The 115,343-nt window shown below is 70.3% G+C and carries 100 protein-coding genes and 1 pseudogene (1 of these 101 running past the window's edge); 63 read left to right on the forward strand and 38 right to left on the reverse strand.

Going from position 1 to position 115,343, the window contains the following annotated elements:
* The first annotated feature begins 606 nt into the window (after positions 1–606).
* Entirely contained in the window at positions 607–1,407 is an 801-nt protein-coding gene (locus AB0D12_RS29980) for a hypothetical protein (protein WP_362689799.1), read from the forward strand.
* An 86-nt stretch (positions 1,408–1,493) separates the two neighbouring features.
* Here the strand turns inward: AB0D12_RS29980 and AB0D12_RS29985 are convergent, their stop codons facing one another.
* Positions 1,494–2,774, reverse strand: a complete 1,281-nt coding sequence (locus AB0D12_RS29985; protein WP_362689489.1) for a DUF1015 domain-containing protein — start codon at positions 2,772–2,774, stop codon at positions 1,494–1,496.
* Between the two features lie 72 nt (positions 2,775–2,846).
* Between AB0D12_RS29985 and AB0D12_RS29990 the strand changes: the two genes are divergently transcribed.
* The 4 genes from AB0D12_RS29990 (at position 2,847) to AB0D12_RS30005 (ending at position 7,101) form a co-directional block, all read left to right on the forward strand.
* Complete coding sequence (locus tag AB0D12_RS29990) at positions 2,847–3,875, forward strand: HAD hydrolase-like protein (protein ID WP_362689492.1); 1,029 nt, start codon at positions 2,847–2,849, stop codon at positions 3,873–3,875.
* 282 nt (positions 3,876–4,157) lie between these two features.
* Positions 4,158–5,117 carry an iron chelate uptake ABC transporter family permease subunit gene (locus tag AB0D12_RS29995; RefSeq protein ID WP_362689495.1) on the forward strand — a complete coding sequence of 320 codons (960 nt, stop codon included), beginning with the start codon at positions 4,158–4,160 and terminating at the stop codon, positions 5,115–5,117.
* A 92-nt stretch (positions 5,118–5,209) separates the two neighbouring features.
* The gene (locus tag AB0D12_RS30000; protein WP_362689802.1) at positions 5,210–6,244 is read left to right on the forward strand and encodes an iron chelate uptake ABC transporter family permease subunit; all 1,035 of its coding nucleotides are present in this window, start codon (positions 5,210–5,212) and stop codon (positions 6,242–6,244) included.
* A 53-nt stretch (positions 6,245–6,297) separates the two neighbouring features.
* Positions 6,298–7,101: an ABC transporter ATP-binding protein gene (locus tag AB0D12_RS30005; RefSeq protein ID WP_362689498.1), complete on the forward strand. Its 804-nt coding sequence runs from the start codon at positions 6,298–6,300 to the stop codon at positions 7,099–7,101.
* A gap of 103 nt (positions 7,102–7,204) precedes the next feature.
* On the opposite strand, the gene AB0D12_RS30010 is transcribed toward AB0D12_RS30005, so the two are convergent.
* Entirely contained in the window at positions 7,205–7,552 is a 348-nt protein-coding gene (locus AB0D12_RS30010) for an SCP2 sterol-binding domain-containing protein (protein ID WP_362689501.1), read from the reverse strand.
* 42 nt (positions 7,553–7,594) lie between these two features.
* Between AB0D12_RS30010 and AB0D12_RS30015 the strand changes: the two genes are divergently transcribed.
* The 5 genes from AB0D12_RS30015 (at position 7,595) to AB0D12_RS30035 (ending at position 13,641) form a co-directional block, all read left to right on the forward strand.
* Entirely contained in the window at positions 7,595–8,008 is a 414-nt protein-coding gene (locus AB0D12_RS30015; RefSeq protein WP_362689504.1) for a hypothetical protein, read from the forward strand.
* 7 nt (positions 8,009–8,015) lie between these two features.
* Positions 8,016–8,831: a TlyA family RNA methyltransferase gene (locus AB0D12_RS30020; RefSeq protein ID WP_362689507.1), complete on the forward strand. Its 816-nt coding sequence runs from the start codon at positions 8,016–8,018 to the stop codon at positions 8,829–8,831.
* Positions 8,828–9,745, forward strand: coding sequence for an NAD kinase (locus tag AB0D12_RS30025; RefSeq protein ID WP_362689510.1), 918 nt, complete (start codon positions 8,828–8,830; stop codon positions 9,743–9,745). Before AB0D12_RS30020 ends, AB0D12_RS30025 begins: the two co-directional genes overlap by 4 nt.
* Before the next feature lie 542 nt (positions 9,746–10,287).
* Positions 10,288–12,024: a DNA repair protein RecN gene (gene recN, locus AB0D12_RS30030; protein WP_362689805.1), complete on the forward strand. Its 1,737-nt coding sequence runs from the start codon at positions 10,288–10,290 to the stop codon at positions 12,022–12,024.
* Positions 12,025–12,558: 534 nt separating this feature from the next.
* The gene (locus tag AB0D12_RS30035; RefSeq protein ID WP_362689513.1) at positions 12,559–13,641 is read left to right on the forward strand and encodes a glycosyltransferase family 4 protein; all 1,083 of its coding nucleotides are present in this window, start codon (positions 12,559–12,561) and stop codon (positions 13,639–13,641) included.
* Positions 13,642–14,084: 443 nt separating this feature from the next.
* Here AB0D12_RS30035 and AB0D12_RS30040 read toward each other — a convergent pair whose 3' ends face one another.
* The 3 genes from AB0D12_RS30040 to AB0D12_RS30050 all read right to left on the reverse strand — a co-directional run bounded on the left by AB0D12_RS30040 (position 14,085) and on the right by AB0D12_RS30050 (position 19,169).
* Positions 14,085–15,713: a PucR family transcriptional regulator gene (locus tag AB0D12_RS30040; RefSeq protein ID WP_362689516.1), complete on the reverse strand. Its 1,629-nt coding sequence runs from the start codon at positions 15,711–15,713 to the stop codon at positions 14,085–14,087.
* A 171-nt stretch (positions 15,714–15,884) separates the two neighbouring features.
* On the reverse strand, positions 15,885–17,270 hold the full coding sequence (locus tag AB0D12_RS30045; protein ID WP_362689519.1) for an FAD-binding oxidoreductase: 1,386 nt from the start codon (positions 17,268–17,270) through the stop codon (positions 15,885–15,887).
* A gap of 96 nt (positions 17,271–17,366) precedes the next feature.
* The gene (locus AB0D12_RS30050) at positions 17,367–19,169 is read right to left on the reverse strand and encodes a glycoside hydrolase family 15 protein (RefSeq protein WP_362689808.1); all 1,803 of its coding nucleotides are present in this window, start codon (positions 19,167–19,169) and stop codon (positions 17,367–17,369) included.
* Positions 19,170–19,585: 416 nt separating this feature from the next.
* On the opposite strand from AB0D12_RS30050, the gene AB0D12_RS30055 reads away from it, so the two are divergent.
* The 14 genes from AB0D12_RS30055 (at position 19,586) to AB0D12_RS30120 (ending at position 35,223) form a co-directional block, all read left to right on the forward strand.
* Entirely contained in the window at positions 19,586–21,235 is a 1,650-nt protein-coding gene (locus AB0D12_RS30055) for a CTP synthase (RefSeq protein WP_362689522.1), read from the forward strand.
* A gap of 79 nt (positions 21,236–21,314) precedes the next feature.
* Positions 21,315–21,941 carry an NUDIX hydrolase gene (locus tag AB0D12_RS30060; protein ID WP_362689525.1) on the forward strand — a complete coding sequence of 209 codons (627 nt, stop codon included), beginning with the start codon at positions 21,315–21,317 and terminating at the stop codon, positions 21,939–21,941.
* Positions 21,942–22,114: 173 nt separating this feature from the next.
* Complete coding sequence (locus tag AB0D12_RS30065; protein WP_362689528.1) at positions 22,115–24,145, forward strand: tetratricopeptide repeat protein; 2,031 nt, start codon at positions 22,115–22,117, stop codon at positions 24,143–24,145.
* A 143-nt stretch (positions 24,146–24,288) separates the two neighbouring features.
* Positions 24,289–25,404, forward strand: a complete 1,116-nt coding sequence (gene ald, locus AB0D12_RS30070) for an alanine dehydrogenase (RefSeq protein WP_362689811.1) — start codon at positions 24,289–24,291, stop codon at positions 25,402–25,404.
* Positions 25,405–25,785: 381 nt separating this feature from the next.
* Positions 25,786–26,940 (forward strand): ParA family protein, encoded by a 1,155-nt coding sequence (locus tag AB0D12_RS30075; RefSeq protein ID WP_362689531.1) that lies wholly within the window; start codon positions 25,786–25,788, stop codon positions 26,938–26,940.
* A 41-nt stretch (positions 26,941–26,981) separates the two neighbouring features.
* Positions 26,982–27,527 carry a hypothetical protein gene (locus AB0D12_RS30080; RefSeq protein WP_362689534.1) on the forward strand — a complete coding sequence of 182 codons (546 nt, stop codon included), beginning with the start codon at positions 26,982–26,984 and terminating at the stop codon, positions 27,525–27,527.
* A 579-nt stretch (positions 27,528–28,106) separates the two neighbouring features.
* Positions 28,107–29,102 (forward strand): segregation/condensation protein A, encoded by a 996-nt coding sequence (locus tag AB0D12_RS30085; protein WP_362689814.1) that lies wholly within the window; start codon positions 28,107–28,109, stop codon positions 29,100–29,102.
* Positions 29,103–29,134: 32 nt separating this feature from the next.
* Positions 29,135–29,701, forward strand: coding sequence for an SMC-Scp complex subunit ScpB (gene scpB, locus AB0D12_RS30090; RefSeq protein WP_362689817.1), 567 nt, complete (start codon positions 29,135–29,137; stop codon positions 29,699–29,701).
* Positions 29,701–30,864: a pseudouridine synthase gene (locus AB0D12_RS30095; RefSeq protein WP_362689537.1), complete on the forward strand. Its 1,164-nt coding sequence runs from the start codon at positions 29,701–29,703 to the stop codon at positions 30,862–30,864. The genes scpB and AB0D12_RS30095 overlap by 1 nt, the downstream gene beginning before the upstream one ends.
* 126 nt (positions 30,865–30,990) lie before the next feature.
* A complete protein-coding gene (pnuC, locus tag AB0D12_RS30100) occupies positions 30,991–31,644 on the forward strand; it encodes a nicotinamide riboside transporter PnuC (protein ID WP_362689540.1) in 654 nt (217 codons plus the stop codon).
* Positions 31,641–32,720: an AAA family ATPase gene (locus tag AB0D12_RS30105; protein WP_362689543.1), complete on the forward strand. Its 1,080-nt coding sequence runs from the start codon at positions 31,641–31,643 to the stop codon at positions 32,718–32,720. The genes pnuC and AB0D12_RS30105 overlap by 4 nt, the downstream gene beginning before the upstream one ends.
* Positions 32,717–33,439: an NUDIX domain-containing protein gene (locus AB0D12_RS30110; protein ID WP_362689546.1), complete on the forward strand. Its 723-nt coding sequence runs from the start codon at positions 32,717–32,719 to the stop codon at positions 33,437–33,439. Before AB0D12_RS30105 ends, AB0D12_RS30110 begins: the two co-directional genes overlap by 4 nt.
* Positions 33,436–34,467 (forward strand): ADP-ribosylglycohydrolase family protein, encoded by a 1,032-nt coding sequence (locus tag AB0D12_RS30115; protein ID WP_362689549.1) that lies wholly within the window; start codon positions 33,436–33,438, stop codon positions 34,465–34,467. The genes AB0D12_RS30110 and AB0D12_RS30115 overlap by 4 nt, the downstream gene beginning before the upstream one ends.
* Before the next feature lie 3 nt (positions 34,468–34,470).
* A complete protein-coding gene (locus AB0D12_RS30120) occupies positions 34,471–35,223 on the forward strand; it encodes a nucleotidyltransferase domain-containing protein (RefSeq protein ID WP_362689552.1) in 753 nt (250 codons plus the stop codon).
* On the opposite strand, the gene AB0D12_RS30125 is transcribed toward AB0D12_RS30120, so the two are convergent.
* From AB0D12_RS30125 to AB0D12_RS30145, 5 genes are all read right to left on the reverse strand, one after another.
* Complete coding sequence (locus AB0D12_RS30125; protein WP_362689555.1) at positions 35,155–35,904, reverse strand: nucleotidyltransferase domain-containing protein; 750 nt, start codon at positions 35,902–35,904, stop codon at positions 35,155–35,157. The two genes, AB0D12_RS30120 and AB0D12_RS30125, sit on opposite strands and share 69 nt — an antisense overlap.
* Positions 35,905–35,977: 73 nt before the next feature.
* Positions 35,978–36,433 (reverse strand): Rieske (2Fe-2S) protein, encoded by a 456-nt coding sequence (locus AB0D12_RS30130; RefSeq protein ID WP_362689558.1) that lies wholly within the window; start codon positions 36,431–36,433, stop codon positions 35,978–35,980.
* Between the two features lie 14 nt (positions 36,434–36,447).
* Positions 36,448–37,053, reverse strand: coding sequence for a DUF6529 family protein (locus AB0D12_RS30135; RefSeq protein WP_362689561.1), 606 nt, complete (start codon positions 37,051–37,053; stop codon positions 36,448–36,450).
* An 8-nt stretch (positions 37,054–37,061) separates the two neighbouring features.
* Positions 37,062–37,727, reverse strand: a complete 666-nt coding sequence (locus AB0D12_RS30140; protein WP_362689564.1) for a hypothetical protein — start codon at positions 37,725–37,727, stop codon at positions 37,062–37,064.
* Positions 37,728–37,809: 82 nt separating this feature from the next.
* Positions 37,810–38,142, reverse strand: coding sequence for a DUF952 domain-containing protein (locus AB0D12_RS30145; protein WP_362689567.1), 333 nt, complete (start codon positions 38,140–38,142; stop codon positions 37,810–37,812).
* Positions 38,143–38,364: 222 nt separating this feature from the next.
* Here AB0D12_RS30145 and aroH point away from each other — a divergent pair, with 222 nt between their 5' ends.
* The 5 genes from aroH (at position 38,365) to der (ending at position 42,802) form a co-directional block, all read left to right on the forward strand.
* On the forward strand, positions 38,365–38,727 hold the full coding sequence (gene aroH, locus AB0D12_RS30150) for a chorismate mutase (RefSeq protein WP_326648975.1): 363 nt from the start codon (positions 38,365–38,367) through the stop codon (positions 38,725–38,727).
* Positions 38,724–39,809: a prephenate dehydrogenase gene (locus AB0D12_RS30155; RefSeq protein ID WP_362689570.1), complete on the forward strand. Its 1,086-nt coding sequence runs from the start codon at positions 38,724–38,726 to the stop codon at positions 39,807–39,809. Before aroH ends, AB0D12_RS30155 begins: the two co-directional genes overlap by 4 nt.
* A gap of 137 nt (positions 39,810–39,946) precedes the next feature.
* Positions 39,947–40,630 carry a (d)CMP kinase gene (gene cmk / locus AB0D12_RS30160; RefSeq protein WP_362689573.1) on the forward strand — a complete coding sequence of 228 codons (684 nt, stop codon included), beginning with the start codon at positions 39,947–39,949 and terminating at the stop codon, positions 40,628–40,630.
* A 53-nt stretch (positions 40,631–40,683) separates the two neighbouring features.
* Positions 40,684–41,271: a lysophospholipid acyltransferase family protein gene (locus AB0D12_RS30165; protein ID WP_362689820.1), complete on the forward strand. Its 588-nt coding sequence runs from the start codon at positions 40,684–40,686 to the stop codon at positions 41,269–41,271.
* Between the two features lie 70 nt (positions 41,272–41,341).
* The gene (der, locus tag AB0D12_RS30170; RefSeq protein ID WP_362689576.1) at positions 41,342–42,802 is read left to right on the forward strand and encodes a ribosome biogenesis GTPase Der; all 1,461 of its coding nucleotides are present in this window, start codon (positions 41,342–41,344) and stop codon (positions 42,800–42,802) included.
* Positions 42,803–42,881: 79 nt separating this feature from the next.
* On the opposite strand, the gene AB0D12_RS30175 is transcribed toward der, so the two are convergent.
* Positions 42,882–43,223 carry a hypothetical protein gene (locus AB0D12_RS30175; RefSeq protein WP_362689579.1) on the reverse strand — a complete coding sequence of 114 codons (342 nt, stop codon included), beginning with the start codon at positions 43,221–43,223 and terminating at the stop codon, positions 42,882–42,884.
* A 160-nt stretch (positions 43,224–43,383) separates the two neighbouring features.
* Complete coding sequence (locus tag AB0D12_RS30180; RefSeq protein WP_327322685.1) at positions 43,384–44,163, reverse strand: hypothetical protein; 780 nt, start codon at positions 44,161–44,163, stop codon at positions 43,384–43,386.
* A 531-nt stretch (positions 44,164–44,694) separates the two neighbouring features.
* Between AB0D12_RS30180 and AB0D12_RS30185 the strand changes: the two genes are divergently transcribed.
* The 5 genes from AB0D12_RS30185 (at position 44,695) to AB0D12_RS30205 (ending at position 49,480) form a co-directional block, all read left to right on the forward strand.
* A complete protein-coding gene (locus AB0D12_RS30185; protein ID WP_362689583.1) occupies positions 44,695–45,357 on the forward strand; it encodes a transglycosylase family protein in 663 nt (220 codons plus the stop codon).
* A 100-nt stretch (positions 45,358–45,457) separates the two neighbouring features.
* Positions 45,458–46,102, forward strand: coding sequence for a transglycosylase family protein (locus tag AB0D12_RS30190; protein WP_362689586.1), 645 nt, complete (start codon positions 45,458–45,460; stop codon positions 46,100–46,102).
* Between the two features lie 274 nt (positions 46,103–46,376).
* A complete protein-coding gene (locus AB0D12_RS30195; RefSeq protein WP_362689589.1) occupies positions 46,377–47,663 on the forward strand; it encodes a glycosyltransferase family 4 protein in 1,287 nt (428 codons plus the stop codon).
* A complete protein-coding gene (locus tag AB0D12_RS30200) occupies positions 47,660–48,460 on the forward strand; it encodes a hypothetical protein (protein WP_362689592.1) in 801 nt (266 codons plus the stop codon). The genes AB0D12_RS30195 and AB0D12_RS30200 overlap by 4 nt, the downstream gene beginning before the upstream one ends.
* A 60-nt stretch (positions 48,461–48,520) precedes the next feature.
* Positions 48,521–49,480: a YafY family protein gene (locus tag AB0D12_RS30205; protein ID WP_362689595.1), complete on the forward strand. Its 960-nt coding sequence runs from the start codon at positions 48,521–48,523 to the stop codon at positions 49,478–49,480.
* Here the strand turns inward: AB0D12_RS30205 and ctaD are convergent.
* Positions 49,440–51,149, reverse strand: coding sequence for a cytochrome c oxidase subunit I (gene ctaD, locus AB0D12_RS30210; RefSeq protein ID WP_362689823.1), 1,710 nt, complete (start codon positions 51,147–51,149; stop codon positions 49,440–49,442). The two genes, AB0D12_RS30205 and ctaD, sit on opposite strands and share 41 nt — an antisense overlap.
* Positions 51,150–51,566: 417 nt before the next feature.
* On the opposite strand from ctaD, the gene AB0D12_RS30215 reads away from it, so the two are divergent.
* Positions 51,567–51,782: an I78 family peptidase inhibitor gene (locus AB0D12_RS30215; protein ID WP_327322679.1), complete on the forward strand. Its 216-nt coding sequence runs from the start codon at positions 51,567–51,569 to the stop codon at positions 51,780–51,782.
* An 88-nt stretch (positions 51,783–51,870) separates the two neighbouring features.
* On the opposite strand, the gene AB0D12_RS30220 is transcribed toward AB0D12_RS30215, so the two are convergent.
* On the reverse strand, positions 51,871–52,857 hold the full coding sequence (locus AB0D12_RS30220; protein WP_362689599.1) for a phosphatase PAP2 family protein: 987 nt from the start codon (positions 52,855–52,857) through the stop codon (positions 51,871–51,873).
* Positions 52,858–53,328: 471 nt separating this feature from the next.
* On the opposite strand from AB0D12_RS30220, the gene AB0D12_RS30225 reads away from it, so the two are divergent.
* The gene (locus AB0D12_RS30225) at positions 53,329–54,963 is read left to right on the forward strand and encodes an MFS transporter (protein ID WP_362689602.1); all 1,635 of its coding nucleotides are present in this window, start codon (positions 53,329–53,331) and stop codon (positions 54,961–54,963) included.
* A gap of 132 nt (positions 54,964–55,095) precedes the next feature.
* Complete coding sequence (locus AB0D12_RS30230) at positions 55,096–56,286, forward strand: acyl-CoA dehydrogenase family protein (RefSeq protein ID WP_362689605.1); 1,191 nt, start codon at positions 55,096–55,098, stop codon at positions 56,284–56,286.
* A gap of 58 nt (positions 56,287–56,344) precedes the next feature.
* Here AB0D12_RS30230 and sepF read toward each other — a convergent pair whose 3' ends face one another.
* Positions 56,345–56,782: a cell division protein SepF gene (sepF, locus tag AB0D12_RS30235; RefSeq protein ID WP_362689608.1), complete on the reverse strand. Its 438-nt coding sequence runs from the start codon at positions 56,780–56,782 to the stop codon at positions 56,345–56,347.
* A gap of 287 nt (positions 56,783–57,069) precedes the next feature.
* On the opposite strand from sepF, the gene AB0D12_RS30240 reads away from it, so the two are divergent.
* On the forward strand, positions 57,070–58,293 hold the full coding sequence (locus AB0D12_RS30240) for a DUF5685 family protein (RefSeq protein ID WP_362689610.1): 1,224 nt from the start codon (positions 57,070–57,072) through the stop codon (positions 58,291–58,293).
* Between the two features lie 34 nt (positions 58,294–58,327).
* On the opposite strand, the gene AB0D12_RS30245 is transcribed toward AB0D12_RS30240, so the two are convergent.
* Positions 58,328–59,269 carry an ABC transporter substrate-binding protein gene (locus AB0D12_RS30245; protein ID WP_362689612.1) on the reverse strand — a complete coding sequence of 314 codons (942 nt, stop codon included), beginning with the start codon at positions 59,267–59,269 and terminating at the stop codon, positions 58,328–58,330.
* Positions 59,266–59,763, reverse strand: a complete 498-nt coding sequence (locus tag AB0D12_RS30250) for a GNAT family N-acetyltransferase (protein WP_362689614.1) — start codon at positions 59,761–59,763, stop codon at positions 59,266–59,268. Before AB0D12_RS30250 ends, AB0D12_RS30245 begins: the two co-directional genes overlap by 4 nt.
* A gap of 416 nt (positions 59,764–60,179) precedes the next feature.
* Here AB0D12_RS30250 and AB0D12_RS30255 point away from each other — a divergent pair, with 416 nt between their 5' ends.
* From AB0D12_RS30255 to AB0D12_RS30300, 10 genes are all read left to right on the forward strand, one after another.
* Entirely contained in the window at positions 60,180–61,043 is an 864-nt protein-coding gene (locus AB0D12_RS30255; protein WP_362689616.1) for an amino acid ABC transporter permease, read from the forward strand.
* Positions 61,040–62,809: an FAD/NAD(P)-binding protein gene (locus tag AB0D12_RS30260; RefSeq protein ID WP_362689619.1), complete on the forward strand. Its 1,770-nt coding sequence runs from the start codon at positions 61,040–61,042 to the stop codon at positions 62,807–62,809. Before AB0D12_RS30255 ends, AB0D12_RS30260 begins: the two co-directional genes overlap by 4 nt.
* Positions 62,810–62,868: 59 nt before the next feature.
* The gene (locus AB0D12_RS30265) at positions 62,869–63,762 is read left to right on the forward strand and encodes an amino acid ABC transporter permease (protein WP_362689622.1); all 894 of its coding nucleotides are present in this window, start codon (positions 62,869–62,871) and stop codon (positions 63,760–63,762) included.
* Positions 63,759–64,520 (forward strand): amino acid ABC transporter ATP-binding protein, encoded by a 762-nt coding sequence (locus AB0D12_RS30270; RefSeq protein ID WP_362689625.1) that lies wholly within the window; start codon positions 63,759–63,761, stop codon positions 64,518–64,520. The genes AB0D12_RS30265 and AB0D12_RS30270 overlap by 4 nt, the downstream gene beginning before the upstream one ends.
* Before the next feature lie 28 nt (positions 64,521–64,548).
* Complete coding sequence (locus tag AB0D12_RS30275; RefSeq protein WP_362689628.1) at positions 64,549–65,526, forward strand: ABC transporter substrate-binding protein; 978 nt, start codon at positions 64,549–64,551, stop codon at positions 65,524–65,526.
* Positions 65,527–65,558: 32 nt separating this feature from the next.
* Positions 65,559–66,611 carry an LLM class flavin-dependent oxidoreductase gene (locus AB0D12_RS30280; protein WP_362689631.1) on the forward strand — a complete coding sequence of 351 codons (1,053 nt, stop codon included), beginning with the start codon at positions 65,559–65,561 and terminating at the stop codon, positions 66,609–66,611.
* 17 nt (positions 66,612–66,628) lie between these two features.
* Positions 66,629–67,909 carry an NtaA/DmoA family FMN-dependent monooxygenase gene (locus AB0D12_RS30285; protein WP_362689826.1) on the forward strand — a complete coding sequence of 427 codons (1,281 nt, stop codon included), beginning with the start codon at positions 66,629–66,631 and terminating at the stop codon, positions 67,907–67,909.
* 4 nt (positions 67,910–67,913) lie between these two features.
* Positions 67,914–68,717 carry a DUF1684 domain-containing protein gene (locus tag AB0D12_RS30290; protein WP_362689634.1) on the forward strand — a complete coding sequence of 268 codons (804 nt, stop codon included), beginning with the start codon at positions 67,914–67,916 and terminating at the stop codon, positions 68,715–68,717.
* A 244-nt stretch (positions 68,718–68,961) separates the two neighbouring features.
* On the forward strand, positions 68,962–69,861 hold the full coding sequence (locus AB0D12_RS30295; RefSeq protein WP_362689637.1) for a S1 family peptidase: 900 nt from the start codon (positions 68,962–68,964) through the stop codon (positions 69,859–69,861).
* A 129-nt stretch (positions 69,862–69,990) separates the two neighbouring features.
* Complete coding sequence (locus tag AB0D12_RS30300) at positions 69,991–70,470, forward strand: hypothetical protein (RefSeq protein ID WP_362689640.1); 480 nt, start codon at positions 69,991–69,993, stop codon at positions 70,468–70,470.
* A gap of 7 nt (positions 70,471–70,477) precedes the next feature.
* Here AB0D12_RS30300 and AB0D12_RS30305 read toward each other — a convergent pair whose 3' ends face one another.
* A complete protein-coding gene (locus AB0D12_RS30305; protein WP_362689829.1) occupies positions 70,478–71,380 on the reverse strand; it encodes a DUF4231 domain-containing protein in 903 nt (300 codons plus the stop codon).
* 244 nt (positions 71,381–71,624) lie between these two features.
* Between AB0D12_RS30305 and fxsA the strand changes: the two genes are divergently transcribed.
* The 4 genes from fxsA to fxsT all read left to right on the forward strand — a co-directional run bounded on the left by fxsA (position 71,625) and on the right by fxsT (position 79,777).
* Positions 71,625–71,789 (forward strand): FxSxx-COOH cyclophane-containing RiPP peptide, encoded by a 165-nt coding sequence (gene fxsA / locus AB0D12_RS30310; RefSeq protein ID WP_327322663.1) that lies wholly within the window; start codon positions 71,625–71,627, stop codon positions 71,787–71,789.
* Between the two features lie 9 nt (positions 71,790–71,798).
* The gene (fxsB, locus tag AB0D12_RS30315; protein ID WP_362689644.1) at positions 71,799–74,006 is read left to right on the forward strand and encodes a radical SAM/SPASM protein FxsB, inactivated metallohydrolase extension form; all 2,208 of its coding nucleotides are present in this window, start codon (positions 71,799–71,801) and stop codon (positions 74,004–74,006) included.
* A 511-nt stretch (positions 74,007–74,517) separates the two neighbouring features.
* The gene (locus tag AB0D12_RS30320; protein ID WP_362689647.1) at positions 74,518–75,852 is read left to right on the forward strand and encodes a TIR-like protein FxsC; all 1,335 of its coding nucleotides are present in this window, start codon (positions 74,518–74,520) and stop codon (positions 75,850–75,852) included.
* Complete coding sequence (fxsT, locus tag AB0D12_RS30325; protein WP_362689650.1) at positions 75,836–79,777, forward strand: FxSxx-COOH system tetratricopeptide repeat protein; 3,942 nt, start codon at positions 75,836–75,838, stop codon at positions 79,775–79,777. Before AB0D12_RS30320 ends, fxsT begins: the two co-directional genes overlap by 17 nt.
* A 78-nt stretch (positions 79,778–79,855) precedes the next feature.
* Here fxsT and AB0D12_RS30330 read toward each other — a convergent pair whose 3' ends face one another.
* Positions 79,856–80,710 carry an alpha/beta fold hydrolase gene (locus tag AB0D12_RS30330; protein WP_362689653.1) on the reverse strand — a complete coding sequence of 285 codons (855 nt, stop codon included), beginning with the start codon at positions 80,708–80,710 and terminating at the stop codon, positions 79,856–79,858.
* Between the two features lie 187 nt (positions 80,711–80,897).
* On the opposite strand from AB0D12_RS30330, the gene AB0D12_RS30335 reads away from it, so the two are divergent.
* Together AB0D12_RS30335 and AB0D12_RS30340 are read left to right on the forward strand one after the other, a co-directional pair.
* A complete protein-coding gene (locus AB0D12_RS30335) occupies positions 80,898–81,737 on the forward strand; it encodes a slipin family protein (RefSeq protein ID WP_362689656.1) in 840 nt (279 codons plus the stop codon).
* Positions 81,738–81,959: 222 nt separating this feature from the next.
* On the forward strand, positions 81,960–83,045 hold the full coding sequence (locus tag AB0D12_RS30340) for a S1 family peptidase (RefSeq protein ID WP_362689832.1): 1,086 nt from the start codon (positions 81,960–81,962) through the stop codon (positions 83,043–83,045).
* 131 nt (positions 83,046–83,176) lie between these two features.
* On the opposite strand, the gene AB0D12_RS30345 is transcribed toward AB0D12_RS30340, so the two are convergent.
* A complete protein-coding gene (locus AB0D12_RS30345) occupies positions 83,177–84,265 on the reverse strand; it encodes a DUF3533 domain-containing protein (RefSeq protein WP_362689659.1) in 1,089 nt (362 codons plus the stop codon).
* A 140-nt stretch (positions 84,266–84,405) separates the two neighbouring features.
* On the opposite strand from AB0D12_RS30345, the gene AB0D12_RS30350 reads away from it, so the two are divergent.
* From AB0D12_RS30350 to AB0D12_RS30360, 3 genes are all read left to right on the forward strand, one after another.
* Entirely contained in the window at positions 84,406–87,888 is a 3,483-nt protein-coding gene (locus AB0D12_RS30350; RefSeq protein ID WP_362689662.1) for a DNA polymerase III subunit alpha, read from the forward strand.
* On the forward strand, positions 87,885–88,892 hold the full coding sequence (locus AB0D12_RS30355; RefSeq protein ID WP_362689665.1) for a hypothetical protein: 1,008 nt from the start codon (positions 87,885–87,887) through the stop codon (positions 88,890–88,892). Before AB0D12_RS30350 ends, AB0D12_RS30355 begins: the two co-directional genes overlap by 4 nt.
* A 131-nt stretch (positions 88,893–89,023) precedes the next feature.
* On the forward strand, positions 89,024–89,914 hold the full coding sequence (locus tag AB0D12_RS30360; protein ID WP_362689668.1) for an alpha/beta fold hydrolase: 891 nt from the start codon (positions 89,024–89,026) through the stop codon (positions 89,912–89,914).
* Between the two features lie 89 nt (positions 89,915–90,003).
* Here AB0D12_RS30360 and AB0D12_RS30365 read toward each other — a convergent pair whose 3' ends face one another.
* Complete coding sequence (locus AB0D12_RS30365) at positions 90,004–91,017, reverse strand: lytic polysaccharide monooxygenase (RefSeq protein WP_362689671.1); 1,014 nt, start codon at positions 91,015–91,017, stop codon at positions 90,004–90,006.
* Between the two features lie 675 nt (positions 91,018–91,692).
* Here AB0D12_RS30365 and AB0D12_RS30370 point away from each other — a divergent pair.
* A pseudogene (locus AB0D12_RS30370) lies at positions 91,693–91,992 on the forward strand (transposase); the annotation flags it as partial.
* Between the two features lie 106 nt (positions 91,993–92,098).
* Here the strand turns inward: AB0D12_RS30370 and AB0D12_RS30375 are convergent.
* Together AB0D12_RS30375 and AB0D12_RS30380 are read right to left on the reverse strand one after the other, a co-directional pair.
* A complete protein-coding gene (locus tag AB0D12_RS30375) occupies positions 92,099–92,767 on the reverse strand; it encodes a histone-like nucleoid-structuring protein Lsr2 (protein WP_362689673.1) in 669 nt (222 codons plus the stop codon).
* Between the two features lie 236 nt (positions 92,768–93,003).
* Positions 93,004–94,275, reverse strand: coding sequence for a hypothetical protein (locus tag AB0D12_RS30380; protein ID WP_362689676.1), 1,272 nt, complete (start codon positions 94,273–94,275; stop codon positions 93,004–93,006).
* Between the two features lie 244 nt (positions 94,276–94,519).
* Here AB0D12_RS30380 and AB0D12_RS30385 point away from each other — a divergent pair, with 244 nt between their 5' ends.
* Positions 94,520–95,401 carry an aminoglycoside phosphotransferase family protein gene (locus AB0D12_RS30385; protein ID WP_362689679.1) on the forward strand — a complete coding sequence of 294 codons (882 nt, stop codon included), beginning with the start codon at positions 94,520–94,522 and terminating at the stop codon, positions 95,399–95,401.
* A gap of 200 nt (positions 95,402–95,601) precedes the next feature.
* On the opposite strand, the gene AB0D12_RS30390 is transcribed toward AB0D12_RS30385, so the two are convergent.
* Entirely contained in the window at positions 95,602–96,102 is a 501-nt protein-coding gene (locus AB0D12_RS30390) for a DUF402 domain-containing protein (protein WP_362689682.1), read from the reverse strand.
* Entirely contained in the window at positions 96,083–97,003 is a 921-nt protein-coding gene (locus AB0D12_RS30395; protein ID WP_362689684.1) for a GNAT family N-acetyltransferase, read from the reverse strand. Before AB0D12_RS30395 ends, AB0D12_RS30390 begins: the two co-directional genes overlap by 20 nt.
* 70 nt (positions 97,004–97,073) lie before the next feature.
* On the opposite strand from AB0D12_RS30395, the gene AB0D12_RS30400 reads away from it, so the two are divergent.
* Complete coding sequence (locus AB0D12_RS30400; protein WP_362689687.1) at positions 97,074–97,448, forward strand: GntR family transcriptional regulator; 375 nt, start codon at positions 97,074–97,076, stop codon at positions 97,446–97,448.
* Between the two features lie 497 nt (positions 97,449–97,945).
* On the opposite strand, the gene AB0D12_RS30405 is transcribed toward AB0D12_RS30400, so the two are convergent.
* The 5 genes from AB0D12_RS30405 to AB0D12_RS30425 all read right to left on the reverse strand — a co-directional run bounded on the left by AB0D12_RS30405 (position 97,946) and on the right by AB0D12_RS30425 (position 102,662).
* Positions 97,946–99,040: a DUF5925 domain-containing protein gene (locus AB0D12_RS30405; protein WP_362689689.1), complete on the reverse strand. Its 1,095-nt coding sequence runs from the start codon at positions 99,038–99,040 to the stop codon at positions 97,946–97,948.
* 86 nt (positions 99,041–99,126) lie between these two features.
* Positions 99,127–99,924, reverse strand: a complete 798-nt coding sequence (locus tag AB0D12_RS30410) for a polysaccharide deacetylase family protein (RefSeq protein ID WP_362689835.1) — start codon at positions 99,922–99,924, stop codon at positions 99,127–99,129.
* Positions 99,925–99,944: 20 nt separating this feature from the next.
* Entirely contained in the window at positions 99,945–100,952 is a 1,008-nt protein-coding gene (locus AB0D12_RS30415) for a glycosyltransferase family 2 protein (protein ID WP_362689692.1), read from the reverse strand.
* Positions 100,949–101,860 (reverse strand): glycosyltransferase family 2 protein, encoded by a 912-nt coding sequence (locus AB0D12_RS30420; RefSeq protein WP_362689695.1) that lies wholly within the window; start codon positions 101,858–101,860, stop codon positions 100,949–100,951. Before AB0D12_RS30420 ends, AB0D12_RS30415 begins: the two co-directional genes overlap by 4 nt.
* Positions 101,861–102,218: 358 nt before the next feature.
* Entirely contained in the window at positions 102,219–102,662 is a 444-nt protein-coding gene (locus AB0D12_RS30425) for a hypothetical protein (RefSeq protein WP_362689698.1), read from the reverse strand.
* A gap of 164 nt (positions 102,663–102,826) precedes the next feature.
* Between AB0D12_RS30425 and AB0D12_RS30430 the strand changes: the two genes are divergently transcribed.
* Entirely contained in the window at positions 102,827–103,636 is an 810-nt protein-coding gene (locus AB0D12_RS30430) for an SGNH/GDSL hydrolase family protein (protein WP_362689701.1), read from the forward strand.
* Positions 103,637–103,645: 9 nt separating this feature from the next.
* Here the strand turns inward: AB0D12_RS30430 and AB0D12_RS30435 are convergent, their stop codons facing one another.
* From AB0D12_RS30435 to AB0D12_RS30450, 4 genes are read right to left on the reverse strand one after another with little or no spacing between them, the layout of a single operon-like run.
* The gene (locus AB0D12_RS30435; RefSeq protein WP_362689704.1) at positions 103,646–105,325 is read right to left on the reverse strand and encodes a serine/threonine-protein kinase; all 1,680 of its coding nucleotides are present in this window, start codon (positions 105,323–105,325) and stop codon (positions 103,646–103,648) included.
* Positions 105,326–105,367: 42 nt separating this feature from the next.
* Complete coding sequence (locus AB0D12_RS30440) at positions 105,368–106,915, reverse strand: nickel transporter (RefSeq protein WP_362689707.1); 1,548 nt, start codon at positions 106,913–106,915, stop codon at positions 105,368–105,370.
* On the reverse strand, positions 106,912–108,666 hold the full coding sequence (locus AB0D12_RS30445; protein WP_362689710.1) for a tetratricopeptide repeat protein: 1,755 nt from the start codon (positions 108,664–108,666) through the stop codon (positions 106,912–106,914). The genes AB0D12_RS30440 and AB0D12_RS30445 overlap by 4 nt, the downstream gene beginning before the upstream one ends.
* A gap of 57 nt (positions 108,667–108,723) precedes the next feature.
* Entirely contained in the window at positions 108,724–110,253 is a 1,530-nt protein-coding gene (locus AB0D12_RS30450; RefSeq protein WP_362689713.1) for a DUF4331 domain-containing protein, read from the reverse strand.
* Positions 110,254–110,511: 258 nt separating this feature from the next.
* Here AB0D12_RS30450 and AB0D12_RS30455 point away from each other — a divergent pair, with 258 nt between their 5' ends.
* Positions 110,512–110,775, forward strand: coding sequence for a hypothetical protein (locus AB0D12_RS30455; RefSeq protein ID WP_327322529.1), 264 nt, complete (start codon positions 110,512–110,514; stop codon positions 110,773–110,775).
* A 37-nt stretch (positions 110,776–110,812) separates the two neighbouring features.
* Here the strand turns inward: AB0D12_RS30455 and AB0D12_RS30460 are convergent, their stop codons facing one another.
* Genes AB0D12_RS30460 through AB0D12_RS30470 form a run of 3 tightly spaced genes read right to left on the reverse strand, consistent with a single transcriptional unit; the run spans position 110,813 to position 113,776 of the window.
* Positions 110,813–112,009 (reverse strand): CaiB/BaiF CoA-transferase family protein, encoded by a 1,197-nt coding sequence (locus AB0D12_RS30460; protein ID WP_362689716.1) that lies wholly within the window; start codon positions 112,007–112,009, stop codon positions 110,813–110,815.
* 49 nt (positions 112,010–112,058) lie between these two features.
* The gene (locus AB0D12_RS30465) at positions 112,059–112,841 is read right to left on the reverse strand and encodes an ABC transporter permease (protein WP_362689719.1); all 783 of its coding nucleotides are present in this window, start codon (positions 112,839–112,841) and stop codon (positions 112,059–112,061) included.
* Entirely contained in the window at positions 112,838–113,776 is a 939-nt protein-coding gene (locus AB0D12_RS30470; protein WP_362689722.1) for an ATP-binding cassette domain-containing protein, read from the reverse strand. Before AB0D12_RS30470 ends, AB0D12_RS30465 begins: the two co-directional genes overlap by 4 nt.
* A 63-nt stretch (positions 113,777–113,839) precedes the next feature.
* Here AB0D12_RS30470 and AB0D12_RS30475 point away from each other — a divergent pair, with 63 nt between their 5' ends.
* On the forward strand, positions 113,840–114,565 hold the full coding sequence (locus AB0D12_RS30475; protein ID WP_362689725.1) for a TetR/AcrR family transcriptional regulator: 726 nt from the start codon (positions 113,840–113,842) through the stop codon (positions 114,563–114,565).
* On the opposite strand, the gene AB0D12_RS30480 is transcribed toward AB0D12_RS30475, so the two are convergent.
* On the reverse strand, positions 114,547–115,343 hold the 3' portion of the coding sequence (locus AB0D12_RS30480) for a type ISP restriction/modification enzyme (RefSeq protein WP_362689728.1). The gene runs 373 nt beyond the window's last position; 797 of the gene's 1,170 nt are visible here — the last part of the coding sequence; the start codon falls outside the window, past its right edge; the stop codon is at positions 114,547–114,549. The two genes, AB0D12_RS30475 and AB0D12_RS30480, sit on opposite strands and share 19 nt — an antisense overlap.

Raw genomic sequence — 115,343 nt, forward strand, 5'->3', positions numbered from 1 at the left:
GGTGGCGGGTACGGCGCACGCCGTGACGACGACCGTGGCGGTCGCCCCAGCGGCGGCGGTGGCGGTGGCTACGGCCGTCGTGATGACCGGCCGAGCGGCCCCCGTCGTGACGACGACCGTGGTGGACGCCCCAGCAGTGGTGGCGGGTACGGCGCACGCCGTGACGACGACCGTGGCGGTCGCCCCAGCGGCGGTGGCGGCTACGGGCGCCGCGACGACCGGCCGAGCGGCCCCCGTCGCGACGATGACCGTGGTGGTGGCTTCCGGCGTGATGACCGCGACCGGGATCGTGGGCCGCGTCGTGACGACGACCGTGGTGGACGCCCCAGCAGTGGTGGCGGCTACGGGTCGCGTCCCAGTGGTGGTGGCGGTGGTTACGGCCGTCGTGATGACCGGCCGAGTGGCCCGCGTCGCGACGACGACCGTGGCGGTCGCCCCAGCGGCGGTGGCGGCTACGGGCGCCGCGACGACCGGCCGAGTGGCCCCGGCCGTGACGACCGCGACCGCGGTGGGTACCGCGGGCAGCGCGACGACCGGCGTGACGACCGTGGTGGCTACGGGCGGCGCGACGACCGCGACCGCGGTGACCGGGAGCCGATCAAGCGGCTGCCGATTCCCGAGGACGTCACGGGCGACGAGATCGACAAGGACGTACGGCAGGAGCTTCAGAGCCTGCCGAAGGGCCTCGCCGAGGACGTGGCCAAGAACCTCGTCATGGTCGCCAATCTGATCGACGAGGACCCCGAGCAGGCGTACGCCTACTCCAAGGTGGCGCTGCGGCTCGCTTCTCGTGTGGCCGCGGTGCGCGAGGCCGCGGGTTTCGCCGCGTACGCGACGCAGAAGTACTCGGAGGCGCTTGCCGAGTTCCGGGCGGCCAAGCGGATGACCGGGAGCGTGGAGCTGTGGCCCGTCATGGCGGACTGCGAGCGGGGGCTCGGGCGGCCCGAGCGGGCGATGGCGATGGCCGGTGAGCCCGAGGTGCAGAAGCTCGACAAGGCCGGCCAGGTCGAAATGCGGCTGGTCGCGGCCGGAGCGCGCAGGGACATGGGGCAGATCGACGCCGCCATCGTGACCCTGCAGAGCCCCGAGCTGGCGTCCAACTCCGTACAGCCCTGGACTGCGCGGCTGCGTTACGCGTACGCCGACGCGCTGCTGGCCGCCGGGCGCGACGGCGAGGCGCGTGAGTGGTTCGCCAAGGCGCTCGAGGCCGACAAGGACGGGGCGACCGACGCCTCGGACCGGCTCGCCGCGATAGACGGTGTGGAGTTCGTCGACGCCATGGATGAGGACGAGGCACCCGACGCGTCCACGGAGCCGACCGCCGCCACCGGCGAGGCCGAAAGTGACGTCGACGGCGAGGCCGACAGCGACGCCGACGGCGATGTCGAGGGTGACAAGGCCGAGTAGGTAAGTACACGCATACGAAAGGGCGGCACCCGGCATGGGTGCCGCCCTTTCGTATGTCCGTATCTCGTCGTCAGTTCGTCGGTTCGTCAGTCCAGCGCGAGGCTTCTGAGGACCAGGCCCGTCGCCGGCTTCGGGCCGAACGACGTGGACTTGCGGGGCATCGTGACCCCCTCGCGAGCGAGGTTCCGCACGACCTCTTCCCGCACCGGATGCATCACCACCGCGGTGCCGCCCTTGCGTTCCGCCTGCTCGACGGCCGCCTCCGTGTCATGGATGTAGGCGATGTGCTCCGGGGTGTCCGGGATCCGCCAGATGTGGTCCAGGAGCGTGGAGTGGAGGACCGTGGCGTCGAGTGTGCGCCAGGCCTCGGGGCGGTCGCGGCGGACCGTACGGGACAGCAGCTCGGCGTCCGGGCGGTCGACGAGGTGGAATCCGCCGTCGCCCGCGAGGAGGAAGGCGTTGCCGTCGGCGGCCGCGTTCGCGAGAGTCTCGAGCGCCTGCGGAAGCGGGCCGTCGAGTTGCTGGGTGCGGAAGGAGCCGGTCAGAGCGGCCAGCGCCTCGGAGACAGGGAGGCGGTGCAACAGGCGGTGGATGGCGCGCACCCTGAGGGGATAGCGGGCCGTGTCGATCAGCAGGACCAGGCCGTAGTTCCACGGGCTCGGGGAAGGGTGTTCGGCGCGCAGCCGCAGATAGGTCGCCCAGCGGTGGTGTCCGTCGGCGATCAGCGCCTGGTGGTCGGAGAGATCGGCGCGGACCTCGGACAGGTCGTCGGGGTCCGTCACGGACCACAGCCGGTGCTTGAAGCCGTCCTCCGTGGTGGTGGCCAGCAGCGGGGTACGCAGGATGGTGCGGTCGATGACGGCGGTCGCGCCGGTCGCACCGCCCATGCTGCGGTAGGTGAAGAGCAGCGGTTCCAGATTGGCGGCGGTCGTACGCATCAGAGCCGCGCGATCCGCGACGACGTCCGGCATCACGTCCTCGTGCGGGAGGACGACGCCTTCGGACGGTTCGGACAGTGCGAGCGCCCCGATGATGCCGCGCTGGAGGATGTCGTCCTTGCGCTGCTCGTACACGTAGAACGCGGGCTCGGGGTCCGGGGCCAGGATGCCCTCGGAGAGCCAGCGGTCGAGGGTGTCGGCGGCCTGCTGGTTGCGGGCGCCGGCGGTGTTCGCCTGAGGGAGGATCAGCCGGACGATGTTGTGCGGATCCGCCGACTCCAGATGGAGCAGGCCGTCGGGCCTGACGACGACGTCGTACGGCGGTGAGGTCACGGCGGCGAGGCTGCCGACCCGCTCAGGGACATAGCGCAGTCCACGGAACGGGATCAGGTGCAGACCGTCATTGGCCGCGGGACCTTCGGTGTTCATTTGTGCATCGTATGTGGGTTGCGCGGATGAGCGATGATCGGGGGAGCGACACTGAGCGAGGAGCGGAAACGAATGAGCCAGCAGAGCAGGAACCGGCCGAGCGGCAGTGCGACGGCGCTGAGCGAGGCGTACGACACGGCGCTGCTCGACCTCGACGGAGTGGTGTACGCGGGTGGTGAGGCGATTGCGCACGCCGTGGATTCGCTGCTGACGGCGCGGGACGGTGGGATGCATCTCGCGTATGTGACCAACAATGCGCTGCGGCCGCCCGAGGCCGTGGCCGCGCACATCACCGAGCTGGGCGTGCCCACCGACGCGGCGGATGTCATCAACTCCGCACAGGCCGTGGCCCGGTTGATCTCCGAACAGGTGCCGGCCGGTTCCCGGGTGCTGGTGGTCGGCGGGGAGGGTCTGCGGGTCGCGCTGCGCGAGCGCGGGCTCGAGCCGGTGGAGTCCGCCGACAACGATCCGGCGGCGGTGGTGCAGGGGTACGGCGGCCCGGACCTGGCCTGGGGGCGGTTCGCCGAGGCCTGTTACGCGATCGCGCGGGGCGTGCCGTGGTTCGCTTCCAACACGGATCTGACGATTCCGAGTGCGCGCGGGATCGCGCCGGGCAATGGTGCGGCCGTGGAGGTCGTACGGATCGCGACGGGTGCGGAGCCGCAGGTGGCTGGCAAGCCGCTGCCGCCGATGCACAAGGAGACGATCCTGCGGACGGGTGCGCGCAAGCCGCTGGTGGTCGGGGACCGGCTGGACACGGACATCGAGGGTGCGTTCAACGGCGGCGTGGACTCGCTGCTCGTACTGACCGGGGTGACGGACGGCGCGCAGCTGCTGGCCGCGCGGCCCGAGCACCGGCCGACCTACGTGGACGCCGATCTGCGCGGGATGCTGACCGGGCAGCCCGAAGTCGCCGAGGCGGAGGGCGGGTTCACATGCGGCGGGTGGACCGCGTCCGTACGGGAGGACGAGCTGGCGCTCGACGGGGACGGCGAGCCGTTGGACGGGCTGCGGGCGCTGTGTGCTGCGGCCTGGACCGACGCCGGGGACGGCGTGTGCGAGCTGGACGCGGGCAAGATGCTGTCCCGGCTGGGCCTGTAGGGCCGTGTCCCGCGCGCGGGGCGGAGGGACTTCGGTCCATACGATGCGTCTCTTCCTTCCGCGGTCGTCCTTGAATCGCCGACTCCCTTTCTTCGCGCCGGAGTCGGCGGCCGGTGAGGCTGGTCCGGCCGACGCCAATCACGGAAGGGGAGCCCCATCACCATAGCGAGGGTAGGCTAACCTAACCTCGCGTTGGTCGACAGTCCCCCCAAACAGAGCGCGGAGCCGCAATCCGCACGCGCACCCCGGAGGCGCCACGCGCCGCGCGCCACCGGGTTGCTCGTGTCCGTCGGCATCCTGCTGCTGGTCTGCCTCGCGAGCATCGCGACAGGTGCCAGGTCGATGCCGCTGTCCGATGTGTGGCACGGCCTGTTCCACAACTCGGGCGCCGGCAACGACGTGATCGTCCACGATGTTCGTGTACCGCGGACCCTGCTCGGCCTGATCGTCGGCGCGGCTCTCGGACTCGCCGGCGCCGTGATGCAGGCGCTGACCCGCAACCCGCTCGCGGAACCTGGTCTGTTGGGCGTGAACGCCGGCGCATCGGCCGCCGTCGTCTCCGCCATCAGCTTCTTCGGCGTCACCTCGCTCACCGGCTATGTGTGGTTCGCGTTCCTGGGCGCGGGCGTCGTCTCCGCGCTCGTGTACATCCTCGGCGGCAGCCGGGGCGCGACACCGGTACGCCTCGCGCTCGCCGGAACCGCCGTCAGCGCCGCGCTCGTCGGCTATATCCACGCCGTACAGCTGCTGGACGCGGCCGCGCTCGACCGGCTCCGGTTCTGGACGGTCGGCTCGCTGGCCTCGGCCGATATGGAGACCATCGGCAAGGTGGCGCCTTTCATCGGCATCGGCGTGGTGCTCGCGCTGCTGCTCGCACGGCCGCTGAACGCGATGGAGATGGGTGACGACACCGCCCGCGCGCTGGGCGCGCATCTGAACCGCACCCGCATCCTCACGATGCTCGCCGTCACTCTGCTGTGCGGGTCGGCGACCGCCGCCTGCGGGCCGATCGTCTTCATCGGGCTGATGATCCCGCATCTCGTTCGCGCCATCACAGGTCCGGACATGCGGTGGATCCTGCCGTACGCGACGGTCCTCTCGCCCGTCCTGCTGCTGGGCGCCGATGTCGTCGGCCGGGTCATCACCCGCCCCGCCGAGCTGCAGGTCGGCATCGTCACCGCGCTGATCGGCGGGCCCGTCTTCATCCATCTCGTACGCCGCAAGAGGATGGCCCAGCTGTGAAAGCCGTGCTCTGTCTTCCCGGGGGGCAACCTCCGGACCCCCGGCAGGACAAGACAGCTCCGACGACCTGCCCGGAACGTCATGCGAGGGAAATCCCGGTGAAAGCCATACGCACCCCCGGCGGGCTCTCCTTCCGGGTCGATCCCCGCGCGGCCGTCGTCGTGCTGCTGCTCGCCGCGGCCACCGCGGCCACCGGAGTCGTACTCATCGGCAGCGGCGACTTCCCGATCTCACCCGGCGAGGTGATCGCCACCCTGCTCGGGAACGGCACGCCGGCGCAGGAGTTCATCGTTCAGGATCTGCGGCTGCCGCGAGTGCTGGTCGGAGTGCTCGTCGGCGCCTCGCTCGCCCTCAGCGGCGCGATCTTCCAGTCCATCACCCGTAATCCGCTGGGCAGTCCGGACGTCATCGGCTTCGGGCAGGGCGCGACCGTCGGCGCGCTCAGCGTCATCGTGCTCTTCCACGGCGGGGCCGTCGCGGTGGCGGGCGGCGCGCTTGTCGGCGGAGTGGCGACCGGCGTCGGCGTCTATGTACTGGCCTGGAAGCGCGGGGTGCACGGCTACCGGCTGGTCCTCGTCGGTATCGGCATCGCCGCCATGCTCACCGCCGCCAACCACTATCTGCTCACCAAGGCCAGCCTGGTCGACGCCATCCAGGCCACGCTCTGGATGACCGGCTCGCTCGACGGCCGCGACTGGGCGCAGGTCTGGCCACTGCTGGGCGTGTGCGCCGTTCTCGTGCCGCTGGTGTCCGGGTACGGGCGGCCGCTGCGGATGCTGGAGATGGGCGACGACGCGGCATACGCGCTGGGCGCGCCGGTCGAACGCACCCGTGTGGTGCTGATGAGCGCCGGCGTCCTGCTGGTCTCGGTCGCGACCGCGGCGGCGGGGCCGATCACCTTCGTCGCGTTGAGCGCACCGCAGCTCGCCCGTCGGCTGACCCGCTCGCCCGGCCCGAACCTGGCTGCCGCCGCGGTGATGGGCGCCGCGCTGCTGCTGGTCGCCGACTGGATCGCCACCAACGCCTTCGGTGAGCGGCAGTTGCCGGTCGGTGTGGTGACCGGAGTGCTCGGCGGCTGCTATCTGCTCTGGCTGCTGGTCACCGAACGCAAGGCAGGACGCATATGAGCACGGTGAAGCCCGTGGCAGACGAACCATCGGAATCCAGGAGTAGGACGACAATGCAGCGCCTCACCGCGGAATCGGTCACCCTCGGCTACGACCAGCGGGTCATCGCCGAGAACCTCTCGGTGGAGATCCCCGACAACTCCTTCACGGTGATCGTCGGCCCCAATGCCTGCGGAAAGTCGACACTGCTGCGTGCCCTGTCCCGGATGCTGAAGCCGTCCGAGGGACGGGTCCTGCTGGACGGACAGACCATCCACTCGCTGCCGGCCAAGAAGGTCGCCAGGACGCTGGGCCTGCTGCCGCAGTCGTCGATCGCACCGGACGCGATCACGGTCGCCGACCTCGTCGCGCGCGGCCGCTATCCGCACCAGGGGCTGCTGCGTCAGTGGTCGCCGGAGGACGAGCGGATTGTCGAGGAATCGATGGCGGCGACCGGAGTCGGCGAACTGGCGGAGCGCTATGTCGATGAATTGTCCGGTGGGCAGCGGCAGCGCGTATGGATCGCGATGGCACTGGCCCAGCAGACCCCACTGCTGCTGCTCGACGAGCCCACGACATTCCTCGACATCCAGCACCAGCTCGAGGTGCTCGACCTGTGCGCGGAGCTGCACGAGACGCAGGGGCGGACGCTTGTCGCCGTACTGCACGACCTCAATCAGGCCGCCCGTTACGCCACACACCTCATCGCGCTGCGCGAAGGGAAGATCGTCGCCGAGGGCGCGCCCGCGGACGTGGTCACCGCCGAGCTGGTGGAGCAGGTCTTCGGGGTGAAGAGCCAGGTCATCGACGACCCGGAGTCCGGGACGCCGCTGGTGGTGCCGGCATCCCGGAGGCGTAGCGCCACGGTGGTGTCCTGACTGCTGAAGCAGTGCCCCGGCCGCCACGGCAGTGCCCCGGCCGCCACGGCAGTGCCCCGGCCGCCACGGCAGCGTCCTGGCTACCACGGCGGCGCACTGACCGCTACAGCAGCGTCCTCAGGCGCAGCAGATCGCGGAAGCCGGCCTCGAGCCTGACCCGGCCGGAGGCCCAGGCCTTCGCGAAGTTCAGCTCACCGTTCACCATGGCCACCAGATCGTCGCCGCTCATCGCGAGACGGATCTGAGCCCTGTCGGGCGGCGGTCCCTGGAGCGTGTCGACCACATCGATCCGGCCGTCCACGAGGCGGCCGGTGAAGGTGATGTCCAGATCCTTGATGTGGCAGCTGAGGGAACGGTCGAGCGCGGCAGCGCTGCGTACATCACCGTCCGCCTGTGCCAGGTTGTCCGAGAGTTTGTCGAGTGCGCTGCGGCACTCTTCCGTCGTCGCCATCGTGATCGACGGTACCTCAGCGCTTCGCGGTAGCGTCTGGGCATGAGCGACTCGATGCCGGGCCCGGAGATCCAGGAGCAGGGGTTTCAGGAGGGACCAGTGAGCCCGGAGCCGGAGAACCAAGCGTCCGAGAACCCAGCGTCCGAGAACGCGGCGCCCGAGATCACGGACCGGGAGAGCCGGGAGCCGGCGGGGCCCGGGGCGGCTGCCCGTCAGGCGTACGACCCTGCCGCGCCCGCGCCCGTCGGCGTGCAGCGCGTGCCGACCGGCAACGCCGACGTCGACGCCCGGCTGGAGCGGCTGGCCGACGCAGACCACCTCCCGGCGGACGGACACCTCGAGGTGTACGAGGATGTACACCGGGGGCTGCGCGACGCGCTGACCGCGCTCGACGCACGCCCGGCACCTGCGCCTCAGGGGCCCTCGCCATCACCGTCGTACGACAACAGGAGCTGAACCGAACGTGGCAGGAGTGGCCCGCCGCCGTCTCGACGCCGAGCTGGTACGCCGCAACCTCGCACGCTCGCGCGAGCACGCGAGCCAGCTGATCGCCGCGGGACGGGTGACGGTCGGCGGCAACACCGCGACCAAACCCGCGACCCAGGTCGAGACCAGCGCCGCCGTCGTCGTCACCGCAGACGACAGCGACCCCGACTACGTCTCGCGCGGCGGACACAAGCTCGCCGGCGCGCTGGCTGCCTTCGTGCCGCTCGGGCTGAAGGTCGAGGGCAGGCGGGCACTGGACGCGGGCGCGTCCACCGGCGGCTTCACGGATGTACTGCTGCGGGCGGGCGCCGCCCATGTCGTCGCCGTCGACGTCGGATACGGACAACTCGCCTGGTCTCTTCAGAGTGATGAACGCGTGACGGTCAAGGACCGTACGAATGTGCGCGAGCTGACGCTGGAGACGATCGACGGTGAGGCGGTGGACCTGGTGGTGGGGGACCTTTCCTTCATTCCGCTCGGCCTCGTCCTGCCCGCGCTCGTCCGGTGTACGGCGCCCGGCGCGGATCTGGTGCTGATGGTCAAGCCGCAGTTCGAGGTGGGCAAGGAACGTCTCGGCAGCGGCGGGGTCGTCCGTGACCCGGAACTGCGCGCGGACGCGGTACGGAATGTGGCGCGCAAGGCGGGGGAGCTCGGTCTCGGCGTGCTGGGCATCACGGCCAGCCCGCTGCCGGGACCCTCTGGAAACGTCGAGTATTTTCTGTGGCTCCGGGCCGGAGCGCCCGAGCTCGACCCGGCGGACGTCGACCGTGCAGTGGCGGAGGGACCTCGTTGACAACGACACCGGCAGCGACACCAGCACGTACCGTTTTCCTGCTCGCACACACCGGCAGACCTGCGGCGATCCGCAGTGCCGAACTCGTCGTACAGGGGCTGCTGCGCTGCGGTCTCGGCGTACGCGTCCTGGAGGCGGAAGCGGCCGACCTGCCGCTGCCGCCGTCCGTCGAGACGGTCCGCGAGGCGACTCCCGACGTACTCGACGGCTGCGAACTGCTGATCGTGCTCGGCGGGGACGGGACCCTGCTGCGCGGCGCCGAATTCGCCCGCGCCTCCGGGGTGCCGATGCTCGGCGTCAACCTGGGGCGGGTCGGCTTCCTGGCGGAGGCCGAGCGCGACGACCTCGACAAGGTCGTCGACCGCGTCGTCACCCGCGAGTACGAGGTCGAGGAGCGCATGACCATTGATGTCGTCGTGCACAGCAACGGCGATGTCGTGCACCGGGACTGGGCGCTGAACGAGGCGGCGGTGCAGAAGGTCTCGCCCGAGCGGATGCTCGAGGTCATCCTCGAGATCGACGGGCGGCCGGTGACCGGCTTCGGCTGCGACGGCATCGTCTGCGCGACGCCGACCGGCTCGACCGCGTATGCGTTCTCCGCCGGCGGCCCGGTGGTCTGGCCCGAGGTGGAGGCGCTGCTGATGGTGCCGATCGGCGCGCATGCCCTGTTTGCCAAGCCGCTGGTGACCTCGCCGACATCGGTACTCGCGGTGGAGGTGCAGCCGCACACACCGCAGGGGGTGCTGTGGTGCGACGGACGCAGGACGGTCGAACTGCCGCCGGGCGCACGGGTCGAGGTACGGCGCGGTGCCGTTCCCGTACGGCTGGCGCGGCTGCACCACGCGTCCTTCACGGACCGTCTGGTGGCCAAGTTCGCGCTGCCGGTCTCCGGTTGGCGCGGCGCGCCGCACTAGGGCTGCCGGGCTGTCCTGACCCATCCGAGGGAGAGGCAGGCGCGCTGCCGGACTCGCTCTCCGCGCCGGACGACGGGCTCCGGCCGTACGAGCCGTGGCTGCGGATGAGGCTCGACCGGCCGCTCGGGTTGGGCGGGAAGGGCGGGCACGGTCCGGTGCGCTGCACGGTCGTCGAGTACGCGCCCGGCCGGGGGTCCGCTTCCGCTTCACCGGGCCGCGCGGCTTCCACGGCTTCCACGAGTACGTCGTGGAGGAGGCGGCCGGCGGTGTCGTGCTGAACCATCTGCTCGCGATGCGCGTACGCGGCCCCGCCCGGCCGACCGTGGCCGCTCTTCCGGCGTCGGCAGCACGACGCCGTGATCGAGGACGGCCCGGACCGGGCGGAGGGCGTACGCAGGTCGCGGTGGGGCCCTTATGTCCGACTGCTGCGGCGGACAAAGGGGCTGCGGTGACTCTCCGCTGCCCGGGAGAGTGAATCGGAGGCCGGGGTCCGTCGCACAGCGGGCCCCGGACCTCGTAAGGTCGTGTCCGTGTTGGAGGAGATGCGGATACGGTCGCTCGGTGTCATCGACGACGCGGTCGTCGAGCTGTCACCCGGTTTCACTGCGGTGACCGGCGAGACGGGCGCGGGCAAGACCATGGTCGTCACCAGCCTGGGGCTGCTGCTCGGCGGGCGCGCCGACCCCGCCCTGGTGCGGATCGGCGCCAAGGCGGCGGTGGTGGAGGGGCGGATCAGTGTGTCCGCCGACGGCCCCGCCGCGGTACGGGCCGAGGAGGCCGGGGCCGAGCTCGAGGACGGCATGCTGCTGATCAGCCGGACCGTTTCCGCGGAGGGGCGCTCGCGCGCCCACGTCGGCGGGCGGTCCGTGCCGGTGGGCGTGCTGGGCGAGCTGGCCGACGAACTCGTCGCCGTGCACGGCCAGACCGACCAGCAGGGGCTGCTGCGGCCCGCGCGGCAGCGGGAGGCGCTCGACCGGTACGCGGGCGGTGCGGTCACCGGGCCGCACGCCAAGTACGCGGCCGCCTACCGGCGGCTGCGGGCCGTCTCCGTCGAACTGGACGAGCTGACCACGCGCGCCCGTGAGCGCGCGCAGGAAGCCGATCTGCTGCGCTTCGGGCTGAACGAGATCGCGGGCGCCGAGCCGCGGGCCGGCGAGGACGTCGAACTCGCCGCGGAGGCGGAGCGGCTGGGCCACGCCGAGGCGCTGGCGTCCGCCGCGTCGCTCGCGCACGGCGCGCTGGCGGGCAATCCCGAGGACCCGGAGGGCGTCGACGCGACGACGCTGGTCGCGGGCGCGGGACGGGCCCTGGACGCCGTACGCTCGCACGACCCCGCGCTGGCCGGGCTCGCCGACCGGATGGGCGAGATCTCCATCCTGCTCGGTGACGTGGCGGGAGAGCTGGCCGGGTACGCGGACAATCTGGACGCCGATCCACTGCGGCTGGCCGCGGTGGAGGAACGGCGGGCGGCGCTGACCGGGCTGACGCGCAAGTACGGCGGGACCGGTGAAGGCATTGCCGCCGTGCTGGCGTGGGCGGAGGAGGGCGCGGGTCGGCTCACCGAGCTGGACGGCGACGACGACCGGATCGGCGAGCTGGCGGCGGAGCGGGACGCGCTGCGGAGCGAACTGTCCGGTCTGGCACAGGCGTTGACCGACGCGCGTACGGAGGCGGCGGCGCGGTTCGCCGAGGCGGTCACCGCGGAGCTGGCCTCACTCGCGATGCCGCACGCGCGGGTGTCCTTCGACATCAGGCAGACCGAGTCCGTCGACGAGGCCTCCGGCGTCGAGGTCGGCGGCCGCGCGGTGGTGTACGGGCCGTCCGGCGTCGACGAGGTCGAACTGCTGCTGGCCCCGCACCCGGGCGCGCCGCCGCGGCCGATCGCCAAGGGGGCGTCGGGCGGTGAGCTGTCGCGGGTGATGCTGGCGGTCGAGGTCGTCTTCGCGGGGACCGATCCGGTGCCGACATATCTCTTCGACGAGGTCGACGCGGGCGTGGGCGGCAAGGCGGCGGTCGAGGTCGGCCGACGGCTGGCGAAGCTCGCCAAGTCGGCGCAGGTGGTGGTCGTGACGCATCTGCCGCAGGTGGCGGCGTTCGCCGACCGGCAGCTGCTCGTCGAGAAGACGAACGACGGCACGGTGACGCGAAGCGGTGTGACGGTCCTGGAGGGCGAGGACAGGGTGCGCGAACTGTCGCGGATGCTGGCGGGCCAGGAGGACTCGGAGACGGCCCGTGCGCACGCGGAGGAGCTCCTGGCGACGGCCCGGGCGGACGGGTAGCCCGCGGCGGTGGAGTTCCTGGCGAGGGGCCGGGCGGACGGGTAGCCCGCGGCGGTGGAGTTCCTGGCGAGGGGCCGGGCGGACGGGTAGCCCGCGGCGGTGGAGTTCCTGGCGATGGGCCGGGCGGACGGGTAGCCCGCGGCGGTGGAGTTCCTGGCGATGGGCCGGGTGGACGGGTAGCCCGCGGCGGTGGAGTTCCTGGCGATGGGCCGGGCGGACGGGTAGCCCGCGGCGGTGGAGTTCCTGGCGACGGCCCGGGCGGACGGGTAGCCCGCGGCGGTGGAGTTCCTGGCGATGGGCCGGGCGGACGGGTAGCCCGCGGGGCGGGCAGAACCCCGTGCCCCGCGGCCGTGTCGCCGCGCCGGGCTTGCCGTTCAGCCCGCCGGCCTCGCCGCGGCCGCGCAACGGAGACACCGTCAGCCGGCCCGCCGGATCACCCGTGTGGGTGATCCGGCGTACGGAGTCCGGTTCCGGACACGGGCACGACGCCTCGACGGTGCCGGAACGTGCGTACGGGCTGGCATCCTTGGCCGAGTGACACAGCTGCGTACGGTCCAAGTGCTGGGCGGCGGCAGCGCGGGCAGCAGCGCGCACGTCAGGTCGCTGGCCGCGGGGCTGGTGGCGCGGGGCGTGCGGGTGACGGTGTGCGCTCCCGCTGAACTGGAGCACGTCTACGACTTCCCCGGTGCCGGGGCCCACTTCGCGGCCGTACCGCGGCGCGGTGACCCGGCGGCGGTCGGCGCGCTGCGCGCGGCGTGCGCGGGAGCGGACGTCGTGCACGCGCACGGACTGCACGCCGCCGTACGCGCCACGCTGGCGCTGAGCGGGCAGCGCGTGCCTCTGGTCGTCACCTGGCACACGCGGGCGCACGACGACGGCGCGCGTGGCCAGGTGCTGCGCTTGCTGGAGCGAAGGGCCGTGCGGGCGGCGGCGGTTGTGCTCGGTACGTGCTCCGAGCTGGTCGACCGGGCCCGCAAGCGGGGCGCACGTGACGCCCGCCTCGCGCCGGTCGCCGTGCCCGCGCCGCGCGGCCGGCCGGGCGGCGCGGAGAGCAAGGCACGCGCCGAACTGGGCGCTGTCGAACGCCCCTTGGTGATGGCCGTCGGGAGCCTGGTGCCGCACCGGGGGTACGGAACGCTGCTGGACGCGGCCCGGCTGTGGCGCGGCCTGGACCCTGTGCCGCTGGTCGTGATCGCGGGGGAGGGGCGGCAGCGGGGTGCGCTCCAGCGCCGTATCGAGGCGGAAGGGCTGCCGGTGAGGCTGATGGGGCGCCGGGACGACATCGGTGAGCTGCTCGCGGCGGCGGATGTGGCGGTGCTGCCGAGCCGCTGGGAGGCCCGCTCGCTGCTCGCGCAGGAGGCGCTGCGGCTGGGCGTCCCGCTGGTCGCGACGGCGGTGGGCGGCATCCCGGAACTGGTGGGCGAGGCGGCGGAACTCGTTCCGTACGGCGACGCGGCGGCGCTGGGCGGGGCGGTGGCGCGGCTGCTGGGTGACCCGGGGCTTCGGGAGGAGCTGGCGGCGGCGGGGCGGGCGCAGGCGGCGACCTGGCCGACGGAGGACGAGACGATTGCGCTGGTGTTGAGCGTGTACGACGAGGTCGCGGCGGGGTGGAGCTGAGGCTCGGGCTGGGGTTTCCTGCTGCCCGCCGCTTCCCGCTGTATCCGATGTGCGCCTCCGCCGGGTGAGGGGGCAGGCCCCCCGGGGGCCGCGGGGGATGAGGGTACGCGGGGCTGACGCCCCGTACCCCGAAGCGCCGGCTTCGCGGCGCAGGCTGCGGGTTCTGTGGAGTGCCGGGTTACACGGCGCGCGGCCTCGTGCTTTCCGAGCGCGCCTCCGCCGGGTGAGGGGGCAGGCCCCCCGGGGCCGCGGGGGATGGGTCTGACGCCCCGTACCCCGAGACGCCGGCTTCGCGGCGCAGCCCGCGGGCCCTGTGGCGTGCCGCGTACACGGCGCGCGGCCCCGCTCCTCCCGAGCGTGTCGGCTTCGCGGCGCAGCACCCCGAGTCCTCAGGAATGCCGGGTATGCGCCGCACGGCCCTCAAACCCTCCGCGGCGCCCACCTCACCCCGCGTGCCGTCGCGCCCTCAGTGCCAGGCTCAATGCCAGCACCGTTTGGGGGTCGTCCAAGTCCGTGCCCAGGAGTTCCGAGATACGGGCCAGGCGGTTGTACAGCGTCTGGCGGTTCAGGTGGAGTTCGCGGGCCGTCTCCGCCTTGCGGCCCGCGTGGGCCAGGTATGTCTCCAGCGTCGGGAGCAGCGGCGGGCGGGACGCCCGGTCGTGGGCGCGCAGGGGGCCGATCGCACGGTCCACGAACGCCGCCAGGTCCGGGTGGTCCCGGAGGCGCCACAGCAGCAGGTCGATGTCCAGGCGGCGCGCGTCGTACCACGGGCGGTCCGAGAGGCCCTGCGCCGCCGTCGCCGTCTCCGCCGCGTGGCGCAGGCCCGCCGAAACCGCCGCCCAGCCGCCCGCCATGCCCACCACCACGACCGGCGGATGCGCGCCCGCCCGCTCCAGGCCCGCCCGTTCCACACCGGCCCGCAGCGCTGCGGCGACCCGGTCCGCGACCGCCGTGCGTTCCGACTCGGAGCGCAGGCCGAGCAGCAGCGGTACGCGGCCCTCCACCGGGCGTACGCCCAGCAGCACCGGCACCCCTACCGACGCCAGCTCCTCCAGCACCGCGCGTGCCAGCAGCGCCCAGTTCCCCGAGGGGAAGAGCTCCGCGGCGAGGCGCATCACGACCGGCAGCAGCGGGCCCTCGCCCGGTCTGAAGCCCAGCACCTTCGCCTGCGCCGGCGCGTCCTCCGCCGTGATGCGGCCCTCCGCCAGGTCCGTCAGGAAGTCGCCGCGGCCGCGCGCCGCCAGCTCCTCCTCCTGGCGTGCCTGCATGAGTACGACCGCCAGCAGACCGGCCGCCCGCTCCGCCGCCATCCGGTGCACCGGAAGCATCGGGGAGCCGACGGCCAGCAGCACCAGCCGGGCGCGTACCGAAGCCGCCCCGTGCCCACCGCCCGGTACGTCCACGAGGACCGCGCCGGCGGGAGGGGACTCCCGCGCCGCCCGCTGGCCGCGCAGCCCGTCCCACACCTGCAGCGGATCGGCTCCGGCCTGCCCCGACTCGGACTCGGTCGCGTACAGCAGCTGCCCGTCCGCCGTCTCCAGGAAGACCGGGTTCGCGGTGAAGTCCGCGAGGATACGCAGCACTTGGGGCACTCCGCCGCCGTCGAGGAGCACCTCCGTACACCGCCGGTGCACTTCCTCGGCCTGCCGCAGCAGGGCGTAGTGCCCGTTCACAATCTCGGTGTGGATCTCCTCCGTCACCGAGACGAAGGGGACTTCGCGGTGCAGCTGCACCAGCGGAAGACCGGCCGCCCGGGCCGTCTCCACGATCGTCGCCGGCAGCCTGCTGAAACGCGGCCCCAGCTCCACCACCAGCGCGGCGATCCCTCGGTCCGCCAGCTGCCTTACGAAGGCGCGCTGCTCGGCCGGCCGGGTGCCGAGGCCCAGGCCCGTGGTGAGCAGCAGCTCACCGCCCTTGAGGAGCGAGGCGATGTTGGGCACCTCACCCGCGTGCACCCAGCGCACCGTGCGGTTCAGCCGCTCCGCGCCTGCGACGACCTCCGGAAGCCCGGCGCGCAACCCGGGCAGTTCGAGCGCCCGCTGCACCGTGATTCCACCTTGGGTCGTCTCCACTGACTCTCGCCTCGCGATTCCGATCCGTCCGACGGGCGCCGGCCGCCCCGGTTCCGGACGCTACCGGGCCCGTACATGCGTGCGCATCACCCGGTGCGTCCCGACCGGCATCGCCCGCGCGGCAACCCGACAACATGTCGGCCCGCGCGGGCATTTGCCGGGCGCCTCGTCTCAGAACGCCGGTTTGATGTTGTGGTTCAGCCGGAACACGTTGTTGGGGTCGTACTTCGCCTTGACCGCGGCGAGGCGAAGGTAGTTCCCCTCGCCGAAGCCCTCGAGGACCCGCCCCCGCCCCTCGTTCCCGATGAAGTTCAGATAGACCGAGCCCTGGGACCAGGGCCGTACCGCGGCGCGTACGTCGCGGACCCAGTGAATGGCGTGCTCGTCGTCGGCCGGGTCTTCCCAGATCCCGAAGGGGTGGACGGTCCACGGCGCGGTGCGCCAGGGCAGCGGATAGTCGGCCGGGTTCCTCGCCACCGCGCCGCCCACCGGGAACAGGACGTGCTGTGTGGCCGTGGGCACGGGCATGGTGTCGGCACGCGAGCAGTAGGCGTCCACGGCCTCGTCCGGGAAGCCGCTGAGGTACTCGGCCGACCAGTAGTTGCGCATCCCGGGCGGGTCGTCGAGCATGCACTGCAGCTCCGCGTACGGCAGCTCCGTGATCACTTCCGCCGCGTGTCCGAGCCCCATCAGCGGCGCGGTCACCTGCCGGGCCTCCGCTTCCGTGCCCGTGTAGGTGACCAGGACCGTGCATACGAGCTTGCCGACCAGTTGCTCGGGGACGAACGGCTCGGGCGGCGCGGTGAGGTAGATGCAGCCACCGCCGACCTCGTCCGGCGCGGACTCCATGAAGTCACGGTAGGCACGCACGACTTCGGGTCCCGCCTCCGGCCGGAACAGCAGCATGACCATCGACATCGCGGGAAGCGCATGCAGTTGCAGGGTGATCGCGGTCGCCACCCCGAAGTTGCCGCCGCCGCCGTGCAGCGCCCAGAACAGCTCCGAGTTCTCGTCCGCACTGGCGTGGACGGTCTCGCCGTCGGCAGTCACCAGCTCGACGGCGATCAGATTGTCGCAGGCCAAGCCGTGCTTTCGCTCAAGCCAGCCGGATCCGCCGCCGAGCGTGAAGCCACCCACGCCGGTGGTGGACGCACGGCCGCCGGTGGTCGCCAGAGCGTGGGGCTGCGTGGCCCGGTCGAGATGGCTCATGGTGGCGCCGCCGCCGACGCGTGCCGCCCGGGACAGGGGGTCGACGATCACGATGTGCATACGGCGCAGGTCGACCACGATTCCGCCGTCGGTCAGCGACGTGCCCGCGACGCTGTGGCCGCCGCCGCGGACGGCGATCTCCAGCTCGTTGTCCCGGCCGAAGCGGATCGCCCTGGCCACATCCGCTTCCGTCTCGCACTGCGCGACGACGGCGGGTCGCCGGTCGATCATGCTGTTGAAGATGGCGCGAGCCTCGTCGTACCCCGGATCGCCGAGGGCGACTGCTGTGCCGGTCAGTTCTTGACGGAGACCGGCCAGCGCCGCCTCCGCAATGCCTTGGGGCGCCATAGTGGCCCCCTTCCGAGGGCGCGACAGGACCTTCTCATCGTAGTCCCGATGAGGGAGAGATGATCAGTCGAGCGGTCCTGCCGCGAAGCCCCGCCGCTACCCTCCGTAGGCGCCGGAAGCTGTCAGCCGCAGCGCCGTGTCGATCAGCGGCACATGGCTGAACGCCTGCGGGAAGTTACCCACCTGGCGCTGCAGCGTCGCATCCCATTCCTCGGCCAGCAGCCCAAGATCGTTGCGCAGCGAGAGCAGCTTCTCGAACAGCCGCCGTGCCTCGTCCACCCGACCGATCATCGCCAGATCGTCCGCGAGCCAGAACGAGCACGCCAGGAACGCGCCCTCGTCGCCCTTGAGGCCGTCGACGCCGGCATTCTCGCCCGCGGTCGGATAGCGCAGTACGAAACCGTCCTCCGTGGCCAGCTCCCGCTGGATTGCCTCGATCGTGCCGATGACGCGCTTGTCGTCGGGCGGCAGAAAGCCCATCTGCGGAATCAGCAGCAGCGAGGCGTCCAGTTCCTTCGAGCCGTACGACTGCGTGAAGGTGTTGCGCTCCTTGTCGTAACCCTTCTCGCAGACATCGCGGTGGATGTCGTCGCGCAGCTCACGCCACCGCTCGATCGGGCCGTCCGCGTCGCCGGACTCGATCAGCTTGATGGTGCGGTCGACCGCCACCCAGGCCATCACCTTCGAGTGCACGAAGTGCCGGCGCGGCCCCCGCACCTCCCAGATGCCCTCGTCCGGCTGGTCCCAGTGCTTCTCCAGGTAGCGGATCAGCTTGAGCTGCAGCAGTGAGGCGTAGTCATTGCGCGCGAGACCCGTCATATGGGCCAGATGCAGCGCCTCGGTGACCTCGCCGTACACATCCAGCTGCAGCTGGTGCGCGGCGCCGTTCCCGACCCGTACCGGAGTCGAGTTCTCGTAGCCCGGCAGCCAGTCCAACTCGGCCTCGCCCAGCTCCCGTTCGCCCGCGATCCCGTACATGATCTGCAGGTTCTCCGGGTCACCGGCGACCGCGCGCAGCAGCCACTCGCGCCAGGCGCGGGCCTCCTCGCGGTAGCCGGTGCGCAGCAGCGACGACAGGGTGATCGCGGCGTCGCGCAGCCAGGTGTAGCGGTAGTCCCAGTTCCGTTCGCCGCCGATCTCCTCCGGCAGCGAGGTCGTCGGCGCCGCGACGATCCCGCCCGTCGGCGCGTACGTCAGCGCCTTCAGCGTGATCAGCGAGCGGACCACGGCCTCGCGGTAGGGCCCGTTGTACGTGCAGTGCTCGACCCACTCCCGCCAGAAGTCCGAGGTCGCCTCCAGCGAGTTCTCAGGGTCGGGCAGCGAGGGCGGATGGTGGTGCGAGGGCTGCCAGCTGATGGTGAAGGCGATCCGCTCACCGGGACCGACGGTGAAATCGGAGTACGTGGTCAGGTCCTTGCCGTACGTCTCCGCGGAGGTGTCCAGCCAGACCGAGTCGGGCCCGGCGACGGCGACCGTGCGCCCGTCGACCTTGTGGACCCACGGCACCACACGCCCGTAGCTGAAACGCATTCGCAGCGCCGAGCGCATCCGCACCCGCCCGCTCACGCCCTCCACGATCCGGATCAGCTGGGGCGCGCCGTCACGAGGCGGCATGAAGTCCGTCACACGGACCGTGCCGCGTGGCGTGTCCCACTCCGATTCGAGGATCAGCGAGTCCCCGCGGTAGCGGCGGCGGGCGGCCGACGGAGGCTGGGCATCCGCGGCATGCGCCGGGCCGAGCCGCCAGAAACCGTGGTCTTCGGTGCCGAGCAGCCCGGCGAAGATGGCATGCGAGTCGAAGCGGGGTAGGCACAGCCAGTCCACTGTGCCGTCCCGGCAGACCAACGCAGCGGTCTGCATGTCTCCGATGAGTGCGTAATCCTCGATGCGCCCGGCCACGTGCATCTCCAGTCGAACGGCCACGTCCGCCCCTCGGGGCGCTTACTGCGGTCAAGGGTCGTTGACGAGCGCGATGTTCCGGGTGACGGACGGGGATGGTGCCGTTTGCCGGCCTGGCTCGGCAGCGAGTGTCCGAGCAGGATACGTCGCACCTTAGGGATCTGCGTACCGCTCCCGGCAACCCGAGTCCGCCGAACGGGTGAGCCAAGGGTGATCCCCGGATGAACGGGTGCGCATGGGGGAGGGCGCGGCCGGAAGCGGTCACCCGCTGTCGCTGATACCCTGGTACCCCGTGGACCGGTGGCCGCCCTGTGCAAAACGGGGGCCCCGAAACCGCAGCGACGGCACCCCCCGAACCCCTCGAAGGGTCGCCGGTACGCACCTCACCTCGCGACCACGGGAGCCCCCTCTTGGCGATGCCGCCCAAATCCATGACGACCAAGCACATCTTCGTCACCGGGGGTGTCGCCTCCTCCCTCGGCAAGGGCCTCACGGCCTCCAGCCTGGGCGCGCTGCTCAAGGCACGGGGCCTGCGGGTCACCATGCAGAAGCTCGACCCGTACCTGAACGTCGACCCCGGCACGATGAACCCGTTCCAGCACGGTGAGGTGTTCGTCACCAACGACGGCGCCGAGACCGACCTGGACATCGGCCACTACGAGCGCTTCCTCGACGTGGACCTCGACGGCTCGGCCAACGTCACCACCGGCCAGGTCTACTCCACGGTCATCGCCAAGGAGCGCCGCGGCGAGTACCTGGGCGACACCGTGCAGGTCATCCCGCACATCACCAACGAGATCAAGCACCGCATCCGCCGCATGGCCACCGATGACGTCGATGTCGTCATCACCGAGGTCGGCGGCACGGTCGGTGACATCGAGTCGCTGCCGTTCCTGGAGACCGTCCGCCAGGTCCGCCACGAGGTCGGCCGCGACAACGTCTTCGTCGTGCACATCTCCCTGCTGCCGTACATCGGCCCGTCCGGCGAGCTGAAGACCAAGCCGACCCAGCACTCGGTCGCAGCCCTGCGCAACATCGGTATCCAGCCGGACGCGATCGTGCTCCGCGCGGACCGTGAGGTACCGACCGCGATCAAGCGCAAGATCTCGCTGATGTGCGACGTCGACGAGGCCGCCGTCGTGGCCGCGATCGATGCCAAGTCGATCTACGACATCCCGAAGGTGCTGCACACCGAGGGTCTGGACGCGTATGTCGTGCGCAAGCTGGATCTGCCGTTCCGCGATGTCGACTGGACCACGTGGGACGACCTGCTGGACCGGGTCCACAACCCCGACCACGAGGTCACCGTCGCGCTCGTCGGCAAGTACATCGACCTGCCGGACGCGTACCTCTCGGTGACCGAGGCGCTACGCGCCGGCGGCTTCGCCAACAAGGCCCGCGTCAAGGTCAAGTGGGTCGCCTCCGACAACTGCAAGACCCAGGCCGGCGCCACGAAGGAGCTCGGCGACGTCGACGGGATCCTCATCCCCGGCGGCTTCGGCGACCGAGGTGTCAGCGGCAAGGTCGGCGCGATCCAGTTCGCCCGTGAGAACAAGATCCCGCTGCTCGGTCTCTGCCTCGGCCTGCAGTGCATCGTGATCGAGGCCGCGCGGAACCTCGCTGAGATCCCCGACGCCAACTCCACCGAGTTCGACGCCGCCACCGCCCATCCCGTCATCTCGACGATGGAGGAGCAGCTGGCGTACGTCGAGGGCGCGGGCGACCTCGGCGGCACCATGCGGCTCGGCCTCTACCCGGCGAAGCTCGCCGAGGGCTCGATCGTGCGCGAGGTCTATGACAACCAGCCGTACATCGAGGAGCGCCACCGCCACCGCTACGAGGTGAACAACGCCTACCGCGCGGAGCTGGAGAAGAAGGCGGGCATCCTCTTCTCGGGCACGTCTCCCGACAACAAGCTGGTCGAGTACGTCGAGTACCCGCGCGAGACGCACCCCTACCTGGTCGCCACCCAGGCGCACCCGGAACTGCGTTCCCGCCCGACTCGTCCGCACCCGCTCTTCGCCGGTCTGGTGAAGGCCGCTGTGGAGCGCAAGACGGGCAAGTAGTTCCAAGCGATACGGTTGCCGGGGTACGTGTCCTTTGGGACTCGTACCCCGGTTTCTGCTTGTGGTGTGGAGGACGTACATGGAGCTCAAGGACACCCCCGAGGAATGGCCGGTCACCGCGACCACGACGCCGTTCAGGGGCAACAAGACCAGTGTCCGTACCGACGACGTGGTCATGCCGGACGGCACCGTCGCGCGCCGTGACTACCAGGTGCACCCCGGTTCCGTTGCGGTCCTCGCGCTCGACGACTCCGGCCGCGTCCTCGTACTGCGCCAGTACCGGCACCCCGTGCGCCACAAGCTCTGGGAGATCCCGGCCGGTCTGCTCGATGTGCCGGGCGAGAACCCGCTGCACGCCGCACAGCGCGAGCTGTACGAGGAGGCGCATGTCAAGGCCGAGGACTGGCGGGTGCTGGCCGACGTCTACACCACGCCGGGCGGCTGCGACGAGGCCGTTCGGATTTTCCTCGCCCGCGATCTGTCGGAGGCCGAGGGCGAGCGCTTCGAGGTCTCCGAGGAGGAGGCCGACATGGAGCTGGCCCGGGTTCCGCTCGAGGATCTCGTACGCGGTGTGCTCGCCGGAGACCTGCACAACAACTGCCTGGTGGTGGGTGTGCTGTCGCTGACCGCCGTGCTGAACGGCGACGGTGTCGACACGCTGCGGCCGGCCGAGGCGCCGTGGCCGGCGCGCCCGTTCGAGGCCTGAGCGACGCCTGGGGCGTGCGGGAGAAGTCCCGGTCGGACAATCCGCTGATCCGAACGGGCGATGCCCCCGCCGCGCTCTGCCGCGCTCGTTGCAGAGCGTGAACTACGCTCGGATCGCCCGTGCGGAGTCCCTTGCGGGCTTGGCTCGTGCGCGGACTGACGGGAGCGTGGCCCGTGACGGAGCAGGCGGTGGACGTGGGCGGCCGGGCCGAGGCGTACCGAAGCCAATTCTTCGGGCGCCAGCGGGAGCTGAAGTCCCTTCGGGCCGATATCGAGCGAGCCGGTCTGGACACCATCTCCGGACGCAAGGCCCCGCGTGCCCGGGTGCTGCTGATCGCCGGGCGCCCCGGCTCCGGGCGCACCGCGCTCGCCGAGGAACTCGCCCGCAGGGTCGCCGCCGACTACCCCGACGGGGTACTGCGGGCCCGGCTGACCGAGCCCGGCGGGCGGCGGGTCCCGATGGAGCGGGCGGCCCGCGGACTGCTCGACTCCCTCGGTATCGCATCGCCGCCCGGCGCCGGCGAGGACGAGCTGACCGGGATGGTGCGCGAGGCGCTCACCGAACGCCGGATGCTGTTGCTCCTCGACGACGCAGGGGACGCCGAGCAGGTCGACCCGCTGCTGCCCGACAACCCCGACTGTCTGGCCGTGGCCGTGGCCGAGGGCCCGCTCACCGGTATTCCGGATGTACGGCCGTGCACGCTCGGCGGCATGGACGCCAAGTCCGCGATCGAGCTGCTCGGCACCTTCACCGGATCGGTGCGGATCACCGTGGATCCGCAGGCCGCCGAGTCCATCGCGGAGGAGTGCGGCGGGCTGCCCACCGCGCTGGTCCTGGTCGGCGGTTGGCTCGCTGCCCGGCCGAGGGCGTCGGTCGCCGATGTGGCCAAGCGGCTGCGCGCTCTGCCGGACGACAGCGAGCAGCCCAAGGTCGGCCGGCCGCTGGCCCGTGCCTTCCGGTTGGTGTACGAGTCCCTGTCGCCGTCGGCCGCCGGGATGCTGCGACTGCTGTCCCTCGCGCCCGGCGGGATCGCCGACGCGCACACCGCCTCCGCGCTGGCCGGCTGTTCGTTGCAGACCGCCGAAGCGACCCTCTGCGAGCTTGCCGACCTGGGATTTGTGCGCTCGGCCGGCGACCACCACGAAGTGCCGGGCGCTCTCCTGCCGCTGCTGCGCACCCTGCTGCAGGCGCACGACCGGCCGGCCGAGGTACAGCTGGCCCGGGCGCGGATGCTGGAGCGGACCGTACGGCAGCTGCACTCCTGCAGGGCGATCACCGAGCCCGACGGCTCCCCGGCCCGCATGAAGCTGGCCGGTCTGCCGCGCGCGCTGCGGTTCTCCACCGCGTCGGCCGCCGCCGAGTGGCTGCGGATCCGGCTGCCCGCGCTGCTGGCCTCGGCACGGCTCGCGGTCGAGGACGGCGAGCTGGACACCCTGGCGCGGCGGCTGGTCGCAGCCCTGGTCCGGGCGCTGGCCGCGCACCGCGGCACCGAGGACGCGGCTGCCGAGCTCTACGGACTGCACCAGCTGGTGCTCGGCGTGGCCGAGCGTCGCGGGCTGCACCGTGAAAGGGCCGCCGCCCTGCTGAATCTTGCCGATCTGGATGCTCAGACCGGTCGTACCGAGGAGGCGCTGGCCCGCTACCGCGCGGCTCTGGACGCCGGACGGGCCGCGAACGATCCGTACGCGACGGGCCGCGCGATGGAATCCGTAGGTGGTGCCTACCAGGAGCTGGGGGACTGGCAGCGGGCCGCGGACTGGTACGGGCGGGCGCTTGCCCAGCGGCAGGCGCGCGGCGAGGGGGCCGACGAGGCCCGGCTGTACGGCCGGCTGGGTGCCGTGCACACCTATGCGGGGCGGTACGGCGAGGCGCTGCGCAACTGGCGCGCGGCGGTGGCCGGCTATCGCAGGATCGGCGATCTCCCGTCCCGGGCGCGAGCGTTGAGCGAGGTGGCGCGCGTACAGGAGTACGCGGGCCGGCCGGAGGAGTGCTTGCGCACCTGCCAGGAGGCGGTGGAGTGGGCGCGGCAGACCGGGGACGCACGGCTGCAGGCAGCTCTGCAGCTCAGGCTGGCCGACACCCTCGACCGGCTCGGCGACCCGACAGCCGCGAGGCTGCACCGCGCCATGGCGGAGAAGCTGCTAGGAACAGGGGGTACCGACGTTTCTGCCTACGAAATCCGTAGCACTCCGGCCAAAGATTAATGCTTTGTAAGGCTAGACAGCGCGAAGTCCTTCATTAGACTGGCTCTGCCACATGTTCTCGTGGTGTCTTCCGGTGCGCCACGCGTATCCGGGTATGTATGGCATTGCACCCTTATACCCCTGAGCCAAGGACCGTGATCGACGTGAAGGTCGGCATCCCCCGCGAGGTCAAGAACAACGAGTTCCGGGTGGCGATCACCCCTGCCGGTGTGCACGAGCTCGTGCGCAACGGCCACCAGGTCTTCATCGAGCAGAACGCCGGTCTCGGCTCCTCGATCACGGATGACGAGTTCGTCGCCGCCGGCGGTCAGATCCTGCCCACCGCCGACGAGGTCTGGTCCACCGCCGACCTGCTGTTGAAGGTCAAGGAGCCCATCGCCGAGGAGTACCACCGCCTCCGCAAGGACCAGACCCTCTTCACCTACCTGCACCTCGCCGCATCCCGCGAGTGCACGGATGCGCTGCTCGAGTCCGGCACCACCGCCATCGCGTACGAGACCGTGGAGACCGCCACCCGCGCGCTGCCGCTGCTCGCTCCGATGTCCGAGGTCGCGGGCCGGCTGGCCCCGCAGGTCGGCGCGTACCACCTGATGCGCTCGGTCGGCGGCCGCGGTGTGCTGCCGGGCGGCGTCCCGGGCACGGCGGCCGGCGAGGCTGTCGTCGTCGGCGGTGGCGTCTCCGGCTGGAACGCCACGCAGATCGCCGTCGGTATGGGCTTCCATGTCACCCTGCTCGACCGTGACATCAACAAGCTGCGCGAGGCCGACAAGGTCTTCGGCACCAAGGTGAAGACGATCGTCTCCAACGCCTTCGAGCTGGAGAAGGCCGTCGTCGAGGCGGACCTCGTCATCGGCGCCGTCCTCATCCCGGGCGCCAAGGCCCCGAAGCTGGTCACCAACGAGCTCGTCGCCAAGATGAAGCCCGGAAGTGTACTTGTCGACATTGCAATCGACCAGGGCGGCTGCTTCGAGGACTCGCGTCCGACCACTCACGCCGAGCCGACCTTCATGGTCCACAACTCGGTCTTCTACTGCGTCGCCAACATGCCCGGCGCGGTGCCCAACACCTCCACCTACGCGCTCACCAACGCGACGCTGCCGTACATCGTTGAGCTCGCGAACCGCGGCTGGGTCGAGGCGCTGCGCCGCGACCCGGCGCTCGCCAAGGGTCTCAACACCCATGACGGCCAGGTCGTTTACGGCCCGGTCGCCGAGGCTCACGGCCTGGAGAGCACCGAACTGAGCACGTTGCTCGGCTGACGCGTCAACGCGACTCGTCAATATCGCGCCCGCGGCCGGACCTTGCCGAGCAAGGTCCGGCCGGATGCGTATCCGCCCGCTTTGTGAGGCTCGCTCAACTCGCGTCGAACGTAACCCTTTAACCGTTTCGCACACCCTCGAAACGTCCGGGCCAGGTCACGTCAAGAGTCCTGAGCACCCTTGACAGAAGGGTGTTCGGTTGCCGACACATCGAGCCGGGTCCGGCGGATTGTGTTGCTGCGGACCGGTGACACGCCATAGAGTCGCCAACCGTCGGCATGGTGCCACGCTGACCTATCGATAAGTTTCCTGGTCACGTCCAAGGAGGTAAGACGACTTGTGAATGAGTCGACATTTACTCCCGGGGGTGGTCAACCGGGAATGCCTGCGCGGGGCCAGGTCCCGTCAAGGGAACAGCCCGGGCTCGAGGCTGTCGGCTCCGTCGCTGTCCGAACCTTCGCGACACAACAGCACACGACGCACACGACGCACACGACGACAGCCCACACGATGAAGATGATGGACGGCCAACACGTGAACGCCATGGCCGGCAACGAGAGTGGCCGAGAGTCCACCCACTTCGCCGCCTACGAGGAAGTCCCCGAAGGGCACTTCTACGACCCCGATGCCGAGTACGAGCCCGACCCCGAGTATGCGGCCACCCTCGCCCCTGACGCCGCGCGTCAGCGCCGCGAGCGGATCGGCCCCACCGGGCGGCCCCTGCCGTACTTCCCGATCCCGGGCCCGCTGACCGATCACGGTCCCGCGACGATCATCGCGATGTGCAACCAGAAGGGCGGCGTCGGCAAGACGACGTCGACCATCAACCTGGGCGCCGCGCTCGCGGAGTACGGACGGCGTGTGCTGCTCGTCGACTTCGACCCGCAGGGAGCTCTGTCGGTCGGTCTCGGCGTCAACCCGATGGAGCTCGACCTCACCGTCTACAACCTGCTCATGGAGCGGGGCATGTCGGCGGACGAGGTACTGCTCAAGACCGCCGTGCCCAACATGGATCTGCTGCCGAGCAATATCGATCTCTCGGCCGCGGAAGTGCAGTTGGTGAGCGAGGTCGCGCGCGAGTCCACGCTGCAGCGTGCGCTGAAGCCGCTGCTGTCCGACTACGACTACGTCGTGATCGACTGTCAGCCCTCGCTGGGCCTGCTCACGGTGAACGCGCTGACCGCCGCGCACAAGGTGATCGTGCCGCTCGAGTGCGAGTTCTTCGCGCTGCGCGGTGTGGCGCTGCTGACCGAGACGATCGAGAAGGTCCAGGAGCGGCTCAACCCGGACCTGGAGCTCGACGGAATCCTCGCCACGATGTACGACTCCCGTACGGTGCACAGCCGTGAGGTGCTGGCGCGGGTGGTCGAGGCCTTCGACGATCACGTCTACCACACGGTGATCGGCCGGACCGTGCGCTTCCCGGAGACCACGGTCGCCGGTGAGCCCATCACCACGTACGCATCGAACTCCGTCGGCGCCGCCGCGTACCGTCAGCTCGCCAGGGAGGTGCTCGCCCGGTGTCACGCCGAGTGAGTCTGCCCGGGGCCGACGAACTGTTCCGTACGACCGGGGGCATGGGGCTTCAGTCGTCGTCCCCGCGGCGGCAGGCGAACGGCGAGGCGAGGGTGCCGGCGCCGGCGGGTGAGAGCGATCCGGTCGGGGAGGGGGCGGCTGAGGCGTCGTCCTCTGCGTCCTCGTCCTCCGCGGCTGCCTCTTCCTCGGAGGAGCACACCGCGGCAGACGCGGACGGCCACGCGGAAGGACGCAGCCGGGGCGCGGAGGCCGACCGGGCCGCGTCGGCCGGCGGTGCCAAGGGGCGCCTCCCGCAGGACGCTGCCGCGTCCGGAGCCGCCGCCGTGTCGCCGACCGGACAGACGCGCCGCCGGCAGCGCGCGAACCGTCGGCCCAGTGGCCGTGAACGGCACGACGAGAAGATCACGGTCTACGTCTCGGCCGAGGAACTGATGGACCTCGAGCACGCGCGGCTGGTGCTGCGCGGTGAGCACGGGCTGGCCGTCGACCGTGGACGGATCGTCCGCGAAGCGGTGGCGGTGGTGCTGGCGGATCTCGAGCAGCGCGGCGACGCGAGCATTCTCGTGCGACGTCTGCGCGGCCGCTGACGGTAGCCTGCGCGCTGCCCTGCCTGCTCCTTTTGCCCCTGGACCGCGATGCCGCCGACCGACGACTCCACCCGCCCGCCCCGCCGCTCGCTGGGCCGCGGCCCTGGCACGGACCGCGGCGGGTCGCCTCCGCCTGCCGTACCGGCCCCCGAGCCGGGGGACGAGCGGCTGGAGCGGAGCGGTGCGGACGGGGAGCCCGCAGTGGTGGCGCCGGGGGAGGTTTCCGCCACCCCGCCCCTTCCCGATGCCTCGACAGGCGGCTACGCCGCGGGTGCGGACGAGGCCCCGGGACCGGGTCGCCCGCTGCGCGGTGACAATGGCGCGCCGGAGGGCCCTGCGGGCCCGCCCGTGGAGGCGGAGCCGGAGCTGCCCGCTCGGGCGGAGGCCACCGCGGTGGTGAGCGGGCCAGAGCTTGCCCCGCCGGAGGCCGGGGTGGCTGCTGCCGCGGGAGGGGGCGAGGCCCCGGGCCCTGGTCGCCTGTTTCACGGCGACGACGGTCGTTTCGGCGGGCCGGAGGCGGTGTTCGTGCCCGGGACGGTTTCGGAGCCGGGAGAGGGCGAGGCCCCGGGTCCTGATCGCCTGTTTCACGGCGACGACGATGGTCCCGGCGGGACCGCGGTGGCGGAGCCGCCCGGTTCCTCCGTGGCGGCCGAGGCCGAGCCCGCCGCGCCGGAGGCCCCCGCGCCCGCGGTTCCGGCGACCCCGCCCGCGGTTCCGGCGACCCCGCCCGCGGAGCCCGCGGCCGCGCTTCAGACCCCCGACGACGGGCGGTTCAAAGTACGGCTCGCCAACTTCGAAGGGCCCTTCGACCTTCTCCTGCAGCTCATTTCCAAGCACAAGCTCGATGTGACCGAGGTCGCCCTCTCCAAGGTCACCGATGAGTTCATGGTGCATATCCGGGCCATGGGTCCCGACTGGGATCTCGACCAGACCACCGAGTTCCTCGTCGTCGCCTCCACGCTGCTCGATCTCAAGGCCGCGCGGCTGCTGCCCGCCGCCGAGGTGGAGGACGAGGCCGACCTCGCGCTGCTCGAGGCGCGCGATCTGCTCTTCGCGAGGCTGCTGCAGTACCGCGCGTACAAGCAGATCGCCGAGATCTTCAGCGCGCGGCTGGATGCGGAAGGCAAGCGGTACCCAAGGACCGTCGGGCTCGAGGACCACCACGCCGAGCTGCTGCCCGAGGTCGTCATCAGCATCGGCGCCGAAGGCTTCGCCAGGCTCGCGGTGAAGGCGATGCAGCCCCGGCCCAAGCCGCAGGTGTACATCGACCACATCCACGCGCCCCTCGTGTCCGTGCGCGAACAGGCCGAGGTGGTCGTCGCGCGGCTGCGGGAGGCCGGGGAGGTCAGCTTCAGGGAGCTCGCCGCCGACGCACCCGACACCCTCACCGTCGTCGCCCGCTTCCTCGCGCTGCTGGAGCTCTATCGCGAGAAGGCCGTCATCCTGGACCAGGAAGACGCCCTCGGCGAGCTGTTGGTGCGCTGGACCGGCGGCGAGGGCGTGGAGCAGCCCCTGGTCACCGATGAATTCGATCAAGAGGTTCGCGAGAACCAGGAGCAGGAGGGGAACGCGTGAGTGATCTCAAGCCCGCGCTCGAAGCCGTTCTCATGGTCGTCGACGAGCCGGCCACCGAGGAGCACCTCGCCAAGGTGCTGGAGCAGCCGCGCAGGGCGGTCGCCGATGCGCTGCGGGAGCTCGCGGACGAGTACACCGTCCAGGGCCGCGGCTTCGAACTGCGGCTCGTCGCGGGCGGCTGGCGGTTCTATACGCGGGCGGAGTACGCCGACGCCGTCGAGCGCTTCGTTCTCGACGGGCAGCAGGCGCGGCTCACCCAGGCCGCCCTGGAGACCCTCGCAGTCGTCGCGTACCGGCAGCCGGTCAGCCGGTCACGCGTCTCCGCCGTACGCGGAGTGAACTGCGACGGCGTCATGCGCACCCTCCTCCAGCGCGGTCTGGTCCAGGAGGCGGGCGCGGAACCTGAAACAGGTGCGATCCTGTACAGGACGACGAACTACTTTCTGGAGCGGATGGGCCTGCGAGGCCTGGACGAGCTCCCGGAGCTCGCGCCCTTCCTCCCCGAGGCGGAAGCGATCGAGGCCGAGACGCAAGAGGGTGTGCCGTCGTTCGATCCGGACGCACCGGACACCGACGCAGACGACAAGACGGAATTTTGATGCGAAGCAGCGGCAGGAACAGCGGAAGCGGCAACCGGGACTCCCGGGGCGCCGGCGGGAACCGGGACTCCCGGGGCGCCGGCGGGAACCGGGACTCCCGGGGCGCCGGCGGCAGGGGGCGCGACGACAAGGGGCGCGACGACAAGCAGGAGCAGCGCCCCCGCCGCCCCCGGCCCGAGGAGCGCCGCTACGACGTCGGCGGCAGCCAGGGTTCCGAGGGCGGCAAGTCGGGCGGCCGCGGCGCGTCCGCCCGCGGCGGCGCCAAGGGCGGCCCGAAGACCCCGCAGGGCGGCGGCAGGGCCGGCGCCCCGCGTCGCGGCCCGCACGGCCAGCGCGAATCCCGTCCCCGTGAGCTCGACGCCAAGATCGAGCAGCGGAACCGCGACCGGTACGCCGACAAGCCGCAGGTCAAGACGCCCAAGACGTTCCCGGGGGCCGAGCAGGAGGGCGAGCGCCTGCAGAAGATCCTCGCCCGGGCCGGTATGGGTTCCCGCCGCGCGTGCGAGGAACTGATCGAGCAGGCCCGTGTCGAGGTCAACGGCGAGATCGTCCTTGAGCAGGGCAGGCGCGTCGACCCGCAGAATGACGAGATCAAGGTGGACGGCCTGACGGTCGCCACGCAGTCGTACCTCTTCTTCGCGCTCAACAAGCCCGCCGGTGTCGTCTCCTCCATGGAGGACCCGGACGGTCGGCAGTGCCTGGGCGACTACGTCACCAACCGCGAGACCCGGCTCTTCCATGTCGGACGTCTCGACACGGAGACGGAAGGCATCATCCTGCTCACCAACCACGGTGAGCTCGCGCACCGCCTGACCCACCCCAAGTACGGCGTGAAGAAGACCTACCTCGCCGCGATCCAGGGACCGCTCCCGCGTGACCTGGGCAAGCGGCTCAAGGACGGCATCCAGCTGGAGGACGGCTACGCCCGCGCCGACCACTTCCGCGTCGTCGAGAACACCGGCAAGAACTACCTGGTGGAGGTCACCCTCCACGAGGGCCGGAAGCACATCGTCCGTCGCATGCTCGCCGAGGCCGGCTTCCCGGTCGACAAGCTCGTGCGGGTCAGCTTCGGCCCGATCGCCCTCGGCGACCAGAAGTCCGGCTGGTTGCGCCGGATGACCAACACCGAGGTCGGCATGCTGATGAAGGAAGTCGGCCTGTAGAGACCCCCGTTCACTGGGCGAAGCCCGCGGTCACCTCTGACCGCGGGCTTCTCGCATCTTGTGTGAACGGTCTTGTGGGACGGCTGGTTCACCTTTATAGTCAACATGACTATTAAGGAGGCGGGCGTGAGTCTCGCGGACATCCTCGACCCCCTGCAGCAGCCGCTGTTCACCGTTCTCGACACCCCGGTGAGCTGGACCGAGGTCCTCGGCTTCGGCAGTGGTGCGCTCTGCGTCTGGCTCGTCGCCCGCCAGCACATCGCCAACTGGCCGATCGGCATTGCCAACAACCTCTTCTTCATCGTTCTCTTCACCCAGGCCCGCCTGTACGCCGACGCAGGCCTGCAAGTCGTCTTCATCACCCTCGCCGTGTACGGCTGGTGGACCTGGACCCACGGGGGTGGACCAGGTCCCGACGGGCTACCGGTGCGGCGCACCACGCGCACCGAGTGGACCTGGCTGCTCGCGGCGGGGGTGGTGGGGACTTTCGGGCTCACGCTCCTCCTCGACCGCGCCACCGACTCGAACGTCCCGTTCTGGGACGCGCTCACCACCGCCCTGTCGCTGATGGCGACGTACGGGCAGTGCCGAAAGCGCCTCGAGTCCTGGTGGCTGTGGATCGCGGCCGACGTGGTCTACGTCCCGCTCTACGCGTACAAGGAGCTCTACCTCACCGCCCTGCTGTATGTCGGATTCATGACGCTGTGCGTCATCGGACTGCGCAGCTGGTCGCGCGATCTGGCCGCGGAGCAACAGGAGTTGGCGGAGGCGACCGCATGAAGACCTACCGGCACGGCCTGGTGCTCGGGAAGTTCTATCCGCCGCACGCCGGACACCACCATCTCGTACGGACCGCGGCCGACCGCTGCGAGCGGCTGACCGTCCTGGTCTGCGCCGCCTCGGTGGAGTCGATTCCGCTCGCCGACCGGGTGCGCTGGATGCGCGAGGTGCACCCGGACGTACGGGTCGTGGGCGCCGTCGACGACATCCACGTCGACCTGAACGACACCGGCATCTGGGAGGCGCACATGGCCGTCTTCCGCGCCGCCGTCCCCGAGCCGGTCGACGCCGTCTTCACCTCGGAGCCGTACGGCCAGGAGCTCGGGCGGCGCTTCGGCGCCGAGTCCGTGTGCGTCGACCCCGACCGCACCGTCTTCCCGGTCTCCGGCACGGCCGTCCGCAAGGACCCCGTCGGCTGCTGGGACTTCCTGGAACCGCCCGTGCGCGCGGCGCTCGCCCGGCGAGTGGTCGTGCTCGGCGCCGAGTCCACGGGCACCACGACGATGGCGTGGGCGCTCGCCGAGCACTACCGACACCGCGGCGGCGTCTGGACGCAGACCCGCTATGTGCCGGAGTACGGACGGGAGTTCAGCGAGCACAAGCTCGCCGAGCTGCGCACCGGGCGGCCGGCTGCGGGCTGGGAGGAGGTCGAGTTCACCTCGGAGGAGTTCCCGCTGATCGCCCGGCGGCAGACGGAACTGGAGGACGAGGCCGCCCGAGCGGGATCGCCGGTGCTGTTCTGCGACACCGACGCCTTCGCCACCACGATCTGGCACGAGCGCTATATGGGCGGCCCGAACGAGGAGGTGGCGCGGATCGCCGCGCGCGGACAGCAGCATCTGTGGCTGCTCACCGACCACCGCGGCGTCGGCTTCGAGGACGACGGCCTGCGCGACGGAGAGCATCTGCGGCCCTGGATGACCGCCCGCTTCGCCGCACAACTGGCCCGCACCGGACGCCGGACCGTCGCGCTGACCGGCCCGCACGAGCAGCGGCTCGCCACCGCCGTCACCGCTGTGGACGCGCTCCTCGACGAGGGCTGGGACCTCGCCGGCCCCCTCCCGGAGAAACGATGATGAAGGGCTACGACGCGGGCGCCTTCCCGCCCTTCGCGGTCACCGTCGACCTCGCCGTTTTCACCGTCCGCGACGGCCGGCTGCATGTCCTGCTCGTCGAGCGCGGCGAGGACCCGTACAAGGGCGCCTGGGCGCTGCCCGGCGGCTTCGTACGGCCCAAGGAGTCCGCCGGTCTCGCCGCGCGCCGTGAACTCGCCGAGGAGACCAGCCTGTCCCGGGACACCGTCGCCGGCCTCCACCTGGAGCAGCTGCGGACCTACAGCGATCCTGACCGCGATCCCCGGATGCGCGTCGTCTCCGTCGCGTACACCGCGCTCGTACCGGATCTGCCGGAGCCACGCGGCGGCGGCGACGCGGCTCGCGCTCAGTGGACGCCCCTCGACTCCGTCGGCCGGCTCGCCTTCGACCACGACCTGATCCTCGCCGACGCGCACCACCGGATCGGCGCCAAGCTCGAGTACACCTGCCTCGCCACCACCTTCTGCCCGGCCGAGTTCACTCTCGGGGAGCTCCAGCAGGTCTACGAGACCGTCTGGGGCGTCGAACTCGACCGGCCCAACTTCCGGCGCAAGGTCCTCACCACGCCCGGCTTCGTCGAGGCAGTCGAGGGTCCGCCACGCCGTACCGGCGGCCGCGGGAAACCGGCCGCGCTGTACCGGGCGGGTGCCGCCTCCGCCCTGCATCCTCCACTCCTGCGACCGGAAGGACGGCACGCATGACCACCATGAAGACCACGAGGACCATCACCAAACAGGCGGCCACCGGCTCGTTGATCGGGCTCGCGCTCGGGGACGCTCTCGGCTTCCCGACCGAGTTCAACGATGTGCCGCAGATCCTCACGAAATTCGGGCCGTGGCGCGGGATGAACCTCCCCAAGCCCGCGATCGTCACGGACGACACCCAGATGACGCTCGCCCTGGCGCGCGGCATACGCACCGCGATGGACAGCGGACTGCTCATCGCCTCCCGGCTGACCCGGCCGGTGCGCGAGGAGTTCGTCGACTGGTACCACTCCCCGGAGAACAACCGCGCCCCCGGTCGCACCTGCCTGGTCGCCTGCCAGAAGCTCGACAGCGACCTGCCCTGGCAGGAGGCCAGCCAGATCGGCTCCAAGGGCTGCGGCGCCAATATGCGGGTCGCGCCGGTCGGACTCGTACCGGGGCTGAGCGAGGAACAGCGGGCGGGCGCCGCGCAGTTGCAGGCAGCGCTCACCCACGGCCACCCCACCGCGCTGGCGGCGAGCGACCTCACGGCCCGCGCCGTGTTCCTGCTGGCGCAGGGCGCGGAGCCGATGGGGCTGGTCGGGCAGCTGCGCTCGTACGCGTACGAGAACCGCAGCCGCTACTACCACCACTGGCTGGGCAATCTGTGGACCTACTCGCACGACCCGACGCCCGAGGCGTTCATCGCACGCGGCTGGGACGAGTGCCTGCAGGTCCTGGAACGGCTCGCCACCGCGCTGCGCGACCCGCAGCCGGAGGTCGACCCCTGCCTGGCGACGGGCGACGGCTGGATCGCCGAGGAGGCGCTCGCCACCGCCCTGCTCTGCTTCCTGATGTTCCCCGAGGAGCCGGTGACGGTTCTGCGCAGGGCCGCCTGCACCCGAGGCGACTCGGACTCGATCGCCTGCCTCGCCGGCGCGTTCGCCGGGGCGCACCTGGGAGCCGGCGCCTGGCCCAAGGAGTGGTCCGAGCGGATCGAGTACCGCAGCGATCTGATGTCGCTGGCAGCCCTCTGGGACGCTTGATCCATGACTGATCCGCTGGACATGGAACTCGGCCCCGCCGTCGCCGAACAGCCCGACCCGCTCCTGTTCGCCACCGTCTCCGGGGCGCATCTGTACGGATTCCCGTCCCGGGATTCGGACGTGGACCTGCGCGGGATCCATCTGCTGCCCGTGGCGGAGCTGCTGGGGCTGAAGGAGCCGGAGGAGACCCGGTCCCGGATGTGGGACCGGGACGGTGTCGAGATGGATCTGGTCACGCACGACGTACGGAAGTTCGTACGGCTGATGCTGCGGCGCAACGGATACGTACTGGAACAGCTGCTGTCGCCGCTGGTGGTGCACACATCGGACGCCCATACGGAGCTGGCGGAGCTCGCCCCGGGCGTGCTCACCAGCCACCACGCCCACCACTACCGGGGGTTCGCGAACACCCAGTGGCGGCTCTTCGAGAAGACCGGCGAGCTCAAACCGCTGCTCTACACCTTCCGAGCGCTGCTCACCGGTATTCATCTGATGCGCAGCGGCGAGGTGCAGGCGCATCTGCCCACGCTGCTCGGGGAGGTCGACGCCCCGGGCTATCTGCCCGGCCTGATCGCGGCCAAGGCGGACGCCGAACACGGTCCGGCGTCGGGAGCCGGCCTGGCAGACGCGCGAGCCGATGTGGACGCGCTGCACGCCGTACTCGACGAGGCGCGGCTGGCCTCGCGGCTACCCGACGAGCCCACCGCCTACGAAGCCCTGCGCGACTTCGTCGTCCGCGTACGCCTGGAGAGCTGAGGTCCTGCGCGTACGGAACAGGAAGTCCTCGACCCGGGCCCGGTCCGGCTCGGGCGGCAGCGGGGAGCCCGGCGCCGCGGCGTCGGCCTCATCGGCGAGGCGTGTCATCCACGCCTCGACCCGCGGCCACGGCACCTCGCCCCGCTTGACCTCGAGCAGCCGCTCCCGGTCGGCGCCGACGTCGATCACCAGCTCGCCCGTACGCAGCAGATCACGGCAGCTGCCAAGAAGACGCAGCAGATGCATGGCGTGCTTCCAGCGCGGGGCGCCGTGCCGGCGGACGTCCGCCGCCAGCTTCTTGCGCTGGCCGTCCGCGTAGCGCACGAAGGTCTGGTGGGCGGCGCGGGAGAGGAAAGCCCCGCGCAGGGCGAGCAATTCACGGCCGGTGTCGTCGATGTGCTCGACGAGCGGGGAGTGCAGGCACTCGAGGACGTTCGGGTTGGCGCGCAGTGCGAGCTCCAGGAAGCGTTCCAGCTCCCAGGAGAACTGCTCGTCGGCCGGTCCCTCGATGTGGGTCGGGGGCTTGTCGAAGCGCCAGTAGAGCGGGGCCGGGGCGAGGAAGATCCCGCGGCGGTCGGTGTCGCTGCCGTCCGTGGCCAGCCCGAAGGCACGCGACCCCATCACGCAGGAGTAGATCGTGCGGTCGCGTACGAGTGCTGCGGGGGCCGGTTCGGGAGGCATGCGCGAGAGGGTACGTGAGCGGGCTGGGTGTACCACCGATCACCAGGTTGACCAACGTCCCCGGGCAGTACAGCTAGGTCAGCATGATGGTGTCCCCGGAAACGGTGATCTGCTTCGGCGGCAGCGGCCTGGGCGCGGGGCCGTCGACGACGGAGGCGTTCTCGATGCTGAACTTGCTGCCGTGGCAGGGGCAGTCGATGGTGCCGTCCGCGACCTTGTTGACCGTGCAGCCCTGATGGGTGCAGATGGCCGAGAAGGCCTTGAAATCGCCCGACGTCGGCTGCGTCACGACGACCTTCCGGTCGCCGAAGATCTTTCCGCCGCCGACCGGGATGACGGAGGTCTTGGCGAGCTCCTCGCCGGCCGCAGGTGCCGGGCTGTTCGACGGCTCGCCGGTCTTCGGCGCTGCGGGCGTCGGCTGCTCGGAGGTGGAACCGCCGCCCTCGTCGCCGTATTTGCTGCAGCCGGTCACCAGCGCGGCGGCGCCCGCCGCGCCCACCGCCAGCACCGTACGTCGCGGAGTCTCCATGGCCGTCTGTCTCCCTATGTCGTGACCCCGATCGTGCGGAAGAACCACAGCGCCGAGGTCAGCCAGATCACCGTGAGCGCCGTGAAGGCGGCTCCGCCGACGACCGGCAGCAGCCAGCCAGGCAGCCGTTCCGCTCGCAGCAGGAGCATCTTGGCGCTGAAAACGCCGAAGAAGAAGCAACCCAGCAGCGAGTGCCACATAACGCGCGCGCTGTACGTCTGATAGCCCAGTCCGTACAGGCAGTGGACGGCAACGGGCACGGCGAGCAGAAAGGCGATCCGGCCCGACCAGCGGTGCAGTGTGGGGGTCCAGGAGGCGGCGCGTACACCCGGCAGCCTGCCGTACATCGCGAACGCCGAGCCGACCTGGACGACGGCGAAGGCGAGGGCCGCCGTGCCCAGCCAGGACTTCACCGCCGCGGTGCTGCTGAAGCCGGCGAGGTTGAAGGCCGTGCCCGCCGGATCGTGCACCTTTCCGTACGCCCCGAGGCCGACCGCGACCGCGGCGGCGACGAGAGCGGGGACGAGGAAGCGTGCGGCCCCCGGGCCCGCGTGGTTGTTCGGGCTGGCGGGGAACGAGGCGGTGCGGGCGTTGGGGTCGACGGGGGGACCGAAACTCATGACGCACCTCAGGGGACGACGGGGCGGGCGGTGAGCCGGGTGCCGTCCACCACGACGGCGCCGGATGCGGGGTCGATCCGGGGCGCGGCGGCGGGCTTGCCTTCGCGGTTGAGGATGCCGACCTGGCGGCCGTCCGGCAGGACGATCCAGCCGCCGTCGATCTTCGCGCCGCGCACCTCGGCGGTGGCGCGGTACAGGCCGGACGGCCTGACCGCCTTGGCGGCGGAGAACTGCCAGGTCCGGTCCCGGATTTCGACCGTACCGTCGATCTTCCCGGCGCGCAGAACGCCGTCGAGGCGGGCGCCGTTCCCGCCGGTCAGCCGCATGCTGCCATCGTCCTCGACATCGCCCTTCAGCCAGGACTCCTGGCTCCTGCCGTCACAGAAGTACGCGATCGCTTTTCCGCCGCGTACGGATACGGAGACGGCGGCGGTGTCGTCGGCCGTACGGCCCGCGTAGGCGGAGTCGGGCGCCGGGGTCGGCGTGGGGGAGGGGGCCGCGGGCGGCGTCGTGCTCGTGGCGGGTGTGGATGCGGGTACGGTCGGCGTCGGTGTCGCTGTGACCCCGTCGTACGAGGACTTGGCCTTCGTCCCCGTCGTGGCGTTGAGCGAGAGCATGAAAATGCCCAGCAACAGCCCGGCCAGCAGTGTGAACAGAGGTCCTGAGGGCTTCATGGGCGGCCTTCCCCGGTGGGCAGGGCATGCGCAGACCACCATGCAACTGCACCCGCAGCGCCGCGTCCAGTCGTACGCCGCTTCACGCCCAGGGCGTGAGCTCCCGCGCGTGGCCGTCCGTGTCCCGGCGCACCGCGAGCACTCCGGTGACGGCCGCCCGCTCGATCGGCCCGTACACATGCGGGAAGAGCATGTCCTCGGAACCCTCCCAGCGGACCTCGGCACCGAGCGCGGTCTCGTCGATGAGAAGCACCAGCAGGTCAGGAAGGTCGCGGAACGGGCCGTTGGCGATGGCGAGTGCGGCCGGCCCGTCGGGCGAGCAGTGCACAAAGCCGTCGGTGGTCAGCGAGGCCGGGGCGTACGGACGGTCCACGTCCGCCGTCCACTCGTCCACGGGTACGACATGAAAGAGCATGCCGTCAGTTGTAGCGCAGGGCCGTCGAGCGCCGGTTCGCCCAAGTGGCGGTGTGGTCCGTTTTTCATCAGGCAACAGCGGGTCCGACGTACGGACCTGCGGAGGTACGCGCCTGCCCGCGGCCGCCGCCCTCTCCGGACGTCTCGGAGGGCGGTCGCCGCGGCCGTGTGTCCCGGCACCTGACTACGCTGAATGGAGCACTCGCACATTAAGGAGCACAACGTGGCGGTACGAGCGGTCCGTGGAGCCGTCCAGCTGGAACGGGACGAGGCCGGACACATGGACGAGCAGGTCAGCGAGCTGCTCACCGCCATCCTGGAGCGGAACGGACTCGGCGCGGACGATCTCATCAGCGTCTGGTTCACGGCCACACCCGATTTGCACAGCGACTTCCCGGCAGCCGCCGCGCGCAAGCTCGGCATCGTCGACGTACCGCTGATCTGCGCGCAGGAGCTGGACATCGTCGGAGCCATGCCGCGCGTCGTACGGATACTCGCGCACGTGGAGTCCGAGCTGCCCAAGTCAGAGATCGCGCATGTGTACCTCGGTGCCGCGGCCGCCCTCCGCAAGGACATCGCCCAGTGAGAACCGCCGTCGTCATCGGAACCGGCCTGATCGGCACGTCCGCGGCCCTCGCTCTGGCGGGCCGCGGAGTCGCCGTCCACCTCGCCGACCACGACCCGGAGCGGGCCCGCACCGCTGCCGCACTCGGCGCCGGGACGGACCAGCCACCGGAGGGACGGGTCGACCTGGCGATCGTCGCCGTACCGCCGGCACATGTCGCCACCGCGCTCGCCGAAGCGATGCGCAACGGGATCGCCCGCGGCTACCTCGACGTGGCGAGTGTGAAGGGCGGGCCGCGCCGCGAGCTGGAGGCGCTCGGCCTCGACCTGAGCGGCTACATCGGTACGCATCCCATGGCGGGCAAGGAGCGCTCGGGTCCGCTCGCGGGCACGGCGGACCTGTTCGAGGGCCGCCCATGGGTGCTCACGCCCACGCGCGACACGGACACCGAGGTCCTCAACCTCGCCCTCGAGCTGGTGGCGCTCTGCCGTGCCGTCCCGGTGGTCATGGACGCCGACGCGCACGACCGGGCGGTCGCCCTGGTCTCCCACACCCCCCAGCTGATCTCCTCGATGGTCGCGGCGCGTCTTGAGGAGGCGGACGACACGGCAGTACGGCTCTGTGGCCAGGGCATCCGCGACGTCACACGGATCGCGGCCTCCGACCCCCGGATGTGGGTCGAGATCCTCTCGGCGAACCCGGGCCCGGTGGCCGATGTACTGGCCGGGGTCGCGGCGGACCTGGACGAGACGGTCCAGGCGCTGCGGGCCCTGCAGTCCTCGGACCAGTCCAAGCGCCAGGGCGGCGCGGAGGGCATCGAGGACGTCCTGCGCCGCGGCAACGCGGGCCGGGTCCGGGTCCCCGGCAAGCACGGCCAGGCCCCGACGTCGTACGAGATCGTGGCGGTCCTGATCAGCGACCAGCCGGGGGAGCTGGCCCGTATCTTCGCGGACGCCGGCCGCGCGGGCGTGAACATCGAGGACGTCCGTATCGAGCATGCGACGGGCCAGCAGGCGGGCCTGGTGCAATTGATGGTGGAGCCGACAGCGGCGACGGTCCTCACGGCATCCCTGCGGGAGAGGGGCTGGTCGATCCGGCAGTAGTGGTCGACCTGGCACCGGCCGGCGCACGGGTGCTGCCTACGGCTCCGCCATCCGTGTGTCAGGACGGTGCTGAGTACTCGGTAACCTTGTGCAGGGTCCCTTGGCATTTCCGCCGGCCCACCCCGCGTACCAGGAAGGTGTCCGACACCGTGGAATCCGTGATCGTCGCCATCGATGGCCCCTCCGGCACGGGCAAGTCGAGCACCTCCAAGGCCGTCGCCGCCGCTCTGGGGCTGAGCTACCTGGACACCGGTGCGCAGTACCGGGCGATCACCTGGTGGATGATCAGCAACGGCGTCGATGTGCAGGACGCCGCCGCGGTCGCCACCGCCGCCGCCAAGCCCGCCATCGTCTCCGGCACCGACCCCGCCGCCCCGGGCATCACCGTCGACGGCGTGGACGCCGCCGGGCCGATCCGCACCCAGGACGTCACCTCCAAGGTGAGCGCCGTCAGCGCCGTCCCCGAGGTGCGGGCCCGGATCACCGAGCTGCAGCGTTCCATCGCCGCGGCCGCCGAGAAGGGCATCGTCGTCGAGGGACGCGACATCGGCACCACGGTCCTGCCCGACGCGCAACTGAAGATCTTCCTGACCGCTTCGCCGGAGGCCCGCGCCGCCCGCCGGTCCGGCGAGCTGAAGGGCTCCGATGTCGCGGCCACCAGGGAAGCCCTGATCAAGCGGGACGCGGCCGACTCCAGCCGTAAGACCTCGCCGCTCGCCAAGGCGGACGACGCGGTCGAGGTGGACACCACCGACCTGACCCTGCAGCAGGTCGTCGAGTGCGTCGTCACCCTCGTCGAGGAGAAGCGGGCCGCCCGGTGACCGCACCGTCCGAGAGGGGCGCGGCGGTCGGCCGGGGTATCGGCATCGGGCTGATGTACGGGCTGTGGAAGCCGCGGGTGCTGGGCGCCTGGCGGGTTCCGGCGGCCGGACCGGTGATCCTCGCGGTGAACCACTCGCACAACATCGACGGGCCGATGCTGATGGGCACCGCCCCCCGTCCCGTGCACTTCCTGATCAAGAAGGAGGCGTTCGTCGGTCCCCTCGACCCCTTCCTGCTCGGAATCGGTCAGCTCAAAGTGGACCGTACGACCGCCGACCGCACCGCCATCACCAACGCGCTGAGCGTGCTGGAGAACGGCGGAGTCCTCGGTATCTTCCCCGAGGGCACCAGGGGCGAAGGCGACTTCGCCTCGCTCCGCGCCGGGCTCGCCTACTTCGCCCTGCGCAGCGGGGCGCCGATCGTCCCGGTGGCGGTGCTGGGAAGCACCGAGCGCCGCGGACGGTTGATAAAGGCGCTGCCCGCGCTGCGCAGCAAGGTCGACGTCGTCTTCGGCGAGGCCTTCGAAGCGGGCGACGGCAGCGGTCGGCGCACCCGCAAGGCGCTGGACGACGCCACCGTACGGATCCAGGAGCGGCTGACCGCCCACCTGGAAAACGCCAAGCGTCTCACCGGGCGCTAGGTAAGACTTGAGTAGTGGACCGCGCGATCGCGGGGCCATCGATGATGCAACGTAACGAGGTACGGACTTCATGAACGACCAGATCCACTCCGGCGACGAGCACGGGGAGCTTGGCGACGCCGAGTACGCGGAGTTCATGGAGCTCGCCGCGGAAGAGGGCTTCGACGTCGACGACGTCGAGAACGCGATCGGCGAGGCCGGTCACGGCCCGCTGCCCGTCCTCGCCGTCGTCGGCCGCCCCAATGTCGGCAAGTCGACCTTGGTGAACCGCATCATCGGCCGTCGCGAGGCCGTCGTCGAGGACAAGCCCGGCGTCACCCGCGACCGCGTCACCTACGAGGCCGAGTGGGCGGGCCGCCGCTTCAAGGTCGTCGACACCGGGGGCTGGGAGCAGGACGTCCTCGGCATCGACGCCTCCGTAGCCGCCCAGGCCGAGTACGCGATCGAGGCCGCCGACGCGGTCGTCTTCGTCGTGGACTCCACGGTCGGCGCCACCGACACCGACGAGGCCGTCGTCAAGCTGCTGCGCCGGGCCGGCAAGCCCGTCGTGCTCTGCGCCAACAAGGTCGACGGGCCGAGCGGCGAGGCGGACGCGACCGCCCTGTGGTCGCTCGGTCTCGGCCAGCCGCACCCCGTCTCCTCGCTGCACGGCCGTGGCACGGGCGACATGCTCGACGCCGTCCTGGAGGCGCTGCCCGAGGCCCCGGCCCAGACCTTCGGCAACGCCGTCGGCGGCCCGCGCCGTATCGCCCTGATCGGCCGCCCGAACGTCGGCAAGTCCTCGCTGCTGAACAAGGTGGCCAACGAGGACCGGGTCGTCGTCAACGAGATCGCCGGCACCACCCGTGACCCGGTCGACGAGCTGATCGAACTCGGCGGTATCACCTGGAAGTTCGTCGACACGGCGGGCATCCGCCGCCGCGTCCACCTCCAGGAGGGCGCGGACTACTACGCCTCGCTGCGTACCGCCGCCGCCGTGGAGAAGGCGGAGGTCGCGGTCGTACTGATCGACGCGACCGAGTCCATCAGCGTCCAGGACCAGCGGATCATCACCATGGCCGTCGAGGCGGGCCGCGCGATGGTCGTCGCGTTCAACAAGTGGGACAACCTCGACGAGGAGCGCCGCTACTACCTCGAGCGCGAGATCGAGACCGAGCTCGGGCAGATCGCCTGGGCGCCGCGGGTCAATGTCTCCGCCCGTACCGGCCGCCACATGGAGAAGCTGGTCCCGGCGATCGAGACGGCGCTGGCGGGCTGGGAGACCCGGGTACCCACCGGTCGGCTCAACGCCTTCCTCGGCGAGATCGTCGCCTCGCACCCGCACCCCATCCGCGGTGGCAAGCAGCCCCGCATCCTCTTCGGCACGCAGGCCGGCACCAAGCCGCCGCGATTCGTGCTCTTCGCCTCCGGCTTCCTGGAGCACGGCTACCGGCGCTTCGTCGAGCGCCGGCTGCGTGAGGAGTTCGGCTTCGAGGGCACCCCGATCCACATCTCGGTTCGGGTGCGCGAGAAGCGCGGCCGCAAGAAGTGACGTAACGATGTGGCGCTGCCCCGGACCGGCGAACGGTCCGGGGCAGCGCCATATGGTCCCTCGCGATGGTCTCTCGCGGTCACAGACCTCTGCGGGGTGCCGGTGGCAGCGCCGCCGGCTTGTGCATACCGCTGTGCGGACGGATCCCGGGATACGACTGCCAGGTCCCGGGGTGGACCGTATGGCCCGGATGACCTGAGGGGCCGCCGTGGCTGCTGTGCGGCCCTGTGCCGAAGGCCCTGAAGTCGAGATCCTCCTCACCGCTCCGGTCGCCCGGAAAGGCCCGGAACGCCCTGCGGTACTCGGAGTACAGCGCGTCGTAGATCGGCGTGGGCGAGTGGCCTGCCGGTCCGTCGCTCGCGGGGCGCATGGAGGGGATCTGGCTCTGGTACGGCTGGCGGGAGGGGTCGTATGAGTGCACGTACCTGCAACGACCTTGCCGTCGGACAGATGCGGTCTCGGCGGAGCCGGATTCTTCCGGGGGACGGTACAAAGACGTCCGCCGGGTGTACGTCTCCGTACCCCCGGCGTATGTCGCGCGCTCCGTCAGTCGTTCCTCAGGTGCCTGCTCAGGTGCCCGCTCAGGTGCCCGCGAGCGGCATGGCCGCGGCGACCAGCCGGCCGCCGGCCGCCGCCTTCTCCAGCGCCGCACGCAGCAGGTCCTCGCGGGGCTGCTGGCCGATGGAGCCCACCGGCGCGGCGAAGACCAGGACCGTGTGCGACTTGTTGGCGGCCGCGCGCCAGCCGTCCGTGACCTGCAGCGGCTGATGGGCCTGCCACCAGGCGACCGGGCTGCCGCCGCCGGTGCCGGGCTGGAGCACGGCGTGCAGCTGGCCCATGGCGACCAGGACGGACCAGCCGGGCAGCTGATTGGGCCGCTGGTTCACGTCGGCGATCGGCAGGAAGCCCTGTTCGATGAGGAGCGGGAGGAAGTCGTCGCCGCCGCTGCCGGTCGTGCCGGGGCGGGCGATGGGCGCGGTCGGTTCGACGACCAGGGCCGGGTGCAGTTCGCCCTCGATCAGTACCAGTCCGCTGGTGATGCCGAGGACGGCCTGTTTGGGACCGGCGCCGGGGATCTGCTGCTCCTCGCCGGTGATGGACCGTACCGCGCCCAGCAGTTGGTCCTCGGCGACCTGGACGACCTGTGAGGGGATGCAGGAGGCGTGGGCGAAGGCGAGAACGGCGGTCTCGTCGCCGACGAACAGCACCGTGCTGGTGCGTTCCTGCTCGGAGTCGCCCGGGGTGCGGCAGGAGGTGCAGTCGTAGCTGCCCGGGCTGTTCCTGCCGGCGAGCAGCCGGTCGGCCTCTTCGTCGCCGATCTCGGCGCGTACGTCCTCGCTGACGTCGAGCATGCGCGGCACGGGTGGCTCCTCGAACTTGAGCGGACTTGACACGTGCGCCGGGCGGTTCCCGGCTCGTCATGAGCTCAACGGGTGATCTGTGGCCGGAGTCACGCGCGAGAAGGAACGGAATCGCACCGTCCAACGCAAGCGGTGATGTGACGGCCGGAATTGGTTACTCCATGTCAACAGCTGCTGGGTGCATGGAAGTTGGCGCGGTGAACCGAGTCACAGATCAGTTCACCGGCAGGTCGACAAATCATGAAATCAGCGAATCAAGTGGGTGGCCGGAAATTGTCGGTACTGCGAGTAACAGGCAACTGGCCTGGAATGACGAGGGATTGGTTGATACCAGAGGGTTGACCTCTCTAGATTCCTCCGCCGTGTGCAGAGAGCACCGCCCGGGACAACCCGCCGGGCCGTACAGCCAGTACGGCACAGAAGCAGCACAGCACGACCACCTCAGGCGGGTGAGGCGGAGCGGACAGGGGTGCCGGATGCGCCGAAGTCCGCACCGCCGCGAGGGACCCCGGGTCCTTCGAGAGGGATTTGATGTTCACGAGTTCCCGTTCCATACGCAGGCGTGACACAGCAGCGCTCGTAGGTGCCGCACTGGTGGCACCGCTGGCACTGCTCGCCTCCACGGGCGAGGCCCGGGCGGCGGACAACGGAGTATGGGACCGCATCGCATCGTGCGAGAGCGGCGGAAACTGGCACATCAACACAGGCAACGGCTACTACGGCGGGCTGCAGTTCTCCGCCGGCACCTGGCGCGCCTACGGTGGCGGGGCGTACGCGTCCACCGCCGACAAGGCGAGCAAGGGGCAGCAGATCGCCGTCGCCGCGCAGGTCCAGCGGGCGCAGGGCTGGGGCGCATGGCCCACCTGCGCGGCGCGGGCCGGCGCGTACGGCACTGCACCGGCGGCATCCGAGGCCGCCGCTCCCAAGGCCCACACCAACGCCAAGACCAAGGCCAAGGTCAGGACCGAGGCCAATGTCCAGGCCGAGGCTCCGGCAAAGGCGCCGGAGCGGGCATCGAACCACACCGGCCGCGGCAGCGCCCGCGGCGGCGACTACACCGTCCGCCGCGGCGACACCCTGAGCGGGATCGCCGCCGCGCACGGCGCGGACTGGCGCGTCCTGTACACCGCCAACAAGACCGTCATCGGCGGTGATCCGAACCTCATCGTGCCCGGGCAGAAGCTCGCTCTCTGAGGCGTCCTTCGGCAGCCCCGCCCGGGTCCGACCGGGTGGGGCTGCCTGCCGTCGCGCGCGGCACCTGCTCTCGCCGTGCCGTGCTGCCTAGCGTGACCCGATGCCGAAGATCAGCTTTTGGCCCGCGGCGCTGGTGGCCCTGCTGCTGTCGCTCGTCCCGTTGCGCGGTGCGTACGCCGCGCCCCGCCTTCCACCGCCGCCCGCCCCCGGCAGTCCCGGTATCGGCAGCCCCGCCCCCGGCAGCCCCGGTGTCGGCGCAGACGCCGGGCCGCCCGACTGTGCCGCCAGTGGCTGGCCCTGGAGCTGCCTCGCCGAGTGCGAGGGCGGCGGAAACTGGCACATCAACACAGGCAACGGCTACTACGGCGGGCTGCAGTTCTGGCAGTCCACCTGGGTGAAGTACGGCGGACTCGTGTACGCGCCGCGCGCCGACCTCGCCACCCGTGACGAGCAGATCGAGGTGGCGCAGGAGGTGCTGCGTATGCAGGGCTGGAGCGCCTGGCCCGCCTGCTCCAGGAAGTACGGGCTCAGCGGCCGGGTCCATACGGTCGAGCCGGGTGACACCCTCTTCGCGATCGCCACGCGCTACCGGATCAAGGGTGGCTGGCAGGCCCTCTACACGGCCAACAAGAAGCTGATCGGGAGCTCTCCGGACCGGCTCGAGGCAGACACGATGCTGGTCATTCCGGCATCGGCAGCTCGGCGGGCTCTCCGCCCGTCTCATCCCGCAGAGCCTGAAGGCTGAGGGCTACCGCGTCGTCAGCGAACAGACCGACTTCGCCCTTCCGAATTTCCGTGCGGTCGCCGCCGACCTCGAACCATCTCGGTACTGGCCGAGCCTCCCAGGGCCGCCGCACCTGTCTGTCCTTCGCCCGCCGACAGGATGACAAGGGGCCAGGTCACCCAGAATGGAGAGATGAACGACAGCTGCTTCACCGTGCCCCAGCTCCCTTACCGGCCTTAGGAGCCAAGTAAAGTCCACTCGTGCCGAAACCAAGACCAGGGGGACGCGGCAGCGTATGCACATCTCTTTCCTGCTCCACAACGCGTACGGCATCGGCGGGACGATCCGGACGGCGTTCAACCTGGCCCATGCCCTGGCTCAGCAGCACGACGTCGAGATCGTCTCCGTCTTCCGCCACCGTGACGAGCCCACCCTCGGCGCCCCCGTCGGCGTCACCATGAAGCACCTGGTCGATCTGCGCAGAAACAGCCCCGACTACGACGGCAATCACCCGGACTACAAGCGCCCGGCGAAGGTCTTCCCGCGCGGTGACGGCCGGCACAAGCAGTACAGCCGCCTCACCGACGCCCGGATCGCCGCCCACTTGGGATCCCTCCGGGCCGATGTCGTGGTCGGCACCCGGCCCGGGCTCAATGTCCATATCGCCCGACAGACCAGGAACGGGCCGGTCCGTGTCGCCCAGGAGCACCTCACGCTGGACAGCCACGGCTACCGGCTCCGCCGCGAGATCGGCCACCGCTACCGCTTGCTCGACGCTGTCACCACTGTCACCGAGGCGGACGCCCGCTCCTACCGCACGCAGCTGAAGCTGCGCGGCGTACGCATCGACTCCGTCCCCAACAGCGTGCCCGTGCCCACCGTCGCCCCGGCCGACGCCTCCAGCAAATGGATCGTCGCGGCCGGCCGGCTGACCAAGGTCAAGCGGTACGACGTCCTGGTCAAGGCCTTCTCCAAGGTGGTCGCGGCCCGCCCCGACTGGCGGCTGCGGATCTACGGCAGCGGAGACGCGACGGGCAACGAGAAGCACGCCCTGCACGCCCTCATCGAGGAGCGCGGGCTGCACAACCATGTCTTCCTGATGGGGCCCGCCAATCCGCTCGAACCGGAGTGGGTCAAGGGCTCGATCGCCGCCGTCACCTCCAGCATGGAGTCGTTCGGCATGACCATCGTCGAGGCGATGCGCTGCGGCGTCCCCGTCGTGTCCACCGACTGCCCGCACGGGCCCGGCGAGATCATCGAGGACGGTGTCGACGGCCGGCTGGTGCCGGTCGGCGACGTGGACGCGATCGCCGACGCACTTCTCGAGCTGATCAACGACGACGAACTGCGCCGCCGCACAGGCCGGGCGGCGCTCTCCGCATCCGCCCGCTTCGACCCGGCGAGGATCGCGGAGCGCCACGAGGCCCTGTTCACCGATCTGGTCGCGCGAGCCAGGAGCGGCCGCTCGCGCAGTGCGCTGCGCGACGCGCTGCACCGCGGCCGGGGCGCGGTGTACGACGCGGTCTACTGCCTGCGCTATCTGGCCGCCGACGCGATCCGGAAAAGGAAGAAGACCTCATGACCACGTCCACCACCTCGGCCACCGAGCGGCGGACGCCACGGGCGGACTGCGTCGCGGACGCGGCCTGCGGTATCACCTTCGACCTGGCCGGTGCCGGCTCGCCGGACGCGGTGCTCGTGCTGAAGCGGCACGGCAAGGACGCGACGGACGAGGTGCGGCTGCCGCTGACCCCTTCGGGGGACGGCACTTCGCGCGCCGTACTGCCCAGCACGGTCGAACTGGCCGAGGGCCGCTGGGATGTCCGCACCGCCGACGGGGACGCCATCGAGCCCGGCATACGGGATCTGCGGGCGCTCGTCGACCGCGCCCCCGAGGCCGGCCGGATCGCCGTGCGCGTCCCGTACCCGACGGCGGACGGCAAGCTCGCGGTGCGCTGCTGGCTGCGCGCGCCGCACGCCGAGGCGGGCGACATCGGCCTCTCGCCCGAGCGGGGCGCGGTGACGGTGGAGGGCCGGCTGCACGGGGCCGAGCTGGGCGAGGGAGCCGTGGCCGAGGCCAGGCTCCGCTCCGGCGACCGGGTCCACGAAGTGCCGGTGACCGGCGAGGGCAGCACCTTCGCCTTCGCTCTGCCGTGCGGGCCGATGGCCGAAGTGCCTGTCGGCAAGGAGCAGTTGTGGGAGCTGTGGCTGCGCCCGGCCGCGGACGCAGCCGCGGTACGGATCTCCCGCATCCTCGACGACATCTGGGACAAGAGGGCCATCTTCGTGTACCCCAAGGTGACCACGGACACCTGCCACGCAGCCGCCTGCTACACGGCCGACAACGACCTCAGCGTACGTCTCACCGCAGCGGGCTGAAGTCGCCCTGCGCATCTTTGAGGACAGTGGCTGTCCTCAATGACTGGCAGACTCGCAGCCATGTTGGAGACCTCGGCAAGACTGCTGCGCCTGCTCTCATTGCTGCAGGCCCACCGCGAATGGTCCGGCTCCGATCTGGCCGACCGGCTCGGTGTCACGCCGCGCACCGTACGGCGCGATGTCGAACGGCTGCGCGAGCTCGGCTACCCGGTCAACGCCAGCCCCGGCACGGGCGGCGGCTATCAGCTCGGCGCGGGGGCCGAGCTGCCGCCGCTGCTGCTCGACGACGAGGAGGCGGTGGCCGTCGCGGTCGGCCTGCGTACCGCCGCCGGAAACGGCATCGAGGGCATCGGCGAAACGTCCGTACGCGCCCTGGCCAAGCTGGAGCAGGTGCTGCCCACCCGGCTGCGCCGCCGGGTCGGGGCGCTCAACGCCTTCACCGTGCCGATGCTGCGCGGGCCGCAGGGCTCCACCGTCGACGCGAGTGTGCTGACCGAGCTGGCCAACGCCTGCCGGGACAGCGAGCGACTGCGTTTCGACTACCTCGACCACAGCGGCTCCGTCACCCGCCGCAGCGTCGAACCGCACCGCCTCGTCTGCACCGAGCGGCGCTGGTATCTCGTCGCCTGGGACCTGGAGCGCGCCGACTGGCGTACGTTCCGGGCCGACCGCATCACGCCGAAGCCGCCGCACGGCCCGCGCTTCACCCCTCGTACTCCGCCGGCCGAGGATCTCGCCGCGTATGTCTCCCGTGGCGTCTCCACCCGCGCCTACGCGGCACAGGCGGTCATCCGGCTCCATACGTCCGCCGAGCTGGCCGCCCGGACCGTCGGCCCGTCCCACGGGGTGCTGGAGGCGGTCGACGACAGCAGCTGTCTGCTGCGCACCGGAGCCGCGAGCCTGGATGTGCTGGTCGTCCATGTGATGCTGATGGGCGTGGACTTCGAGGTGATCGAGCCGCAGGAGCTGACCGAGCACATCAGGACGGTGCGGGACCGGCTGTCCCGGGCCCTCGGTTGATGGCCTCCTGCTCCTGCACCAGCTGCTCCAGTGCCGCGAACTCGGGATGGTGCAGATCGAAGGCGGGCGACTCGGATCGGATGCGCGGGAGGGTCACGAAGTTGTGGCGCGGCGGTGGGCAGGAGGTCGCCCACTCCAGCGAACGCCCGAATCCCCATGGGTCGTCCACCTCGACCTTCTTCCCGTACTTGGCCGTCTTCCAGACGTTGTAGAGGAACGGCAGCGTCGAGATGCCGAGCAGGAACGAGCCGATGGTCGAGACGGTGTTGAGGACCGTGAAGCCGTCGGCCGCCAGATAGTCCGCGTACCGCCGCGGCATGCCCTCCGCGCCCAGCCAGTGCTGGACCAGGAAGGTGGTGTGGAAGCCGATGAACAGCGTCCAGAACTGGATCTTGCCGAGCCGTTCGTCGAGCATCTTTCCGGTGAACTTGGGCCACCAGAAGAAGAAGCCGCCGAAGGTCGCGAAGACGACGGTGCCGAAGACGACGTAGTGGAAGTGCGCCACCACGAAGTACGAGTCGGTGACATGGAAGTCCATCGGGGGCGAGGCCAGGATGACGCCGGTCAGCCCGCCGAAGAGGAACGAGACCAGGAAACCGATGGCCCACAGCATCGGTGTCTCGAACGACAGTGAGCCCCTGAGCATCGTCCCCGTCCAGTTGAAGAACTTCACCCCGGTCGGGATTGCGATCAGGAAGGACATGAACGAGAAGAAAGGCAGCAGCACCGCTCCGGTGGCGAACATATGGTGCGCCCACACCACCACCGAGAGTCCGGTGATGGCCATGGTCGCGGCGACGAGCGTGAGGTAACCGAAGATCGGCTTCCGGGAGAAGACCGGGATGATCTCGGTGACGATGCCGAAGAAGGGCAGCGCGATGATGTAGACCTCGGGATGGCCGAAGAACCAGAACAGGTGTTGCCACAGCAGCGCCCCTCCGAACTGCGGCTGGAACACCATCGATCCGAGCCGCCGGTCCGACTCGAGCACCAGCAGCGCCGCCGCGAGCACGGGGAAGGCGAACAGCACCAGGATCGACGTGAAGAGCACGTTCCAGGTGAAGATCGGCAGCCGGAACATCGTCAGGCCGGGCGCGCGCATCCCGACGATGGTGGTGATGAAGTTGACCGCGCCGAGGATCGTGCCGAAGCCCGCGAGCGCGAGACCCATGATCCACATGTCGGCGCCGATACCCGGCGAGCGCTCCAGGGAGTTGAGCGGAGCGTAGGCGAACCAGCCGAAGTTCGCCGGGCCGCTCGGGCTCAGCACGGAGCCGAGCACGATCAGGGCGCCGAAGAGATACAGCCAGTACGAGAGCATGTTCAGCCGGGGGAAGGCCACGTCGGGCGAGCCGATCTGCAGCGGCATGATCTCGTTGGCGAAGCCGGCGAAGGCCGGAGTGGCGAAGAGCAGCAGCATGATCGTGCCGTGCATCGTGAACAGCTGGTTGAACTGGTTGTTGCTCATCAGCTGCAGCCCCGGGCGGGCCAGCTCGGCCCGCATCATCAGGGCCATCAGTCCGGCGATCAGGAAGAAGAGGAACGACGTGATCAGGTAGAGATGCCCGATCTTCTTGTGGTCGGTGGTGGTCAACCAGTCCACAAGCACCCTGCCCGGCCGCCGTACCCGGGCCGGTCCCGCTGTGGCCTCGGCGGTCTCCGTACCCATCGCTGCCCCCTGGCTGTCCGCGGCTCGGGCTTCGGTCATTCGGTATCGGGCTCCAGACATGATGCTCGCCGTCGGTCGTCTCCAACAGGGTGCGTACGCGGGGGAGTGGACGTTCGGCCGAGAGACGGTACGAAGGTGTCGGTGGATTCCGTAAGGATCCGGTGAATTCCCTACGCCCCGTCAATTCACCCTCTCTCACTCCCCGGAGGGTATTTCTGCCGGGAATTGAGCATGGTAGCCAAGGGCTCCTGAATTACCGTGCAAGCCGCTCTGAACTGCTCGTTCGAGTGATGGCGTTCGAGTTAAACGCGTGTCGTGATCCTGTGACAGAAGCGTGACCGGTGAGGTACATGGGACTGCTGATGCGTAAGCGGGCCTGGCTTCCGTCACCGTCCGCCGCCGCCTACGGTGGGTGGCATGGTTCCCACACCGACTCCTCCCGCACAGCCAGACGACGCCGCCGAGGCGTATGTCGGACTCGCCGCCGAGGACGCCGAGCAACTGGCCCGCGAGCGCGGCTGGACCACCGTCAGAGCGCTGCCGCCGGGCGCGATCATCACCATGGAGTACCTGATGGGCCGGCTCAACTTCGAGGTGGAGGGCGGCACCGTCATCCGCTGCTGGCCAGGCTGACCCAGCTGACATACAGGTACGACGAAGGCCCCGACCAGGACGGTCGGGGCCTTCGTCGTACGGGCAACGGAGCGCGCTCCGTTGCCCGTCAGCCGCCCGTGGCCGGCCGTGAGGTCGGCGGACGGCGGCTGCCGGACGGAGTGATCGGCATCCGCTCGGAGCGCACCGCGTGCGACCGCGGCTGTGTGAGCTGCGTCGTCGTCCTCGTGCTGGACGGCGGCCGGGTGCCGCCGCCTGCGGCCACCGGCTCGCGGCTCTGACCCTCGTCCTGCCCGGCCCCGCGCTGCGGGAACATCGAGGGCCTCGGACCACCGGCCGCGACCGGCAGCGAAGGAGCGAGCCGACGGCGCGCACGCCACTGCTCGCGCAGCGAGAGGATCCAGGCCTCCGCACGGCCGATCAGCGGCTCGCACCAGGGCAGGGCGAGCAGGATCAGCAGCCCGGCGGCCCAGCCGAGCAGCACATCGCTCAGCCAGTGCGTACCGAGATAAACGGTCGTGAGGCCGACACCGAGGGAGACCACCGCCGAGACCGCCGACAGATAGCGTCTGGCTCGCGGAGTGGTGGCCAGATACGCCAGGATTCCCCAGGTCACGACCGCGTTGGCGGTATGCCCGGAGGGAAATATATCGCCGCCGGCGAAGAGTTCGGCGGAACCGATCTGCGTCGCGTAGTGGGGGCCGAGGCGGCCGAGACCGATCTTGACGGCGCCAACCGTCGCGTTGAGCAGCAGCAGCGAGGCGCCGAGCGCGAGCAGGGGGCGCAGGGTGTGCTGACGCCAGGAGCGCCAGCCCAGCCAGGCCGCCACCATCACGGCCGTAGGCCCGCGCTGGCCGAGCACCACGAAGTAGTCGAGAAAGGCGTGCAGCTCCGGCCACTGCTGATAGGGCCGGAAGAGCATGACCTTCCAGTCGATGATCACCAGCCAGGTCGGGGCAAGCACGGCCACGACGATGGCGAGATAGAACACCAACGTCCCGCCGAAGAGGGCGAGACGGGTGCGGCTCATCCGCGGGATCTCTATCTTCGGCGGTTCCGGCTCCCGGTCCAGCCGGGCAAAGATGTCGGTACGCACCCAATCGACGTTACAGCGAGTGAGTGTCGGCCTAGGGCGATCCGGCGTGTTTGTGATGACGATGTGATGTGGAGTATGTCTCAGCTCCGGCTTTATTCCGGGCCAATACGGAAATCCCGGTGACCTCATGTCCCATTTCCTCGGCGGCCCTCTCGGGAGTGCTCTTTCTGTGCATCAGAAATAGTTCACCGCTTGCCCGTACGGAATTTTCCCCTCATTCGGAGCCGCCCAAGATCGGCTCCGGTGGGCCCCTGGTCAGGGCGTCCGCGGGGCGTCCAGAGGGTTGCGGAGTGGCGTACGCCACACGCGGGTGGGCTTCGGGGTGAGAGATGGACCACGCGCCACACGCCTGAACTCGCGTACGCTGACGGCTCACTCGCCCGTCGATGCCGGGCCGCCCTGTGGGACACCACTCAATACCGTCCCCGGCTGGCCCACCGAGCGCGAGGGACTCATGGGAGGTACGTGTACATGTCCGGGACGACCACGGCCGGAGCACGGCTGCGTGCCGTCGGCGGCGGTGCCAACCGCTGGGTCGTCCTTGTCGTCCTCTGCATCAGTCTTCTGCTGGTCGCCCTCGACGCGACCGTGCTGCATGTCGCCGTCCCCGCCGTCACCGAGGACCTCCGCCCCAGCGGCGTCGAGCTGCTGTGGATCGTGGACGCGTACCCCCTCATCTGTGCCGCGCTGCTGATCCTCTTCGGCACTCTCGGTGACCGGGTCGGCCGCCGCCGTGTCCTGCTGATCGGCTACGGAACCTTCGGCGCCGCCTCCGCGGTCGCCGCCCTCGCCACCAGCCCCGAGGTGCTGATCGGGGCGCGCGCCCTGCTCGGCGTCGGCGGCGCGATGATCATGCCCGCGACGCTCTCGATCCTCCGCGCGGTCTTCCCGGACCGGCGGGAGCGGGCGATGGCGATCGGCATGTGGACCGCGGTCGCCGCGGTCGGCGCCGCCACCGGACCCGTACTCGGCGGCTTTCTCGTCGAGCACTTCTGGTGGGGCTCGGTCTTCCTGATCAACATTCCGCTGATGGCACTGATCCTGCCGATAGGCCGCTGGCTGCTCCCCGAGTCCAGGGGCGGCGCCGACGGACCCTGGGACGTGCTCGGCGCGCTGATGGCGGCAGGCGGAGTGCTCGGCGCGGTCCTCGGCGTGAAGCGGCTGGGCGCCGGCGATACGGTTCTCGACGTCAGAACGGTCGGCCCGCTGCTGCTCGGCGGTGTGCTGCTCGCCCTGTTCGTACGGCGGCAGAAGCGCCGCGAGCACCCGTTGATCGATATGCAAATGTTCGCCAGGGTCGCCTTCTCCACCTCCGTCGGCTGCATCGTGCTCGCCATGCTGGCGCTGGTCGGTCTGGAGCTGATCGCCGTCCAGTATCTGCAGCTGGTCCTCGGGCTCAGTCCGCTGGAGACCGGTCTGCGGCTGCTGCCGCTGACCTTCGCCGCGATGGCTGCCGGCGCCACCGGCTCGCACACGCTGCACCGGATCGGCCCGCGCCGGATGGTCGGCTGGGGCTTCGTCCTGACCGCAGCGTCGGTGCTGCTGCTGACCATGATGGGACAGCACGACCGGCCGTGGCTGCTCACCACGGGCTTCGTATTCCTCGGCTTCGGGCTGCAGACCACGCTGTTCGCCGCGTACGAGTCGATGCTCAGCGAGGCTCCGCCGGACCAGGCGGGCGGCGCGGCCGCGATCGGCGAGACCTCCTACCAACTCGGTGCGGGCATGGGGATAGCCCTGCTCGGCAGCGTCATGAACGCGGCCTACGCGCCGTCGCTCGTCAACCTCACGGGCGTCCCCGGCTCGGCGAGCTCCGCCGCGGCCCACTCGCTGGGCGAGGCCTACCAGGTGGCGGACCGGCTGGGCGGTGCCTCCGGAGAGTTGCTGCGCACCACCGCCCGTCACTCCTTCGTCAACGGCCTCCATGTCACGCTCCTGGTCAGCGCGGGCCTGCTGCTGCTCGGCGCGCTCGCCGCGCTGCGGCTGCCACGGGTGATGGAGTGCGCGGCGGTCGAGAAGTGCCCGAAGCCGAGGCGCCCGGAAGTCTCGCTGCCGGCCAGCCGCCAGCCCGCCGAGGCGACCGGGTCTGGACGCACGGCACGCTGAGCCGTAACGTCAGCCCGTGCCGTAACTAACACTGCTAGTTTTCGGTGATCCTGCCCGTCACCTTCCCCGTTTCCCCGTTTCTCCGTGAACTTTTCTGTGAACCGCTGTGTGAGCGCCACCGGAGGCCACGTCATGTCCGCACCCTCGAAGCTGCCGCCCTTCGACGCCGGCGACCCCCTCGGTCTCGACGATCTGCTCGACCCCGAGGACCTCGCGATCCGCGACACCGTCCGCACCTGGGCCGCCGACCGCGTCCTGCCGTACATCGCCGACTGGTACGAGAGCGGAGAGCTCCCCGCCCTCCGTGAACTGGCCCGCGAGCTCGGCTCGATCGGCGCGCTCGGCATGTCGCTGAAGGGATACGGCTGCGCGGGCGCCACCGCCGTCCAGTACGGACTGGCCTGCCTGGAGCTCGAGGCCGCCGACTCCGGCATCCGCTCCCTCGTCTCCGTACAGGGCTCGCTCGCCATGTACGCGATCCACCGCTTCGGCTCCGAGGAGCAGAAGCAGCGGTGGCTGCCCGGCATGGCTGCCGGTGAGATCATCGGCTGCTTCGGCCTGACCGAGCCCGACCACGGCTCCGACCCGGCCGGTATGCGCACCTTCGCCAAGCGCGACGGCGGCGACTGGGTGCTCGCCGGCCGCAAGATGTGGATCACCAATGGCTCGGTGGCCGGTGTCGCCGTGGTGTGGGCACAGACCGATGAAGGCATTCGCGGGTTCGTCGTACCGACCGACGCCGCAGGCTTCTCCGCGCCCGAGATCAAGCACAAGTGGTCCCTGCGCGCGAGCGTCACCAGCGAACTCGTCCTCGACGAGGTGCGGTTGCCGGCCGACGCCGTACTGCCGGAAGTCACCGGTCTGAAGGGCCCGCTGAGCTGTCTGTCGCACGCGCGCTACGGCATCGTCTGGGGCTCGATGGGCGCCGCGCGGTCCAGCTTCGAGGCGGCTGTGGAGTACGCGAAGACACGCGAGCAGTTCGGCAGGCCGATCGGCGGCTTCCAGCTCACCCAGGCCAAGCTCGCCGACATGGCCGTCGAACTGCACAAGGGGATCCTGCTCGCGCACCATCTGGGCCGCCGCATGGACGCCGGGAAGCTCCGCCCCGAACAGGTCAGCTTCGGGAAGCTCAACAATGTGCGGGAGGCGATCGAGATCTGTCGCACCTCGCGCACCATCCTCGGTGCGAACGGGATTTCGCTGGAGTACCCCGTGATGCGTCATGCGACAAACCTCGAGTCGGTGCTCACCTACGAGGGCACCGTCGAGATGCACCAGCTGGTGCTGGGCAAGGCACTCACCGGCCTGGACGCCTTCCGGTAGACCGGCGGACCGTCGTCCTCGAAAGCCGTACAGGCTCGCGAGCCGGCGAGCACCTTGCTCAGCTCTGGTTGAAGAAACCGTCCTGAGTGGAGCGGCCTGCGGCCTCCCCGCTGACCACCTGAGTGTCGGCGGGGCTCAGCAGGAAGACCCGGGTGGCGACGCGCTCGATCGAGCCGCGCAGGCCGAAGGTCAGTCCCGCGGCGAAGTCCACCACCCGCTTTGCGTCGCTGGGCTCCATGGACGTCAGGTTCACGATGACCGGGACGCCGTCCCGGAACAGCTCGCCGATGGCACGGGCGTCCCGGAAGCTGTCCGGGGAGACCGTCGCGATCCGGCGGCCCTGCTCCTGGGCGGACTCGGAAGCCACGCGCACCCGGGGGTCGGTGACCCACGCGTCGCCCGTCTCCGCGCCCTCGGCGTACTCGTCGTCGTAGTAACGCTCGTCACTGTCCTCGACGAGTCCCAGCCAGGCGCTCGCCTTGCGCACCGAACCCATGACGCCTCCTTCCGCTCCAGTCCGCTCACTGCGGTCTTGTATCGTTCCGCATCCCTATGGTCGTCCATAGTGCGGATCGCGCGCCAAGTAGATAGTCGCCGCGCAGGTGATTCGTGACGGTACTGGTGCAGAAGATATGGCGATTCGTCAAGATTCGTCGTGCGTACGGGGCGTGGCGGACTCAAAATATGAAAGTCGGGCCGGACGGGTGATGGTGGAGCGTACGGGTGAACGAGTGGCTCGATACGATGCCTCCCGCACTGTTGAACGACTCTCGGGGGACCGTCGTGTTCGGAATCGTCAGGCCATGCACTCACCGGCTCACGGACGGCCTCAAGGCCGAGTGGATGGCCCATCTCTGCGGGCTTTGCCTGGCACTTCGCTCCGACCACGGCCAGTTCGCCAGGATCGTCACCAACTACGACGGCCTGATCGTCTCGGTTCTGACGGAGGCTCAGACCGAACGCACCCCCGCCGCACGGCGCATCGCGGGTCCCTGCCCGCTGCGCGCCATGCGTACCGCGCCCGTCGCCCGGGGCGAGGGCGCGCGCCTGGCGGCGGCCGTCTCCCTGGTGCTGGCGTCGGCGAAGGTACGGGACCACGTGGCCGACCGGGACGGGGTGTTGGCCCGCAAGCCGGTGGCCGCCGCGGCGCGCCGGGTCGCCGCGGGCTGGGACCGGGCCGGGGCGCGTACCGGCGCCGAGCTCGGCTTCGACACGGCGGTGCTGCTCGACGCCATCGACCGGCAGACCGGGATCGAGTCGCTGGCCGGTCCCGGCACCCCGCTGCTGACCGTCACCGAGCCGACCGAGACGGCGACCGCGGCAGCCTTCGCACACACCGCCGTACTCGCCGGAAGGCCGGAGAACGTGGCGCCGCTCGCCGAGGCCGGCAAGCTCTTCGGACGGCTGGCACATCTGCTGGATGCCGTGGAGGACAGGGAAGCTGACGCAGCGTCGGGTGCCTGGAACCCGCTGACCGCGACCGGCACCTCCCTGGCCGAGGCACGCCGGCTCGCCGACGACGCGGTGCACGGGGTGCGCCTCGCACTGCGCGACGCCCGCTTCACCGACCACAGGCTGGTGCATGTGCTGCTCGCCCACGAGCTGCGGACCTCGGTGAACCGTGCGTTCCGCACGACGACCTGCTCGCACCAGGGGTACGGCGCGCCACAGCCGCCCCAGCACGGAAATCCGTACCAGGGCGGCTACGGCCCTTACGGCTCGAACAACCCCTACGGCGGCGGCAACCCGGGAGTGCCCGGCGGGCCCGGCGGCCCCGGTGGGCTGCCTCCGCAGTTCGGCGGTGAACCGCCGAAGCCCAAGAAGCGCGGCTTCCTGGCTGGCTGCGCCGTCTTTACCGGGCTGTTCTGCACCTGCCAGATCTGCTGTGCCAAGGAGTACGAGGGCCCCTGGTCCCGCAAGAAGCGCGAGGGCTGCTGCCGCGACTGCGACTGTTCCGACTGCGATTGTTCCGGCTGCGACTGCTGCTGCCCCTGCGACGGCTGCTGACGGACCGTCGGATCACTTCAGCTCCGCCGTCGGATCATTTCAGCTCCGGCGGCGAGATCTGCGACTTCTCGATCGCCGACTCCGTGGTGCCCCACTTCTTCAGGATCCGGTCGTACGTCCCGTCCGTCTTGAGCTTGTTCACCGCGGCTTGGAAGGCGGGCGCCAGCGGTGTGCCCTTCCTGAAGGCGAAGCCGACGTCGAGCCGCTTGAACTCATTGAGGAACTTGGTGCCCTGCTGCTGGGTGACGGCGTAGCGCAGCCCGTTGATGGTGCTCATCACCACGTCGCTGCGGCCCTGCTGCAGCGAGATCCAGATCGCGCCCGACTCGCCGTACGTCTGGACCTTGTACGGCTTCTTGCCCGCCTCGGAGCAGCGGCCCTCGTTCTTCTCCAGGGACGCCTCGAAGGTGGTGCCCGCGCCGGTCGCGACATTCAGACCGCAGAGATCGGTGAAGTCCGAGATCTTCGTCAGTTCGCTGTTCTCGAGCGCGGCGAAGCCCTGGCCGTCATTGATGTACGTGACGAAGTCGATGGTCCTGCGTCGCTCGTCCGTCACCCCGAAATTGCCGGTGCCCAGGTCGTACTTGCCGCTGCTCAGCGCCGGCAGGATCGCCTCGAAGCTCGCCACCTCGCGCTTCAGCTTCAGCCCCAGCACCTTGGCGGCGGCCTCCGCGAAGTCGATGTCCTGGCCCGCGACGGTCTTGCCGTCCTCCAGGTAGGCGGCACCCGGCGGATTGCCGACGGAGGTGGCGATGGTGAGAGTGCCCCTGCTGAGTACGTCCGCGGGCAGCAGCTTCGCGATCGCCTCGTCCTTCGGCACCGACGACACCACATCGTCGGTCGGGATCCGGCCGGGCCTGCCACTTGGCTTGGCACCGACGCCGGCGGTCGCCGGGTCGCCCGATCCGCAGGCGGTGACTGTGAGCGCGGCGGCGGTGATCAGCGCGAAGACGGCGGCGTGGCGTTTCCTGCTCATGATGCGGGGGTCTCCAGGTGCTTCTCGAACGGCAGCGGGCCGATCGACTCCGGATCTGCGGACAGATCGAAGAGCGGGCGGTATCCGGCGGCCAGATAGAGGCCCTTGGCCTCGGGCTGGCGCGGACCGGTGGTCAGATGGATCCGGGAGTAGCCGCGCTCGGCTGCCTCCCGTTCGAGTACGCGCAGCACGCGCCGGGCCAGGCCGCGGCGGCGGTGCGCGGAGTGCGTCCAGATCCTCTTGAGTTCGGCCGTGGTGGTGTCGTAGCGGCGGTACGCGCCACCGGCCACCGGCCGGCCCTGCTCCAGGAGCAGCAGAAACGCACCGCCCGGCGGAGCGAACTCCTCGGACGGGTAGCGCTCCAGATCGAAGGCGGAGCCGTACCGGCTGATGTACTCGTGCGCCAGTTCCTCGAGGAGCGGACGGGCGAGCGGGTCGTCGACCGTCGTCCGGCGTACGGACAGCGCGGAACCACGGCTCGGGGTGAAGGTCATGTGTGCCCTTCTTCGAGCAGGCAGAAGGAACCAGGGTGTGGCGAGGGGGAGTGATACGCGGTGTTATGTGGGTGAAGGCGCGACATGCGAGAAATGCAAGAAGACGGCGCGAAGGCGCGAGCGCGGGCGCGAGAAAGGCAGCGGGGTCAGCTCAACAGGAAGAGGACCACACGCGACCGAAGTCGATGTGGGAGCGCGTGACCAGCCACTGCTGCGAATGCATGGCCCAAGTGGAACAGGCATCCGTTTCTGCGTCAACTGTCCTGAGACAGACGGCTCACAGTACGGACAGGCTTGACATCGGGCCGTGCGCACCCCCTAGTCTCAGAAACGGATCGTGCTGAGGGGCTCGGTCCACGTTGTGTTTCTGGTGAAGGCATTCCCGTGTTCGATCTCTGCATCCACGGAGCCTTCGCATGGCTGTGCCTACAGACACCCTCCCCGAATCTCCCGCGGCTCCGCCCTCCAAGACCGACACCGTGCAGCCGCGCATCGTGCCCGTACGCCGAACCGGCCAGTGGGCGGCCGCAGTTGTCGTCCTGCTGCTGCTCGCGGGCGCCGTCAGTTCCGTCGTACGCAATGACGCCTTCCAGTGGGACGTGGTCGGCGACTACTTCACCTCGACGTCCGTACTGCGCGGCCTCGGCCTCACCCTCTGGCTGACCGGTGTCGTCATGGTGCTGGGCTTCGCGCTCGGCACGCTGCTCGCCGTGATGCGGCTGTCCGCCAATCCCGTGCTGCGCAACGTCAGTTGGGGATACATCTGGCTGCTGCGCTCGACGCCGATCCTGGTGCAGCTGCTGTTCTGGTTCAACATCGGTGCGCTCTACCCGCAGATCCTCGGCGTCAGGACGGTCAATCTGCTCAGCCCGGTCACCATCGCGATCATCGGGCTCACCCTCCATGAGGCCGCGTACGCCGCCGAAGTGGTACGCGGCGGCATCCTGTCCGTCGAACGCGGACAGATCGAGGCCGCCGAATCGCTCGGCCTCGGACGGTGGCGCCGGCTGCGCCGGATCGTTCTGCCGCAGGCGATGCGCTCCATCGTGCCGCCTGCCGGGAACATGCTCATCGGCACCCTCAAGGGCACCTCGATCGTCAGCGTGATCGCCGTACAGGACCTGCTCTACTCGGTGCAGCTCGTCTACCACCGCACCTACCAGGTCGTACCGCTGCTGCTCGTCGCCACCCTCTGGTACGTCGTGGTGACCTCACTCCTCAGCGTCGGTCAGCACCATGTCGAGAAGTACTACGCGCGCGGCACGGCAGGTGCGCGATGACGTCCATCGTCGTGATCGGAGCCGGTCCGCGGGGGACCGGTTTCCTGGAGCGGCTGGCCGCCAACGCCCCCGAGCTGTACGCCGGTCTTCCGCTGGACATCCATCTGGTGGACCCGCATCCGCCGGGCGGCGGCCGGATCTGGCGGCACGAGCAGTCCCCGCTCCTGTGGATGAACTCCATGGCCGAGGACGTCACCATGTTCACCGACGACACGGTGACGCTGGACGGGCCCGTACTGCCGGGCCCCACGCTCGCGGAGTGGGCAGGTCTCGACGGTGAGACCTTTCCCAGCAGACAGCAGCAGGGCGCGTATCTGCGCTGGGTGTACGAGGAGGCGGTGGCCGCCCTGCCGCCGGCCGTCGCCGTGCACGAGCACCGGGCGCGGGCGCTGCGCGTCAGCGGTCCGCGTGAAGGCCGCCAGCGGGTCTGGCTCGAAGGGCGCAGAGAGCCGCTCATCGCCGATCTCGTGGTGCTCGCCCTGGGCCATCTCGACGCCGAACTCGACGACGAACAGAAGGAGTTGGCGGACTTCGCGCGCCGCCGCGGGCTGCTCCACCTGCCGCCGGACTTCACCGCCGACAGCGATCTCGACGGCCTCCCGGCGGGCGAGCCGGTCATCGTCCGCGGCTTCGGGCTCGCCTTCGTCGATCTGATGGTGCTGCTCACCGAGGGCCGTGGCGGACGGTACGCGAACGGCGAGTACCTGCCGTCGGGCCAGGAGCCCGTCCTGTACGTCGGATCACGGCGCGGTGTGCCGTACCACTCCAAGATCGGCTACGGCTGGGAGGGTGAACGGCCGCCGCTGCCACGCTTCTTCGGCCCCGCCGAGGTGGACGTGCTGCTGAGCCGGCCCGGCCCCGTCGACTATCAGCGCGACCTGTGGCCGCTCATCGACAAAGAGCTGGGCTTCGCCCACTACCACCGCCTCTTCGCCGCCCACCCCGAGCGAACCTCGGTCAACTGGCCCGACTTCGAGGAGAAGTACGCCGCCGCCGCACCGGGCAGCCCCGAACTGCACACCCTGGTCGCCGCCTCCGTCCCCGACCCCGCCGACCGCCTCGATCTCGAGGCGCTCGACCATCCGCTGGACGGGATGCGCTTCGGCTCGTACGACGCACTCCAGGACGGACTGCGCAGCTACATCACCGCAGACCTCGAACGCCGCCACGACCGCGCCCACAGCGAAGACCTCGCGGTCTTCCTCGGACTGCTCTCCGTCTACGGGCAGCTGATCCGCCTCGGCGACATCGGCGGCCGATGGCACGGCTTCTTCAGTTATCTCGCCTCCGGCCCGCCCGGGCCCCGGCTGCGCCAGCTCCTCGCGCTCTCCCGCGCCGGTGTCGTCCGCTTCCTCGGCGCGGGCATCACCGTCGAGGCCGACGAGGAACGGGCGGTCTTCCGGGCAGGCGGCACCGGCTTGCCAGGGGAGTTGATCGAGGCGCGGGCGCTGGTCGAGGCCCGGCTGCCCGAGCCCTCGCTCGAACGCACCCGCAGTCCGCTGCTGCGCTCCCTGTACGCGGACGGTGCCGACGCGACCCCCACCGGTCTTCTGTCGGTGGACCCCGAGGACGGCCGGGTGCTGGAGCGAGGCGGCCGGCCGCATCCACGCCGCTTCGCGCTCGGCCCGCACACCACCGCGCGGGCGGGCGGGGCCTTCACCCGGCCGCGCACGGGCGGCGCGGCGTTCCGGCAGAACGACGCCACCGCGCGTACCGCGCTCACCCTGCTTCGTGATCTCGCCTGTCGCGAGCGCCTGAGCGCCTGAGCGCCTGAGCCCTGAGAACCCCCCCTGTCTCGTACGTACGAACGTGAGGACCCGACCCCATGTCGCTGACCAGCGATCCACCTGTCGACAAAGCGCCACCACCCACCGTCGCGGAACCCGAGGACTACGGTGCGCTGAAGGTGGTGCCCGTGCGCCACCCCTGGCGCTGGGCGGCCGTCGCCGCCACCGCGATCCTGCTTGTGCAGTTTCTGCACGGGCTGGCCACCAACCCGGGCTGGGAGTGGAAGGTTTTCGCGGAGTTCTTCACGGCCGAAGTGATCCTCAAGGCCGTCTGGATCACCCTTCAGCTCACCTTCTACGGCACGGCGATCGGCTTCGCCCTCGGCATCGTCCTCGCCTTCATGCGGCTGTCGGCGAGCCCCTTCCTCAAGTCGGTGGCCTTCACCTACATCTGGGCGTTCCGCTCCATCCCGCTCATCGTGCAGCTGCTGTTCTGGTTCAACCTCGCCTACCTCTACAAGGAGCTGCAGTTCGGCATCCCCTTCGGACCCGGTTTCTTCTCCTTCGACACGATGGGTCTGGTCGGCGCGATGAGCGCGGCCGTCCTCGGACTCGCCCTGCACCAGGCGGCGTACGCGGCGGAGATCGTCCGCGGCGGCGTACTGGCCGTGGACAGCGGTCAGCTGGAGGCGGCTGCCGCGCTCGGCATCCCCCGGCTGCGCCAGCTGCGCCGCATCGTGCTGCCCCAGGCGATGCGCTCGATCCTCCCCAACGCCGCCAACGAGATCATTTCCCTCTTCAAGGGCACCTCGATCGTCTCCGTCATGGCGATCGGTGAGCTCTTCTACCAGGTCCAGGTCATCTACGGACGCAACGGCCGGGTCGTCCCGCTGCTGATGGTCGCCACCGCCTGGTACATCCTCCTGACCACCGTGCTCTCCGTCCTCCAGCACTACGTGGAACGCCACTTCGCAAAGGGGGCCACGCGATGAGCGCGATGGTCGACGTACGGTCCGTGCACAAGAGCTTCGGCGCGCTGGAGGTGCTGCGCGGAGTCGATCTCGAAGTGCGCACGGGGGAGGTCGCCGTCGTACTCGGGCCCTCGGGCTCGGGCAAGTCCACGCTGCTGCGCGCCATCAACCATCTGGAGAAGGTGGACAGCGGCTGGATCAGCGTCGACGGCTCGCTCGTCGGCTACCGGCGCTCCGGCGACAAGCTGTACGAGCTGCGCGAGCGCGAGGTACTCAAGCAGCGCACCCAGATCGGCTTCGTCTTCCAGAACTTCAACCTCTTCCCGCACCTCACCGTGGTCGAGAACATCACCGAGGCGCCGGTCTCCGCGCTGAAGCGGCCCCGCAAGGAAGCCATCGCGACCGCGGAGAAACTCCTCGCCCGGGTGGGACTCGAGGACAAGGCGTCCGCCTACCCCAAACAGCTCTCCGGCGGGCAGCAGCAGCGCGTCGCCATCGCCCGCGCGCTGGCCCTGGAGCCGAAACTGCTGCTCTTCGACGAGCCGACGTCCGCCCTCGACCCCGAGCTGGTCGGCGAAGTCCTCGACGTCATCAAGGACTTGGCGCACCAGGGCACCACGATGATCGTCGTCACCCACGAGATCGGCTTCGCCCGTGAGGTCGCCGACACCGTGATCTTCATGGACGACGGCCGGATCGTCGAGCAGGGCGCCCCCGCCGACGTACTCGACAACCCCCAGCACGAGCGCACCCGCGCGTTCCTTTCCAAGGTCCTGTGAACCACCCATGTCTGCAAGGAGTTTCCACGTGAACACCCGCCGCACTTTCGCCGCCGCCGTCGCCGCGATCGCCGCCTCCGGTCTGCTCGCCGCCTGCGGAGGCACCAGCGATGCGGTGACCGACGTGGTGAAGCCCAAGGGCCAGAAGGGCGCGGGCATCAACATCTCGCCCGACCAGCACCGCATCCGCGGCAAGAAGGCCGACGCCGTCGCCGCCAAGGTGCCCGCCGCGATCCGCAAGCGCGGCACGCTACGCATCGGCGCCAGCGCCGACGCCTCGCCACCGCTCGGCTTCTACGCGACCGACGACAAGACACGGATCGGCGCCGAGATCGACATCGCCACTCTGATCGTCGACACCCTCGGCCTGAAGCCGCAGTTCGAAGAGGTCTCCTGGGAGAACCTCTTCGTCGGCCTGGACAGCTCCAAGTTCGACGGGGTCCTCTCCAATGTCACCGTCACCGAGGAGCGCAAGGAGAAGTACGACTTCGCGACCTACCGGCTCGACAACCTGGCCTTCGAGGCGAAGAAGGGCACCGGCTGGCGGGTGAAGGAGCCGAAGGACGTGGCAGGGAAGACCATCTCCGTCTCCTCCGGCACCAACCAGGAGAAGATCCTCGTCGACTGGAGCGAGCAGAACGTCAAGGCAGGCCTCAAGCCCGTCGACATCAAGTACTTCCAGAAGGACACCGACTACTACCTCGCCCTCCAGTCGGGCCGCATCGACGCCTATCTCGGGCCGAACCCGTCGGCTGCGTACCACGTGGCCTCGGCCGGACAGACCCAGATCATCGGCACCCTGTCGGGAGGCGGCTCGCAGGTCCAGGGCAAGATCGCGGCCACCACGAAGAAGGGCAGCGGTCTGGCCGCGGCGTACGCCGCGGCCATCGACCACATCATCGAGGACGGGTCGTACGCCAAGGTCCTGAAGCGCTGGGGGCTCTCGAGCGAGGCCGTCGCGAAGTCGGAGATCAATCCGCCGGGTCTGCCCAAGACCAAGAAGTGACCAGCGCCGGCTCCAGAGAGGCATTCATCGCCATGTCCCCCACCAGGCCCCTCCATCTGGCCGTCGCCCTCGACGGCCCGGCCCGGTACGACGCCGAGTGCTACGTCGGGCTCGCCCGGCTCGCCGAGCAGGGCGCCCTCGACTTCGTCACCCTCGGCGACTCCTTCGCCCGGCCGGGGCTCGACGCTCTCGCGGTGCTTTCGAGGGTCGCGCCCACCACCGAACGGATCGGCCTCGTACCGACCGTGACCACCACGCACACCGAGCCCTTCCATGTGTCCACGGCCGTGGCCACCCTCGACTGGGTGAGCCGCGGCCGCGCGGGCTGGCAGGTCGATGTGTCGACCACCGAGGCCGAGGCCCGGCTCTTCGGCCGTCGTCCGGCCACGCCCGGCGACGCGCTGTGGCGGGAGGCCGGCGAGGTCGCCGAGGTCGCCGCCCGGCTGTGGGACAGCTGGGAGGACGACGCGGAGATTCGCGACATATCGACAGGGCGGTTCATCGACCGCGACAAGCTCCACCGTGTCGACTTCCAAGGCGGCACGTTCAGTGTGCGCGGCCCCTCGATCGTGCCGAGGCCGCCGCAGGGCCGTCCCGTCACGGTCGCGGACGGTACGGGGGAGCCGGGCCGGGACGCGGCCGCCCGGCACGCCGACGTCGTTCTCGTACGGGCGGACGCACCCGAGCAGGCCGCCGCGCTCCGCGACGACATACGCCGACGCGCCGAGGCGCAGGGCCGTGACCCGGACACGCTGCGCGTCCTGGTCTCGCTCGTCGTCGACCTGGGCGAGAGCGAGCCCGGACTGGACAGTGACCCTCGGCTCGCCGGCGGTCCGCACTACAGCGGCGGCCCGGTCGACCTCGCCGAGCTGATCACCCAGTGGCACGCGGAGGCGGCGGTGGACGGCTTCCATCTGGCGCCCATCGCACCCCACCGGGACCTGGAGCGGATCGTCAACGGCACGGTCGCGCTGCTCCAGCACCGCAGTCTGTTCCGCACCTTCTATCCGGGCGGCACGCTCCGTGAGCATCTCGGTCTCGCCCGCCCGGCCAACCAGTACGCCCTCCCGGGGGGAAGCTCATGACCGCCGAACGCAAACAGATGCATCTCGCCGCCCACTTCCCGGGCGTCAACAGCACCACCGTCTGGGCCGACCCACACTCGAAGAGCCAGATCGACTTCTCCTCCTTCGAGCATCTCGCCCGCACCGCCGAGCGTGGACTCTTCGATTTCTTCTTCCTCGCCGAGGGGCTGCGGCTGCGCGAGCACAAGGGCGAGATCCACGATCTGGACGTGGTCGGCCGACCCGAGTCCCTCACGGTGCTCAATGCCCTGGCGGCCGTCACCGAACGGCTCGGCCTCGCCGCCACCGTCAACGCCACCTTCAACGAGCCGTACGAACTGGCTCGCCGACTCGCCTCCCTGGACCATCTCAGCGGCGGCCGGGCCGCCTGGAACGTTGTCACCTCCTCCGACGCCTTCACCGGGGAGAACTTCCGCCGCGGCGGCTATCTCGACCGGGCCGACCGTTACACCCGCGCCGCCGAGTTCGTCTCCGTCGCCCGTACGCTCTGGGACTCCTGGACGTCTGACGGGACGCCCCGTCCCTTCGCGCACTCAGGTCAACACTTCACGATCGAGGGCGAGTTCACCGTTCCCCGGTCACCGCAGGGCCACCCCGTGGTCATCCAGGCGGGCGACTCCGACGAGGGCCGGGAGTTCGCCGCATCCACCGCGGACGTGATCTTCACCCGGCACGGCACGCTGGAGTCGGGCCGCGCCTTCTACGCCGACGTCAAGGCCCGGCTCGCCGCGTACGGACGGGAGCCCGGCGACCTCAAGATCATGCCCGGGGTCAGCTTCGTCCTCGGCGACACGGACGCCGAGGCGCAGGAGCGGGCCGCGGAGATCCGCCGCCGGCAGGTCTCGCCGCAGAACGCGATCCTCGCCCTTGAGCTGGTCTGGGGCCGCGACCTCTCCTCGTACGACCCCGAAGGGCCGCTCCCCGACATCGATCCCGATCCGGACTCGGTCCTCGTCCAGGGCCGGGTCAAGGCCGGCGACCCGTTCGCGATCGCCGCCAAGTGGCGTGCGCTGTCGGAGGCCAAGGGCCTGTCCATACGGCAGACCGTCATCGAGACGACCAGCCGGCAGTCCTTCATCGGCTCCGCGAGGAGCGTCGCGGCCGCGCTGGCGGAGTTCGTGTCGAAGGACGCGGCCGACGGCTTCATCCTCGTCCCCCATCTCACCCCCGGCGGCCTCGACGACTTCGTCGACCAGGTGGTACCGCTCCTCCAGGAGCGCGGGGTCTTCCGTGCGGAGTACACCGGCTCGACGCTGCGATCGCACCTCGGGCTCGCCGAGCCGGTGTGGAAGGGTTGATCGCATGAGCAAGGACGCACAGGCAGCCAAGGACCAGCGGAACTGGCAGAGCTGGCACGAGCAGCGTGCAGCCACGGTCGCGGCCCCGTACGGACCGCTCTCGCTCACCGGTACCTACTGGCTCTCCGATTACCTGGAAGGTCGAATTCCGGCCGTCCCCGGGAGCTGGCTGGAGGACGGTGACGCGGTGGCGCTGACGGCTTCGGCCGGGGACGGTCTCACCGTGGACGACAAGCCCCTCACCGGCCCCGTCCGCCTCACCGCGGACCACGGGCCGATCCCCGAATCCCGGGTCGCGCACGGCGAACGGCGACTGGTCGTACTGCGCCGCGAAGGTCTGTGGGCGGTACGGGACTTCGACCCGGACTCACCGGCGCGGCACGTCTTCCAGGGCATCGAGGCGACGGCGTACGACGCCCGCTGGGCGCTGCCGGGACGCTTCCGTCCGTACAAGGAACACCGCAGCGTACGGGTCGAGAACGCCGACGGGCGTGAGCGCGGCCTCGGCCTCGGCGGCGAGATCGCCTTCGAGCTCGACGGCGAGGAGCGCACGCTGCAGGTCGCGGTCGAGCCGGACGGCTCGCTCTGGGCGGTCTTCGCCGATGCGACCAGCGGAAGCAGCAGTTACCGCTTCCGCTTTCTGCGGCCCTCCGCGCCGGCCGCCGACGGCACGGTGACCGTCGACTTCAACCGGTCCCTGCTGCCGCCGTGCGCCTTCGCGGACCACTTCATCTGCCCCTTCCCGCCCCCCGGGAACACCCTCGAGACCGCCGTCCCGGCGGGCGAACGGAACCTGCGGAGTCACTGACCCGTCCTACGGGTCGGACAAGTACGGCACAGCCCCGGTGGCCAACGAGCCGCCGGGGCCAGTCGGCATGGGGGCGCGGAGAGGCCGAAAGGCGCCCTTGCGCGGGAAGTTGACGCACCGAATACTCCCGAACAGCGCTTGTCAGGAGCACAGTCTGTCCGAAAACCGAACGTGCTCCCTGGCTGCGCCTCACGGGCCCGGAACCCCACAAAGGGCCCCCGATTCCCCTCGGGAGGAACGACAAGTGAGGATCAAGCGCACCATCCCCCGCAGTGGCACGGCGAGACGCATGCGTCTGCTCGCCGTCACCACTGGCCTGATCGCCGCCGCAGCGCTGGCCGTCCCCGCCGCCAGCGCCAACCCTGCACAGACCTTCAGCGCCAACCAGCTCACCGCCGCGAGCGACGCCGTACTCGACGCGGATGTGGCAGGCACCGCCTGGCTCATCGACAAGACGACCAACACCCTGGTCGTCACGGCCGACAGCACCGTCTCGAAGGCCGAAATAGCAAAGATCAAACAGGAAGCCGGGGCCAACGCAGGCGCGATACGCATCGAGCGCACCGCCGGCACGTTCTCCAAGCTCATCTCCGGCGGCGACGCCATCTACGCCACCAGCTGGCGCTGCTCGCTGGGCTTCAACGTCCGCAGTGGCAGCACCTACTACTTCCTGACCGCAGGCCACTGCACCGACGGCAACCCGCCCTGGTACACCAACTCCTCGCACTCCACGAGCATCGGGCCCACGGCCGGATCCAGTTTCCCGGGCAACGACTACGGCATCGTGAGGTACTCCAACACCTCGATCGCCCACCCGGGCACCGTCGGCAGCCAGGACATCACCAGCGCGGCCAACGCCACCGTCGGCATGTCCGTCTGTCGCCGCGGCTCCACCACGGGCATCCACTGCGGCAGCGTCACCGGCCTCAACGCCACGGTCAACTACGGCGGCGGTGACATCGTCTACGGCATGATCCGCACCAACGTCTGCGCCGAACCCGGCGACAGCGGCGGGTCGCTCTACTCCGGCAGCCGGGCCATCGGCCTGACCTCCGGCGGCAGCGGCAACTGCACCTCCGGCGGTACGACATTCTTCCAGCCGGTCACCGAGGCGCTGAGCGCCTACGGAGTCAGTGTCTACTGACGCACCACCACCGCAACCGACAGCAGTCGAGCCCCCGTCCAATATCAGCGGACGGGGGCTCGACGTCGCTCTCCCTTTTGAGAGGATGTCAGAGCGGTCGGGCACGGGAACAACGGGGGTTGCGGATCAGTGAAACGCATTGGAGTGACCGGCCACAGAGGCATCCCGCCCGAGGCGCACGCCCATATCCGCGCCGGGATGCGCGCCGAGTTCTGCGGCCACGAGGGCTCGATGGAAGCGCTCTCCAGTCTCGCGGCGGGCGCTGACCAGCTCTTTGCGGACATCGCTCTGGAGTACGGCGCGGAACTGACCGTGGTGATCCCCAGTGGCGACTACGAAGCCGGTTTCACGGCCCCGGACGAGCTCGCCAGGTACCAGGACCTCAGGGGCAGGGCGAGCCGGGAGGTCCAGCTGTCCTTCCCGCACTCCACGGACGAGGCCTACTACGCGGCCGGCGCCTATATCGCCGACAACTGCGACCGTCTGCTGGCGGTCTGGGACGGCCGCCCGGCCCGCGGTCTCGGCGGCACGGGCGACATCGTCCGCTACGCCCGACACCTCGGCAAGCCAGTGACGGTCATCTGGCGCGAGGGTGTCGAGCGCTACTGACCATCTCTCAACTTCGGTGCCTCACAAGCCAGTCGGTGTGCTGGGGCGAGACGATGCGCTCAGTCTCGTAGACCGCCGACGGCCACTCCACATCGCTGACCGAGGTCTCCATCGCCGTATGCATCGCCGCCAGGTCCTCCTCGACCAACGAGTGGGCGGCGATGAGGGGTTGATGGCGCCGGATCTCGCTCCAGGCCAGACAGGCGGCGGCCGCCGCCGACAACAGGCCCATCACATCGACGGATTCGGCGATCGAGAAGGTCCTCAGCAGCGCGAAGAAGAGTGCGAGCAGGGTGAGCAGCCCGATCGACGCGGACCAGAGCGCGGTGGCGCGGCGGGAGTTCTCCGTGCTCCGGTGGTACCAGTTGCGCTGCTCGATCAGCCGGTCCCTGACATAGGTCTCCTTGCGGATGCTGAACGTCTTCGCGTGCAGCCGCCGCATGGGTGTGGTGATCAGGTCCGCGGCGTCCACCTCGGCATCGCCGTGGCGCGGGTCCTGCCAGCCGACTTTGGCCAGCTCCCGCAGCCCTTCCTCCAGGCGCACGGCGAACAGCTCGTCCGCATCGGTGGAGTGGGAGTCGAAGGGCGCTCCATGGACGGCGTACCGCCAGCACATCGACTTGATGAACTCCGCTGCGGAGCGGTTGAGTTGCCAGTGCGACTTTGCTCTGCGCCGGGAGGTGCGATAGCCCAGCGCGAGCACCCCGGCATAGGCCAACGTGCTGAGTGCGCCCGCGAGTTGGAAGGTGTCACCGAGCCTCAGTGAGGACGGCAGCGTGGCCAGGGCGGCGCCCAGGACCAGGAGCAGCAGCTGGGAGCGGGTGGAGCCGACGGCCTCGCGCTGGTGCGAGATGGCGACGCTGTCCGTGCGATGGAAGAGAACCGGCAGATCATTGTTACGAAAGACCATGCTGTGCAGTGGGCCGGAAAATTCGGTCACGCGCACTCCCGTCTGCAGTTTTGTCTTCACTCTTTAGGCGGAATGGCTTGTTCCGTACTGTCCTGCGAGAATGCGCCACAACTCTTTTGTTCCGTCTCCATGTGCTGAGTTGCTGCGAGTGGCCATGAGAGTAAAGTCGTGCCGCCGGCATCGCAACGGTGCGTGGTATCTGTGCTGGACACAACGCTGGACACAACATCAAGGACGGCCCCTCATGAAGTTTCAGACCTCAGCGTCCTTCGCCGCTGCGAAGAAGAATCGCGTCCCGTTGGCTCAGATCGATCTCCGTGGCGCCGTTGCCGCCAGGAAGCTTGCCCGGGTGCTCCCCGTCTCGGTCGACGTCACTCGGCGTGCGTCCACGTTCAACTCGGCGCTCTAGACTGGCGGAATGACTGGACCCCTGGTCCCATTCCGCGAGATCGTATTGAAGGTCCACAGCAGATGTGATCTTGCATGTGACCACTGTTATATCTACGAACACGCTGATCAGAGCTGGCGCACTCGCCCGAAGGCAATCTCTGACGAAGCGATTTCCTGGACAGCTCTGCGACTGGCCGAGCATGCCAAGAGTCATGCCCTGCCCTCCGTGTCAGTGATCCTGCACGGAGGGGAGCCTCTTCTGGCAGGGCCCGCACGGCTGCGACACATCTGCGAGGAGCTCACCAAGGCCCTCGACGGAATCGCCGAACTCGATCTTCGTATCCATACGAACGGCCTCCAGCTCAGCCCCCGCTACCTCGACCTCTTCAGCGAGTACGACGTCAAGGTCGGGATCTCCCTCGACGGCGACCGGAGCGCGAACGACCGCCATCGCCGCTTCGCGGACGGCCGCACCAGCCATCCCCTGGTCCTCAGAGCCGTCGACCTGCTCCGCCAGGAGCGCTACCGCCACCTCTATCTCGGTCTCCTCTGCACCATTGACGTGGCCAACGATCCGATCGCGGTGTATGACGCGCTCACCGAGCTGGAACCGCCGCGTATCGACTTTCTGCTGCCGCACGCCACCTGGGACGCCCCGCCGGCCCGCCCGGACGGCTCGGCCACCGCCTACGCCGACTGGCTCCTGGCCGTCTTCGACCGCTGGGACGAGCAGGGCCGCAGCATTCCGGTACGGCTCTTCGAATCGGTGCTCTCCACCCTCGACGGCGGCCCCAGCCTCACCGAATCCCTCGGCCTCGCGCCCACCGACCTCGTCGTCGTCGAGACCGACGGCACCCTGGAGCAGGTCGACTCCCTCAAGAGCGCCTACGAGGGCGCCGCAGCCACCGGATTCGATGTGTATGCCCACCCTTTCGACGAGGTCGCGGCCCACCCCGGAATCAGAGCACGCCAGCAGGGACTCGCCGGAGTGAGCGAGACCTGCCACCGGTGCCCGGTCGTACGGTCCTGCGGCGGCGGGCTCTACACCCACCGCTACAGCTCCCGGAACGACTTCGACAACACCTCCGTGTACTGCGGCGATCTCGAGGCGCTGATCCGCGGTATCGAACAGCGCACTGCCGCCGCGACGGTGTCCGCCGCGGTCACGGACCCCGGCGTACTCATGGCCGAGCACCAGGACGTGACCCGCACCCTGCTCGCCGACGTCCACCTGGAGCTCGACGGACAGGGCGGCGAGGCCTGGGACGAGGCCTGGGAGTTGGCGTCCGCCCTGGAGGGGCGCTCCGACGCGCTCGACGTGGTGCTCGGCCATCCCTACACCTACACCTGGCTGCAGGACTGTCTGGCCGCCCTGCGCGAGGAGCGGCCGGAGGCGGCCGGGCTCGCGCTCCGGCTGCCGTCCTACCTCGCCGCCGCGGTCGTACGAGCCGGTCTCGAGGTACCCGTCCGGGCGCCGTACCGGAACGGCAGGCTCTGGCTCCCCACGCTCGGCGAGCTGCGGCTGACGGGCCCCGGGGAGCACGGCGAGGCCGAGGTGCGCGCGGCCGAGAAGGGGTTCCTGGTACACGTGGACGGCCGCGAGCCGTGGCACGTACGCGCCGATGAGGACAGTGGCGACTGGCGGCCCGTGCGCAGGCTCGGCGGCGACGGGGTGCCCGCGCTGCGCCTCGACGACATCGACCCGTACCGGGACTGCTTCGGCTTACCCGTGCGGGAGCGGCTCGGCTCCCGTGAGGCGGGCGGCTGGAGCGGGCGGCTGGCCGAGGCCTGGCAGCTGCTGCGGCAGACCGTACCCGCACAGGCCGCGGAGGCCGCCGACTGTCTGACGACGCTGACACCGCTGGTCTCGGGTGAGGCGTCGGTGCGCCGGCACGGCTATGGAGCGCTCGGGATCGCGGTGCCCGGCACGCCCGAGGAGCTGGCAACCGCGCTGCTGCGTGGTTTCAGGCGGGCCAAACTGCAGGCACTGGTCGAGGTCACCGATCTTTACGCGCAGGACGGCTGGTGGACCCACCGGGCGCCTTGGCGGGAGACGCCGATGCCCCTCTCCGAGCTGCTGGCCGGAGCGTACGAACGTGTGGGCCTCGCGGCCTTCGAACCGGCCGGAGCCGAGCAGGCCAGGCCCGCGCTGGAAACCCTGGCGCGCGCGGCCGAACTGACCGTCAGCGGCCGGCGCCTGCTGGACGAGCTGTGGAAAGAGTCGGACTGTGGCTGAGCCCGGGCGGACACGCCGGCCGGCCGTCACCCCGCTGCCGTGATGACACCCGAGCAGGCGGCGGCCTTCCGGGCGGACCTGCCGGCCATCGACGCCGCCGGATCCGCGGCCGTCGGATGGGCCGGTTGGCCGAGTCCGTGCGGAGCGCCGAAGGGCCGGGTGGATTTCCCCGCCGCACTTCATTCCATCTCGCCGAATACCGGACCGGAGCACGCCCGCGCACCTACCGTTGTGTGGTGCAGCGACCGGGTGGGGACAATCAATGGGCCGAGTGCAAGGCCGTCTTCTTCTGGAAAAGGGAGCAGAAGGGACAACTGGGAGGAAGGCCCGCAAGGTTGTTCCCGATCAAGGAACGGGTCGGGCCGTGCGGAGAGCTGGATGACCGAAAAGCGGTGTTGATTGACCGAACATCGGGGGGATGGAGAGTGACCGGCTCCGGAATGATTAATTCGCTCGCAGCCTTAGGCGCTTGTGGGTCTGGGTGTGGGCGTTCACACAGGACGGGGGTCGTGTGTCAGATTCAGCGCAACGAGCGGCGGATCACCGGCCGTACTTCTTCTTGAGCTATGCGCACACACCGCGGTACGGGGCCGGCGGCCCGGACCCCGATATGTGGGTCGAACGGCTTTTCCGTGATCTGTGCGGCCATGTGATGGCCATGACCGATCTGCCGGCCGGTGCGCCCGCCGGGTTCATGGACCGGGAAATCCGCTCGGGGGAGGGGTGGTCGGAGCGGCTGGGCGAAGTGCTGGCCACCTGCCGGGTGTTCGTCCCGCTCTTCTCACCGCGGTACTTCGCCAGTGAGATGTGCGGCAAGGAGTGGTACGCCTTCGCCCAGCGGGCCATCTACCACCATGCGAAGAGCAACCGGCCGGCGGAGGCGATCGTGCCCGCGCTGTGGGTGCCGATGCCGCCGGAGCAACTCCCGGGTCCCGCCGAGCGGTTGCAGTTCAACCACCGCGCCTTCGGCGACCGGTATGTCACCGACGGGCTCTACGGGCTGATCAAGTTACGGATATTCGCCGAGGAGTACGAGGCCGCCGTCTATGAACTCGCCAAACGCATCGTCAGCGTGGCGGACACTACGCGCGTCGGTTCCGGCAGCCCGGTCGACTACCGGCAGGCGCCCAGCGCCTTCGGCAAGCCCACCGGCGGCCCCCGCCCGATGCACGTGACCGTTGCCGCGCCCACCCGCCACGATCTGCCCGAGGGACGCGCCCCCGACTACTACGGCAAGCAGTCCCAGGAGTGGAATCCCTACCACCCGGACTCGGCACGGCCGTTGGCGTACATCGCCCAGGACCTGGTCCGCTCCCTCAACTACCAGGCGACCGTCTCCTCCTTCGACCACGAGACGCCACCCGACATCAGCCAGCCACCCACCCGGCCCGAGATACTTCTGGTCGACCGCTGGGCCCTGGAGGACGACGAGCGGCGCGAACGGCTCGCCGCCTTCGACGCGGAGCCGCGCCCCTGGGTGAGCGTCGTCGTCCCCTGGAACCGCGACGACCCGCAGAGCCGGACATCGGAGGCCGAACTGGTCGAGAAGCTGGAACGGACCATGCCGCACCAGATGCGCCAGGGCCGGACCGCCTGTCGGGCGGCCGCCAAGGGCGTGCTCAGCATGGAGGCCTTCGGCCAGCTCCTGCCCCAGGTGGTGGAGGCGGCGGCCCAGGAGTATCTGCGGCACGCCGAGGTCTTCCCGCCGGTGCCACCGGCCGGCGCCGGTGCGCGCGAACGGCCCCGGCTGCGCGGCCCGATGGCCGAGTACGGCACCACCCACTACGTCCCGCACACGCATGACATCGCCCCTGATGCGGAGGACACGGATGACAGGCAGTCGTGACGGACGCATCGTCACCTTCTATTCGTACAAGGGAGGTACGGGCCGCACGATGGCCCTGGCCAACACCGCCTGGATTCTCGCCGCGAACGGCAAGCGGGTCCTGGCGGTCGACTGGGACCTGGAAGCGCCCGGCCTGCACCGCTTCTTCCACCCCTTCCTCGACCCCTCCACGCTCGGCGCCACCACCGGAGTCATCGATCTGATCACCGAGTACGCCTGGGCCGCGACCAGCCCCGAGCCGCGCCGCGACGACTGGCATCTCGACTACGCGCGCATTCAGCCGCACGCCGTCTCCCTCACCCCCGAGAGCCTGGGCTGGGAGTTCCCGGACGGCGGCACGCTCGACTTCGTCTCCGCCGGGAAGCAGAACCGCGAGTACTCCGCGACCGTCTCCACCTTCGACTGGGACAACTTCTACGACCGGCTCGGCGGCGGCCACTTCTTCGACGCGCTGCGCGAGGACATGAAGGCCAACTACGACTACGTCCTCATCGACAGCCGTACCGGCCTCAGCGATATCGCTGACATCTGCACCGTCCATCTGCCCGACGTCCTGGTCGACTGCTTCACCCTCAGCGACCAGTCCATCGACGGCGCCGCCTCGGTGGCCCGGCAGATCGACGAGCGGTACGGCGGCCGCGGCATCAAGATCTTCCCGGTGCCGATGCGGATCGACGAGGGCGAGAAGGAAAAGGCGGACGCCGGACGCGCGCTGGCCAGGCTGAAGTTCGACCGCTTCCCCTCCGGGCTCAGCGGCGACGAACTGACCGCCTACTGGGGCGCGGTGGAGATTCCGTACCGGCCCTACTACGCCTACGAGGAGACGCTCGCCACCTTCGGCGACGAAGCCGGTCTGACCAACTCCCTGCTCTCCGCCTTCGAACGGCTGACCTCCGTCATCACCGAGCAGCGGATCACCTCCATGCCGCAGGTCGGCGAGGAGATCAGGCTCCGGATCAGGGACGCCTTCACCCGCCGCCGTCCCGCCCTGCCCGCCGACCTCTTCCTCAGCTATGTGGCCGAGAACCGCATGTGGGCCGACTGGGTCGAGTACATGCTCACCCGGGCCGGCTTCCGGGTCGTGCCACGCGATGTCTCCGTCGAACAGGAAACGGCCGGCGCGGACGCGCTCGCCGCCGAGAACGCCGCCCGCACGGTCGTGCTGCTCTCCAGCGCGTATCTCAAGTCCGCCCGGGCGGTGGAGGTCTGGCAGCGGGCCGCGGCCGAGGACCCGAGCGGCGGCCGACGGCATCTGCTGCCGATCAGAGTCGGCGACGTCCGGCTCACCACCCCGTACATCGACCGCAACCCGGTGGACCTCTTCCGCCTCGACGAGGTGGCCGCCACCACCGCGCTGCTGCGCGCACTGGACCGGCCGGTGCAGCTCCCCGACAGCGCGTCGCCCGGACCGCGCTTCCCCGGCACCGTGCCGAAGATCTGGAACGCGCCGCCCCGCAACCCCGGCTTCACCGGACGCTCGGTGGTGCTGGAGCGGATGCGTGACCAGCTCGGCGGCGGCATGGCCGTGGCGGCGGTGCTGCCCCAGCCGCAGACCCTCTACGGGCTCGGCGGCGTCGGCAAGACCCAGGTGGCGCTGGAGTACGTCCACCGCTTCATGGCCGACTACGACCTGGTGTGGTGGATCTCCTCCGAGCAGCCCGACGACGTGGTCGCCGGACTCGCCGAACTCGCCGTCCGGCTCGGCGCCCAGGGCGGCGAGGACATGGCGGCCGCCTCCGAGGAAGCCATCGAACTGCTGCGGAACGGAGTGCCGTCCTCGCGCTGGCTGCTGGTCTTCGACAACGCCGACGACCCCGAGCAGCTCAAGCGGTTCTTCCCACCGCAGGGGCCCGGGCACATCCTGGTCACCTCGAGGAATCAGGCCTGGTCGCAGTACGGGGACGCGCTGCCCGTCGATGTGTTCCTGCGTGAGGAGTCCATCGAGCACCTCAGGCGGCGTGCTCGCGGACTGACCATCGAGGACGCCGACCAGGTCGCCACCGCCGTCGGCGACCTGCCGCTCGCCGTCGAACAGGCCGCGGCGTGGATCGCGGAGACTGCCACACCCGTCGCCTCGTATCTCGAGCAGCTGAAGGAACAGGCCGCGAGCGTCCTCGCGCTCAACCAGCCCGTCGGATATCCCGAGCCGGTCGCCGCGACCTGGAACGTCTCCATCGAGCGGCTCAAGGAGCGCTCGCCCGCCGCGGTGCGTCTCCTCCAGCTCTGTGCGTTCTTCGCACCCGAGCCGATCTCCGCGAACCTCCTTTACAGCAAGGAGATGATCGACGCGCTCAAGCCGTACGACGCCTCGCTCCAGGAGAAGCTGGTGCTCGGCCGGGTCATCCGGGAGATCGGCCGGTTCGCCCTGGCCAAGGTCGACCAGGTCTCCAACAGCATCCAGGTGCACCGGCTGGTGCAGGCGGTCATCAGGGCTCAGCTGACCGAACAGGAGCAGCAGGACGCGCGGCACGCGGTCCACCGGATCCTCGCGGGTGCGCGGCCCGACGACGACGAGCCGATCGACAACCCCGAGACCTGGCCGAGGTTCGCCACCATCTGGCCGCACCTCGGCACCTCGGAGGCGCGATTCTGCAAGGAGCCTGAGACCCGTCGGCTGATGATCGACCGTGTGCGCTATCTGTGGAAGCGCGGCGACTGGAACGCCGCCTACACGCTTGCAGGCGAACTGCGCGACACCTGGAAGGAGATGCTGGGCAACGACGATCTGCAGTATCTCTACCTGCGCTTCCATCTCTCCAACATCCTTCGCTCGCAGGGCCGTTATGTGGAGGCCAAGGAGCTGGACGAGGTGACCCTGGAGCGCCAGCAGGAGGTGCTGGGCCAGTCCCATCCGCATACGTACATGACCACCAGCGGGCTGGCGATGGACCTGGGCACCCTCGGTCAGTACGGCAGGGCGATGGAGCTGGCGACCGAGGCGCACGAGGGATTCAGTCAGATCTTCCACGAGTCCCATCCGCGTACGCTCGCGGCCGCCAACAACCTGGCGCTGAATCTGCGCATGGTCGGCCAGTACGCCAGGGCGCGCGAGATCGACCAGGAGGTCTTCGACCGGCGTACCGAGGTGCTCGGCCCGGAGCATCCGTACACCCTCTCCTCCGCCGTCAGCCTCGCCAGGGATCTGCGGGAGGTCGGACGGTACGAGGACTCGGTCTCGGTGCTCGTGCGTACGTACGACATCTACAAGGAGCAGCTCGGCCGGACCTTCCCGGGCACACTGGCGGCGGCCAAGAGCCTCGCCGTGTCGCTGCGCAGGGCCGGCCGTCTCGAGGACGCGCGGCGGCTGACCACGGCCACCCGCAACCGCTACCGCGCCAAGTACACCTCGGCCAACCCGGACTCGCTCGCCTGCGATCTGAATCTGGCGGCCGACCTGTTCGCGGCCGGGGAGCCGGTGGCGGCACGGGATCTGGCGCAGGAGGTCGTCGACCAGTACACGAAGGTGCCGGGGGAGCGGCATCCGTACACTCTCGCCGCCCTCAACAACCTCGGCATCTTCCACTGGGGCTGCGGCGCTCCGGAGGCCGCGGAACAGCTGCTGCTGAAGGTGTCGAGGACGATGCGGGAGGTCCTCGGGGAATCCCATCCGCATGCGCTGTACAGCACCATCAACCTCGCCAACGCCCTTGCCGACCTGGGCGGTCTGGAGGAGGCGCTGGAGATCGAGCAGCGGACCGTGACCAGGCTGCGCGAGGTACTGGGCGCGCACCATCCCGAGGTGCTCGGTATCGCCTCCAACATGTCCGTCACGCTCGGCCTGCTGGGCCGCAAGGCCGAGGCGGCGCATCTGCGGGCGGAGACCGTGGAGGAGCTGCAGCGGCTGCTCGGCGAGGAGCATGCGCTGACCCGGATCGCACGCGACGAGCGCAGGGTGCACCGCGATCTGGAGCCGCTGGCGGTCTGAACCCGGGGCTCCGTCCAGTGCCCCGCTCCTCGAACTCCCCCCGGACCTGGTCCGGGGGGACCCGACGGTGGCTGGAATTCAGTGGTCCAGCAGCCAGGTGAGGATCCGGGGCAGTGCGTGCAGGGCGTCGAAGTGCGCGGCGGTGGGTTCGAGGACGGCCGTCGCACCCGGGATGCGCTCCGCGAGCCAGCGGGAGTGGCCCACGGGTGAGAAGACGTCCTTCTCTCCGTGCCAGAGCATCACCGGGCCCTTGATGTCGGCCGGGTCGAAGCCCCAGGGGCTGCAGAAGGCGAGCGCGTCGTCGACCCAGCCGTACGCGGAAGTGCGCAGCGCCTCCTGGTAGTTGCGGAGCAGCATGGACCTGACGCCTGCGTCCGACACCACCATCCGGTCGGAGTCGGTCAGCTCCCTGCGCAGATCGTCGAGCAGCCGGATCGGGTCCTGCCTGATCTCGGCGGAGCGCAGGATGAACCGCTCGGTCATCCCTGCCGGGTCGTCCGACGCGCTGGTGTATTCCAGGACATTGGACGCGGCCATGCCCTCGAACCAGTCGAGTCCGTCGGCGTCCCTGGGTGCGAGCGTCACCAGAGCGGCGGTGCGGGTGACCCGCTCCGGCATCAGGGCCGCGCAGGCCAGCGCGTGTGGTGCGCCGCCCGAGCGGCCCACCACGGCGAACCGCTCCAGGCCGAGCTCGTCGGCGATCGCCCGTACGTCCTGGGCGACATCGGCGACGCTGCGGCCCGCCAGCCGGTCGGAACCGCCGTAGCCGGGGCGGTCGTACGCGATCAGCTGCGTACCGCGCTGGTACAGCACCATGCCGCGTGGTGCCGGGCCCAGTCGGCTGCCGGGGGTGCCGTGCAGCAGGAAGACCGGTCTGCCGCGCGGATCCCCCAGCCGTTCCACCATCAGATGCCGCCCGTCCGTCACGCGCATCCGACGTCGCACTCCCGCGCCCCCTTCGTCGTAAGTGCTCTGTGCAGGCATGGTGAGCCTGGCATTCCCCACCGATTCGATGATTACCCATCAGCGGGTCATACGGGGACTCCCTTTGACGTCATTTGGGGTCTACCGTCGAAGAGGTACGTGCACGCGCGTCCACATCGCACCCCAGGGGGCCGTGATGGTAGAGGCACTGGTGACGGCCGGCGCGACGGCAGTGTCCGTCGGAGTCGTCTACGTGATGGCGGCGGCCCGGGTCGTCAAGCAGTACGAGCGGGGCGTGGTCTTCCGGCTCGGAAGGCTCAAGTCTTCAGTGCGCGGGCCCGGTTTCACGCTCGTTGTCCCGTTTGTCGACCGGCTGCGTAAGGTCAATATGCAGATCGTGACGATGCCGGTGCCCGCGCAGGACGGCATCACGCGGGACAACGTGACGGTGCGCGTGGACGCCGTGATCTATTTCAAGGTCGTGGACGCCGCCGAGGCCATCGTCCAGGTCGAGGACTACCGCTTCGCGGTCTCGCAGATGGCGCAGACGTCTCTGCGGTCGATCATCGGCAAGAGTGATCTGGACGATCTGCTCTCCAACCGCGAAAAGCTCAACCAGGGGCTGGAGTTGATGATCGACAGTCCGGCGATGGGCTGGGGTGTGCAGATCGACCGGGTCGAGATCAAGGATGTGTCGCTGCCGGAGACGATGAAGCGGTCGATGGCGCGCCAGGCCGAGGCGGACCGTGAGCGCCGGGCCCGGGTCATCAACGCCGACGCCGAACTCCAGGCCTCCAAGAAGCTCGCCGAGGCCGCCAAGGAGATGTCGGAGCAGCCCGCTGCCCTTCAGTTGAGGCTGCTGCAGACTGTCGTCGCCGTCGCGGCCGAGAAGAACTCCACCCTGGTGCTGCCGTTCCCGGTGGAGCTGCTGCGCTTCCTGGAACGAGCCGCTCCGCCGCCGGCGGCGCCGCCTCCCGCAGGGGCGCAACCGCCCTCGGAAACCGGTTCCGCAGAGTCGGAAACAAGACAGGACTAGTCCTTACGCGCTGCCCATGGCGTCGTTGCACGCGGTGTTCGCAAACGAAACCGACCAGTGTGGACGCCTTCTGTGAAGGCGCTGTGAACGCCCGCGCGTTGTCGTGTGCCCGTCCTGAAGTCGACCTTGTGTGCTACCGAGCGGTATCGGAATAGTGGGCGCTCCATCCTCCGTGTCCGGGCACCCCACTTGTCCGGGCGCGGCCCCCACAGGAGGTTGATGTTGAAGCACCGACGCATGCCCAAAAGGAAAGTGGCGATGGCAGGCGGCGCTGTTGTCGCTCTGGTAGCCGCGGGCGTCACCTTCCAGAGTGCGAACGCCAGTGACAACACTGAGCAGTTCGCCGCCAAGCCGCTGTCGGCGGTGGCGGCCGGAAACCTTGCTTCCACCCTCAGCAAGGACCTGGGCGCCGACTCGGCCGGCACGTACTACGACGCCGAGGCGAAGTCCCTCGTCGTGAACGTCGTCGACGAGGCGGCGGCCCAGATCGTCCGCAAGGCGGGCGGCAAGGCCAGAATCGTGGAGAACACCCTCGCCGAGCTGAAGACCGCCCGGCAGACACTCACCACCAAGGCGACCGTTCCCGGCACCTCCTGGTCCGTGAACCCGGTCACCAACACGGTGGTCGTCACCGCCGACCGTACGGTCAAGGGCGCTCAGTGGACCAAGCTCAGCCAGGTGGTCAAGGCTCTGGGCGGCAAGGCGGAACTGAAGAAGTCCGCCGGGGAGTTCAAGCCGCTCATAGCGGGCGGCGACGCCATCCATTCGGGCGGCGGACGCTGTTCGCTCGGCTTCAACGTGGTCAAGGACGGCGAGCCGCACTTCATCACCGCCGGTCACTGCGGGAAGGCCGGCAGCGAGTGGTCCGATTCCGCGGGCGGCGCGCCGATCGGCACCATGGTCGACTCGCAGTTCCCCGGCAACGACTTCTCGATCGTCAAGTACAGCGACAGCACCGAGCACCCGAGCGAGGTCAACCTCTACAACGGCAGCTCGCAGCCGATCACCAAGGCGGGTGAGGCGACCGTCGGTATGAAGGTGCAGCGCAGCGGTTCGACCACCCAGGTGCACGACGGTGAGGTCACCGGACTCGACGCCACAGTCAACTACGGCAACGGTGACATCGTCGAGGGCCTCATCCAGACCACGGTCTGCGCCGAGCCCGGCGACAGCGGCGGCTCGCTCTTCGCGGGCGACACCGCGATCGGTCTGACCTCCGGCGGCAGCGGTGACTGCTCCTCGGGTGGCGAGACCTTCTTCCAGCCGGTACCGGAGGCGCTCGCGGCCTTCGGCGCCGAGATCGGCTGACGCGCGCCCGGCAAGAACCGGGGCTCCGCCCGGGCCCCGCGCCTCAAACGCCGGCAGGCTGAATTTTCAGCCCGTCCGGCGTTTGAGGACTGGAGGGCCGGGGGTGAAGCCCCCAGTTCGCCGCCCGGCCCTCACGCGAGGGGTCCGGCCGCGGTCCCGCCCCCGACTGTCACGTCCGCCCCGATCGTCCTCGGCGCCCGGTCACTCCGGAACAGCGCGCACGCCATCGTGACCAGCGCTCCGCCCACCGCCCACGCGGCGAGCACCAGCATCGGGCCACCCGCGCCGTTGCCCTTGAAGTACGCGATCGAGCGTGCCGTGAAGGTGCCGGCGCCCGGCGGCAGCGCGGGTCCGATGGCCCGCCAGAACGGCGGCAGCAGCGGATACGGATACGCGCCGCCCGCGCTCGGATTGCCGAGGACGACCACGAGCAGGATCGCCAGACCGATACCGACGATGCCCGCCAGCCCCTGGAACGCGAGGGTGATCGCCCCGACCGCGAAGACCACCAGGGCTCCGAGGCCCCACAGCGCCATGATGCTGCCGGGCAGCGCGCCGAGGATCGGGCCCGCGATCACCGTGCCGAGCAGACCCGCGGTGATCGCGTACAGCAGCAGCGCGCCCAGTCTGATCAGGGCGCGTGCCGTATTCGCGGGCCGCGCGCCCGCGCTGATCGCGAGGGCCGCCGCGCAGAGGTAGCCGCCCACGCACCATCCGATCACCAGATAGAACGAGGACAGCCCGCGGGCGTCACCCTTGGCGTCCGGGACCACGTCCACGACGGTCACGGTCCGCCGCTGCGCCTTCTCGGCCTGATCGATGATCTGGGTGAGGGCCTGCGAGAGCGAGGTGCCCGCGCCGCCGGCGACCAGCAGCCTGTCGGTGGTGCCCCGCGGGTCGATGATGAGCGCCCCGTCGACATCGCGGTTCCTGATCTGCTCCAGCGCCGTCGCCCGGTCCCGGGCGGCGCGCGGGTCGAGCGGATCGCCGGGCAGTGCGGAGAGCCGCTGCACGGCCTGGTCGGTGGTCCGCGCCGCGGGCGCGACGACGGCCAGTGGGATCTCGTGCGGCTTCGGCTGGTGGAAGGCGCCGATGTACGACGTAATGAAGGCGAGCTGGAGCGCCAGCACCCCGATGACCAGGACCGCCGCCCGCGTACTCACCGCGTCTTTGACCTCACTGAGGAAGCCCGTACGAGGGCCGTCCTGTGTCTGAGCCATGGCCCCACGCTCCGTGGCGCACGGTGTCCATGCAGGTGGGACGGGGCCGAATGGCCGATGGCCCGGTGTCGCACGAATGTTCGAAACTTGGTCTATGGTGGAGACGGGGGAGGTGAGACGGTCTGATCCAGGAGGTGCGGGTGCCCGGGTTCACGCATCTGCACACCGTTTCCGGGTTCTCCCTGCGCTATGGAGCCTCGCACCCGGAGCGGCTTGCCGAGCGCGCCGCCGAGCGGGGCATGGACGCCCTCGCTCTGACCGACCGCGACACCTTCGCGGGCGCGGTCCGCTTCGCCAAGGCCTGCGACAAGGCCGGAGTGCGGCCGCTGTTCGGTGTGGACCTCGCGGTGGGCGAGCGGGCGCGTAAGGAGGGGCCCACCGAGCGGCGGCGCACCCCGGTGCGCGGCGGGGCGTTCGTGGACGAGTCCGCGCCCCGTACCGTCTTTCTTGCCCGGTCCCGCCAGGGCTGGGCCGAGCTGTGCCGCATGGTGACCGTCGCCCACGCGGCGGACGACGGCAGCCCGCTGCTGCCCTGGAGCGAGAACCACGGCGACGGGCTGACCGTGCTGCTCGGCCCGGCATCCGAGATCGGCCGGGCACTGGCCGCAGGACGTCCCGACCGCGCGGCGAAGCTGCTCGTGCCCTGGCAGGAGCGCTACGGCGACCGGCTGCGCCTCGAGGTCGTGCACCACGGCCTCAAGGGCACCGGCCCCGGCTCGCTGCGACATGCCGCCCGCACCCTCGGCTTCGCCGCCGAACAGGGCGTACGGGCCGTGCTGACCAATGCCGTCCGGTACGCCGACCAGGGGCAGGGCCCGGTCGCCGACGTCCTCGACGCGGCCCGCCGCCTCGTCCCGATCGACCCGCGCAAGGGCCTCGACAGCGGGGAGCGCTGGCTCAAGGACCCGGCCGGGATGGCCCGTACCGCCGAGCGGGTCGCCGAAGCCGCCGGCTTCCGGCGCGACACCGCCCACCGGCTGCTCGCCATGACGGAGGAGACGGCGGCCGAGTGTCTGGTCGACCCCGAGGACGATCTGGGGATCGGCGCCGTCCACTTCCCGGAGCCGCATCTGGTCGGCGCGGGTCTGCGCACCCCGCAGCGGGTGCTGGCCTCCCGCGCCGCCGCCGGAATGGTGCTGCGCGGCTATGACGGCCGCCGAGAGTACTGGGAGCGGATGCACCACGAGCTGGACATCATCGCGCACTGGGGCTATGCCTCGTACTTCCTGACGGTCGCTCAAGTCGTCGACGATGTACGGGAGATGGGCATCCGGGTCGCCGCGCGCGGCTCCGGGGCCGGCTCGCTCGTCAACCACCTCCTCGGCATCGCGCACGCCGACCCCGTGGAGCACGGGCTGCTGATGGAGCGCTTCCTCTCCAAGCGGCGCGCCGTGCTGCCCGATATCGACATCGACGTCGAGTCCGCCCGTCGGCTCGAGGTCTACCGCGCGATCATCGGCCGCTTCGGCGAGGAGCGGGTCGCGACCGTCGCCATGCCCGAGACCTACCGGGTGCGCCATGCGGTACGGGACGTGGGCGCCGCGCTCTCCATGGACCCGGCCGAGATCGACAGGATCGCCAAGTCCTTCCCGCACATCCGCGCCCGCGACGCCCGCGCCGCCATGGAGGAACTGCCCGAACTGCGCGAGGTGGCAAGGGAGTACCGGCAGGAAGGGGCACGGCACGGCCGGCTGTGGGAGCTGGTCGAGGCGCTGGACGCGCTGCCGCGCGGGATCGCCATGCACCCGTGCGGGGTGCTGCTCTCGGACGCCACGCTCCTCGCTCGTACGCCGGTGGTGCCCACCAGCGGCGAAGGCTTCCCCATGTCGCAGTTCGACAAGGAGGACGTGGAGGACCTCGGGTTGCTCAAGCTCGACGTCCTGGGGGTGCGGATGCAGTCGGCGATGGCGCACGCGGTCGCCGAGCTGCGGCGGGCGACGGGGGAGGAGCTCGACCTCGACGACCCGGAGCAGGTACCGCCGGGCGACCCGGCGACGTACCAACTCATCAAGTCCACCGAGACGTTGGGCTGCTTCCAGATCGAATCGCCGGGCCAGCGCGATCTGGTCGGCCGGCTGCAGCCCTCGACCTTCGACGACCTGGTCGTCGACATCTCGCTCTTCAGGCCGGGGCCGGTCGCGGCCGATATGGTGCGGCCGTTCATCGAGGCCCGGCACGGCCGGGCGCCCGTCCGCTATCCGCATCCGGATCTGGAAGGGCCGCTGAAGGAGACGTACGGAGTGGTCGTCTTCCATGAGCAGATCATCGAGATGGTGCACATCATGACCGGCTGCGGTCTGGACGAGGCCGACCGGGTGCGGCGCGGGCTCTCCCATTCCGAGTCGCAGGGGAAGATCAAGGTCTGGTTCGCGCAGCACGCGGAGGTGAGGGGGTACGGGCCAGAAGTGATCGCCCGGGCCTGGGAGATCATCGAGGCTTTCGGCTCGTACGGCTTCTGCAAGGCGCACGCGGTGGCCTTCGCCGTGCCGACGTACCAGTCGGCGTGGCTCAAGGCGCACCATCCGGCGGCCTTCTACGCCGGGCTGCTCACGCACGACCCCGGGATGTATCCGAAGCGGCTGCTGCTGGCGGACGCGCGGCGGCGCGGAGTGCCGGTGCTGCCGCTGGATGTGAACCGGTCTGCGGTCGGTCATCGAATCGAACTGGTGTCTGATGAGGGGGCTGGGCAAGGGGTGTGGGGGCTGCGGCTCGCGCTCTCGGACGTCCATGGCATCAGCGAGGCGGAGACGGCGCGGATCGAGGCCGGGCAGCCCTACTCCTCGCTGCTGGACTTCTGGCAGCGGGCCCGTCCCGGGCGGCCGGTCGCCGAACGGCTGGCCCAGGTCGGCGCGTTGGATGCCTTCGGTGCGAACCGGCGCGATCTGCTGCTGCATCTTGCCGAACTCCACCGGAGCCATCGGGGCCACCGGGGTTCCGGGGCGGGTTCAGGAGCGTACGGAAGTCAACTCCCGCTGGGCGACGGGCAGAAGACGGCCCCGGTCGGTCTCCCGGACCTCGGTGACGCGGAACGCCTCAGCGCCGAGCTCGGCGTCCTCGGCATGGATGCCTCCCGCCATCTGATGGGCGATCACCACACCTTCCTGGAGGAGCTGGGAGTGCTTTCCGCACAGCGGCTGCGCTCGGCACAGCACGGGCAGACGGTGCTGGTCGCGGGCGCGAAGGCGGCCACCCAGACACCGCCGATCCGGTCCGGCAAGCGGGTCATCTTCACCACGCTCGACGACGGTACGGGCCTGGTCGACCTGGCCTTCTTCGACGACAGCCACGCCACGTGCGCGCACACCGTCTTCCACTCCTGGCTGCTGCTGGTGCGCGGGGTGGTGCAGCGGCGCGGACCGCGCAGCCTCAGCGTGGTCGGCGCGGCGGCCTGGAACCTGGCGGAGCTGGTGGAGCTGCGGCGTACGGGTGGGCTCGACGCGGTCGCGGCGCGGCTGGCCGCACCCGTACCGGTGGAAGGGGAGGGGTCGGGCGACAACGGCCGCCGGATTCAGCTGCCGACGGGCTATGAGCTGAATCCCTGGGCCGACCTTCAGCCGCCGGGTGAGCAACAGGCCGCCACCGGGCGGAAGTTGTGGCACCAGAGCCCTGGGAGCGCGGGATGATCCTCTATGTACGCTTCCGGCGGCCGCCGCTGTGTGAGGCGGGGCACGACGCGGGGCGCAAGGCGGGCGGCGGGGTCGAGGCGGCGCTGCCCGCGCTGCTCGGTCTGGCCGAGGACATCAGCCCCGTCGTACAGGCGCTCCCGCCGGACGCCGCGCTCATCGATGTACGGGGCGCCGAACGGTACTTCGGACGGGACGCGGCCCAGCTCGCCTCGCTGCTGCGGGTGCGTGCGCTCGCACACTGCGGGATGGACTGCGTGATCGGGGCGGGACCGAACCCGATGCTGTCCAGGATGGCGGCACGGGAGACCACGCCGGGGACGACCCTGGTGGTGGCGGACGACGAGGCGGTGGGGTTCCTGGCCGACAAACCGGTCGCCGCGCTGGACGGGGTCGGGGCGGCGACGGCCCGCACCCTGTGCGCGTACGGCCTCGACTCCATCGGCAGAGTCGCCGGCGCGCCGCTTGCCGTACTCCAGCGGATCGTCGGTGCGCGCGCCGGGCGCGAGCTGTGGGAGCGGGCGCACGGCATCGACCGTACGAAGGTCGTCCCGAACGCCGCCGCGCGCTCGATCGCCGCCGAACGGTCCTTTGCGCGCGATGAGTTGGATCCGGTGCAGCACCGCAGGGCGCTGCTCTCGATCGCCGAGGAGCTGGGGCGGGGGATGCGCGGCGAGGGCCAGGTGTGCCGCTCGCTGAGCCTCACCGTGCGGTACGCCGACCGGTCGACAACCACGCGTGCGCGCGCCCTGCGCGAGCCCACCGCCCACTCCATGGCGCTCACCGGTGTCGCGTACCGGATCCATGAGTCGCTCGGCCTGCAGCGGGCCAGGGTGCGGAGCCTGTCGCTGCGTGCGGAGGATCTGACGCCTGTCGAACGGGCCGCGCGGCAGCTGACGTTCGACCCCGCGGACGAACGGGCGCGGCGGATCGAGGCGGTGGCGGACCGGGCGCGGGCCAGGTTCGGGCCGCAGGCGGTCGTGCCGGGCTCGCTTGCCGCGTAGCGCCCGCTATTGACACGCATTCAGTTTTTACCGGCGCGTAACTTCCATTCCTTCGTTACTCGTGCGTAAGTTGACGACAGCGCCAAAAAACCAGCCATCGCTACTCCCTTGAGCCGCAAGGAGACTGCTCGATGCTGCCCTGGAAACGTGCCCTCAGACCGCTGGCCGCCCTGTTCCTGGCCGCGGCTGTCGCCCTCACCCCCGCCGCCGCCGCGAACGCCGATTCGGCCAATGTCGCCTCTGCCAACGCGGAATCCGCACCCCACAGCGGATGGAACAACTACTCTTGCCGGCCCTCCACCGCCCATCCCCGCCCCGTCGTCCTCGTCCACGGAACCCTCGGGAACGCCGTGGACAACTGGCTCGCCCTCGCTCCGTACCTGGTGAACCGCGGCTACTGCGTCTTCAGCCTCGACTACGGACAGCTCCCCGGCGTGCCCTTCTTCAACGGCCTCGGCCCGATCGACAAGTCGGCCGAGCAGCTCGACACGTACGTCGACAAGGTGCTCGCCGCGACCGGCGCGTCCAAAGCGGACCTCGTCGGCCACTCCCAGGGCGGCCTGATGCCGCGCTACTACCTCAAGTTCCTGGGCGGGGCCGACAAGGTGAACGCGCTGGTCGGCCTCGGGCCCGACAATCACGGCACCACGCTGAGCGGCCTTGCCAACCTGCTGCCGTACTTCCCGGGCGCCGAGGATCTGCTCAGGGCCGCCACCCCGGGGCTGGCCGACCAGACGGTCGGCTCCGCCTTCCTGACGAAACTCAACGCGGGCGGCGACACCGTGCCCGGCGTGCACTACACCGTCATCGCCACGCGCTACGACGAGGTCGCCACCCCGTACCGCTCGCAGTTCCTGGTCGGACCGGATGTGCGCAACGTCCTTCTCCAGGACCTGTGCGCGGTCGACGTGTCGGAGCATCTGGCGATCGGGCTGTTCGACCGGATCGCATACCACGAGGTCGCTAACGCGCTTGACCCGGCGCACGCGACGCGGACGAACTGCGCGTCGGTCTTCTCCTGAGATTCCCGGGAGATTCCTGAGAAACGAGCGACTGCGGTCCGTTTCCCCTCGGGGGGAGCGGACCGCAGCCGTTTCTCCAGTGCTGACGATCAGCGGCCGTGACGCCCGCCGGTGGCCGTGGCCTTACGGCGGACGGTGCCGAACATCGCGGCGGCACCGACGGCGAGGGCGGCGGCGCCGACGACGGCGATGTACGGGGTGTTGCTGTCGCCGCCGGTCTCGGCGAGATTCTCGCTGCGGGCGTCCGGCGCGACAGCGGGCCTGGCGGCGCCGTTGGCCTCGGGAGCGTTGCCGGCCGACTGCTCGGCCGGCTGTTCGGCCGGGGTGGCCGGAGCCGCCGAGTGCTCCGAATGCTCGTCGCCGCCATGGCCGTTGTGGTCGACCGTGGACTTGTCCGTGCCGTCCGCGATCTCCTTGTCGGAGGGGGCGGAGGCGACCGGGGCCGCACCGCCGCCCGCGCTGCCGTTGTCCTTGCCAAACACGACGTCGGAGCAGGTGTAGAAGGCCTCGGGGGAGTCCGAGCGCTGCCAGATGGAGTAGATCAGGTGACGGCCGGACTTGTTCGGGACGATGCCGTCGAAGACGTACTCACCGTTCACCAGCTTGGGGTTGGTGACCTGCGCGAACGGCTTCGCCTCCAGGTCCGACCATTTGAGGGCCTTCGACGGGTCGTAACCATCCTTGGTGAGATACAGCTCGAAGGAACCCTTGTGCGGGGCGGTCGCCTTGTAGTGGAAGGTGTGATTGCCGGAGGCGAGCTTGGACGACGGCCAGTCGCCGCGGGGCAGATCGAGGCCCTTGTACTTGTCGCGACCCGCGCTGCACAGCTTGCCGTCCGGGATCAACTGCTTGTGGTTGCCGGCGGCGTTGGCGATGTTGACTTCGTTCCAGTCGTAGAAGGCCTGCGTCCCACTGGCCGCGACCGCCGCCTTGCAGGCTGCCGAGTCCGGGCTCTCCGGCCCCTCGGCAAAACAGGCGGACACCCGGCTGACCGGGTCCGTCATCGACCCGTGCGCAACGGCCGGAGCGGCAGCCAGCCCGGCCAACGCGAACGGTGCGAACCCGAGGGCGGCGACCGAGGCGGCCTTACGGCGAGCGGTCATGGTGACGTTCTCCTTCAAGCGGCATATGGGGGGACCCGAGGCAGGCTCGAACGGGCGGTGCGGCCCCCCGTAGGACCTACTGCGCCGACTGTTCGAACCGGCCCCGGCGATCAGCAAGCTAGCCGCTCGGAACGTCGAAATCGCCTGCTGGGAGGGGGTGATGGCGATCCTTATGGTGGCTTTAAGGAGGCGCTAAGAGGGGGCACAGGAAACGGGAGCGGTGGCAGGGCTGGCTCCCCGGTGGAGGCGGTCCATCGTCCGTAGTCGTCCAGGGCGAACCGTTTCGTGTTGGCTTCGGTGGCTCCCTGTGTGGCTCCCCGAGCGGGAAGCAGCGAAGTAAGTACCCACATGTCGAAGAACTGATGTGCCGTGTCGCCACCTGCGACCCCGTATGAACGAGGCCCGTTGACCTGCGAGGGACCGGCGGTTGACGGTCGTTGTTGGTCCACCCGGGCCACACTGCGCCGGCCGGCCCCTCGGCTGTCCGCGGCTGTCACACCCGGCCCTCACCCACGGGAACAGCTGTCGGACCGGCAGGCCGATCCCGGTGGAGACTGTCTTCAACCCCACAGGGGTCGTGCCACCCGTGGTCGTTGTTTGGTCCCGCCGAAGCACGCCCGGTTGCAGGGAGAAGGGGGATCTGGGCCAGCGGGATCGGTTTCTCCGCTGTTCCATTTGACTCGCAAGGGCGCGCCTCGCACCACCGAGAAGGTCTACCGCAAGCAAATTCGGCCGTACACCGGCACTGCGGGCAGGATTGAGAACGCCCGAGTTGCTGTCTACCTCGTCTACGCCGGTCGGCGCGGGCACGCCGCAGTGGACCGTGAACTGTACGTTCCGCGCTCGTGGACCGCCGACCCCGACAGCTGCCGCGCCGCAGGGCTCGGCGGGGAGACCCCCTTCGCCACCAAACCGGAGCCGGCAGCCCGCATGGTCGCCCGTTTCCTGGACGCCGGCCATCAGACCGCATGGGTCGCAGCGGCTTCAACGGGGCGGCCAGAACGGCTGATCAGTGCTCATCCCGGAGCGTCTGTTCCCGCCGCTGCCGCGCCGGGATGTCGGGGTGCGGCTGCTGGCGGTCTCAGGCGGGGTTGGCCCGTTCCCATGCTTCGCGGATTGCGGCCGGGATACGTCCGCCGTCGGGTACTTGGTAGCCGTTGGCGCGTGCCCATTCTCTGATGGTGTTGCCGGCGACGGGTGGCCTGGGTGGGGGCTGCGCGGGTGTCCAGAGGGTGGGGTCTGAGGGGGTGAAGCAAGTCGCCTGCTCGAGGAGGTCCTTGGGGAACGGGGGGACGGTTGTCTCTCCGCTGAGGACGGATGTGAGGAATTGGGTGAGGGTGCCGTCGAAGGTGAACCAGCGGGGTCCGCGGGCTTCGTTTACGGCGATGCGCCAGGTGTCGGGGGCGTCCTGCGGCTCGGTGATCCAGAAGAGGTATTCGCCGTTGTCGGTGCCGCCGATGGCGAAGAGGTGCTGCGGGTCATAGGGGACGGGGTGCGTGCCGTGGTCGTAGTCGACTTGCAGCTGTGTGCGGATCCGGGCGGGCATGGGGCCGGTGAGGTCGACCCATTCGGTGATGCCGTGGGGGTGGTAGATGTGGATGTAGTTGCAGAAGACTCCGGGACCATAGGTGGCTGCGAGCTGCTTGTAGTCCTCGGGGAGCCGCATGCCGAGGCCGGCTTCGACGCTATTCCAGTTGACGGGGCGGGATGGGCGTGGGGGTGGTGGGCAGAGCTGGGTGAGTGCGGTCACTGGTGTCCTCGGCGGCGTCGCGCTTGCTGGGCGGCGTGCGCGAGGCCCAGCGGGTCGGCCAGGGTAAAGGGGTTGGGTACGTAGGCGTAGTGGTTGACAGCGGGGGCGAGGCCGAGCGGGTCGGGGGTGATGTACCGGGAGTCGCGCAGGCGGCTGGGGTCGGGCTCGCGCCCCTTCGCCCGGAACCTGGAGGCCCGGTGGAGCAGTTGACGACGGCCAGGGCGGCCCGTGCCGCGTCATCCGCGCGGGCTGGATGCCTCCAGGGTCGCTTTGTTCTCGGGAGTGGGTGTCTCCGGGGTCGCTCTGCTCTCGGGAGTCGGTGCCTTCCGGTTCGGCGTGATCGCCTGAAGGGCCCATTCCAGCGGCCCGCGCCTGAGCGAAGTGGCGCGGAAGGCGTACGCCCAGATGACACACCCCACCAGCGAGACGCCGCAGAACGCGCCCAGGGTCGGCCAACCGTGCTGCGGTTGCAGCTCGGCCCGCGCGAGGACGTGAGCGGCGTACACCGACAGGCCCATCGTCCCGACGACGGCCAGCGGGCGCAGGAGCAGTTCGAGCACGTGAAGGCGGCAGGCGGCCACGGCGAGGCCGATAAGCACCCAGCTGAACCCGATGTTGGCGACGGTCTCGAAGGGCGTCTGGCTGTAGGGATCGTCGACCAACAGCCAGGCCCAGGAGGTGCTGGGTATCGCGCCCGCCTGTTTGGCGAGCACGGCCTGCACCGGATCGGGGCCATTCACAGCGAACGCGTGGCTGTGGGCGATCGCCCGCAGCAGCACCTCGCGCCCGCCGCCGGGCCCCAGAGCCAGCGCGGACAGCCCGTGCCCGGCGAGCGTGGTCAGCGCTCCCCAACCGATGAGGCGGCCGGCGATGCCGGGCCGGCTCAGGTTTGCGACCCGGCCCAGTGCCATGCCGACGACCACGTAAGGGAAGTAGGTCAGCCAGGGGTACGCGCCGGACAGCAGCAGCGTATCCAGCGCGTCGCCGAAGCCGGACCAGCTGGTGACGGCTTCGAAGCCGGGGTAGCGGCCGCGACCGATGATGCGGTAACCGAAGTACGGCCCCAGGGCGTACGACAGGACGGGACCGAGGACCACGGAGACTGTGGCGACCGCGATCAGTGCACGGGTGCGCAGACGGGCGAGCGGCTCGGCGGCCAGGAAATAGATCGCGAAAAACGTGAGTATCACCGCTATCCCCGACCTCAGCTCCGTCAGCGCCAACCCGAGCGCCGCGAGTACGGCACACCGAATGAGGGTGCCGGGCAGCGCCCCGGTCGGCTGCGCGCGGGGCTTTGTGCCGCCGCGGGAGAGAGTGAGGGAGAGACCCGCGATCAGGGTGAAGATGGCGGGCGCGCGCCCGTCGAACGCGACCAGGAGATAACCCGCGCCCTCGGGCCTCACCGGGGGGCCGATGTGCGCGGCGAACATGGCGAACACGGCGATGGCGCGGGCAGAGTCCACGCTGAGCAGCCGCTTGTTGGCCGACGGTGCTGTACGTTCCTGCATTCTTGCTGCCCGCTCCCGCGTCTGTTCGTATCAACGGGCAGCGTTCAGGGACCCTCTGCGACCGATGCCGACAGAATGTCTGTGCGCCCATGCGGTATTTAGGAGGACGAGTCGGCTGTCCAGGTTGCCTGGTCCTACAATCAAAAATCTTGGTGTTGGTGGGTGATGCGCGATCGGGTCGAGTCGCGGAGGTTGGCCTGCCCCCCAACATCAGCCACCTGCCACTCCCGTTCAGAAGGTGCTCATGTGCGCTGGCAAGATGCATGCCGACGAGGTGGACATCGACGAATCTCTTGTGCGCCGACTGCTCGCCGCGCAGTTTCCGCAGTGGGCTGACCTCCCCGTCGAGTTGGTCGACTCCGCCGGGACGTGCAACGCCATGTACCGGCTCGGCGAGGACATGGCCGTACGACTCCCGCGCGTCGAGTGGGCCGTCGCTGACGTGGAGAGGGAGTACGAGTGGCTGCCGCGGCTTGCCCTGCCGCTTCCGGTTGCGATTCCCGTCCCGCTCGAGAAGGGAATGCCCGCCGAGGGCTACCCCTGGCCCTGGTCCGTCTACCGCTGGCTCGACGGCGAGACCCCGGCCGTCGGCCGCATCGCCGAACCCGGCCTGCTCGCAAAGGATCTGGCGGAGTTCGTCGCCGCGTTGCACCGGATCGATCCCGTGGACGGGCCTCCTGCGGACCGCGGCGTACCCCTGGCGACGCGAGACGCTCCGACGCGCGCCGCGATCCGGGAACTGCACGGAGTCATCGACACCGACACGGCGAACGCCGCGTGGGATCTGGCTCTGCAGGCCCCCGAATGGCCTGGCCCTGCCGTATGGGTCCACGGAGATCTGCAACCCGGGAATGTGCTGACCGTCCGTGGACAGCTCAGCGCCGTCATCGACTTCGGATGCCTGGGCGTGGGTGATCCGGCCGTCGACCTGATCGTGGCGTGGAGCCTGCTGACCGCCGACACGAGGAACGTCTTCCGGGCCGGCCTGCGGGTCGATGACGCGACCTGGGCGCTGTCGATCGCGCTCATCGAGCTTCCGTACTACCGGGACTCGAATCCCGTGATGGCGGCCACCGCGCGACACGTGATTCACGAAGTGCTCGCCGATCACGAGCACGCCCCATAAGGCGGAACGCGATCGGACCGGAGCCAGGCCAGCGGGCGGCGGCGCTCCGGGCGCGTGGTGTGGCTCAGGCGGCCATGCCGCTATCCGCGGTACGGGTACGAGGTGGTGGAGCGGCGCGTGGACGGACCGTACGACCGGATTCACTACCGCAAGTTGCCGGTCCGGCCATCGGACCACTGAGTGAGCCCCGCGAGTGCGGCCTACGAGCCGGTGTGACCGAGCAGTCCGGTCAACTCGCCGTCACGGGCGAGGAGTTCGAGCTCGTCGAGTGCCCGGACGGCTCGGTCCGCCGCCTCCGGGTCGCGCGCCGCCAGGCCGCTCTCCTCGAACTCGTCCTCGTCCAGGCGCAGTACGGACGACAGGTCCGCCGACACCCACAGATCGAGGTCCAGGTCCTCGACGACCAGCTCGCCGCCGTCGAGGACGGCAGGGCGGGTGATGTCGCAGTACCAGCCCTTCAACGTGCCGTCCCCGGCGCGGACCTCCTTCACCGCGTACCAGCGGGTCCGCCAGTAGTACTCGGTGAAGACATCGCCCGGCTCGAACCGTACGAAGCCGAAGTCGCGCGTCCCCGCACCCGCACCCGCCCACGGCGCGCGGACCGTGATGCGGTCGCCGTTGTCCTCGACCAGCTCGGCGGGATAGCGGATCTTGGTCCGGCCGGCCTTGACCAGCCGCACCTCAACCGAGGGTGCGGACATGACGTACCTCCGTCGCGCAGATCTCGTAGCCGAACCACTTGTTGATCGCCAGCATGGGGCCATTGTCCGCGTCATTGCTGGTGAACGCCTCCGTGTAGCCCGCCGCGCGGGCGCGGCGCAGCGAGTCGGTCTTGGCGAGCTTCGCGAATCCCCGCCCGCGGTGGGCGCGCAACGTGCCCGTCATGCCGGACATATAGCGGGTGCTGCCGTCCGAGTGGGCCGCTGTGAAGGCAGCGACCTCGCCGTCCACGAGCACGACCGTGCTCAGATCGCGGTCGAGCAGGGGGTTGTTCCAGGTGTGGGTGATCCAGTCGTCGTAGTCGTCGAAGTCCGCGCCGATGTCGCTGGGCTCGTCCGACGTGGCCTCGGCATCGGCCCTGAACATCGGCCGCGGATCGGCCTCGAAGTCCGCGGCGGTACGCAGCTCGACGCCCGCGGGCAGCTCGGGCATCGGCGGCAGCGTGCCGTTCGCCAGGTCAAGACGCTGGAAGTGGGCCGGACGGGTCGGCCGGTAGCCGTGCTTCTCCGCGAAGGCTCGGGACCCCGGCTCGTCCATCACCCAGGCATAGACGGTCCTCGCGCCCTCGGCTGTCAGATGCTCCTCGGCGGCGCGCAGAATCAGCGCACCCGCGCCTTGGCCGCGGTGCTCCGGGTGGACGTGCGGAGTGACGAACGACTGACCCGGCTCACCGGAGTCGTACGCGATGCCGACATGGGCCGTGCCGATGATCTCCCCGTCCTTCTCGGCGATCAACAGCCGGTACTTCTTGGCGGGGTTGGCGGACTGCACACCGAAGGCGACGGCCTCGGGTGTCGTCACCATGTAAGGGAGCGCGGCACGCCTGACGCGGGACACCGATGCGGCGTCATCGAGGCGGAAATCGCGGACGATCAAGGTCATGGGTAGGGACGGTACGTGCCCGCCGGGTGGCGTCGCCTCTCATTTTCCGGCGGTGAGAGAGAATCGGCGGGTGACCCTGAAGATCGCCATTGATGCCGATGCGGATGTCGCTCCGTACGAACAGCTGCGTACCCAGGTTTCCGAGCAGGCGCGGTCGGGCGCACTGCCGGTGGGCTACAAACTGCCGACTGTGCGCGGGCTTGCCGAGGACCTCGGGCTCGCCCCCAACACCGTTGCCAAGGCGTACCGCGCGCTGGAGACCGACGGAGTGATCGAGACCCGAGGCCGGAACGGCACGTTCATCGCGGCTGCGGGCGACGCGGCCGAGCGCCGGACGGCCGCGGCCGCGGCGGCGTACGCCGAGCAGGCGCATCGCCTGGGCCTGACCCGCGCCGCCGCGCAGTCGGCGGTGGAGGAAGCGCTGCGCGCGGCGTACGGGAAGTAGGAGGAGTCCGACGCCGCTTGCGGGCCCCGGGCTCACGCGTCCGGGCGCACGCTGAGCGGTGGCGCGGCTGTGGGCTCGCGCCGACGGGGCTCGCGCCATGCGAGGGCGCGGCACCGTGCTCGCGGCGTCCGGCTTCGCCGTACGTCAGCGGGCGTCGCACTCGCGCCGGCCGTGCCCGCGCTGTACGGCGACGGGGGCACCGTTACTCGCGCCGTCCGGCTTCGCCGTATGCCAGCGGGTGCCGTGCACGCGGCGTTCGTACTCGCGGCGTCCGGCTCAGCTCTACGCCAGCGGGCGCCGTACTCACGTCGTCCGTGCTCGCGCTGTACGGCGACCGGGGCACCGTACCCGCGGCGTCCGGCTCCGCCGTACGTCAGCGGGCGTCGCACTCGCGTCGCCCGTGCTCGCGCTGTACGCCGGCGGGGGCACCGTGCTCGCGCCGTCACGCTCACGCCGTACGACAGCGGCGCGGCGCGCTCACGACGCACCACCCCTGCTCACAGGTACAAGCCCGCGTCGGCGCCGTCGTTCTGGGCCGGGACCGAGGCCGGGCTGCTGCCGCGGCGCAGTGCGTACAGCTCGGCCAGCGTCGCGCCCTCGCGGCCCACGCCCTCCTCCGTGCCCAGCCAGTTCACCGACTCCTTGCGGGTCAGCGAGCCCACCTCGATCCGGGCCAGACAGCGCCCCGGGCGGACCACTGCCGGGTGGAGGCGTTCCAGGTCCTCGTTGGTCGTCACGCCCACCAGGACGTTACGACCCTGGCCCAGCAGGCCGTCCGTGAGATTCAGCAGCCGGGACAGCGCCTGGCCCGCGGTGTGCTTGGCCTCGCCGCGGATCAGCTCGTCGCAGTCCTCGAGCAGCAGCAGCCGCCAGCGGCCCTTCGACGTGCCCTCGTCCTCGCCGATCGCGATGTCCATCAGATAGCCGACGTCGTTGAAGAGCCGCTCCGGGTCGAGTACGCAGTCGACCTGGCACCAGTCACGCCAGGAGCGGGCCAGGGTCCGCAGCGCCGAGGTCTTGCCGGTGCCCGGCGGGCCGTGGAGCAGGAGCAGCCGGCCGGAGATGTCGTCCGGCGTGACCTTCATCAGCTGGTCCATCGCATCGGCCACCGGCGCCGTGTAGTTGGGCCGGACCTCCTCCCAGGTGCCCGCGGCGATCTGGCGCGTGGTGCGGTGCGGACCGCGCCGCGGCGAGACGTACCAGAACCCCATGGTGACGTTCTCCGGCTGCGGTTCCGGCTCGTCGTGGGCGCCGTCCGTCGCCTGGCCCAGGACCTTCTCGGCCAGCTCTGAGCTGACCGCCGTGACGGTGACGTCGGCGCCCCGGTTCCAGCGGGATACCAGCAGCGTCCAGCCGTCCCCCTCGGCGAGAGTGGCGCTGCGGTCGTCGTCGCGCGCGGAGCGCAGTACGGAGGCGGCCGGCGGCAGCAGTGTGGCGCCGGGCTTGACGCGGTCGATGGTGGAGCTGTGGGAGTACGGCTGCTCGCCCGTCGCGAAGCGGCCGAGGAACAGCGCGTCGACGACATCCGAAGGCGAATCGCTGTCGTCGACGTTGAGCCGGATCGGCAGAGCGTCCTGAGGCTTGGCAGACATGCGCCCATGATCCGGCACGGGGCCGCTGAGCGCACGGTGTTTTGACCGGTGGCGCGCACGGGGCCGGCCGGCGGCCGGTTCCGGCATCAGCCACCGGCCCGGCGGAGCTGCCCACCGGCCCGGCGGAGCTGCCCGCCCGTCCTGCGGGCCCCGCGCACCAGCGCATAACCCTTGGTCATCGCACGGTCCTTGGCGAAGTTCCGGGCGATGGATCTGCCGACGACGAGCCGCTCGAACTCCTCGATGTCCGTGCCGCGCCGCACGGTCACCCGCTCCAGGGCGTACGGCCCCTGCCTGCGCACGGCGAGAGCGTTGCCCACGGCGAGCGACTGCGCGAAACCGGCCGCGCGGACCGTACGCCGTACCCGGCGGCTGGAATAGCCGTACGGATAGGCGAAGGAGACCGGCCCGGTGCCCAGTTCGTCGGCGATGATGTCCCGGCAGCGGACCGTCTCGTACCAGAGGCGGCCGTCGTCGAGCTGATCGAGCTGCGGATGAGTGTGGGTGTGGCCGCCGATCTCCGTGCCGGCGGCGGCCAGTTCGCGCACCTGGTCCCAGTCGAGCATGGTGTCGAGCGCACCGCCCTTGTCGTAGGCGCCGCGCAGCCACCCGGTCGAGACGAACAGCGTCGACGCGAAGCCGTGTTTGGCGAGGGCGGGGAGGGCGTGCCGGTGCACACCCTCGTAACCGTCGTCGAAGGTGATCAGCACGGGGCGGCGCGGCAACGGGCCGCCACCCGACCGCCAGGCAGCGCCCAGCTGCGCGGTGGTGACCGGCGTGAACCCGCGCTCGCCGAGCAGCTCCATCTGCTCGGCGAAGGCGTCGGGCGAGACGGAGAGACCGTACGCGGCCTTCGCCGGCCGGTGTCCGACCGCGTGGTACATCAGAATGGGCACCGGCTGGTTCACTCGGGTTCACCTCGCGATGCAGCAAGGGGACCGGACGAGAACGTGGCGCCGCCCCGGCGGGCCCGCACGCTCCCCACCACATAGCCGCCCGCCGCCGCCGCGACCCCGGTGACGATCGCGCCCGCCCGGCCCGCACCGCCCCGCCGCCCCAGCACCACGTCGCGCAGCCCGCGCACGACTCCGGCCGGCAGGACCCGTGTGGTGTAGCGGCGCTCGGACTCGAGTCCCCTGGCCGCGCCCACACTCCGGGCCACGAGCGCCTTGGAGAGGCCCTCGGCGTAGGCACGGGTGCGGAAGTAGCCGAACCGCTCCCGGACGGCAGGCACCTTGTGGTGGATCACCGCTCGGTCGTCGATCAGGAGCACCGCGTCCGGCAGCGCCTTGGCGAGCCGGATGCACAGCTCGGTCTCCTCGCAGCCCAGCGGCCGTTTGTCGCCGTCCCGTCCGATCCCTGTGGCGAAGCCGCCCGAGGCGTCGAAGGCGCTGCGCCGGAAGGAGGCGTTGCCGCCCAGGACGTTACGGACGCGCACCTTGCCGGGCGGCAGCCCCCGGTAGGTACAGCCGACGACCCAGTCGAACTCCTCGGGGAACCAGACCGGTCGGCGGCCCGATGCCCAGGCGGCCATCGTCCGCCCGCCGACGGCCATCACCTGCCGGTCGTCGTATCCCTCGGCGAAGTAGCGCAGCCAGTCCCGCTCGGCCACGGCGTCGTCGTCGAGGAAAGCGACAAACTCGCCGCGGGCGGCGGCGATCCCCGTGTTGCGGCCGGCGGAGAGGCCGCGGGGGCCCGCATTGGCGAGCACCCGCACCTCCTCACCGTCTGCCGCGCTTTCCTTATACTCCTTGCCGAGCCGTTCGAGCAGCGCCGCGTTGTGGTCGACCACGAGCAGCGTCTCGAGAGCCGGCAGTGACTGGGCCCGTACCGAGTCGACGGCCGCCAGGATGTCCTCCCAGCGGTCCTCGGTGTAGACGCAGATCACCACGGAGAAGGCGCGGTCGCTCAAGACGCCTCTCCCCGCGGAATCCTGAGGCTGAGCGTCGCCGACGCACGACGGCGGGCTGCTCTTCCCACGCCTTTCTCCTTGAGTATCACTCTGAGGACCCGCAGTCCGTCCCGTACGGCGCTGAGGTTGCTGACGCCGTGGATGCGGAGGTACTCGTGGCTTGGCACCTCCTGGACCCGCAGCCCGGCCTTGACGACCCGGATGTTCATCAGGGTCTCGATCTCGAAGCCGGTGCAGTCCAGCGTGATGCTGTCCAGGCAGTGCTTCCAGAAGGCGTTGTAGCCGTAGCAGAGATCGGTGTAGCGGGCCCCGAACTTGGCGTTGACGACCGCGCACAGCACCCAGTTGCCGAGCTTGCGGATCGGAGTCATGTCGTCGGTGCCACCGCCGTTGGCGAAACGCGAGCCCTTGGCGAAATCGGCGCCGGAGACCAGTGCGGAGACATACGAGACGATCTCCTGGCCGTCCGCCGAACCGTCGGCGTCGACCATCACGATGATGTCGCCGGTGCAGGCGGCGAATCCGCTGATGAGGGCATCCCCTTTGCCCTTGCCGACCTGCTTCACGACCTTGACGTCCGGCCACAGTTCGCGGGCGACCTGAACGGTGTTGTCGCTGGAATTCCCGTCGACCAGAACGACTTCATGAATCCAGTCGGGAAGGGTCTTGAAGACGTACGGAAGATTCTCCGCCTCATTCATGGCGGGGATCACGACGCTCACGGGCGGGGTGATCGCGAGATGCGAGGAGATCGGGCGGTAGTTGGCGGATATTCGGCCGACTCCGCGCACCGGTCCTTCCGGATCAACGGCTGTTTCGGCGCTGTCCTCATGGTGCGACGGTGCGTGGTGCGACGGTTCAGTGAACGGATCTTGCCCCGGAGCGGCCGGGCGCAGGACTGAGCTCATGAGTCTGTTTCCCTCTCCACCGGTGGACCGCCCGCCCCCGGGCAGTCCGGATGAGTTTCCGGTTTGAAAGGGGGGTACTTCTCACCCCGGCCATGACGGCATAACGCTCCCTATCTGGTGGGTGAGCTGGCAAAACAAGCCGCGCGGTGTACGGCTCGGAATGAGCGCGAAAACCGAGCACGGCACCCCCCTACCGCGCCCCGCTCCGGATCCATCGCGACGCTTGAGCCCTCCCCTAGAGCCGCTTTGCATGATGAACCGTTGCGGGTGGATGTACGACGGTATTGATGATTAGGACTGTATGGCAAGACCTGGGACATGACCCCGCTTTTTTACTTTTTTGGTACCACTTCGGTGGTCAGGTGTGGAACCGTCCCGATCGGATCTTCTTGATCCCTTTCGTCAATCGATCCGCCGGGTTGATGAGTTCCGGCTTCCGCATTCGCCGGCCCAGTGCCCGGAGGAAGAGCAGAGCGGTGATCGCGGCCACCGCGATGATCCCTCCGCCGACCGTCAGGGTGTGCGGGGACGACCTGGTCTGAGCCACCAGCAGATCGATGACGAGCGCCCCGGCCGCTGCAGTGGCGGCGCGGGCTGCCGGGGCCGCCCGTGACAGCGCCGCGGCGATGCCGCAGGCCGGTCCGGCGAACAGGAAGAAGAGGATGAACGGCGCGCGCAGCGGCGACTGGACGTCGGCGAGCGCCAGCGCGACGCCCACCCCCGAGATGGCGACCGCGATGCCCGCGAGCACCGGCAGCAGGTCTGTCCGGACAGCTGTCGGCTTGTCTCTGAAGTTCTGCATGACCGACTTGCCCCCCAAGGCGTCGGATGCCAGGTCTCAATGCTGCGCAGTCGCCGACGCTCCGTCAAGAAGTTCTCACGGAAAAGTCTTGGCATGGACACTTCCGGTGAAGTATGGGGCCTGCTACGAAAGTTGTGGCAGAGATCCTGCTAAAGGGAGGTTCCATGAAACTGTCCCGAATCGCGGCATTCTCATCCTCACTCCTCCTCGGCGCCGTCCTCGCTCTCACCGGAGCCGGCCAGGCGCAAGCCTCGGACACCGCCCTGGCGCTCGACTATGTGGCCCTCGGCGACTCCTACTCATCGGGTCTCGGGGCCGGCAGCTACGACAGCGCAAGCGGCAACTGCAAGCGCAGCAGCCGTGCCTATCCCAAGCTCTGGGCGGCCGCGCATTCACCCTCGTCGTTCGGGTTCACCGCTTGCTCCGGCGCTCGTACGGGTGATGTCACGGCCGGTCAGCTCGGCCCCCTCAACTCCGCGACCGACCTCGTCTCGATCACCATCGGCGGCAACGACGCCGGCTTCTCCGACGTCATGACCACCTGCGTCCTGCAGTCCGAGTCCAGCTGCATCAACCGGATCAACCAGGCGAAGAGCTACGTCGACTCGACCCTGCCCGGCAAGCTCGACTCGGTCTACTCGGCGATCAAATCCAAGGCCCCGGCGGCCCAGGTCGTCGTCCTCGGGTACCCCCGCTTCTACAAGCTCGGCGGCAGCTGCATCGCCGGACTGAGCGAGAACGAACGGTCCGCGATCAACGGGGCCGCGAACTACCTCAACGCCGCCATCGCGAAGCGCGCCGCCGACCACGGCTACGACTTCGCGGATGTCGCACCCGCCTTCAACGGACACGAGATCTGCTCCGGGTCGGCCTGGCTGCACAGCCTCAACTGGCTCAACATCAGCGAGTCCTACCACCCCACCTCGTCCGGACAGTCCGGCGGCTACCTGCCCGTCTTCACCTCCCACGCCTGACCGTCACGGTCAGCCCGACCCTGTCGTTCCGTATGTGTTCGCCGTATAGGAGCCCCCGTCCGTCGGGGTCTCCTGCGCACACGTGACCGAGAAGTCGATCCAGTTGGAGCGCACCTCGACCGGACTCCGGATTTCCACCCGGATCTGGTCGTGGTGTGTCCCGTTCGGCTCGTAGGTCAGCTCGATGTGGTTGACCTGCTGCTGCCTGCCGCCCCCCGCCCCGAAGTCCAGCGTCTTCCAGCCGGAGTCGGAGCTCTCCCCGCTCCTGGTCGCCCAGCGGTACTCGACAGCCGCCGGAATGCGCCCGACCGTGATCGTCGCCCTGAAGGCCGGTGCCTCCGCCTCGGGCGGCGGACAACTGCCCGAGTAACTTCCGTGCACGGTCCGGGCGTAGACGTTCACGCTCTGCGGCGGTGTGTGCGCGCCGCCGTTGCCGCCAGTGGCCGCGTTGGACCCATTGCCTGCGTTGGCCGACCCGCCGTCCGTACCTGCGCCCGTGCCGCCGTCCGTGGTGCCGCCGTCCGGTCCGCTGCTGCTCGGGTGTGTGCTGCCTGGACTGGCGGTGCCGGCATTCCCGCCCGCGGGTGCCGTGCTGCCGCTGTTGTCCGATCCGGCAGGGTCCTTGCCCTTGTTGACCAGAGCCCAGGCGAGGCCGCCGACCGCGAGAAGCAGTACCGCCACACCGGCGACCAGCGCCGTGGCCGCCTGCCGCGAGCGGTCGTGCGGCACTCCCGTCGTCGCCGTTGTCGCGGGCGTCGGCGGCGGACCGAACGACGCAGGCCCCGGGGCCGGTGCGGCCGGCGAGGCCGCCACCGTAGGGCTGTACGGACCGGGGGAGGGGGGAGGTGCGGTACGCGCGCCGCCACCCGCGCCCACCACCCGCAGCTGATGCTCGGCCTCCGCCGCCGAGAGCCGGTCCGCCGGATCCTTGCGCAGCAGCCCCGCGATGACCGGCTCCAGCGCACCGGCCCTGCGGGGCGGCGGCAGCTCCTCGTCGACGACGGCGCGCAGCGTGCTGAGCGGAGTGTTCTGCCGGAACGGGGAGTTGCCCTCGACCGCGGCGTACAGCAGTACCCCGAGCGACCACAGATCCGACTCGGGCCCCGGAGTGCGCCCCAGCGCGCGCTCGGGCGCGAGGAATTCGGGAGAGCCGATCAGCTCGCCCGTCATCGTGAGATTGGAGGTCCCCTCGACCATGGCGATCCCGAAGTCCGAGAGCACCACCCGGCCGTCATTGGCGATGAGTACGTTTCCCGGCTTCACATCGCGGTGCAGCACACCCGCCTCGTGCGCGGCGCGCAGGGCCGCGAGAATCTCGGCGCCGATGTGGGCCGCGCGCTGCGGGGCGATCGGTCCCTCCGCGTCGAGCACAGCGGAGAGCGCGAGTCCGCGCACCAGCTCCATCACGATCCAGGGCCGGCCGTCCTCGGTCGCCACGTCGTAGACGGTCACCACATTGCGGTGCGAGATCCGGCCCGCCGCCCACGCCTCCCGCTCCAGGCGTGCGTAGAGCCGCTGCTCGTCGGCACCGCCGAGTCCGGCGGGAGCGCGGACCTCCTTGACGGCGACCTCGCGTATCAGCACTTCGTCGCGGGCCCGCCACACGACGCCCATCCCGCCCTCGCCCAGCGGGCTCAGCAGTCGGTAGCGCCCCGCGACCAGCCGCTCATCGCCCGGCACTTCGCTCACAGCGAGCCCCCATCCGTAGCAGAGCAACTACCCCAAGTTAGCTCACGCAAGGGCTGTTGCCGCCCCCTTGAGCGCCAATCCGCATCCGAGGGCGAGTACCACGCACGCCGTGCCGAGCGGCAGTACGCGCTGCACGGCGGAGAACATCCTTCCCTTGCGGAGGCTCCTTTCGCGGAGAAGGCGGGAGGCGCGGTCGCCGAGCCGGACGGCTGCGAAGCCGGCGGCGGTGAGGGTGAGGGCGAGGCCGGCACCGTACGCGAGGACGAGCAGCAGACCGAACCAGGCGCGGCCCAGGGCGGCGGCGCCGACGAGCACGACGACGGCGGAGGGACTGGGGACGAGTCCGCCGGCGAAGCCGAGCAGGAGGGTGGAGCGGAGATTCAGCGCGCGGTGGTCGTGGCCGTGCCCGTGCGTGTGCCCATGGCCGTGTTCGTGTCCGTGCTCGGCTGAGTGCGCATGCCCGTCGCCGTGCTCGTGCGCGCGGTCGTGCCCGTGACTGTGCCCGTGACCATGTCCGTGGCTGTGTCCGTGCGCATGATCGCGGTTCCGCCAGGCTCTGCGCACCAGTACCGCTCCCGCCACGGCCACCAGCACTCCGCTCGCGACGCCCAGCCACGCCACCACCGACGGCGCAGCCGCCGAGCCCGCGGCGATCAGCGCGCCGAGCGCGAAAACTCCGAGCGTGTGCGTGACCGTCACCGACGCACCCAGCGACAGGACGTCGCGCAGCGAGTTCCGTCCGTCGGCCGCCGCGGCGGCCGCCATCACGGTCTTGCCGTGGCCCGGCGCGAGCGCGTGCAGCGCACCGAGCAGCAACGCGGTCGCCAGGGCCAGCGCAGCGAATCCCACGGTCAGTTCGCGCCGGGACACCAGCCCGGTCAGCGCCTGTGTCCAGCGATCCGCGCCGCGCGGCAGTACGGAGGCCGGGACCACCGCCTCCCCGGGGCGGTCCGCCGCCGGGGCGCCGCCCGGAGTGACCGAGAGCTCGGCCGCCCTCTGGTCCGGCGCCGAGGAGAGCTGGCCGTTCGGGTACACCGTCAGCCGCCGTGACGTCGTTGCCTTCGGTACGTCGGAGGAGGCGAGCGTCATCCGGTCCCCGCGGGCCGTGATCTCCCGCCAGCCCGGACCCTTGTCGCCGCCCGGCGCTCGGAAGGCGATCGTCTGCCGCCCTTCCGGCAGTGCGGCCGTCAGTCTGCACTCGACGCGGAGCGTCGGCAGCCCGGCCTGTCCGGGGCGTACTTCGGCGCGGCTCGCGCCGGATGTGAGCGCAGTCGTCTGTCGCTCGACGGTGACCTGGCTGTCCTGCGCCGCGTCCCGGCATCGGCCCTGGGCCCACGCCGACAGTTCATCGGTGGACATCTTCCGGTCGCCGTCCCGGTCGATCTTGGAACGCGCCTGGGCGGCGGGTATCTCCGCGAGGTCCTCGACATGATCGACGCTCAGCAGCTTCGGGGCGACGAGAAGCCCGTCGTACCGGTTGACCGTGAAGTTGCCCAGAGGGTGCGCGGCGGCAGTCCCCGCGGGCAGCAGCGCGAGCGCCGCCCCGGCGACGAGGACCGCCGCGCCGGCGACGGTGGTACGCCTCCTCATGACGCCTCCAGTGCCTTCAGTGCGGCACGAGCCGCACGCGAACCGGTCGGTGAGAATCCCGGGTTGACCTTCAGGGCGGCTGCGAGGGAGGTCCGGGCCGCCGCGGTCTTGCCCGCGGCGCGTTCGATCACGCCGCGGTGGTACAGGAACACCGCGTTGCGGCAGCCGGGCGGTGCGGACTTCCCGACGTACGAAAGGGCCTCGGTGGAGCGGCCGTTCACCTGCAGTGCCCAGGCCAGGGCGTCCGCGGTGTGCACGGTCTGTCGCTGCTTCCACTCGGCGCGTGCGGCGCGCAGCGCCTCGGGCCGGTCGCCGTGGTCCGCGAGAGCCAGGGCGGTGTCCAGATCGGTGTCCACGCCGTTGGCGCGGGCCAACTCCGTCCAGGTGCCGATCAGTTCGTACTGAGCACGGGCCTCGGCCGTACGTCCGCGGGCCTCGTACACCTCACCGAGCGCCACCAGCTGACCCGGCAGCGGCAGCCGTTCCACCACGTCTTCGAGCCCGCGCTCGGCGCTCGCTGTGTCGCCCTGAGCGGCCTGGATGCGGGCTCGGCCCTCAAGGGCGGGCAGATACGCGGGATCGGCGGCCAGTGCGGTAGCGAACCGGCGCAGCGCCGGAGCGTATGCGCCCTGGGTCCACTCCAGTTGGCCGAGAGCGGTGGCCACATATGCGGTGTCGCCGGGGGAGACGGCCGAGTCCAGTGCGCGGCCGAGCACCCGGCGCGCGCCGGCGATGTCGCCGCGCAGCTCCAGCACGTACGCATAGCGCGTGAAGAGGGGGATGCCGGGGCGGCGGCCGTCGGCCTCTTCGGCTGCCGCCAATGCCTTTGGGTAGTTGCCCAGTTCGACGAGGGCGTCGATCCGGGAGGCGAGAGCCCGCTCGCTGAAGGGATTGACCTTCAGCGCCGCTTCCGCGTCCCGCAGCGCGCCGTGGAAGTCGTGCCGCGCCGCCGCGAGCGCGGCGCGCCCGGCAAGCGCCGCGTCGTTGTCCTGCGGCTGGAGAGCGAGGGAGCGGTCGAGTGCCTTGCCGGCATGCGGATACCGGGTCGGGTCGCCGCCGGTCCTGGCCTGCTCCACATAGGCGGTACCCAGGGTCGCCCACCCCCGGGCGTCCTTGGGCTGGGCCCGCAGATGCGCCTGGAGGCCGGTGACCCCGTGAGCGAGGTCACCGGTGGCGATCCGGTCGAACGGCGCGTCTGCCGCGGGCGCGGCGGTGGGGGCGGTCGGGGGCGCCTCGTCCGCCTGCCCGAAGGCGAGAGCGCCCGCGGTGAGCACAAGCGCGAGCGCCCCGGCGGGCAGGAGAACCCCCCGGACGCGCCCGGCCCCGGGCGCCCCGGGGCCGGCCCCGGTCCCGGCGGAGGCGCCGGTTTCGCGGCTCCCGCCGGAGCCGTCGGCGAGCGCTGACTCGGTATGCCCGCTCGACGTCTTTGGGCCGGGCCCGGCCGGGCCGCCCGCTTCGCGGCTTCCGCCGGAGCGGTGCGCGAGTCTCGCAAGGGCGCGGGCGAGTATCGACGGCCGACTCCCCGGCGTCGGCGCCGGGTCGTCGTCATGCCCGCCCGGCACCACGGGGTCGAGCCCGCCCGGCACCACAGGGTCGAGCCCGGCCGGCGTCGCCGCGTGGAGCCCGCCCGGCGTGCCCGCCTCGCCGTGCCGGGTGGCCCGGCCGGCGAGCCGGGGAGCTATGCGCCCCGACGGAGCAGGATTGCCGGGGAGCGGCGGTGCCGCTCCTGCTCGCGCCCTTCGCAGGGACATCTGTCTGCCCTTTCCGTTCGTAGATGCGTCGAGGCGGCCTGGTGGGTGCCGGCCGGCTCAGCTGTACTGGTTGCGTCGCCGCATCCGCCACCAGCTGAGGCCCAGGGCGATCAGCAGCACTCCCGCACCCGCGGCCACGGCCGTGGCGATCAGCGTCGTACTGGTGTCGTCACTGCTGGAGGCAGCCCCTCCGGTGAGCAGGTTGCCCGCGGCGTCCTTGGTCCCGGCGCCCTTGGCCAGCGGGCCACGGGAGCCGGACGTCGGCAGTGCCAGGTACGGGAAGGAGTGGCCGAACTTCTGGTCGTTCTCGTTGACCGCGTCGCCCAAGTCGTTCTTCTGGCCGAGCAGTTCGCCCTCGACGGCCTGGAGCGCGATGTCCAGAACGTCGTCCGTCAGCCGCCGCCCGTTGGGGAATCCGGCGTTGTCGCCGTCCAGTACGCCAAGCCTCTTGGGCTCGGCCGTGGGCGGGATGGAGGTGTTGAGCCGCAGCGCCTCCGCCGGGCGGACGTGCGGCGGCTTGTTGAGCTTGTCGACGCCGGTCAGGAACACCGAGACCAGGTCGTTGCGCGGTTCGGCCGGGGCCTTGATCTTGTAGATGCCCTCGATCAGCTTCGGCAGCTCGGGCTGGGTGACGAACTTGAGGAAGTCACCGTCGTTCCACGGGTGGGACGCGTTGAACTTGTCCTTGTCCTTCACGGGGATGACGACCTCGTTGACCAGCGGCATACCGAGGCGGGACACCTGGGTCCAGTGACCGCTCGCACTCTTGCGCTGGGTGGTCGACCAGATGCCGACGATCGGCTGCTTCTCCGACTGCTGGATGTACGCGGTCGGCACCTGCAGCGCGATGGAGTTGACGCTGTAGCCCTTGAGCGTGTCGTTGCCGACCTCGGAGAGGTTGGCGCCGTAGAGCAGGTCGAAGACGCGCAGGTCGGCGAAGAAGGGATCGTCCGCCTGACCCGCGAACGCCGTGGATCCGCCGGGGATTTGGCGCACGGCGTGGTCGCGCAGTTTCTGGTAGTCCGGCATGGAGGCCTTGCCCACGTTCGACGGTGCCACCGGCAGATCGTCGGCGATCTTCGTGGTGTGCATCACATGCTGGTTCTTCAGCCTCAGCAGTTCGATGTCGTACGTCTGCGTGATGTTGAGGTCCGGGTCGTCGAGCGACGTGACGGGCCCGGTGTTGTAGAGGAACGTATTGCCGTTCTTGACGTGGTCCTTGAAGGTCCACCGGTAGATCAGGTCGCCCTGGGCGTCGCCGTCACTGTCGATGTGGATGTCGTACTGGGCGTCGTCGGCGAACTTGAAGAAGTTCGGGCCGCCGGCCGGTTCCTGGAACGGCAGCACGTTGGCGACGAGCGTGGTGGTGTCCGGCTTGTCGGGGCTGACGAACGCGTACACGTCGGTGTTGTCGTACTGGGGCTGTCCGGAGATCAGCGGGGCCTCGCGGTGGCTGGAGGCCCGGGCCGTACCGGGCTCGGCGCCGGTCAAACCGGAGGCCACCAGGGCTCCGGAGGCCAGCGCCACGCAGGTGAGTGCGGCGAGCCTGTTGAACCCCCGCCGCCCGCTGCTGCTGATTGCGGTCATCGAACCGTCCTTCGCGAGTGCTGGTCGTGCTTCGATGCCAGCCATTCGGTGCGGAGGGCCGTTCGGATTGGTCGACGGGGCAACAATTTTTTTGCTGACGAACTGTCCAACTCGCCCTGGAATCAGACGCATTCGGTGACTATTCGTCAACCTTCGTACAGGTGTGGTGAATTCCGTGGCCGGAATACACGAGTGTCACGATGGAGCGATAGGGTTAACCTGCCCGGGCCGGGTGCCCTCGTACGGGTGGGGAGTGACATGGAACAGATAACGGTGCGCAGCAGGCCGCGAGTGCCTGCGATCACGTGTGGGAGCAGTGCAACCAGCACGCGTCTCGACCGCCATCTCGCTGTGCTCGGCGGCCCTGCCGTCCCGCAGCACGAGGCAGCCGAGGCGACGTCGCTGATGCTCGAGCTCACCTCGCGTGATGTCGCGCACACCCGCAAGAGCAAGAGCGCGCGGGTGTCGCTCTTCGCACCGCTCCGGCGGCTGCGTCGCTCGCTCTTCGGCAGCCGCGGCTGACCCGACCGCCAGGACGTCAGCTCGTACGCGAACGCGCTCAGGCGATCACACCGTCCCGGCGCAGTGCCGCTGTAGCCTCATCCGTCATCCCCAGGGCCTTCAGCAGCGCGTCGGTGTGCTCGCCGAGCGCGGGAACCGCGCCCATCCGTGCCTCGGCTCCACCCGGCAGGGTGATCGGCGGCAGCAGAGCCCGCAGCGGTCCCACCGGTGAGTCCACTTCCCGCCACCGGTCCCGCGCCGCGAGCTGTGGATGTCCGGCCACATCCGCCACGCTGTTGAGCCGGGCACATGCGATGCCCGCCGCCTCCAGCCGGCCGATCGCCTCCTGAGTGCCCAGCCCCGCCAGCGCCTCGGCCACCACCGCATCCGTCCTCGCGCGGTTCGCCGTACGGGCGGTGTTGGTCGCGAAGACCGGATCCTCGCCCAACTCGGGCCGTCCGAGGACCTGTTCGGCCAGCCGCCGCCACTCCCGGTCGTTCTGCACCGACAGCAGCACCTGTCCGCCGTCGGCCGTCGCATAGGCGTCGTACGGCGAAATGACGGCGTGCGCGACCCCGGTGCGCGCCGGGGCCTCACCTCCGTGCATCCCGTAGTTCAGCGGATGCCCCATCCACTCGGCCAGTGACTCCAGCATGGAGATCTCTACCGGACCGCCGCGGCCCGTGGTGGCCCGTCGCAGCAGTGCCGCGAGCACACCGGAGAACGCGTACATCGCCGCCGCGATATCGGCCGCGGGAATGCCCGCCTTGACCGGCTGATGCGCGGTCCCGGTCACCGACACCAGGCCCGCCTCGCACTGCACGAGCATGTCGTACGCCCGCTTGTGCGCGTAGGGCCCCTCCGCGCCGTAGCCGGAGATGTCCACGGCGATCAGCCGCGGATGCGCCGCGCACAGCGTGGCGGCGTCCAGCCCGAGCCGCGCGGCCGCGCCCTGGGCGAGGTTCTGCACAAACACATCGGCGTCCGCGACGAGTTGCCGCACGATGTCGATGCCGCGCGGGTCCTTGAGATCGACGGCGAGGGATTCCTTGCCGCGGTTGCACCAGACGAAGTGCGAGGCGAGCCCGCGGGCGGCGGTGTCGTAGCCGCGCGCGAAGTCACCGCCGTCCGGACGCTCGATCTTGATGACGCGGGCGCCGAGATCCGCGAGCTGGCGGGTGGCGAAGGGCGCCGAGACGGCCTGTTCGACGGCGACGACCGTGATCCCGTCGAGCGGAAGGGGCTGATGGTTCATGACAGCCGTACCTATCGTGTACGGGCCACGTTTGTCACCCCCGGACCCTTCACCGGTCGTTCTGCGCGAAACGGCGTACGGCGAGCGGCAGGAACAGCGCCAGCAGCGCCAGCGACCAGCAGAGCGCCCCGGCGACCGGATGGGCCACCGGCCATGCCGCGTCCGCCGGCGGCTGAGCGTTGCCGAACAGATCCCGTACCGCCGCCGTGACCGCGGAGATCGGGTTCCACTCGGCGACCGTACGCAGCCAGGCCGGCAGATTGTCCGTCGGGAGGTACGCGTTCGACAGCAGCGGCAGCATGAATGTCGCGCTGCCCAGCTGGCCGGCCGCCTCCTCGCTCCGCGAGGCCAGGCCGAGGAGGATCCCGATCCAGGTGGTCGCGAAGCGGAACAGCAGCAACAGACCGAAGGCCCCCGTCGCTTCGAGCGGGCTCCCCTCGATCCGCCAGCCCATCGCGAGGCCGACGAGCAGCAGCGGAACCATCCCGACGGCGGTGGCCAGCAGATCGGCGACGGCCTGCCCGAGGGGGATCGCGGTCCTGTTCATCGGCAGGGTGCGGAAGCGGTCCATGACTCCGCGGTGGGAGTCCTGGGCGGCGGTGAACATCCCCGTCATGATGCCGTTCGCGGCGGTCGCCACCAGCAGTCCGGGCACCAGGAACGCCCGGTACTCCGTGCCCGGCATCGCCATCGCGCTGCCGAAGACATAGCCGAAGAACAGCAGGAACACGATCGGCATCGTCTGCGTCATCACCATGATGGCGGGCGCGTGCCGGATCCGCTGGAGATGGCGGCCGAGTACGGCGGTGCTGTCGTAGACGATCGCGCTCATGCGACGAGCTCCTTGCGGTCGGTGAGGCGGAGAAAGACCTCATCCAGCGTGGGCGGGCGCAGACTGGCGTCGATGACCAGGACACCGGCCGCGTCCAGCTCGCGGACGATGCGCGGCAGGGTCAGGGTCGGGTCGGTCGTGATCGCCCCCACGGTGTGCTTCTCCGCGTCGAGGGCCGGCTCCGAGCCGGTCAGCTGGTCGAGCACGGCCGCGGCGGCGGGCAGCCCCGAGACATGTCCGACAACAACCTCCGCGTAACTGCCGATCCTGGCCTTGAGCTCGGCGGGCGTGCCGTGGTGGGCGGCCCGGCCCTCGTCGATCAGCACGATGTCGTCGGCCAGCCGGTCGGCCTCCTCGAGGTACTGCGTGGTGAGCAGCACGGTGGTGCCCTCGTTCGCCAACTCCCTTACGGCGTCCCAGATTCCGCGCCTGCTGTGCGGGTCGAGACCGGTGGTCGGCTCGTCCAGGAACAGCACCTGCGGCCGGACGATCAGGCTTGCCGCGAGATCCAGCCGGCGCCGCATACCACCCGAATATGTGCGGGCGGGACGGTCCGCGGCATCCGCCAGCTCGAACTGCTCCAGCAATTCGTCCGCACGAGACCTGGGCGCGCGCAGCAGCCGCGCGAACAGCCGCAGATTCTCCGCGCCGGTGAGATCGCCGTCGACCGAGGTGTTCTGCCCGGTGACGCCGATCCGGCGACGCACGGCCGCCGGATCGCGCCGCAGATCGTGCCCGGCGACCCGCGCGGTGCCCGAATCAGGCGTGAGCAGGGTCGTCAGCACCCGTACGGCAGTGGTCTTTCCCGCGCCATTGGGCCCCAGTACCCCGCAGACCGTGCCCTCCGGCACAGCGAGATCCAGCCCGCGCAGCGCGTGGACCTCACCGAACCGCTTCTCCAGACCTTCACTAAGTACAGCGTACGTAGTCGTCATGGTGCGACCATACCCCACTACGTACGTTGTACGTAACTAGGATGGTGGGCGAGGTGATGATCCATGGCAGGCCGAGCGGCCGAACCGGGAGTGATCTGGGCGCGTCCCGAGCGCACGGGCCGCGGCCCGAAACCGGCGTACAGCCGCGCCGACATCGCGACGGCGGCCGTGCGCATCGCCGATGCGGACGGCATCGACGCGGTCTCCATGCGGAAGGTGGCGGGCGAGCTGGGCTGCGGCACCATGTCGCTCTACAACTATGTGCCGCGCAAGGAAGACCTGTACGAGTTGATGGTCGACGCGGTCAGCGGTGAGTACGAACTGCCCGACGGGCCCAGCGGCGACTGGCGCGCGGACATGCTGGACCTCGCCCGCCAGACCCGGGCGATCATGCAGCGCCACCCATGGCTGCCCCGGCTCATGTCGACGGTCTACGGCTTCAGTCCCAACGCCCTGCGCTATCTCGAGTCCTGCCTCCGCTGCCTGGACGGTCTGGATGCGCCGTACGGCACCAAGATGGAGCTGATCGCGACGGTCAACGGCTCGGTCATGACGTCGGTGGCCAACGAACTGGCCATCGCCGAGCGCAGTCGCGGGCTCCCGTGGTCCGAGGAGCAGGAGCAGGCGGTGCGCGGTGCGTATCTGTCCCGCGAGGTCGCGAGCGGCGCATATCCGCGGCTGGCGGCCGTACTCGGCGAGGGCGTCGGCCCGATCGACCCGGACGAGGTCTTCGACCGCGTGCTGACCCGCGTCCTGGACTCATTCGACCCTCACAGCAGGGCGAACTGACCCTCCGGCCCTTCTTCGTGATGGTCGAGCACGGAGGCGGGCCGCCGAGTCGCGGCGGACGGCGGCAGCACACTCCCGAGCTCCTCACGGGTGATCTCCGCCCCCACCTTCAACTCCCTTTGCTGTTCCCGCAGTTCGCCCAGCAGTGCCAGCACGGTGATCAGCTCCAGCAGCTCGGAGGTCCACTCCTGCGGCCACGAGGCGGGCCGTATCGCGTCCAGCGTGCCGGCCTCGGCCGCGCCGGTCCGGCGCTCGAACCAGAGCTCCAGCACGCGTACGCCGGAGACGTCGAAATCCCAGGCTTCACGTGGCACGGGCGAGATACGCCCGTCGCCGAGACTGAGCACCTCCTCCTCCGCGTCGTAGCCGATCGCACCGGGCCGGGCGGGCACCGCGGCACGGACATACGGCCTACGTCCCCCGGGCAGCCGCGGCCGCGCTCCACCACGGGCCCCGCGCAGCTGGATCTCCATGATCCGCCGCCCCAGCTCCACGCCGGTCAGCCACACCTGGGGGTCGGCCGGCAGGGGCACCACACATCCGGCGGGCGACGATTCGGCGACGGCGAGCACCCAGGCGATCACCTCGTCGGCGTCGACCTCGCGCCCGTACGCGGACTTCAGCGCGGGCAGCAGCCCCGGCGCGAGATTGGGCTCGAGCCCACCGGGCCGCCGGTAGAGCGGCCGGATCCGCCCGGGCCTCCCGGCAGGCGAGCGCCCGTCCGGCAGCAAGGCGGACACCACCACCGCGGCCCCCGGCGCACCCGTCACGTACCCCT

This window comes from Streptomyces sp. NPDC048479, from assembly GCF_040651435.1.
Classification (GTDB): Bacteria; Actinomycetota; Actinomycetes; order Streptomycetales; family Streptomycetaceae; genus Streptomyces.

Coding starts and splice junctions, on each gene's coding strand:
- AB0D12_RS30335 (WP_362689656.1), top strand. CDS start 80,898: ATGGTAGAGGCACTGGTGACGGCCGGCGCGACGGCAGTGTCCGTCGGA.
- AB0D12_RS30420 (WP_362689695.1), bottom strand. CDS start 101,860: ATGAGCTCAGTCCTGCGCCCGGCCGCTCCGGGGCAAGATCCGTTCACT.
- fxsB (WP_362689644.1), top strand. CDS start 71,799: ATGACTGGACCCCTGGTCCCATTCCGCGAGATCGTATTGAAGGTCCAC.
- AB0D12_RS30265 (WP_362689622.1), top strand. CDS start 62,869: ATGTCGCTGACCAGCGATCCACCTGTCGACAAAGCGCCACCACCCACC.
- AB0D12_RS30345 (WP_362689659.1), bottom strand. CDS start 84,265: ATGGCTCAGACACAGGACGGCCCTCGTACGGGCTTCCTCAGTGAGGTC.
- AB0D12_RS30200 (WP_362689592.1), top strand. CDS start 47,660: ATGACCACGTCCACCACCTCGGCCACCGAGCGGCGGACGCCACGGGCG.
- AB0D12_RS30230 (WP_362689605.1), top strand. CDS start 55,096: ATGTCCGCACCCTCGAAGCTGCCGCCCTTCGACGCCGGCGACCCCCTC.
- AB0D12_RS30125 (WP_362689555.1), bottom strand. CDS start 35,904: ATGCCTCCCGAACCGGCCCCCGCAGCACTCGTACGCGACCGCACGATC.
- AB0D12_RS30190 (WP_362689586.1), top strand. CDS start 45,458: ATGCCGAAGATCAGCTTTTGGCCCGCGGCGCTGGTGGCCCTGCTGCTG.
- AB0D12_RS30005 (WP_362689498.1), top strand. CDS start 6,298: ATGCAGCGCCTCACCGCGGAATCGGTCACCCTCGGCTACGACCAGCGG.
- AB0D12_RS30410 (WP_362689835.1), bottom strand. CDS start 99,924: ATGTACCACGCGGTCGGACACCGGCCGGCGAAGGCCGCGTACGGTCTC.
- AB0D12_RS30305 (WP_362689829.1), bottom strand. CDS start 71,380: ATGGTCTTTCGTAACAATGATCTGCCGGTTCTCTTCCATCGCACGGAC.
- AB0D12_RS30245 (WP_362689612.1), bottom strand. CDS start 59,269: ATGAGCAGGAAACGCCACGCCGCCGTCTTCGCGCTGATCACCGCCGCC.
- fxsA (WP_327322663.1), top strand. CDS start 71,625: ATGAAGTTTCAGACCTCAGCGTCCTTCGCCGCTGCGAAGAAGAATCGC.
- AB0D12_RS30055 (WP_362689522.1), top strand. CDS start 19,586: ATGCCGCCCAAATCCATGACGACCAAGCACATCTTCGTCACCGGGGGT.
- AB0D12_RS30250 (WP_362689614.1), bottom strand. CDS start 59,763: ATGACCTTCACCCCGAGCCGTGGTTCCGCGCTGTCCGTACGCCGGACG.
- AB0D12_RS29985 (WP_362689489.1), bottom strand. CDS start 2,774: ATGAACACCGAAGGTCCCGCGGCCAATGACGGTCTGCACCTGATCCCG.
- AB0D12_RS30115 (WP_362689549.1), top strand. CDS start 33,436: ATGACCACCATGAAGACCACGAGGACCATCACCAAACAGGCGGCCACC.
- AB0D12_RS30105 (WP_362689543.1), top strand. CDS start 31,641: ATGAAGACCTACCGGCACGGCCTGGTGCTCGGGAAGTTCTATCCGCCG.
- AB0D12_RS30465 (WP_362689719.1), bottom strand. CDS start 112,841: ATGAGCGCGATCGTCTACGACAGCACCGCCGTACTCGGCCGCCATCTC.
- AB0D12_RS30385 (WP_362689679.1), top strand. CDS start 94,520: ATGTGCGCTGGCAAGATGCATGCCGACGAGGTGGACATCGACGAATCT.
- AB0D12_RS30080 (WP_362689534.1), top strand. CDS start 26,982: ATGGGGCTTCAGTCGTCGTCCCCGCGGCGGCAGGCGAACGGCGAGGCG.
- AB0D12_RS30130 (WP_362689558.1), bottom strand. CDS start 36,433: ATGGAGACTCCGCGACGTACGGTGCTGGCGGTGGGCGCGGCGGGCGCC.
- AB0D12_RS30110 (WP_362689546.1), top strand. CDS start 32,717: ATGATGAAGGGCTACGACGCGGGCGCCTTCCCGCCCTTCGCGGTCACC.
- AB0D12_RS30445 (WP_362689710.1), bottom strand. CDS start 108,666: ATGTCCCTGCGAAGGGCGCGAGCAGGAGCGGCACCGCCGCTCCCCGGC.
- AB0D12_RS30285 (WP_362689826.1), top strand. CDS start 66,629: ATGCATCTCGCCGCCCACTTCCCGGGCGTCAACAGCACCACCGTCTGG.
- AB0D12_RS30165 (WP_362689820.1), top strand. CDS start 40,684: ATGTACGGGCTGTGGAAGCCGCGGGTGCTGGGCGCCTGGCGGGTTCCG.
- AB0D12_RS30365 (WP_362689671.1), bottom strand. CDS start 91,017: ATGACCGCTCGCCGTAAGGCCGCCTCGGTCGCCGCCCTCGGGTTCGCA.
- sepF (WP_362689608.1), bottom strand. CDS start 56,782: ATGGGTTCGGTGCGCAAGGCGAGCGCCTGGCTGGGACTCGTCGAGGAC.
- ctaD (WP_362689823.1), bottom strand. CDS start 51,149: ATGGGTACGGAGACCGCCGAGGCCACAGCGGGACCGGCCCGGGTACGG.
- AB0D12_RS30120 (WP_362689552.1), top strand. CDS start 34,471: ATGACTGATCCGCTGGACATGGAACTCGGCCCCGCCGTCGCCGAACAG.
- AB0D12_RS30390 (WP_362689682.1), bottom strand. CDS start 96,102: ATGTCCGCACCCTCGGTTGAGGTGCGGCTGGTCAAGGCCGGCCGGACC.
- der (WP_362689576.1), top strand. CDS start 41,342: ATGAACGACCAGATCCACTCCGGCGACGAGCACGGGGAGCTTGGCGAC.
- AB0D12_RS30205 (WP_362689595.1), top strand. CDS start 48,521: ATGTTGGAGACCTCGGCAAGACTGCTGCGCCTGCTCTCATTGCTGCAG.
- AB0D12_RS30135 (WP_362689561.1), bottom strand. CDS start 37,053: ATGAGTTTCGGTCCCCCCGTCGACCCCAACGCCCGCACCGCCTCGTTC.
- AB0D12_RS30455 (WP_327322529.1), top strand. CDS start 110,512: ATGGAACAGATAACGGTGCGCAGCAGGCCGCGAGTGCCTGCGATCACG.
- recN (WP_362689805.1), top strand. CDS start 10,288: ATGCGGATACGGTCGCTCGGTGTCATCGACGACGCGGTCGTCGAGCTG.
- AB0D12_RS30470 (WP_362689722.1), bottom strand. CDS start 113,776: ATGACGACTACGTACGCTGTACTTAGTGAAGGTCTGGAGAAGCGGTTC.
- AB0D12_RS30075 (WP_362689531.1), top strand. CDS start 25,786: ATGCCTGCGCGGGGCCAGGTCCCGTCAAGGGAACAGCCCGGGCTCGAG.
- AB0D12_RS30475 (WP_362689725.1), top strand. CDS start 113,840: ATGGCAGGCCGAGCGGCCGAACCGGGAGTGATCTGGGCGCGTCCCGAG.
- AB0D12_RS30440 (WP_362689707.1), bottom strand. CDS start 106,915: ATGAGGAGGCGTACCACCGTCGCCGGCGCGGCGGTCCTCGTCGCCGGG.
- AB0D12_RS30185 (WP_362689583.1), top strand. CDS start 44,695: ATGTTCACGAGTTCCCGTTCCATACGCAGGCGTGACACAGCAGCGCTC.
- AB0D12_RS30460 (WP_362689716.1), bottom strand. CDS start 112,009: ATGAACCATCAGCCCCTTCCGCTCGACGGGATCACGGTCGTCGCCGTC.
- AB0D12_RS30290 (WP_362689634.1), top strand. CDS start 67,914: ATGAGCAAGGACGCACAGGCAGCCAAGGACCAGCGGAACTGGCAGAGC.
- AB0D12_RS30145 (WP_362689567.1), bottom strand. CDS start 38,142: ATGCTCTTTCATGTCGTACCCGTGGACGAGTGGACGGCGGACGTGGAC.
- AB0D12_RS30060 (WP_362689525.1), top strand. CDS start 21,315: ATGGAGCTCAAGGACACCCCCGAGGAATGGCCGGTCACCGCGACCACG.
- AB0D12_RS30140 (WP_362689564.1), bottom strand. CDS start 37,727: ATGAAGCCCTCAGGACCTCTGTTCACACTGCTGGCCGGGCTGTTGCTG.
- AB0D12_RS30430 (WP_362689701.1), top strand. CDS start 102,827: ATGAAACTGTCCCGAATCGCGGCATTCTCATCCTCACTCCTCCTCGGC.
- AB0D12_RS30380 (WP_362689676.1), bottom strand. CDS start 94,275: ATGCAGGAACGTACAGCACCGTCGGCCAACAAGCGGCTGCTCAGCGTG.
- AB0D12_RS30270 (WP_362689625.1), top strand. CDS start 63,759: ATGAGCGCGATGGTCGACGTACGGTCCGTGCACAAGAGCTTCGGCGCG.
- AB0D12_RS30405 (WP_362689689.1), bottom strand. CDS start 99,040: ATGTCTGCCAAGCCTCAGGACGCTCTGCCGATCCGGCTCAACGTCGAC.
- AB0D12_RS30195 (WP_362689589.1), top strand. CDS start 46,377: ATGCACATCTCTTTCCTGCTCCACAACGCGTACGGCATCGGCGGGACG.
- AB0D12_RS30255 (WP_362689616.1), top strand. CDS start 60,180: ATGGCTGTGCCTACAGACACCCTCCCCGAATCTCCCGCGGCTCCGCCC.
- AB0D12_RS30425 (WP_362689698.1), bottom strand. CDS start 102,662: ATGCAGAACTTCAGAGACAAGCCGACAGCTGTCCGGACAGACCTGCTG.
- AB0D12_RS30450 (WP_362689713.1), bottom strand. CDS start 110,253: ATGACCGCAATCAGCAGCAGCGGGCGGCGGGGGTTCAACAGGCTCGCC.
- AB0D12_RS30045 (WP_362689519.1), bottom strand. CDS start 17,270: ATGGCGCCCCAAGGCATTGCGGAGGCGGCGCTGGCCGGTCTCCGTCAA.
- AB0D12_RS30360 (WP_362689668.1), top strand. CDS start 89,024: ATGCTGCCCTGGAAACGTGCCCTCAGACCGCTGGCCGCCCTGTTCCTG.
- AB0D12_RS30225 (WP_362689602.1), top strand. CDS start 53,329: ATGTCCGGGACGACCACGGCCGGAGCACGGCTGCGTGCCGTCGGCGGC.
- fxsT (WP_362689650.1), top strand. CDS start 75,836: ATGACAGGCAGTCGTGACGGACGCATCGTCACCTTCTATTCGTACAAG.
- AB0D12_RS30215 (WP_327322679.1), top strand. CDS start 51,567: ATGGTTCCCACACCGACTCCTCCCGCACAGCCAGACGACGCCGCCGAG.
- AB0D12_RS30330 (WP_362689653.1), bottom strand. CDS start 80,710: ATGCGCGTGACGGACGGGCGGCATCTGATGGTGGAACGGCTGGGGGAT.
- AB0D12_RS30260 (WP_362689619.1), top strand. CDS start 61,040: ATGACGTCCATCGTCGTGATCGGAGCCGGTCCGCGGGGGACCGGTTTC.
- AB0D12_RS30015 (WP_362689504.1), top strand. CDS start 7,595: ATGAGCGACTCGATGCCGGGCCCGGAGATCCAGGAGCAGGGGTTTCAG.
- AB0D12_RS30355 (WP_362689665.1), top strand. CDS start 87,885: ATGATCCTCTATGTACGCTTCCGGCGGCCGCCGCTGTGTGAGGCGGGG.
- AB0D12_RS30395 (WP_362689684.1), bottom strand. CDS start 97,003: ATGACCTTGATCGTCCGCGATTTCCGCCTCGATGACGCCGCATCGGTG.
- scpB (WP_362689817.1), top strand. CDS start 29,135: ATGGTCGTCGACGAGCCGGCCACCGAGGAGCACCTCGCCAAGGTGCTG.
- AB0D12_RS30280 (WP_362689631.1), top strand. CDS start 65,559: ATGTCCCCCACCAGGCCCCTCCATCTGGCCGTCGCCCTCGACGGCCCG.
- AB0D12_RS30010 (WP_362689501.1), bottom strand. CDS start 7,552: ATGGCGACGACGGAAGAGTGCCGCAGCGCACTCGACAAACTCTCGGAC.
- AB0D12_RS30095 (WP_362689537.1), top strand. CDS start 29,701: ATGCGAAGCAGCGGCAGGAACAGCGGAAGCGGCAACCGGGACTCCCGG.
- AB0D12_RS29990 (WP_362689492.1), top strand. CDS start 2,847: ATGAGCCAGCAGAGCAGGAACCGGCCGAGCGGCAGTGCGACGGCGCTG.